The organism is Bradyrhizobium sp. 186 (assembly GCF_023101685.1).
Taxonomy (GTDB): Bacteria; Pseudomonadota; Alphaproteobacteria; order Rhizobiales; family Xanthobacteraceae; genus Bradyrhizobium.
This window is the reverse complement of sequence record NZ_CP082164.1, coordinates 6,479,978-6,593,429: the sequence shown is the minus strand read 5'-3', so window position 1 is coordinate 6,593,429 and position 113,452 is coordinate 6,479,978. Positions and strand designations below refer to the sequence as shown.

At 61.8% G+C, this 113,452-nt stretch carries 108 protein-coding genes and 3 pseudogenes (2 of these 111 cut by a window edge); 57 read left to right on the top strand and 54 right to left on the bottom strand.

What is annotated here, in order from left to right:
• On the bottom strand, positions 1–953 hold the 5' portion of the coding sequence (locus IVB18_RS31810; protein WP_247984295.1) for an efflux RND transporter permease subunit. The gene continues 2,161 nt to the left of window position 1, outside the view; 953 of the gene's 3,114 nt are visible here — the first part of the coding sequence; the start codon lies at positions 951–953; the stop codon falls past the left edge of the window.
• Positions 950–2,134: an efflux RND transporter periplasmic adaptor subunit gene (locus IVB18_RS31805; protein ID WP_247984294.1), complete on the bottom strand. Its 1,185-nt coding sequence runs from the start codon at positions 2,132–2,134 to the stop codon at positions 950–952. Before IVB18_RS31805 ends, IVB18_RS31810 begins: the two co-directional genes overlap by 4 nt.
• Before the next feature lie 238 nt (positions 2,135–2,372).
• Here IVB18_RS31805 and IVB18_RS31800 point away from each other — a divergent pair, with 238 nt between their 5' ends.
• On the top strand, positions 2,373–2,642 hold the full coding sequence (locus tag IVB18_RS31800; RefSeq protein WP_247984293.1) for a hypothetical protein: 270 nt from the start codon (positions 2,373–2,375) through the stop codon (positions 2,640–2,642).
• Between the two features lie 517 nt (positions 2,643–3,159).
• Here IVB18_RS31800 and IVB18_RS31795 read toward each other — a convergent pair.
• The 6 genes from IVB18_RS31795 to IVB18_RS31770 all read right to left on the bottom strand — a co-directional run bounded on the left by IVB18_RS31795 (position 3,160) and on the right by IVB18_RS31770 (position 8,786).
• The gene (locus tag IVB18_RS31795) at positions 3,160–3,375 is read right to left on the bottom strand and encodes a hypothetical protein (protein ID WP_247984292.1); all 216 of its coding nucleotides are present in this window, start codon (positions 3,373–3,375) and stop codon (positions 3,160–3,162) included.
• 94 nt (positions 3,376–3,469) lie between these two features.
• Entirely contained in the window at positions 3,470–5,671 is a 2,202-nt protein-coding gene (locus IVB18_RS31790) for a xanthine dehydrogenase family protein molybdopterin-binding subunit (protein WP_247984291.1), read from the bottom strand.
• Positions 5,672–5,683: 12 nt separating this feature from the next.
• The gene (locus IVB18_RS31785; RefSeq protein WP_247984290.1) at positions 5,684–6,664 is read right to left on the bottom strand and encodes a xanthine dehydrogenase family protein subunit M; all 981 of its coding nucleotides are present in this window, start codon (positions 6,662–6,664) and stop codon (positions 5,684–5,686) included.
• The gene (locus tag IVB18_RS31780; RefSeq protein ID WP_247984289.1) at positions 6,661–7,311 is read right to left on the bottom strand and encodes a 2Fe-2S iron-sulfur cluster-binding protein; all 651 of its coding nucleotides are present in this window, start codon (positions 7,309–7,311) and stop codon (positions 6,661–6,663) included. The genes IVB18_RS31785 and IVB18_RS31780 overlap by 4 nt, the downstream gene beginning before the upstream one ends.
• Before the next feature lie 54 nt (positions 7,312–7,365).
• The gene (locus IVB18_RS31775) at positions 7,366–7,773 is read right to left on the bottom strand and encodes a cupin domain-containing protein (RefSeq protein ID WP_247984288.1); all 408 of its coding nucleotides are present in this window, start codon (positions 7,771–7,773) and stop codon (positions 7,366–7,368) included.
• Complete coding sequence (locus tag IVB18_RS31770) at positions 7,770–8,786, bottom strand: aldo/keto reductase (RefSeq protein WP_276581200.1); 1,017 nt, start codon at positions 8,784–8,786, stop codon at positions 7,770–7,772. Before IVB18_RS31770 ends, IVB18_RS31775 begins: the two co-directional genes overlap by 4 nt.
• 414 nt (positions 8,787–9,200) lie before the next feature.
• Here IVB18_RS31770 and IVB18_RS31765 point away from each other — a divergent pair, with 414 nt between their 5' ends.
• Positions 9,201–9,515 carry a hypothetical protein gene (locus tag IVB18_RS31765; RefSeq protein WP_247984287.1) on the top strand — a complete coding sequence of 105 codons (315 nt, stop codon included), beginning with the start codon at positions 9,201–9,203 and terminating at the stop codon, positions 9,513–9,515.
• 318 nt (positions 9,516–9,833) lie between these two features.
• Here IVB18_RS31765 and IVB18_RS31760 read toward each other — a convergent pair whose 3' ends face one another.
• Positions 9,834–10,079, bottom strand: coding sequence for a hypothetical protein (locus tag IVB18_RS31760; protein WP_247984286.1), 246 nt, complete (start codon positions 10,077–10,079; stop codon positions 9,834–9,836).
• Between the two features lie 402 nt (positions 10,080–10,481).
• The gene (locus IVB18_RS31755) at positions 10,482–11,654 is read right to left on the bottom strand and encodes an NAD(P)-dependent oxidoreductase (protein WP_256476457.1); all 1,173 of its coding nucleotides are present in this window, start codon (positions 11,652–11,654) and stop codon (positions 10,482–10,484) included.
• Positions 11,655–11,810: 156 nt separating this feature from the next.
• Between IVB18_RS31755 and IVB18_RS31750 the strand changes: the two genes are divergently transcribed.
• Both IVB18_RS31750 and IVB18_RS31745 read left to right on the top strand, forming a co-directional pair.
• Positions 11,811–12,485 (top strand): response regulator transcription factor, encoded by a 675-nt coding sequence (locus tag IVB18_RS31750; protein WP_276581199.1) that lies wholly within the window; start codon positions 11,811–11,813, stop codon positions 12,483–12,485.
• Positions 12,486–12,692: 207 nt separating this feature from the next.
• Positions 12,693–13,937 carry a HAMP domain-containing sensor histidine kinase gene (locus tag IVB18_RS31745; RefSeq protein WP_346732563.1) on the top strand — a complete coding sequence of 415 codons (1,245 nt, stop codon included), beginning with the start codon at positions 12,693–12,695 and terminating at the stop codon, positions 13,935–13,937.
• 24 nt (positions 13,938–13,961) lie between these two features.
• Here the strand turns inward: IVB18_RS31745 and IVB18_RS31740 are convergent, their stop codons facing one another.
• The 3 genes from IVB18_RS31740 to IVB18_RS31730 form a co-directional block, all read right to left on the bottom strand.
• Positions 13,962–14,501 (bottom strand): cytochrome family protein, encoded by a 540-nt coding sequence (locus tag IVB18_RS31740; protein WP_247984284.1) that lies wholly within the window; start codon positions 14,499–14,501, stop codon positions 13,962–13,964.
• Positions 14,502–14,578: 77 nt separating this feature from the next.
• Positions 14,579–15,925 (bottom strand): sorbosone dehydrogenase family protein, encoded by a 1,347-nt coding sequence (locus IVB18_RS31735; protein ID WP_247984283.1) that lies wholly within the window; start codon positions 15,923–15,925, stop codon positions 14,579–14,581.
• On the bottom strand, positions 15,922–16,371 hold the full coding sequence (locus IVB18_RS31730; protein WP_247984282.1) for a DUF2231 domain-containing protein: 450 nt from the start codon (positions 16,369–16,371) through the stop codon (positions 15,922–15,924). The genes IVB18_RS31735 and IVB18_RS31730 overlap by 4 nt, the downstream gene beginning before the upstream one ends.
• A gap of 241 nt (positions 16,372–16,612) precedes the next feature.
• On the opposite strand from IVB18_RS31730, the gene fdhD reads away from it, so the two are divergent.
• From fdhD to cydB, 3 genes are all read left to right on the top strand, one after another.
• On the top strand, positions 16,613–17,440 hold the full coding sequence (gene fdhD / locus IVB18_RS31725) for a formate dehydrogenase accessory sulfurtransferase FdhD (protein ID WP_247984281.1): 828 nt from the start codon (positions 16,613–16,615) through the stop codon (positions 17,438–17,440).
• Between the two features lie 158 nt (positions 17,441–17,598).
• A complete protein-coding gene (locus IVB18_RS31720; protein ID WP_247984280.1) occupies positions 17,599–19,008 on the top strand; it encodes a cytochrome ubiquinol oxidase subunit I in 1,410 nt (469 codons plus the stop codon).
• A gap of 2 nt (positions 19,009–19,010) precedes the next feature.
• A complete protein-coding gene (gene cydB / locus IVB18_RS31715) occupies positions 19,011–20,000 on the top strand; it encodes a cytochrome d ubiquinol oxidase subunit II (RefSeq protein WP_247984279.1) in 990 nt (329 codons plus the stop codon).
• A gap of 10 nt (positions 20,001–20,010) precedes the next feature.
• Here the strand turns inward: cydB and IVB18_RS31710 are convergent, their stop codons facing one another.
• From IVB18_RS31710 to IVB18_RS31685, 6 genes are all read right to left on the bottom strand, one after another.
• Positions 20,011–20,973, bottom strand: a complete 963-nt coding sequence (locus IVB18_RS31710; protein ID WP_247984278.1) for a GlxA family transcriptional regulator — start codon at positions 20,971–20,973, stop codon at positions 20,011–20,013.
• Between the two features lie 58 nt (positions 20,974–21,031).
• Positions 21,032–22,075 carry a ferrochelatase gene (hemH, locus tag IVB18_RS31705; protein WP_247984277.1) on the bottom strand — a complete coding sequence of 348 codons (1,044 nt, stop codon included), beginning with the start codon at positions 22,073–22,075 and terminating at the stop codon, positions 21,032–21,034.
• An 84-nt stretch (positions 22,076–22,159) separates the two neighbouring features.
• Positions 22,160–23,422 carry a 5-aminolevulinate synthase gene (gene hemA, locus IVB18_RS31700; protein WP_247984276.1) on the bottom strand — a complete coding sequence of 421 codons (1,263 nt, stop codon included), beginning with the start codon at positions 23,420–23,422 and terminating at the stop codon, positions 22,160–22,162.
• Positions 23,423–23,533: 111 nt separating this feature from the next.
• Entirely contained in the window at positions 23,534–24,997 is a 1,464-nt protein-coding gene (locus tag IVB18_RS31695) for a catalase (protein ID WP_247984275.1), read from the bottom strand.
• 227 nt (positions 24,998–25,224) lie between these two features.
• Positions 25,225–26,205 (bottom strand): agmatinase, encoded by a 981-nt coding sequence (locus IVB18_RS31690; RefSeq protein WP_247984274.1) that lies wholly within the window; start codon positions 26,203–26,205, stop codon positions 25,225–25,227.
• 60 nt (positions 26,206–26,265) lie between these two features.
• A complete protein-coding gene (locus tag IVB18_RS31685) occupies positions 26,266–26,907 on the bottom strand; it encodes a glutathione S-transferase family protein (RefSeq protein ID WP_247984273.1) in 642 nt (213 codons plus the stop codon).
• A gap of 219 nt (positions 26,908–27,126) precedes the next feature.
• On the opposite strand from IVB18_RS31685, the gene IVB18_RS31680 reads away from it, so the two are divergent.
• Positions 27,127–28,032, top strand: coding sequence for a LysR substrate-binding domain-containing protein (locus tag IVB18_RS31680; protein ID WP_247991778.1), 906 nt, complete (start codon positions 27,127–27,129; stop codon positions 28,030–28,032).
• Positions 28,033–28,177: 145 nt separating this feature from the next.
• On the opposite strand, the gene IVB18_RS31675 is transcribed toward IVB18_RS31680, so the two are convergent.
• Positions 28,178–29,422 carry a cupin domain-containing protein gene (locus tag IVB18_RS31675; RefSeq protein WP_247984272.1) on the bottom strand — a complete coding sequence of 415 codons (1,245 nt, stop codon included), beginning with the start codon at positions 29,420–29,422 and terminating at the stop codon, positions 28,178–28,180.
• 239 nt (positions 29,423–29,661) lie between these two features.
• Here IVB18_RS31675 and IVB18_RS31670 point away from each other — a divergent pair, with 239 nt between their 5' ends.
• Positions 29,662–31,971, top strand: coding sequence for an FdhF/YdeP family oxidoreductase (locus IVB18_RS31670; RefSeq protein WP_247984271.1), 2,310 nt, complete (start codon positions 29,662–29,664; stop codon positions 31,969–31,971).
• Positions 31,972–31,984: 13 nt separating this feature from the next.
• On the top strand, positions 31,985–32,179 hold the full coding sequence (locus IVB18_RS31665) for a hypothetical protein (RefSeq protein ID WP_247991960.1): 195 nt from the start codon (positions 31,985–31,987) through the stop codon (positions 32,177–32,179).
• Between the two features lie 249 nt (positions 32,180–32,428).
• On the opposite strand, the gene IVB18_RS31655 is transcribed toward IVB18_RS31665, so the two are convergent.
• Together IVB18_RS31655 and IVB18_RS31650 are read right to left on the bottom strand one after the other, a co-directional pair.
• The gene (locus tag IVB18_RS31655; protein WP_247984270.1) at positions 32,429–32,947 is read right to left on the bottom strand and encodes an AraC family transcriptional regulator; all 519 of its coding nucleotides are present in this window, start codon (positions 32,945–32,947) and stop codon (positions 32,429–32,431) included.
• Positions 32,948–33,224: 277 nt separating this feature from the next.
• The gene (locus tag IVB18_RS31650) at positions 33,225–33,722 is read right to left on the bottom strand and encodes a DUF305 domain-containing protein (protein ID WP_247984269.1); all 498 of its coding nucleotides are present in this window, start codon (positions 33,720–33,722) and stop codon (positions 33,225–33,227) included.
• A 141-nt stretch (positions 33,723–33,863) separates the two neighbouring features.
• Here IVB18_RS31650 and rpoH point away from each other — a divergent pair, with 141 nt between their 5' ends.
• From rpoH to IVB18_RS31625, 6 genes are all read left to right on the top strand, one after another.
• The gene (rpoH, locus tag IVB18_RS31645) at positions 33,864–34,760 is read left to right on the top strand and encodes an RNA polymerase sigma factor RpoH (RefSeq protein ID WP_247984268.1); all 897 of its coding nucleotides are present in this window, start codon (positions 33,864–33,866) and stop codon (positions 34,758–34,760) included.
• A 228-nt stretch (positions 34,761–34,988) separates the two neighbouring features.
• The gene (locus IVB18_RS31640) at positions 34,989–38,171 is read left to right on the top strand and encodes an efflux RND transporter permease subunit (protein WP_247984267.1); all 3,183 of its coding nucleotides are present in this window, start codon (positions 34,989–34,991) and stop codon (positions 38,169–38,171) included.
• Positions 38,168–39,433: an efflux RND transporter periplasmic adaptor subunit gene (locus tag IVB18_RS31635; protein WP_247984266.1), complete on the top strand. Its 1,266-nt coding sequence runs from the start codon at positions 38,168–38,170 to the stop codon at positions 39,431–39,433. The genes IVB18_RS31640 and IVB18_RS31635 overlap by 4 nt, the downstream gene beginning before the upstream one ends.
• Positions 39,434–39,670: 237 nt before the next feature.
• Complete coding sequence (locus IVB18_RS31630; RefSeq protein WP_247984265.1) at positions 39,671–39,925, top strand: hypothetical protein; 255 nt, start codon at positions 39,671–39,673, stop codon at positions 39,923–39,925.
• A gap of 237 nt (positions 39,926–40,162) precedes the next feature.
• A complete protein-coding gene (locus IVB18_RS51705; protein WP_256476454.1) occupies positions 40,163–40,291 on the top strand; it encodes a hypothetical protein in 129 nt (42 codons plus the stop codon).
• On the top strand, positions 40,292–40,576 hold the full coding sequence (locus IVB18_RS31625) for a hypothetical protein (RefSeq protein ID WP_247984264.1): 285 nt from the start codon (positions 40,292–40,294) through the stop codon (positions 40,574–40,576).
• A gap of 1,024 nt (positions 40,577–41,600) precedes the next feature.
• On the opposite strand, the gene IVB18_RS31620 is transcribed toward IVB18_RS31625, so the two are convergent.
• A complete protein-coding gene (locus IVB18_RS31620; protein WP_247984263.1) occupies positions 41,601–41,843 on the bottom strand; it encodes a hypothetical protein in 243 nt (80 codons plus the stop codon).
• A 294-nt stretch (positions 41,844–42,137) separates the two neighbouring features.
• On the opposite strand from IVB18_RS31620, the gene IVB18_RS31615 reads away from it, so the two are divergent.
• The gene (locus IVB18_RS31615) at positions 42,138–42,425 is read left to right on the top strand and encodes a hypothetical protein (RefSeq protein ID WP_247984262.1); all 288 of its coding nucleotides are present in this window, start codon (positions 42,138–42,140) and stop codon (positions 42,423–42,425) included.
• Positions 42,426–43,067: 642 nt separating this feature from the next.
• On the opposite strand, the gene IVB18_RS31610 is transcribed toward IVB18_RS31615, so the two are convergent.
• The 5 genes from IVB18_RS31610 to IVB18_RS31590 all read right to left on the bottom strand — a co-directional run bounded on the left by IVB18_RS31610 (position 43,068) and on the right by IVB18_RS31590 (position 47,102).
• Positions 43,068–43,400 carry a cytochrome c gene (locus IVB18_RS31610; protein ID WP_247984261.1) on the bottom strand — a complete coding sequence of 111 codons (333 nt, stop codon included), beginning with the start codon at positions 43,398–43,400 and terminating at the stop codon, positions 43,068–43,070.
• 10 nt (positions 43,401–43,410) lie between these two features.
• Positions 43,411–44,652, bottom strand: coding sequence for a molybdopterin-dependent oxidoreductase (locus IVB18_RS31605; RefSeq protein WP_247984260.1), 1,242 nt, complete (start codon positions 44,650–44,652; stop codon positions 43,411–43,413).
• 166 nt (positions 44,653–44,818) lie between these two features.
• On the bottom strand, positions 44,819–45,103 hold the full coding sequence (locus IVB18_RS31600; protein WP_247984259.1) for a hypothetical protein: 285 nt from the start codon (positions 45,101–45,103) through the stop codon (positions 44,819–44,821).
• Positions 45,104–45,162: 59 nt separating this feature from the next.
• The gene (locus tag IVB18_RS31595) at positions 45,163–46,053 is read right to left on the bottom strand and encodes a LysR family transcriptional regulator (protein WP_247984258.1); all 891 of its coding nucleotides are present in this window, start codon (positions 46,051–46,053) and stop codon (positions 45,163–45,165) included.
• Positions 46,054–46,055: 2 nt separating this feature from the next.
• Positions 46,056–47,102: a YeiH family protein gene (locus IVB18_RS31590; RefSeq protein WP_247984257.1), complete on the bottom strand. Its 1,047-nt coding sequence runs from the start codon at positions 47,100–47,102 to the stop codon at positions 46,056–46,058.
• A gap of 283 nt (positions 47,103–47,385) precedes the next feature.
• On the opposite strand from IVB18_RS31590, the gene IVB18_RS31585 reads away from it, so the two are divergent.
• The 8 genes and pseudogenes from IVB18_RS31585 to IVB18_RS31545 all read left to right on the top strand — a co-directional run.
• A complete protein-coding gene (locus tag IVB18_RS31585) occupies positions 47,386–47,916 on the top strand; it encodes a DUF305 domain-containing protein (protein ID WP_247984256.1) in 531 nt (176 codons plus the stop codon).
• A 9-nt stretch (positions 47,917–47,925) separates the two neighbouring features.
• Positions 47,926–49,380 (top strand): YncE family protein, encoded by a 1,455-nt coding sequence (locus IVB18_RS31580; protein WP_247984255.1) that lies wholly within the window; start codon positions 47,926–47,928, stop codon positions 49,378–49,380.
• A 39-nt stretch (positions 49,381–49,419) separates the two neighbouring features.
• Complete coding sequence (locus IVB18_RS31575) at positions 49,420–49,944, top strand: sigma-70 family RNA polymerase sigma factor (RefSeq protein WP_247984254.1); 525 nt, start codon at positions 49,420–49,422, stop codon at positions 49,942–49,944.
• Positions 49,941–50,714 (top strand): anti-sigma factor, encoded by a 774-nt coding sequence (locus IVB18_RS31570; protein ID WP_247984253.1) that lies wholly within the window; start codon positions 49,941–49,943, stop codon positions 50,712–50,714. Before IVB18_RS31575 ends, IVB18_RS31570 begins: the two co-directional genes overlap by 4 nt.
• Positions 50,715–51,465: 751 nt before the next feature.
• A complete protein-coding gene (locus tag IVB18_RS31560) occupies positions 51,466–51,669 on the top strand; it encodes a hypothetical protein (RefSeq protein WP_247984251.1) in 204 nt (67 codons plus the stop codon).
• 244 nt (positions 51,670–51,913) lie between these two features.
• Positions 51,914–52,765, top strand: a complete 852-nt coding sequence (locus IVB18_RS31555; protein WP_247984250.1) for a bile acid:sodium symporter family protein — start codon at positions 51,914–51,916, stop codon at positions 52,763–52,765.
• A 95-nt stretch (positions 52,766–52,860) separates the two neighbouring features.
• A complete protein-coding gene (locus IVB18_RS31550; RefSeq protein ID WP_247983724.1) occupies positions 52,861–54,585 on the top strand; it encodes an IS1634 family transposase in 1,725 nt (574 codons plus the stop codon).
• Between the two features lie 80 nt (positions 54,586–54,665).
• A pseudogene (locus IVB18_RS31545) lies at positions 54,666–54,866 on the top strand (bile acid:sodium symporter); the annotation flags it as partial.
• Positions 54,867–55,141: 275 nt separating this feature from the next.
• On the opposite strand, the gene IVB18_RS31540 reads toward IVB18_RS31545, so the two are convergent.
• From IVB18_RS31540 to IVB18_RS31525, 4 genes are all read right to left on the bottom strand, one after another.
• Positions 55,142–56,680 (bottom strand): amidohydrolase family protein, encoded by a 1,539-nt coding sequence (locus tag IVB18_RS31540; RefSeq protein ID WP_247984249.1) that lies wholly within the window; start codon positions 56,678–56,680, stop codon positions 55,142–55,144.
• A gap of 61 nt (positions 56,681–56,741) precedes the next feature.
• Positions 56,742–57,569 carry an ABC transporter ATP-binding protein gene (locus tag IVB18_RS31535; protein ID WP_247984248.1) on the bottom strand — a complete coding sequence of 276 codons (828 nt, stop codon included), beginning with the start codon at positions 57,567–57,569 and terminating at the stop codon, positions 56,742–56,744.
• A complete protein-coding gene (locus tag IVB18_RS31530; protein WP_247984247.1) occupies positions 57,559–58,455 on the bottom strand; it encodes an ABC transporter permease in 897 nt (298 codons plus the stop codon). The genes IVB18_RS31535 and IVB18_RS31530 overlap by 11 nt, the downstream gene beginning before the upstream one ends.
• A gap of 47 nt (positions 58,456–58,502) precedes the next feature.
• A complete protein-coding gene (locus IVB18_RS31525) occupies positions 58,503–59,561 on the bottom strand; it encodes an ABC transporter substrate-binding protein (protein WP_247984246.1) in 1,059 nt (352 codons plus the stop codon).
• A gap of 596 nt (positions 59,562–60,157) precedes the next feature.
• On the opposite strand from IVB18_RS31525, the gene IVB18_RS31520 reads away from it, so the two are divergent.
• From IVB18_RS31520 to IVB18_RS31495, 6 genes and pseudogenes are all read left to right on the top strand, one after another.
• Positions 60,158–60,304 (top strand): hypothetical protein, encoded by a 147-nt coding sequence (locus IVB18_RS31520; protein WP_247984245.1) that lies wholly within the window; start codon positions 60,158–60,160, stop codon positions 60,302–60,304.
• Positions 60,305–60,574: 270 nt separating this feature from the next.
• Positions 60,575–61,489 (top strand): polysaccharide deacetylase family protein, encoded by a 915-nt coding sequence (locus IVB18_RS31515; protein ID WP_247984244.1) that lies wholly within the window; start codon positions 60,575–60,577, stop codon positions 61,487–61,489.
• 10 nt (positions 61,490–61,499) lie between these two features.
• The gene (locus IVB18_RS31510; RefSeq protein WP_247984243.1) at positions 61,500–62,384 is read left to right on the top strand and encodes a hypothetical protein; all 885 of its coding nucleotides are present in this window, start codon (positions 61,500–61,502) and stop codon (positions 62,382–62,384) included.
• 1,051 nt (positions 62,385–63,435) lie between these two features.
• The gene (locus IVB18_RS31505) at positions 63,436–64,656 is read left to right on the top strand and encodes an IS701 family transposase (protein ID WP_247984242.1); all 1,221 of its coding nucleotides are present in this window, start codon (positions 63,436–63,438) and stop codon (positions 64,654–64,656) included.
• 297 nt (positions 64,657–64,953) lie between these two features.
• Positions 64,954–65,217, top strand: coding sequence for a hypothetical protein (locus IVB18_RS31500; protein ID WP_247984241.1), 264 nt, complete (start codon positions 64,954–64,956; stop codon positions 65,215–65,217).
• 50 nt (positions 65,218–65,267) lie between these two features.
• Positions 65,268–65,459 (top strand): annotated as a pseudogene (locus IVB18_RS31495) (acyl-CoA dehydrogenase family protein); the annotation flags it as partial.
• A gap of 56 nt (positions 65,460–65,515) precedes the next feature.
• Here IVB18_RS31495 and IVB18_RS31490 read toward each other — a convergent pair.
• From IVB18_RS31490 to IVB18_RS31455, 8 genes are read right to left on the bottom strand one after another with little or no spacing between them, the layout of a single operon-like run.
• On the bottom strand, positions 65,516–66,364 hold the full coding sequence (locus IVB18_RS31490) for a VOC family protein (RefSeq protein WP_247984240.1): 849 nt from the start codon (positions 66,362–66,364) through the stop codon (positions 65,516–65,518).
• Between the two features lie 25 nt (positions 66,365–66,389).
• Positions 66,390–67,343 carry an oxidoreductase gene (locus tag IVB18_RS31485; RefSeq protein WP_247984239.1) on the bottom strand — a complete coding sequence of 318 codons (954 nt, stop codon included), beginning with the start codon at positions 67,341–67,343 and terminating at the stop codon, positions 66,390–66,392.
• Positions 67,268–68,020: a TetR/AcrR family transcriptional regulator gene (locus IVB18_RS31480; protein ID WP_247984238.1), complete on the bottom strand. Its 753-nt coding sequence runs from the start codon at positions 68,018–68,020 to the stop codon at positions 67,268–67,270. Before IVB18_RS31480 ends, IVB18_RS31485 begins: the two co-directional genes overlap by 76 nt.
• Positions 68,007–68,321, bottom strand: coding sequence for a non-heme iron oxygenase ferredoxin subunit (locus IVB18_RS31475; RefSeq protein WP_247984237.1), 315 nt, complete (start codon positions 68,319–68,321; stop codon positions 68,007–68,009). The genes IVB18_RS31480 and IVB18_RS31475 overlap by 14 nt, the downstream gene beginning before the upstream one ends.
• An 8-nt stretch (positions 68,322–68,329) precedes the next feature.
• Positions 68,330–69,091 carry an SDR family oxidoreductase gene (locus IVB18_RS31470; protein WP_247984236.1) on the bottom strand — a complete coding sequence of 254 codons (762 nt, stop codon included), beginning with the start codon at positions 69,089–69,091 and terminating at the stop codon, positions 68,330–68,332.
• A gap of 14 nt (positions 69,092–69,105) precedes the next feature.
• On the bottom strand, positions 69,106–69,591 hold the full coding sequence (locus IVB18_RS31465; protein WP_247984235.1) for an aromatic-ring-hydroxylating dioxygenase subunit beta: 486 nt from the start codon (positions 69,589–69,591) through the stop codon (positions 69,106–69,108).
• 10 nt (positions 69,592–69,601) lie between these two features.
• Positions 69,602–70,894 (bottom strand): aromatic ring-hydroxylating dioxygenase subunit alpha, encoded by a 1,293-nt coding sequence (locus tag IVB18_RS31460; protein WP_247984234.1) that lies wholly within the window; start codon positions 70,892–70,894, stop codon positions 69,602–69,604.
• A gap of 12 nt (positions 70,895–70,906) precedes the next feature.
• Positions 70,907–72,118 carry an FAD-dependent oxidoreductase gene (locus IVB18_RS31455; protein ID WP_247984233.1) on the bottom strand — a complete coding sequence of 404 codons (1,212 nt, stop codon included), beginning with the start codon at positions 72,116–72,118 and terminating at the stop codon, positions 70,907–70,909.
• 195 nt (positions 72,119–72,313) lie between these two features.
• Here IVB18_RS31455 and IVB18_RS31450 point away from each other — a divergent pair, with 195 nt between their 5' ends.
• From IVB18_RS31450 to IVB18_RS31415, 8 genes are all read left to right on the top strand, one after another.
• Complete coding sequence (locus IVB18_RS31450) at positions 72,314–73,342, top strand: amidohydrolase family protein (RefSeq protein ID WP_247991777.1); 1,029 nt, start codon at positions 72,314–72,316, stop codon at positions 73,340–73,342.
• Between the two features lie 19 nt (positions 73,343–73,361).
• Positions 73,362–73,817 carry a hypothetical protein gene (locus IVB18_RS31445; RefSeq protein ID WP_247984232.1) on the top strand — a complete coding sequence of 152 codons (456 nt, stop codon included), beginning with the start codon at positions 73,362–73,364 and terminating at the stop codon, positions 73,815–73,817.
• A complete protein-coding gene (locus IVB18_RS31440) occupies positions 73,805–75,337 on the top strand; it encodes an AMP-binding protein (protein WP_247984231.1) in 1,533 nt (510 codons plus the stop codon). Before IVB18_RS31445 ends, IVB18_RS31440 begins: the two co-directional genes overlap by 13 nt.
• A 31-nt stretch (positions 75,338–75,368) precedes the next feature.
• Positions 75,369–76,178 carry an alpha/beta fold hydrolase gene (locus IVB18_RS31435; protein ID WP_247984230.1) on the top strand — a complete coding sequence of 270 codons (810 nt, stop codon included), beginning with the start codon at positions 75,369–75,371 and terminating at the stop codon, positions 76,176–76,178.
• Positions 76,175–76,960, top strand: coding sequence for a fumarylacetoacetate hydrolase family protein (locus tag IVB18_RS31430; protein WP_247984229.1), 786 nt, complete (start codon positions 76,175–76,177; stop codon positions 76,958–76,960). The genes IVB18_RS31435 and IVB18_RS31430 overlap by 4 nt, the downstream gene beginning before the upstream one ends.
• A 73-nt stretch (positions 76,961–77,033) precedes the next feature.
• Positions 77,034–78,269 (top strand): ABC transporter substrate-binding protein, encoded by a 1,236-nt coding sequence (locus IVB18_RS31425; protein ID WP_247984228.1) that lies wholly within the window; start codon positions 77,034–77,036, stop codon positions 78,267–78,269.
• Positions 78,270–78,341: 72 nt separating this feature from the next.
• The gene (locus tag IVB18_RS31420) at positions 78,342–79,562 is read left to right on the top strand and encodes an ABC transporter substrate-binding protein (RefSeq protein WP_247984227.1); all 1,221 of its coding nucleotides are present in this window, start codon (positions 78,342–78,344) and stop codon (positions 79,560–79,562) included.
• 213 nt (positions 79,563–79,775) lie between these two features.
• Positions 79,776–80,750: a tripartite tricarboxylate transporter substrate binding protein gene (locus tag IVB18_RS31415; RefSeq protein WP_247984226.1), complete on the top strand. Its 975-nt coding sequence runs from the start codon at positions 79,776–79,778 to the stop codon at positions 80,748–80,750.
• Position 80,751: 1 nt separating this feature from the next.
• On the opposite strand, the gene IVB18_RS31410 is transcribed toward IVB18_RS31415, so the two are convergent.
• The gene (locus IVB18_RS31410; RefSeq protein ID WP_247984225.1) at positions 80,752–81,606 is read right to left on the bottom strand and encodes a MaoC/PaaZ C-terminal domain-containing protein; all 855 of its coding nucleotides are present in this window, start codon (positions 81,604–81,606) and stop codon (positions 80,752–80,754) included.
• Between the two features lie 227 nt (positions 81,607–81,833).
• Here IVB18_RS31410 and IVB18_RS31405 point away from each other — a divergent pair, with 227 nt between their 5' ends.
• Entirely contained in the window at positions 81,834–83,024 is a 1,191-nt protein-coding gene (locus tag IVB18_RS31405; protein WP_247991776.1) for an ABC transporter substrate-binding protein, read from the top strand.
• Positions 83,025–83,038: 14 nt separating this feature from the next.
• A complete protein-coding gene (locus IVB18_RS31400; protein WP_247984224.1) occupies positions 83,039–83,941 on the top strand; it encodes an SDR family oxidoreductase in 903 nt (300 codons plus the stop codon).
• A 47-nt stretch (positions 83,942–83,988) separates the two neighbouring features.
• Here the strand turns inward: IVB18_RS31400 and IVB18_RS31395 are convergent, their stop codons facing one another.
• Positions 83,989–84,513, bottom strand: coding sequence for a MarR family transcriptional regulator (locus tag IVB18_RS31395; RefSeq protein WP_247984223.1), 525 nt, complete (start codon positions 84,511–84,513; stop codon positions 83,989–83,991).
• A gap of 232 nt (positions 84,514–84,745) precedes the next feature.
• Between IVB18_RS31395 and IVB18_RS31390 the strand changes: the two genes are divergently transcribed.
• The 3 genes from IVB18_RS31390 to IVB18_RS31380 all read left to right on the top strand — a co-directional run bounded on the left by IVB18_RS31390 (position 84,746) and on the right by IVB18_RS31380 (position 88,202).
• Positions 84,746–85,627 (top strand): SDR family oxidoreductase, encoded by an 882-nt coding sequence (locus IVB18_RS31390; RefSeq protein WP_247984222.1) that lies wholly within the window; start codon positions 84,746–84,748, stop codon positions 85,625–85,627.
• A 30-nt stretch (positions 85,628–85,657) separates the two neighbouring features.
• Positions 85,658–86,458 carry an enoyl-CoA hydratase-related protein gene (locus tag IVB18_RS31385; protein ID WP_247984221.1) on the top strand — a complete coding sequence of 267 codons (801 nt, stop codon included), beginning with the start codon at positions 85,658–85,660 and terminating at the stop codon, positions 86,456–86,458.
• A gap of 118 nt (positions 86,459–86,576) precedes the next feature.
• On the top strand, positions 86,577–88,202 hold the full coding sequence (locus tag IVB18_RS31380; RefSeq protein ID WP_247984220.1) for an AMP-binding protein: 1,626 nt from the start codon (positions 86,577–86,579) through the stop codon (positions 88,200–88,202).
• Position 88,203: 1 nt separating this feature from the next.
• Here the strand turns inward: IVB18_RS31380 and IVB18_RS31375 are convergent, their stop codons facing one another.
• Positions 88,204–89,007, bottom strand: coding sequence for an enoyl-CoA hydratase/isomerase family protein (locus tag IVB18_RS31375; protein ID WP_247984219.1), 804 nt, complete (start codon positions 89,005–89,007; stop codon positions 88,204–88,206).
• Positions 89,008–89,147: 140 nt separating this feature from the next.
• On the opposite strand from IVB18_RS31375, the gene IVB18_RS31370 reads away from it, so the two are divergent.
• A complete protein-coding gene (locus IVB18_RS31370) occupies positions 89,148–90,023 on the top strand; it encodes an SDR family oxidoreductase (protein WP_247984218.1) in 876 nt (291 codons plus the stop codon).
• 11 nt (positions 90,024–90,034) lie between these two features.
• Here the strand turns inward: IVB18_RS31370 and IVB18_RS31365 are convergent, their stop codons facing one another.
• Complete coding sequence (locus tag IVB18_RS31365; protein WP_247984217.1) at positions 90,035–91,048, bottom strand: NADP-dependent oxidoreductase; 1,014 nt, start codon at positions 91,046–91,048, stop codon at positions 90,035–90,037.
• A gap of 127 nt (positions 91,049–91,175) precedes the next feature.
• Between IVB18_RS31365 and IVB18_RS31360 the strand changes: the two genes are divergently transcribed.
• Genes IVB18_RS31360 through IVB18_RS31350 form a run of 3 tightly spaced genes read left to right on the top strand, consistent with a single transcriptional unit; the run spans position 91,176 to position 93,683 of the window.
• Positions 91,176–91,628 (top strand): MaoC family dehydratase, encoded by a 453-nt coding sequence (locus IVB18_RS31360; RefSeq protein WP_247984216.1) that lies wholly within the window; start codon positions 91,176–91,178, stop codon positions 91,626–91,628.
• Positions 91,625–92,506, top strand: a complete 882-nt coding sequence (locus IVB18_RS31355; protein ID WP_247984215.1) for a CoA ester lyase — start codon at positions 91,625–91,627, stop codon at positions 92,504–92,506. Before IVB18_RS31360 ends, IVB18_RS31355 begins: the two co-directional genes overlap by 4 nt.
• On the top strand, positions 92,499–93,683 hold the full coding sequence (locus IVB18_RS31350; protein WP_247984214.1) for an acyl-CoA dehydrogenase family protein: 1,185 nt from the start codon (positions 92,499–92,501) through the stop codon (positions 93,681–93,683). Before IVB18_RS31355 ends, IVB18_RS31350 begins: the two co-directional genes overlap by 8 nt.
• 18 nt (positions 93,684–93,701) lie before the next feature.
• Here the strand turns inward: IVB18_RS31350 and IVB18_RS31345 are convergent, their stop codons facing one another.
• The 5 genes from IVB18_RS31345 to IVB18_RS31325 form a co-directional block, all read right to left on the bottom strand.
• Positions 93,702–94,847, bottom strand: coding sequence for an acyl-CoA dehydrogenase family protein (locus IVB18_RS31345; protein ID WP_247984213.1), 1,146 nt, complete (start codon positions 94,845–94,847; stop codon positions 93,702–93,704).
• Between the two features lie 24 nt (positions 94,848–94,871).
• Positions 94,872–95,801: a 3-keto-5-aminohexanoate cleavage protein gene (locus IVB18_RS31340; protein WP_247984212.1), complete on the bottom strand. Its 930-nt coding sequence runs from the start codon at positions 95,799–95,801 to the stop codon at positions 94,872–94,874.
• A gap of 11 nt (positions 95,802–95,812) precedes the next feature.
• Positions 95,813–96,607: an enoyl-CoA hydratase-related protein gene (locus IVB18_RS31335; protein WP_247984211.1), complete on the bottom strand. Its 795-nt coding sequence runs from the start codon at positions 96,605–96,607 to the stop codon at positions 95,813–95,815.
• A gap of 17 nt (positions 96,608–96,624) precedes the next feature.
• The gene (locus IVB18_RS31330) at positions 96,625–97,383 is read right to left on the bottom strand and encodes an SDR family oxidoreductase (RefSeq protein WP_247984210.1); all 759 of its coding nucleotides are present in this window, start codon (positions 97,381–97,383) and stop codon (positions 96,625–96,627) included.
• Between the two features lie 65 nt (positions 97,384–97,448).
• The gene (locus IVB18_RS31325; RefSeq protein ID WP_247984209.1) at positions 97,449–98,630 is read right to left on the bottom strand and encodes an acyl-CoA dehydrogenase family protein; all 1,182 of its coding nucleotides are present in this window, start codon (positions 98,628–98,630) and stop codon (positions 97,449–97,451) included.
• A gap of 129 nt (positions 98,631–98,759) precedes the next feature.
• Between IVB18_RS31325 and IVB18_RS31320 the strand changes: the two genes are divergently transcribed.
• Entirely contained in the window at positions 98,760–100,058 is a 1,299-nt protein-coding gene (locus IVB18_RS31320) for an enoyl-CoA hydratase-related protein (protein WP_247984208.1), read from the top strand.
• Positions 100,059–100,084: 26 nt separating this feature from the next.
• Positions 100,085–101,275, top strand: coding sequence for a CoA transferase (locus IVB18_RS31315; protein WP_247984207.1), 1,191 nt, complete (start codon positions 100,085–100,087; stop codon positions 101,273–101,275).
• Between the two features lie 36 nt (positions 101,276–101,311).
• On the opposite strand, the gene IVB18_RS31310 is transcribed toward IVB18_RS31315, so the two are convergent.
• The 3 genes and pseudogenes from IVB18_RS31310 to IVB18_RS31300 form a co-directional block, all read right to left on the bottom strand.
• Complete coding sequence (locus IVB18_RS31310; protein WP_247984206.1) at positions 101,312–101,701, bottom strand: OB-fold domain-containing protein; 390 nt, start codon at positions 101,699–101,701, stop codon at positions 101,312–101,314.
• Positions 101,701–102,850, bottom strand: a pseudogene (locus IVB18_RS31305) (thiolase domain-containing protein). Before IVB18_RS31305 ends, IVB18_RS31310 begins: the two are co-directional and overlap by 1 nt.
• A gap of 70 nt (positions 102,851–102,920) precedes the next feature.
• The gene (locus tag IVB18_RS31300; protein WP_247984205.1) at positions 102,921–104,117 is read right to left on the bottom strand and encodes an ABC transporter substrate-binding protein; all 1,197 of its coding nucleotides are present in this window, start codon (positions 104,115–104,117) and stop codon (positions 102,921–102,923) included.
• A gap of 259 nt (positions 104,118–104,376) precedes the next feature.
• Between IVB18_RS31300 and IVB18_RS31295 the strand changes: the two genes are divergently transcribed.
• Complete coding sequence (locus IVB18_RS31295) at positions 104,377–105,549, top strand: phosphotransferase (RefSeq protein WP_247984204.1); 1,173 nt, start codon at positions 104,377–104,379, stop codon at positions 105,547–105,549.
• A gap of 27 nt (positions 105,550–105,576) precedes the next feature.
• On the opposite strand, the gene IVB18_RS31290 is transcribed toward IVB18_RS31295, so the two are convergent.
• Positions 105,577–106,443, bottom strand: coding sequence for a MaoC/PaaZ C-terminal domain-containing protein (locus tag IVB18_RS31290; RefSeq protein WP_247984203.1), 867 nt, complete (start codon positions 106,441–106,443; stop codon positions 105,577–105,579).
• A 369-nt stretch (positions 106,444–106,812) separates the two neighbouring features.
• On the opposite strand from IVB18_RS31290, the gene IVB18_RS31285 reads away from it, so the two are divergent.
• The 5 genes from IVB18_RS31285 to IVB18_RS31265 are packed head-to-tail and all read left to right on the top strand — an operon-like array spanning position 106,813 to position 111,344.
• A complete protein-coding gene (locus IVB18_RS31285) occupies positions 106,813–107,670 on the top strand; it encodes a branched-chain amino acid ABC transporter permease (protein ID WP_247984202.1) in 858 nt (285 codons plus the stop codon).
• On the top strand, positions 107,667–108,701 hold the full coding sequence (locus IVB18_RS31280) for a branched-chain amino acid ABC transporter permease (RefSeq protein ID WP_247984201.1): 1,035 nt from the start codon (positions 107,667–107,669) through the stop codon (positions 108,699–108,701). Before IVB18_RS31285 ends, IVB18_RS31280 begins: the two co-directional genes overlap by 4 nt.
• 1 nt (position 108,702) lies before the next feature.
• Positions 108,703–109,401, top strand: a complete 699-nt coding sequence (locus IVB18_RS31275) for an ATP-binding cassette domain-containing protein (RefSeq protein WP_247984200.1) — start codon at positions 108,703–108,705, stop codon at positions 109,399–109,401.
• Entirely contained in the window at positions 109,398–110,093 is a 696-nt protein-coding gene (locus tag IVB18_RS31270) for an ABC transporter ATP-binding protein (RefSeq protein WP_247984199.1), read from the top strand. The genes IVB18_RS31275 and IVB18_RS31270 overlap by 4 nt, the downstream gene beginning before the upstream one ends.
• Before the next feature lie 33 nt (positions 110,094–110,126).
• Positions 110,127–111,344, top strand: a complete 1,218-nt coding sequence (locus IVB18_RS31265) for an ABC transporter substrate-binding protein (RefSeq protein WP_247984198.1) — start codon at positions 110,127–110,129, stop codon at positions 111,342–111,344.
• 87 nt (positions 111,345–111,431) lie between these two features.
• Here the strand turns inward: IVB18_RS31265 and IVB18_RS31260 are convergent, their stop codons facing one another.
• Positions 111,432–112,451 carry a zinc-binding dehydrogenase gene (locus tag IVB18_RS31260; RefSeq protein ID WP_247984197.1) on the bottom strand — a complete coding sequence of 340 codons (1,020 nt, stop codon included), beginning with the start codon at positions 112,449–112,451 and terminating at the stop codon, positions 111,432–111,434.
• 236 nt (positions 112,452–112,687) lie between these two features.
• On the opposite strand from IVB18_RS31260, the gene IVB18_RS31255 reads away from it, so the two are divergent.
• Positions 112,688–113,452, top strand: partial view of an AMP-binding protein gene (locus IVB18_RS31255; RefSeq protein ID WP_247984196.1) — the start only. The gene runs 894 nt beyond the window's last position; the window shows 765 of its 1,659 coding nt (coding positions 1–765); the start codon lies at positions 112,688–112,690; its stop codon lies beyond the right edge, outside the window.

Sequence of the window (113,452 nt, the reverse complement as noted above, 5' to 3'; positions counted from 1 at the left end):
TTGATCTTGATGTCGGCAGGGATCGACGCCTGGAGCGTCGGCATCATCGCCTTGATGCGCTGCACCGTTTCGATGACGTTGGCCCCGGGCTGACGCTGCACGGCAAGAATGATGGCACGGTTGTTGTTGTACCAGCCCGCGATCAGATCGTTTTCGCCCGCGCTGACCGCGCGGCCGATGTCGCGAACGCGGACCGGCGATCCGTTGCGGTAGGCGATCACCAGATCCGCATATTGCTCAGGGTGAAACAGCTGGTCATTGGTATTGAGAGTATAGGTCTGACGCGGGCTGTTCAGGGTTCCTTTGGCCAGATCCACATTCGCCTGGCCAAGGACGGTTCGTACATCCTCCAGATTGATTCCGCGCGCGGCCAGCGCCTGTGGATCGACCTGTACACGAACCGAGGCCTTCTGTTGGCCGCCGATTCCGACGAGACCCACGCCTTGAATCTGCGAGATCTTCTGCAGCAGGATGTTCTCGGCATACGCGTCGACTGTGGTGAGCGGCAGGCTGCCCGAGGTGAGGCCAAGCACGAGGATCGGCGTGTCGGCCGGGTTGACTTTCCGGATCGTCGGCGGATAGGGCATGCCAGTAGGCAGATACGGGCTTGCCGCGTTGATGGCCGAAAGCGTATCGCTGACGGCGCCGTCAATCTGGCGGTTCAAGTCGAATTGCAGCGTGATCTGGGTGTAGCCGAGCGCGCTTGCCGACGTCATTTGCGTGAGACCGGGTATCTCCCCGAACTGGAGCTCGAGCGGGGAGGCGACCGATGAGGCCATCGTCTGCGGGTCCGCGCCGGGCATCTGGGCGGTGACCGTCAGTGTCGGATAGTTGACGTTCGGCAGGGCGGCCACCGGCAGCAGCGGATACGCGACAAGGCCGGCAGCCAACAATCCGATCATCAGCAGCGCGGTCGCGATCGGTCGCCGAATGAAGGGCGCGGAGATATTCATGGGATCGGTGCCTGTAATGCGTCTTGAGCGGCGGCTTCCTCGGCGGCCTTGCCGTGCAATGGGACGACGAGCGTTCCCGGCCGCAGCTTGTATTGTCCGTCGACCACGACCTGCTCGTCGGCCTTCAGACCGGAATCAATCAGCGCCTGACCGTCGCTGACCTCGGCAACCTTGATCCGGCGGAGAGAGACCGTGTCGTCCGAATTGACGACGTAGGCATATGGTCCGTTCGGTCCTTGCTGGACGACAGAGGCGGGAACGGTCAGGCCGTTGTGCCGCGTGTTGAGCAGCAATCGCGCATTGACGAGTTCGCCGGGCCAGAGGCTGTTCTGCGTGTTGGCGAAGTTCGCCTTGAGCTGGATCGAGCCGGTGGTCTGCAGGATCTCGTTATTGACCAGCCCGAGCTTTCCCTCGCCAAGTCGAATCGTATTGTCCTGGTTGTAGGCCAGAACCGAAAGGGGGGCCTTCGTCTTCCGCTGCTGTTGCTGGATCTGCGGAAGAACGGTCTCGGGCAGGGTAAAGATCAGCGAGATCGGGTCCAGCTGCGTCACGACACAAAGGCCGTTCGTATTTGACGGGCTGATGATGTTGCCAACGTCGATCTGGCGAATGCCCACCACGCCGTTTATCGGGGATGTAAGCCGCGTAAAGCTGAGCTGCACCTTTGCTGCATCGATCAGGGCCTGGTCCGCCTTGATCGCCGCCTGTAGCTGGCTGACCTGCGCATTCTGCGTTTCAATTAATTGAGGCGTAGCCCAGCCTTTGTCGCCGAGCTGGTTGTAGCGGGCCTGATTGGTCCGCGCATTTACGAGCTGCGCCTGATCGCGCTCGAGATTGGCGACGTATTGATCGATCAGGGCCTGGTAGGGTCGCGGATCGATTTGTGCGAGCAGATCGCCGGCATGGACCTGCTGACCCTCGGTAAAGTTGATGCTGGTGATCTGCCCTTGGATCTGTGCCCGTACAATATCCGTGTTGTAGGCAATCACCGTACCCACGCCGGTCAGATAGATCGGAACGTCATGCTGGGCGACAGTCCCGGCAACGATCGGAACGGGCGGCGCCGGAGCCGGTGCAGCGGCTGCCTTCTGCATGGGAAAAAGATGGGTAAAGTGCAGCAGGCCTGCACTCGCGGCGACCGCTACCAATACGACGGCGGAGATGACGATCTTCGTTTTCATGGACGTTGCTCCGAAACAGGCAAAAGCTCAGCAGCCGCCTGGCAGGCCCGTGGATGTAGATGTGCCAAAGGATGAGCAGCCAGGTGTGGCGATCGAGCCGGACGCTGCAGGCTGAGCGGTTACAGTCGGCATCGTCGGTACGGTCAGGACGCTGCCTGCCACGAGCGGGACGGTCGGCGTGGGAATCAGCGTCGCAGAGCTGATACCCAGATTGCCGATCTCCGTTGAGTCGAATGGGATGCCAGTCCTGGGGCTGCCGCCGAGCGTTGTCGGCGCCGTCGATGCCGGGCTCGAGGATGCGGCAATGCTGCTCGAGCCCGAGCCGCACATGCCCGACATGCCGGCGGTATCTAGCGTGCCCGTGGTAGCGCTTTGCGTCGTTCCCGACATCATCGACATGGATGAGGTCGCCGCTATCCCCGACGACGTATCTATCGATGCCGCTGTGTTGCCAGCCGCGCCAGTAGCCGGTGCCGAACCCGCCATTGCCATTCCGCCGCCGTCATAGGTCGAAGTTGAGCCGTACATTCCGCTTGGCGAGAGGCCAAGGGTAGAGCATGCGGTGCCGGTGGACGGTGTGGCGATGCTCCCGGTGACGAGAGGGGCCGGGCTGATACCTGGTGAAGGAAGTTCAGTCGCGCCAAGACCAATACCCGCCGGCGAAATCGGTGCCCCTGCGGTGCTACCGAGCGGGGAGGTCGCTCCCATCGTCGGAGTTGGGAGGGCCATCCCTGTCACCTGTGCGAACGCTCCGCCACTCGCGAACAGCGCAAAACCGAGGGCGATCAACCAACACCTCACGTGCATCCTCCATTCGAACCAATTGGGCTCAGGTAAGAAGTATCTATGCGCCCGTGCGTGCCTTTACGGTTTCGCACGAAAATGGTGAGCTGAACCGCTTGCCGATCATGCTCGGGTACGCATCGAAACGGCAAAAGAAGACCCGCCGAAGCGGGTCTGTCTGCATGTCGGAATGGCACGCCTAGGGCATTGCTGCTGGGCGGCGTGCCAATGGCTTGGCGATGTCAATCGTTGACCTTCGGGCCGCCGTGATAAACATGCTCATTGAGTTCCGTTACAGATGTCGGCGACTGCCGGTCAAATGCACCGTAGGCGTTGTCGGCGCGGGCGATGGCCGTCTCAGATACGCGCGGCGGATATGTTGAGATACCCGCAACAGCCGGCAGAGCGAATGCAACGAGCATCGTGATGGATGCGATCATGGTCGAGAGCTTTTTCATAGTGTATCTCCTGCTGTGAGCCCTGACAGATAAGTGGGCTGCGCGGCAAGACAGGACAAGCGTTTCCCGAAGAGTTGAAAGTGCCGGTACGCGTCTATGCTTGATCACGCAAACTAGCGAGCACCTTGTCGAGCGTGATCGGATAGTTCCTGATCCGAGCGCCGCACGCGTTATAGACTGCGTTGGCGATCGCAGCTCCGGCGCCGCAGATTCCGAGCTCACCGATTCCCTTGCTCTTCAACGGATTGGATCGCTCGTCCAGCTCGGGAAGGAACACCGCCTCCAAGCTGGCAGGAATATCTGCGTGTACCGGCACGTGATACTCAGCCAGGTCGTGGTTGACGAAATAGCCAAAGCGCGGATCGAGTACGAGATCCTCGTGCAGGGCTGCGCCGACGCCGAACACCATTCCGCCAATGGCTTGCGACCGTGCCGTCTTTGCGTTCAGGACCCGTCCGGCCGCGAACACGCCGAGCATGCGCCGCAGGCGTACTTCTCCGGTATCCCGGTCGACGCCGACCTCGGCAAAATGGGCGCCATAGGATTGCTGAGAGAAGTTCTGATTGTTGCGACCAGGGCTGATCTCGCCCTCGGCTTCAATTCCGGAGTCGACAAGATCTGTGAGGCTGACAGAGCGCTCTGCCGTTGCAATGTGGCCGTCGCCAAAACGCGCTGTATTGGAATCCATGCCGGCACGTACTGCCAGTTTCTCGCGCAAGGCCTGACACGCCTCGAACAGTGCCGATCCGGAGCTCGCCGCGCCGAACGAGCCGCCTGAGCCGGCCGCTTCCGGAAAGATGGTATCGCCCAGATCGACCCGCACTCCTTCAATCGGCAATCCCAGCATCTCGGCGGCGATCTGTGCCAGGATCGTGTAGGTCCCCGTGCCGATATCGGTCATTGCCATTTTCACGGTGGCCACGCCGTCGGGACCCAGCCGCACATTGGCTCTTGAGAACCGGAGGGGATTGCCTCGAGTTCCGGCAGACATGCCGATTCCGACCAACCAGTGTCGGTCCCTAACCTGACTCGGGATCGAATTGCGTTTGTCCCAGCCGAACCGACGTGCGCCCTCCTGCATGCAGGCGACCAGATTGCGACTGGAGTAGGGGGTGTGTTTTTCAGGATCCTCGGCAGGCTCATTCCGAATTCGCAGCTCGATAGGATCGAGCTTCAGCTTTTCGGCAAGCTCGTCCATGGCGCACTCCAGCGCGAGCAGGCCGACCGCCTCACCGGGGGCGCGCATGGACGATGCAACGGGAATGTCGAGCGGCACCAGGCGATGCCGCGTCAGCCGATTGGGACCGGCGTAGAGCGAACGGGTCTGAAGCGCGGCAGCCTCGTAGACCTGTTCGGACGGCAAGTTGCCGGAGAAGACGTCGTGGCCGATCGCGAGAATCCGACCGTCGCGGTCGGTACCCAGGCGGACGCGCTGGATGGTGTCCGAGCGATGCGTCGTCACATGGAAGATCTGCTGCCTGGTGAGCGCGACCTTGACGGATCGCTTGAGGTATCGTGCTGCGATTGCGGCAAGAATGGCATCGGCGTTCACCCATAGCTTGCCGCCGAAGCCGCCGCCGATGAAGGGGCTGACCAGGCGCACGTTTGCGAGGGGGATATTCAAGGTCCGGGCGATGACCCGCTGGCCCTGATTCAGCATCTGGTTCGCCGTATGCAGGATCAACTTGTCGTCGTCCCACATCGCGAGCGTCGCATGCGGCTCCATCATCGCGTGGCTTTGCAGCGGGGTGCTGTAGGACACATCGATCTGCACGGGCGCGCTCGCATACGCGTCCGAGAAGTTTCCGACTTCGCTGTCGGCCGGCGCACCGTCCGTTTGGTGCGGGACGCGGGCCATGTCGAGATGTTGGGGCAGAGCGTAGTGTCCCTTGTCCCGATCATACTTCACGTTGACCAGAAAGGCGGCGGCCCTGGCCTGCTCGAATGTTTCGGCGACGACGAATGCGACCGGTTCGCCGTAGCGGGACACGACCTGGCCCGTGAGCACAGGATGCGCCTCACGATGATTGCCGGTGCCCTGCTTGGGAGCGTTACGATGGGTGAGGACAAGTTTGACGCCCGGCGCCCGCTCGGCCGCGAGCGTTTCGATCGAGGTGATCTCCCCTTTTGCGATCGAAGCTTCAATGACAAATCCGTAGAGTGCGTCCTGTCGCATCTCGTAGGCGTAGCGTGCGCCGCCGGTGACCTTCAGTCGTCCGTCGACACGATCGAGTGGTTTGCCGACAATCTTCTCGGCATCCAGCGCATTCGCCCCGACCGGTGCATCCATGTCCATTTCGATGTTCCCTCAGATACGGGTGATCTCGCCGAGCACGGCGTGCAAAGTGCGGCGGGTCAGCGGAATCTTGAAATCATTGGAGCCGGCTCCATGCGCGCCCTCGAGAACCGCGTCCGCGGCTGCATCGAACGAATTGGCGCCGGCAACTGCATTCGTGAGACTTTGCTCGGCAGCGGCGACGCGCCATGGCTTGGCGGCGAGACCGCCGAAGGCGAGCCGCGACGAGCGGATTCGACCGCGCACGCTGTCAACGATGGCGGCCACCGAAACCAGCGCAAAAGCGTAGGACGCGCGGTCGCGCACCTTTCGGTAGACCTGGGCGCCCGGAGGCGGCGGAGGCAGCGTCACAGCCGTGACGATCTCGCCCGACCCTAGAGCCGACTCGATTTGTGGCGTGCGGCCCGGGAGCCGGTGGAAGTCGGCGATCGGGATCGTGCGGGTTCTGTCTTCATGGTCAATTGTCTCGACCTTTGCATCGAGTGCGCGCATGGCAACGGCCATATCCGATGGATGGGTCGCGATGCACGCCTCGCTACCGCCCAGGATCGCATGGATGCGGTTGAATCCGGCGAGCGCCGAACAGCCCGAGCCGGGTACACGCTTGTTGCATGGCTTTGTGACGTCATAGAAGTAGTAGCAGCGCGTCCGCTGCAGCAGATTGCCGGCCGTCGTCGCCTTGTTGCGCAATTGAGCGCTCGCGCCGGCGAGCAGGGCACGGCTTAGCACGCCGTAGTGCTGCCGCACCCGCACATCTGCCGCGAGATCGCTGTTGCGGACCAATGCGCCGATGCGCAAGCCGCCTTCCGAAGTCTCTTCGATCTTATCGAGCGGCAGCCGGTTGATGTCGACCAGGGTCGATGGCGTCTCCACCTGCAACTTCATGAGATCGAGCAGGTTGGTGCCGCCGGCAATGATCTTGACGCCGGGCTTGCTCACCGCGATAGCTGCATCCGTGACCGATTGCACACGCCCATAGGAGAAGGCTCTCATGTCTGTTCTCCCATTGCCTGCTTGATTGCCGCGACAATGTTCGGGTAGGCCGCGCAGCGGCAGATATTGCCGCTCATCCGCTCACGAATTTCATCGTCGCTCAGCTCTGCTGTCGGCTGGGTCAGATCCGCGGTCACATAGCTCGGCACACCCTTGCGGCTTTCGGCCAGCATGCCCACTGCTGAGCAGATCTGGCCCGAAGTGCAGTAGCCGCACTGAAACCCGTCATGCTCGACGAACGCGGCCTGCATGGGATGCAGATCTTCGCCGAAAGCAAGTCCTTCAACGGTGGTTATCGATTGACCATCGTGCATGACCGCCAGCGTAAGGCATGAATTGATGCGGCGTCCCTCGATCAGAACGGTGCAGGCGCCGCACTGGCCGTGATCGCATCCTTTCTTCGAGCCGGTGAGCGCCAGAGGCTCGCGCAAGGCGTCCAGCAAGGTTGTACGGGGGTCGAGCGTAAGATTGTGCAGGCGGCCGTTGACCCGAAGTGCGACCGACGTGGGAAGGAGGGCAACCTCATCGGTCCCGGCGGCAAGCGCGCCACGTGGAAGGCTACTCAACACGAGCGCGGTGGTGCCGGTCTCGATGACCGTACGGCGCGTGACCTCCACGGTTGGAAAAATGGATGGTGTATCTTCCATGTCTGTTCCTTATTTGCAGGGCAGATCAAAGATGTCGGGGCAAGGTCACATCGCTCATGACCAGAACGTGTCCGGTAGATTGACAACGATGGGTACAGGCGTGCTGCGCACCACGACCCACCGGAAAGGCAGGACGCGGGATGGATTGACCTCCATATGCGGAAGAAACGCGGGGACGTGAATGAAGTCGCCGGCCTTCGCGCGTGCAGAGAATTCGCCCCGGTCGCCCCAGCGAACTTCGCAGCGGCCTGACAGGACGAATGCGATCGTGTCCTGTTCGCCGTGGTGGTGGATTCCGGTTCGTGCGCCCGGCTCCACTTCGAAGAGGCCACCCCAGAGGGTCGAAATGATGCCCAGCGACGGTCCGATCGCGGCGAAGCGATGGGAGCCCGATGTCTGTGCCGTCGTCGCGTCGAATCGATCGCGGCTCACGATTTGGATTGCTGATCGTGTGTCCATCATGCCGCCTCCCGATCCGGAGGCGCCATGAATTCGGGACCGACGGGATCCCTGATTGTCTCCTGAAGAATTCGGTTGATTTCGGCCATGGCGGCTTCGTCGAGTCGCCAGCCGAGCACGTCGGCGATCGGCGAGAGTTGCTCCGAGCGTCGAGCACCCCACAACGCAATGTTCAACTCGCCGCTATCGAGTACCCAGCGTACCGCCAGATGGATCACTCCCCTGTTGAAGCGTTCCCGCGCGAACTGGTCGAGCCGCCCCACCGCGTCGAGATATTGCTGGAAGCGTGGCGGTCGAAATTTGGGATCGCTCTTCCGCAGGTCGTCGCCGGTGAAATGGCTCGATGTTGACATGCTACTGGACAGCAGGCCTCGGCACAGCGAGCCGTAAGCGAGCAGCGCGATCTTCTTCTCCTGGCAGTAGGGGAGCACGTCCTGCTCGATTGCGCGTTCGAACAGATTGTAGGGCGGCTGAGCCGTATGAAGTGGCGCGACCTTGCGGAATTCATCCATTTGCGCCGGGCTGAAATTGCTGACGCCGACCGCCCGAATCTTGCCGTCACGGTGCAGCGCGCCGACCGCCTCGGCAGTTTCGGCAATCGGCGTAAGGGGATCGGGCCAGTGCACCTGATAGAGATCGATGACATCCGTCCGAAGCCGGCGCAAAGAATCGTCGACTTCCTCGATGATCCGGGCCTTGCGCGCATTGCGAAATGGCTTGCCGTCCTTCCAGTCGAGTCCCGCCTTCGTGGCGATGATTGCGTTCCAGCGCCGACCGCCGGCGAGGGCCTTGCCGACGATCTCCTCCGAGCGACCGAATCCGTAGACGGGCGCGGTATCTATGAGATTGATTCCGCGATCGAGCGCTTCCCGGATCGTCTTGATCGCATCGCTTTCGTCGGTCCCGCCCCACATCCAGCCACCGATCGCCCAAGTCCCGAGTGCAATGCGAGACGCGCGGATGGATGTGCCGGGGATGTCGATGTATTCCATGTTCCTTTTCGGGGCGATGTTCATTGCTTGATCCTTTTTAGTCTGCGCCCACTTGATCGCATGAGAAGACGCTGGGGATATTCGCGCGAACCAATCTCGATGCTCTGATCGGACGCTGCCTGTCTCTGGACATCGCGGATGCAATTGCACACCGGCGGCGTTGAGTGGGCGAACTTGATAGGTCCGAGGTATTGGCGCTGGCGATGCGTCGCCATTAAATTGGACTTCAGAGTCGTCACGTTGAATTGACGTCCCGATTGGGGCTGCCGTCGGTCCGGATGACGCAAGCGGATCCGGACCGAAAGCAGGGAGGCCGCAGTTGCATTAGCTGCAGCTTAGTGGCAACGGCTGATCGGGATGCAAGGCGTACCAATCGTAGCAGTCGGGGTCGCCATAGTAGGCGTAACCCCTCCGGTATCTGCCGTAGTGATTCATGGCATGGTCATGGATACCGGTGCCATACGGACGGGGATGATCGCCACCGATCCGACCCATGTCGCCACGCATTGCCATGCCGCCGACATGAACGCCTCCGCCGAAGCCGCCCACGTGCGCACCGCCGCCGATACCGCCGATGTGCGCGCCTCCTCCGAAACCGCCCATGTGTCCGCCACCGCCGAAACCTCCGCCGTGACCGCCACCACCTCCGCCGCCGCCCCGTGCATCCGCCGCGCCGACAGCCAGTGCGGAGGCAAGCGCGGTCATAGCCAGGATCATCATCACTCGTTTCATCAAGACACTCCTTGTATTTGAATATTCACCGGTCAGCGCAATCCGTAAGCGGCTGCGTGGCCAGGCTTTCGCGAGGCTTGAAAGAGTAGGATCGATCGACGGCCGCGCCATTCAAATTGCCTTCACAAAGGCCGGAGTACTGTCCACTCGTGGCAAGTTGAGAAATGCCGAGACCAAAGAGACACGCGGTTGGGGGCTCGCTGCCGGAGAGAACGATCAATAAAAAACGAGCTGGAAGAGAGTCCAGCCCGCTCTTTGTCGATGCGCTGATCGACGAGGAGTCACAAGCGCCAAGGCGCGAGAGAAACAGTCGAACAGGCCGAAACCGCAATACACAGATTAGAACGCGCCCGTGCCCGGTTCGCAGGGAACGTTGTTGCCGGTCCACGGCGCCGTCGCAAATGCGCCGACGCGCGGCGCCGGAACGCAGGCACGGTCACCCGAATAGAACGGCGCTTCCGGCGCGGCGGCATTGGCCTCCACAGCAGTCCGCCGAGCGAGGCTGCCGCTTTCACGCGCCATAGCGGGCGTAGCAAGCATTGCAACCGCAATCAGTCCAGTCGACAGCAGTTTGAGATTCGTCATTGAGCTTCTCCGTTGAAAAACCGCGGGCCGAGTCAAAGAGCGGCCCATCCCAGCAGATGGGATGGATCACAGGTCAGCCAAACGCACGAAACACTCACGCGGCTTCAATGGAGCGTGACTCGGGAATGCGAGAAATGGCACTAAGCGGCGTCCGTGTGCGCCTTTTGCGAAAACTCCGTCTATCGCGGTGCGCGCTGCAGTCGCGCGTGGGAACGCGAACTTCAAAGCGTTGCAGATTCATATTTGGAGGAGGTTGGGTAACTGCGCAGACATCTTCGAGAGCGCAGCTCGAAAGAAAGATCCAACGGACGGAGATCGATCGTGTTGCAGCGGCGCTCGGTGGAGTCATCACGTTGAGCGCCGTGTTGAGGCGGTTTTACCAAGCCGCGCGGGCCGACAGGTCTATAGTCCCGCTTCCTCTGAGGCCACCATTCCGAGTGCCGTCCAGTCGAGTCCGCCATGCCCACGCGCGATTCCCGTGATCAACCGGTCGCGGACGACGCCGACCGAGGGCATCGGCGCGCCGGCCAGCTCCGCCTCGGCCAGCGCCAGGCGCACGTCCTTGAGCGCCAGCGGCATCGTCAACCCCGGTTTGAAACTGCCGGCAACGAGCCGGCTGCCATAGTTCTTGTGGACGCGACTGTCGAACATCGTCCCGGTCATGATATCCACGAATTGCTGTGGGTCCTGTCCACGCTTGCGCAGGACGGTCACGACTTCTCCGAGGACCTCGAGAGCGGTCGCCGTCATCATATTGCCGAGCAGCTTGATCAGATTGGCTTGCGTGGGATCCGTCCCAATGACGAAAGTCTGCCCCAACGAATCCATCACCGGCCGGCAACGTTCACAGGAAGTTGGGTTGCCTGCGAGGATGACAGTCAGCTGGCGGGCTCTGGCGGCATCGGGGTTGCCGAATACGGGGGCGGCAACATAGCCTTGACCGCGACGTTCATGCTCGAGCAGAAACGCGGCCGAGGCCTCGGTGCTGATGGTGCTCATCGACAGATGGATCACGCCCGGCCGTAAGGACTCCGATATCCCGAATGGTCCAAAGAAGACATTCCGCACGGCAGCGTCATCCGGCAGCATGGTGATGATGACGTCGCTATCGAACAAGTCCGAGCGACGTGTTGTTGCCGTCACTCCGAGCGCCTGGAGGTCGTTGATGCGCTCCGGCCGGCGTACATAGGCGCGCACGTTGCAACCGTCAGCCGCGAGATTGGCCGCCATGGCTGTACCCATCAGGCCAAGCCCGATGAATCCGATCCTGGAGGACATCAGCCCATCAACTCGCGGATTGCCGGTCGTATCCCGTTTGTCGACATCGTCAAGCATGGCACTCGTTCTCCTGATCGCATATCCGGGAACGTAAGCATCTGGTCGAGGATGTCGTCTAAAATCGAGTTCAGTGTTGGCAGAGGCAAAAGCACCCGGTGGGGCCGTCCGGCTCCGGGCGATGACGACGGGCGCCCGATCCCTTAAGCTCCTTAAATCGCTATTTAATGGCGCCTCCTCGGAAGGGGGATTATGTCTCTTGTCGACGGTCCTGCCGCGCTTGCCAAGGCGGCCTGACAACCCGGAGCGGACGGTGCTGCGCCAGGTCAGTGGGGTAGCGCGGTCCGGCTCACTCCAAGTCGGTTAGTTGGGCGGTGGCCTATGACTTTGCCAACGAGCGAGCATATGATTTCCAGCCAACCGGTTGGGCAGTTTGGAATCCCTGAGATCGAACGGATGATGAAGGTTCTCCTGATCGAAGACGACGGCGGAACGGCCGAGGAAATCGTGGCCGAGCTGAGCGAGCTTGGGTTTGAGGTCGATTGGGCGTCGAATGGAATTGACGGCCTCGACAAGGCTCGTGCGCTGCATCCCGATGTCCTGATCGTCGATCGCATGCTGCCCGGCATGGACGGGCTCACAATCATCGAGGCGTTGCGGAGAGACCAGGTCAGCACCCCAGTTCTGGTGCTGAGCGCGCTCGGCGCCGTCGACGATCGGGTGCGAGGCTTGCGGAGCGGCGGAGACGATTACCTGACGAAGCCCTTTGCAGTCGTGGAGCTCATAGCAAGAATTGAAGCCCTGCTTCGTCGTCCCACGGACAGCCGTGGAACGACGTTGCGGGTCGGTCCTCTTGAACTCGATCTGATCGAGCGTACCGCGTCGCGCGGCGAACGGAAGATCGATTTGTTGCCGCGCGAATTCCGTCTCCTCGAATACATGATGCGGCGAAGTGACCAGTTGCTGACCCGTGCGATGTTGCTCGAAGAGGTCTGGAACTACAAGTTCGTCCCGGCGACGACCAATCTTGTCGACGTGCATATGGGCCGGCTGCGGCACAAGGTTGACGGCCCCGGGGAACCCCAGTTGATTCACAATGTCCGGGGCTCCGGGTTCATTCTGCGAGCGTAGCAATAGGCGCCGACAGCGCTGTTGCCTGGCGATCGAATGAGGTACGAACACCAACCGGCGGGATCGATGCGCCAGCTCCAATTGATACGCTCGAACACCTTCCGCTGGGCCTCGGCGGTGGCCGCCGTATTCGCCGTATTCATGATTGTGATGTTCGGCTTCATCTACTGGAAGATCGACGGCTATCTGATCGCGCGATCCGATCGCATGATCGCCCAACAGCTCAATTTCATCGCGGTCCTGCGGCAGGACCGCCGCGTCGGTGCAATCTCGGACCATCTCGACCAGGATTCCAGAGGCGTCCAGTATGCGGGATTGTTTGATTCTGCCGGCAACCGGCTTGCTGGCAATCTGGCACGGTTGCCGCAGGACCTCAGGATCGACGGAACGGCGCAAGCTGCAAGGGTCGCGCGCGTTGGTCGATTGCAGGGTGGTGATCCGCTGATTCGCGCAGTAGCCAGGCGTCTGGAAAATGGCGACGTCCTCGTCATGGGACGGAACGTCGACGAGACCCGCGAGATATCGAGTGTCGTGGGGCAAGCCCTCATGCTGGGGCTGCTGCCGGCGCTCTGTCTGTGCTTGTCGGCCGGAGTCTGGTTGAGTGTACGCTCCCAAAGGCGAGTCGAGGAGGTCAATCAGCGGGTTCAGCGCATCATCGCCGGTGACCTGCGCGAGCGTCTTCCGCATCGAAATGCCAACGATCCGTTCTCCAGATTGGCTGTGATCGTGAACGGCATGCTTGATGAAATGGAGGCGATGATCAATGCGCTCGCCGGCGTCGGCAACGATATTGCGCACGATCTGCGGACCCCGCTGACACGCGCCCGGTTGTCCTTGGAGCGCGGGCGCACGCACGCAACCACGGTGGAGCAACTTCAGGCCGTCGCGGACAAGGCGATCGGAGGCATTGATCAGTCGCTCGCGATCATCACCGCGCTGCTGCGGCTGACGGAGATCGAGAACAGCCGGCGTTCGGCCGGGTTCGGCAATGTTGCGCTTCATGAAATCCTGCGGGAAGTATGCGACGTTTACGAGCCGATTGCGGAGGACAAGAGCATCGAGCTTGGCGTGGATATCGACCGCAAGCTGCACGTCTGGGGTGACCGGGATCTTCTCTTCGAGGCTGTGGCAAATCTCGTCGACAACGCCATCAAGTTCACGCCGGCCGGCGGGAAGGTCGGCCTGGACCTCTTGCGTGGTGACAAGGAAACTATCGTGCGCGTGACCGATACCGGTTCGGGTATCAGCGAACAGGAGTGTGAAGCCGTGCTGCGGCGATTTTACCGCTCCGACAAGATGCGTAACACGCCGGGTGTCGGGCTCGGACTGAGCCTGGTGGCGGCTATCATCAAGCTGCATAGCTTCCGATTGGTCGTCCGTCCTGGTCCCGGGGGACGCATCGAGATCGTCTGTCCTGACAAGGCCAATGGAGCGAACCAGCCGCAGAGATGATCGATGCGGTGGCCAGATGCGACGCTACCGTCCAGCCTTGCCGAAGATCAAGTCTGATTGGGCGGCTCCGGCCGGGCGGCCAATCACAACCGTACCGTGGTTTAGCGCTTGGTGACAGGAGTTGCAGGCCTCGCTGAGCTCGTCATAGGCTTTCCCAAACTCCGCGCCGTCTCTCCGATCGATCGCAACCTTCAGATCCTCGAATGGCTGTTTGGTGACGGACGCGATCATGTCGGGAAGCGGGGTATTCTGCTCCATCGGATGCGCCCGTCCGAGTCGGCCGAAAGCGCCGCGGAGATTGCCCAGCTCGTAGGCGACAAAATCCCAGTCGCCGGCCTGTTCGGCGCGCCATATTCGCTCGTGCCTGGGTTGAATCGTGCCAATCATCATGTCGCTGATGCTTGGCAGGTACGTTGGCGGTTGAGTGGAGGAGGCGCCTGGTGGGCCGGCATGAGCTCCGGGCAAGCGCACGAAGGCGGTTGTCAGCAGGATCACAATGGAAGCCGACAGCAGGCCAAAGGCCAGTGAGCTCTTCGACACGGCAGAGAAGGGACCAAGGTTCATGGTGGCTATTCCGAACGGGGCGGAAGAAAAGTAGGTGGGCCCGGTGCTGTACGGACCCACCTAAGCTCGCTCGTTTGCTACGAGGCCGGCTTCGGAGCAGCGGCGTTAGCCGACGAGACGCGCCACACGATATTGCCGACATCGTCGGCGATCAGCAGCGCACCGGTCCGATCGACGGCAAGGCCAACCGGTCTGCCGTGGGTGTGGTTGTTTGCATCAAGAAAGCCGGTGACGACGTCCTGCGCGGGGCCCGAGGGTTTGCCATCCTTGAAGGGTACGAAGACCACCTTGTAGCCGTTGAGTGGTGTTCGATCCCAGCTGCCATGCTCTCCGACGAAGGCGCCGCTCTCATAGTTTGCGGGCAAACCATGGCCAGCGGACATGGCAAATCCGAGCGGAGCCACGTGGGAGCTGAGCGCGTAGTCCGGCACGATCGCTCTGGCCACGAGATCTGGCCGTTGCGGTTGAACGCGCGGATCGAGATGCTGGCCATAGTAGCTGTACGGCCAGCCGTAAAAGCCCCCGTCCTGCACTGAGGTGAGATAATCCGGCACCAAATCGGGCCCGATCTCGTCTCGTTCGTTGGCAATCGCCCAAAGCTTGCCGGTCGTCGGTTCCCACTGCAGGCCTGTCGGGTTGCGCACGCCGCCGGCGAAAATGCGATGTGCACCGGTGGCGCGGTCGACCTCCCAGATGGCGGCGCGCTCATACTCGGCCTGCAAGCCATTCTCTCCGACGTTGCTGTTCGATCCGACACCGACGTAGAGCTTGGATCCGTCCGGGCTGGCCAGAAGGCTCTTCGTCCAATGATGATCGATCGGGCCGCCCGGCAGATCGGTCAGCTTGGTGCCCTTGGCAGTGATGCTGGTCTGTCCGTCCTGATACGGATAGCGCATGATCGCGTCCGTGTTTGCGACATAAAGATCGTGGCCAACCAGCGCGACGCCGAACGGGGAATTGAGGTGATCGAGGAACACCGTTCGCGTGTCGGGAATTCCGTCGCCATTGGTGTCGCGGAGCAACGTAATTCGGTTGGCGTCCTTCGCCTTGGCACCGGCGAACCACTGCACCACGCCGGTGATCAGATCCTTGGGACGGAAAACCGGCGCCTTTGGACCGTTGCTCTCGACGACCAGCACATCGCCGTTGGGCAGGACGTAGACCGATCTGGGGTGCTGAAGCGCCGTGGCCAGCGCATGGACTTGTAGCCCCTGTCCGACCTTTGGTGTCTCGGACCCCCAACCCACGGGGGTGGCGATCCGGATCGGAGGCAGCAGATATTGGTGTAGCGGCGGCAGCGCGGGATTTGCGCCGATCTGCAGCTTCGGATCACCTCCACTACCGTCGCAGCCGGCCAAACCCAATCCGGCGACAGCGACCATGATGGCAGTCATGCGGGGTAAGCTCGTCTTGACGTCAGTCATGCCTTTGCTCCGACGCGATAGCGGTTGGTCAATGTCCAGCTTGGGGACATTGCGAAAAGCAGGAGAACGAGGGCGACGCCCGAGAGGGTCAGGCCCGTGGGGACGACCGCGGTGTAACCGTCGCGGCTGTGAACGAGGACATTGAAAATGGACAGCACGACCGCGGACGCGTAGGCGAATGTGCGGATCAATGCCGGTCTCTGCCCGCGAAAGAGATCGATCAAGGCGGCCAGCGTGACAAGCGCGGCCATGACCAGTCCTCCGGCAATCAGCCAGACGGAAAACCGATACCACGTCACCTCGGCGGTCCGGCTATAGGCCAGGTCGGTGGCGAATGCCGCCGCAAAGTAGGCCACCGGAAACGGCACCAACATCTGGTGAATAGGTCGCTTGGGTCCCCTGGCCAGTGGCGGACTGGTGAGGGCAGTACTTTCTGACTTAGTCATGCTCGTTCGCTCCGTGCATCGATCTCTACGCCTGCGCCCACGACAGAGTGACGCTCCACGCGGACCTGTCGACCTGATTGAGCGCTCGTCTCCGATATCGTTATCGACCGCCGAACGATCTTTCGAATTCGCACGCAGCAGGCAAGCCGGCGCTCCGGCAGCGCTGTCGTGCGATCAGGAAAATCCGACCGTGAGGCGAAAATATCTCTCTGGATGAGCAACGTAGCTGAGGAGAGCAGCAATGATCACCGGTAGTCCGTTTCAGCAGCGAGCAAAGCTCCTCTGGCGCGGTGGAAACCCTACGCTTGCATCAAGATATGTGGCTGAGGAGAGTGCGATTGCGCTCACGTTTGGCGGATCCACCAATGCGGTGATGATGGCCACACCGGCTGATTTGGAGGATTTCGGAGTTGGCTTCGCCTTGACGGAAGGCATCATCGACCAGGCGGACGAGATTGCCAGCATCGAGATCGTGGAGAGCAGCCTGGGAGTCGAGGTTCAAATGTGGCTGGACGGAGATCGAGCGGACGAGCTCTCGGCGCGTCGCCGGGCCATGGTCGGCCCGGTCGGCTGTGGCTTGTGCGGAATCGAAAGCCTGGAGCAGGCCAGCCGCACGCTGCCGCACGTATCAAGCAAGGCGACCTTTTGCGCGCGCGACTTGCTGAACGCCATGAGCGAGCTCGAGCCCTTACAGGAGCTCAATCAGAAGACGCGGGGCGTACACGCTGCGGCGTTCTGGCAACCGGACAAGGGCATAGGCCCGGTGCGGGAAGATGTCGGCCGTCATAACGCACTTGACAAGCTCGCTGGTGCGCTCCTTCGCGAGAACCTGGCGAGGGCAGGGGGTGCAATTCTCCTGACAAGCCGCGTGTCGGTCGAGATGGTGCAGAAAACTGCACGAATCGGTGCACCTGTCCTCGTCGCAGTCTCGGCGCCCACTTCGCTCGCTATTCAGACGGCCGATCAAGCCGGCGTTACGTTGATCGCGGTCGCTCGCGCGGATGGATATGAAATTTTCACCCATCCCGACCGTCTCAACTTCTCTGACTGTTCGACGGTCGCAGCTTGAAGACGCTCCAGGTGCGGGAGTTCCTCCAGCAGTTCGGCGCGGATCGGGTTTCATGCAAACGAGAATTTCATTCGCTTTGGAAAGATGGTCGTGAAGTGTCTCCTACCTGCAGCAAAGCGGATTCAACGCGTGGTCTGTGAGGGCAAAGGATAATTCACATGGATGCAACGGCGCTCTTGCTGTCGCGGATACAGTTCGGCTTCACCATCTCATTTCACATCATCTTCCCTGCATTCACGATCGGTCTTGCCGCCTGGCTGACAGTCCTCGAAGCAATGCACATGCGAACAGGTCGCCCCGTCTATCAGGCGCTGTTCGAATTCTGGCTCAAGATCTTCGGTGTCGCCTTCGGTATGGGCGTCGTCTCGGGAGTCGTCATGGGATTCCAGTTCGGAACGAACTGGAGCGTCCTGTCGAAGATGTCCGGACCGATCCAGGGGCCGCTTCTCTCGTACGAAACCTTCACGGCATTCATGCTGGAAGCCAGTTTCTTCGGAGTCCTGGTGTTCGGACGCAAGCGCGTGCCGCCATGGTTCTATCTGTTCTCCACCGCGATGGTGTCGCTCGGGACCACGTTGTCTGCCTTCTGGATCATGGTCAATAACAGCTGGATGCAGGTGCCGGTCGGCTACGTCTTCCAGAACGGCTATTTCGCGCCGGACGATTGGACGAAGATCATTTTCAATTCGGTCGTATGGTCGCGTTTTCCGCACATGCTGCTGGCGGCCTATCTCACGGGCGCATTTTGCGTTGCCGCGACCGGCGCATGGTACGTGTTGCGCGGCGACTACTACGCTGAATCCCGGGTGATGCTGCGAATGGGACTGTTCCTCGCGGCAATCCTGATCCCTGTCCAGCTCTTATTCGGTCATCTGGTCGGCGACTACGTTCACGACCACCAGCCGGCAAAGTTCGCGGCCATCGAGGGGCGCTGGCATGACGAGCAGCCCGCGAGCGAAGTGCTGATCGGACTGCCGGATCCGGCGACTGAAAGCAACAAATTCGAAATCAAGGTGCCGATTCTCGGAAGCATTATCGCGAGTTCGAGCCTTAGCTCGAAGGAGGTCGGGCTGGCCGATTTCGTGCCGCAAGATCGCCCGCCGGTGCTGATACCGTTCGTAACGTTCCGGATCATGGTCGGCTGCGGGCTGATCATGCTCGCGATCGCGTGGCTCGGGTCCTATCTGAGCATCAAGCGGCGCCTGCGTCGAAACCGCGCCATGCTTTGGGCAATCTTCCTCAGTTTCCCGCTTCCGTTCATCGCCATTCTCACCGGTTGGTATGTTGCCGAGGTGGGACGACAGCCCTGGGCGATCTACGGATTACTGCGGACGGCCGACGCCGTGACGCCGTTCCTGACGGCGTCGGCGGCGATGACCTCGCTCGTGCTATTCGGAGCGGTTTATCTCTTCATCTTCTCTTTCGGCACATTCTACATCTATCGGCTTTTACGCACCGGTCCGACGCGCCTCGTCGTCGAGCCGCCGCACGGCGCCTCTCCAAACCGCCCGATGTCGCTCGCCGACCCGGAGCTTATTCGGTCAGGTTATCGGAGCGCAGGAGAATAGAGATGGTCTTGTTCTGGGTTGCGCTTCTCGCCATTAGCATGTTGATCTATCTGCTGCTCGATGGATTCGATCTCGGGGTCGGCATGTTGTTTGGTCTCGCCGGCAACGAGGCGGATCGCGACACGATGCTCGACACTGTCGCGCCGGTATGGGATGGCAACGAGACTTGGCTTGTCGTTGCCGGCGTGATCCTGTGGGGCGCGTTTCCGGTGGTCTATGCCACGCTGCTGTCAGCCTTCTATCTACCCGTCATCATCATGCTGCTTGGCTTGATCTTGCGTGGCGTTGCGTTCGAATTTCGTCACAGGGCGGCGCAGCAGCTTCGGTGGATCTGGGACGTGAGCTTCGTGGGCGGATCGTTCGCTGCGAGCTTCATGCAAGGGGTGACGGTCGGCGCCCTGGCGCAGGGCTTGAAGTTCACCGACGGGGTCTATGTCGGCGGCGTCTTCGGCTGGCTGACCCCGTTTTCCCTATTGTGCGGTATCGGGCTGTGTCTGGGTTATGCCCTTCTGGGCGCTACATGGCTGGTGCAGAAGTGCCAATCGGACGTCCGTGATAGGGCTCGCCGCCAGATACCCGCGCTGGCACTTGCCGTGCTGGCGTTCCTGATCGTGGTATTTGCGCATGCGTTGATCACGAACCTGCCGATCATGCATCGCTGGCTCGATCGGCCCTATCTGTTTGTATTTCCGGCCGTCGGAGCCGCGGCCACGGTCGTGCTGGCCAGCAGCATCCTGCATCACAACGATCGCTGGCCGTTCGCTGCTGTTGCCGTCATCTTCGTCGCGGCGTTTGGAACGCTGGCACTGTCCTTCTGGCCTTACATGATCCCGTTTGCCATCACGATCGACGAGGCGGCGGCGCCTCACGCCAGTCTCGCCTTCATGTTCTGGGGCGAGGGCCTCTTCGTCTTCCCCTTGATGGTGCTGTATGTCGCGATCGGGTATCGGGTGTTCAGAGGCAAGGTGGGGACGACACCCGGTCACTACTGATCCTGCGGCCTTATCCGCGGAAACGTTCGCGATACTCGCTTGGGCCAGTGCCAATGCGTCTCAGAAAGGCTCGCCGCATCACGTCGGGATTGGCGAAGCCGCAGCTCGATGCGACGCGTTGCAAGGGCTTGTCGGTATCCTCCAGCAACCGCCGAGCCGAATCGACGCGCGCCATCTCGACGAAGTCACCCGGCGTCATTCCAGCCTCTTCTTGAAAGACGCGGGTGAAATTGCGCACGCTCATCGCGGCCCGCGCGGCAAGCGTCTTCACCGTCAGGTCAAGGGGCAAATGATCGAGGATCCAATGCTGGATCGTCTGAATGCGCCCTTCGGCTGCGACCTGCGCGGCGAGATGAGCACTGAACTGCGACTGGCCGCCCGGTCGCTTCAGGAAGACGACCAGGCGGCGGGCGACGGAGAGTGCGACATCGCGCCCGTGATCGTCCTCGATCAGCTTCAATGCGAGGTCGATTCCGGCAGTGACGCCGGCCGATGTCCACAGGGGACCATCCTCGACGAAGATCTGATCGGATACCACTTTTGCGGCCGGAAATCTCTCCGCCAATTCACCGGCGTGCTGCCAATGCGTCGTCACGCTGAAGCCGTCCAGCAGTCCGGCGGCGCCGAGAAAGAAGGCGCCGGTGCAGACGGAGCCGTGGCGGCGGCTGCGCGGCGCGTGCCGTCGCAGCCAGGCATGGAGAGTCGAGTCCGTGTAAGCGCGGGCGTAGTCGGGGGTGCCAGCGACCAGCAACGTATCGATCGGTTGCTCGTCTTCGAAGATCGAGCCATGGGTCAAAATCGACATCGCTCCAGCCGTCACGGCTCGATCCGGACCGATCGACAACAGACGCACATCGTAGTTGCATCTGCCGGGAGCCTGCCGATTGGCTTCCAGAAAGGCATCCAGAGGACCGGAAATGTCCAATGATTGCGCGTTCGGCGGCACAATAATCGCGATCGGCGTGCCAATCATCTCGTTCCCCCCATCACAAGGCGCGGGCGTCCCTACAGGTCGCCACTAGCCAGTGGCGTCAGACCCAGCCGCTCAACTCACGGCGCACAACCGCCTCGATCACGCGCATTCCATGGTCGCTGTCGTTCAGACAATCGACGCGAGCGAATGCTTCGCCGCCTTCGCCGAAGAAGTATTTCGCGTTTTCCTGCCCGATTTCCTCGATCGTCTCCAGACAATCGGCCGAGAAGCCGGGAGTTACGACTGCGATCCGCCGGGCACCCTTCGCCGCAAGCGCCTTTATGGTCTCGTCCGTATACGGTTTCAACCATTCTGCCCGACCGAAGCGTGACTGGAACGTGACGATGAGGCGTTCTTGCGGCAGCCCCAAGCGTGTCCGAACGAGGTCCGCGGTCCTGTGACACTGGACATAGTATGGATCGCCCGCGACATGAGTACTGAGCGGCATGCCGTGGAAGGATGCGACGATGACGTCCGGCTCGACGCCGGCGCTGGAGAGACGTTCAGTTAGCGAGGCCGCGACAGCATCGATATAGGCGTCCTCATCGTAGTAGGGCGCCGCGACCCGCAATGCCGGCTGATGTCGCATGGATGCCAGCACGTCGAAGAGCTTGTCGCATGCCGTTGCGCTCGTGGCGGCCGAATACTGTGGATAGAGCGGGACGAAGAGGATGCGTTCGCATCCCCTCGCCACGAGCCGCTCGGTGGCGGCCTTCAGGGACGGGTTTCCGTAGCGCATCCCCCAGTCGACGACGACGTTGGATTTCGAATCGCCGAGAAGACCGTCACGGATAGATTGTTGCAGCTTCTCTGCCTGCGACCTCGTGATAGTCTTGAGCGGACTCTCATTGCGGTCGCGATTCCAGATCGTTGCGTAATCTTTGCCCTTTCGTTGTGGTCGCGCAGTCAGAATCAGCGCATTCAAAATGAAGAGCCAGAGTAGTCTGGGCGCTTCAATCACCCTTCGATCGGACAGGAACTCGGCGAGATATCGCCTGACCGACCAATAGTCCGTGCCGTCCGGAGTGCCGAGATTGCTCAGGAGCACGCCGATTTTCGGAGATATCGTTCTTTCGCGCATTTCGGATTGCGGCGGAGCCATGTCAGTCTCTTTACAGGGGGAACTCTCGGTCGGCCCGGACCTGAGGCGATGACGAAATCGGCTTTGCCGTGTTTCGGGCAGCACTCAGCCAGCGACAACTGTCAGGCGGCCGGACGATTCCGAACGTTGATCGTTCCGCGCAAACGGCAGGCCGAGCTCCCGCCAGACCCAGACCATGGCGTCGGCCAGCTCCTCGATGAGCCGACTATCGTGTCCCGGGGTCGGTGTGATGCGCAGCCGTTCAGTGCCTCGGGGCACCGTCGGGTAGTTGATCGGCTGAATGTAGATGCCGCATCGGTGGAGCAAGAGCTCGCTCGCCCATCTGCACAACTCGGGATCGCCCACCATCACGGGGACGATGTGCGTATCAGTCGGCATGACGGGCAATCCGGACCTGCGCAAAGCCGCTTTTGTTGCTGCGACTGCCTGTCGGTGCCGGGCGCGCTCGCGGTGCGATGCCTTGAGGTGAGCTATCGAGGCCTTGGCCGCCGCAGCAATCGCAGGCGGAAGCGCGGTCGTGAAGATGAATCCCGGCGCGTGGGACCGTACCGCATCGATCACCGCGCTACGCCCCGCAATGTAGCCGCCGAGCGTGCCGAAGGCCTTGGCGAGCGTCCCTTCGATGATGTCGACGCGATCCATCACGCCGTCCCGTTCGGCGATGCCGGCACCGCGCGGCCCGTACATCCCGACCGCGTGCACCTCATCGAGATATGTCAGCGCGCCATAGCGATCCGCCAGATCACAGATCTCCTTGATCGGCGCGACGTCTCCGTCCATGGAGTAGACGCTCTCAAAGACGATCAATTTCGGGCGGCCTGCCGCGGCACGCGAGAGCAGTTGCTCCAGGTGATCGAGATCGTTGTGACGCCAGATCTGCTTGGCGCAGCCGGCCGAGCGCACCCCTTCGATCATGGAATTGTGATTGAGTGCATCCGACAGGATGAGGCAGTCCGGGAGGAGCTTGGCAATCGTGGCGATGCCTGTCTGGTTCGAGACATAGCCCGACGTGAAGACGAGAGCGTCCTGCTTGCCGTGCAAGTCCGCGATCTCGGCTTCCAGTTCGACGACAGGGCGATTTGTCCCCGAGATGTTGCGCGTACCGCCTGCACCCGCTCCCATGCTGCGCGCGGCGGTGCACATGGCTTCGATGACCTTCGGATGCTGACCCATGCCGAGGTAGTCGTTCGAGCACCAGACGACGACATCTCGCATGCCGTCCGGGCCGTTCCAAACGGCATGAGGAAACTGCCCCGCTTTCCGCTCCAGATCGACGAACACACGATACCGCTGCTCGCGCTTGAGAGCGCTGATGGCGTGTTCGAAACTGCCGATATAGTCGAACATGATCGAAATCCTCAATTGAGAGCAGCCCAACCCCCACGGAGCGGACCGGTGTGGTCTTCTTGGGCCCGCGCCGATTGGCGCGGGCCCCATTTCGGCCTCTTCTGACGACGGCTAGAGCTTGCCCTCGGCGAACCTGGCCAGCGCGTCGGCAACCCCCTTGCCGTAGGCAGGGTCCGCCTTGGCGCAGTTGGCCACGTGCCGCTCCTGGATGTACCTTGCGGCCTGACCCACCTGGCGCGCCGTGTTCTCGAACAGCGTCTGCTTCTGCGCGGAGGTCATCTTCCGGAACAAATTGCCGGGTTGTTGCCAATGGTCATCGTCCACGCGGTGATCCCAATGCGCGGCCGCACCCGTGATCTCGAGCGGCGGCTCGTTCAACTGGGGCCGGTCCTTCCATTCGCTGCGGCTGTTCGGCCAGTAGGTCGGCGTGCGGCCAAGATTGCCGTCGGTCCGCATCGCTCCGTCGCGGTGATAGCTGTGGAACGGGCACTTCGGTGCGTTGACCGGAATGTGGTGGTGGTTGACACCAAGCCGGTAGCGCTGCGCGTCACCATAGGAGAACAAGCGCGCCTGAAGCATCTTGTCCGGCGAATAGCCGATACCCGGTACGATATTGGCGGGCGAGAACGCTGCCTGCTCGACTTCGGCAAAGACGTTCTCCGGGTTCCGATTGAGCTCGAAATAGCCGACCTCGATCAGCGGATAATCGGCCTTCGGCCAGACCTTGGTGAGATCGAACGGATTGAAGGCAAATTTCGTCGCCTGCTCGTCCGTCATCACCTGGATGCACAGGGTCCAGCGCGGAAACTCGCCTCGCTCGATGCTGCCGAAGAGGTCGCGCTGATGGCTTTCGCGATCCTTGCCGACCAGGGCCTCTGCCTCTCCGTCGGTCAGGTTCTCAATGCCCTGCTGGGTGCGGAAGTGAAACTTCACCCAGACGCGCTCATTGTTCGCGTTGAGCAGACTGTAGGTGTGGCTGCCGAAGCCGTGCATGTGGCGGTAGCTCTTCGGGATGCCGCGCTCACTCATGACGACGGTGACCTGGTGTAGCGCCTCGGGAAGCAGCGTCCAGAAATCCCAGTTGTTGTCGGCACTGCGCATGCCCGTATAGGGATCGCGCTTGATGGCGTGGTTCAGATCGGGAAAGCGCAACGGGTCGCGAAAGAAGAAGACCGGCGTGTTGTTGCCGACCATGTCCCAGTTGCCTTCCTCGGTATAGAACTTGAGCGAGAACCCGCGGATGTCACGCTCGGCATCTGCCGCGCCGCGTTCGCCGGCGACCGTCGAGAACCGCGCGAACATCGGCGTCTGCTTGCCGATCTCGGAAAAGATCTTGGCCTTGGTATAGCGGGTGATGTCGTGGGTGACCGTGAACGTGCCGTGAGCGCCCGAACCCTTGGCGTGCATTCGCCGTTCAGGAATGACTTCCCGATCGAAATGCGCGAGCTTCTCGATCAGCCAGACGTCTTGCAGCAATGCCGGTCCGCGCGGCCCGGCAGTTTGTATATTGACGTTGTCCGTGACGGGCGCGCCCGATGCGTGCGTCAGAAGCGGTCTTTGAGCTTTGTCGTTCATTGGGGTTCTCCTGCATTGGTGTTGAAGGAAGCTTGTCACCCTCGGATCAATAGGAGAATGACAAGAGTGCTATCGGATTGAGAGGCTGTTCCTCTCAATCCAAGATTCGTGAGTCGATGGCGTTCGCTCCGGGCGGCCGCACTCAAGTAGCCAAGCTGGCCCGGCCCGGATTGCCTGTTTGCACGACGACGCGACCAGATCGCTTCGGTCGTGACCAGCAGCTGCGGTCAGCCGCGCCGCTTGGCGCGCTCGTGGAAGATCGAGCCGATGAAATCGAGACTGATCCGGGCCGCGAGCAGTGACGTGATTGCCGACGGATCGTAGGGCGGCGAGACCTCAACGAAGTCGGCGCCGACCACCTCGAAGCGCCATGCGATCTCCTGGAGAAGATCCTTGGCTTCGTAATAGGTAAACCCGCCATGGCTGATCGTTGCCGTCCCCGGCGCGATCGACGGATCGAAGCTGTCGATATCGATCGAAACGTAGACCCGCTCGCCATCCGGGATGTGGGAGAGAGCCGCAGCCGCGCCGATCGAGCGGAATTTGCGCAATGAAACGACGTGGGTGCCGTAGGCCTTCGCCGCCTCGTAGTCCTTTTTGCTCACGGAGGCCATGTTGTGCGGGCCGAGCGTCGTGATGCCCTTCACATGCGTCATCTCCGAGGCTCGGCGCATCGGGCTGCCGTGGCCCCAGCTGATGCCGTTGCGCTGATCGATGAAGTCGAAATGCGCGTCGAGATGGATGATGTGGATCGGCTTCTCGTTCGAATACGCAGCGACGGTCGCCATGGTGATGGCGTGATCGCCGCCAAGGATATACGGCATCGCCTTGGCATCGAGCAGTGCGCGCACCGCCAGCTCGGCGTTCGCCAGGCTACGCTTGGTGTCGGCGTAGATGACGTCGCTGTCGCCGGCATCGACGATCTTGACTTCCTCGGCAGTGAGATAGGTCACCTCGTCCTCGAAATCGAATACACCTTCCGGACCAAAGCCGTGGAACATGGACGCTTCGCGAATCGCGCGCGGCCCGAAGCGTGTTCCGACGCGATAGCTCGAGGCCGTATCGATCGGAATGCCAAGCACGGCGACATCGGTGCCGTCGAGCCTATCCCAATCGGTGCAGGCAGGCTGGCCGGCAAAGGTGGCTAGGCCTACGAAAGGCAGGTTCATCCGTTCCGGCATGTTGCGGCTTTTGAACTGCGTTGTCATTGAAGGATCCTTCTAAGATTTGGATGGGGGTGACGCGATCACCACTCCGCGTCGTTGCATTCAGCAGATTTCACCAGTGACGCCTTCGCGTTCATAGGCTCGGCGGACCGCGGGCAGCGCCGTCACCATGTCGAGCAGCCGCGCGATGTGCGGCCGTGAACGAGGCGGACGGGACATCGGGCGCGCCCAGCGGGCGAGCATGACGAGGTAAAAATCGGCGGCGCTCAACTTGTCCCCGAGGAAGAGGGGGCCGTTCGTTTCCAGGTGCTGCTCGATAACGTCGAGATAGGTGCAGGCCCGCCGCTCCGCGCCTTGCCTGACGATCTCCGTCGCGGCAGTCTCCGCGCTCGTCAGGCGATCGGGGTACTGCCAGATCATCAGCTCTTCCTGCAGCGAGTTCGTCAGGAAGACCAGCCACTGATAGAACTTGGCGCGCTCGGGGCTACCGATCCTCGGTGCAAGGTTGGCTTCGGAATGCTGGTCGACCAGGTGGAGAACAATCGCCGCTGCCTCGGATAGTACGAGTCCGCCGTCGACCAAGGTGGGAATGCGACCGTTCGGGTTGATCGTGAGATATTCTTCCGATTTCTGGGCATTCTTGGCGCGGTCCACAAGTACAAGCTCGTACGCCTGGCCGAGCTCCTCGAGCACCATGTGGGGCGCCGCGTTGGCATTACTGGGGAAGTAGTGAAGTTGGTACATCGTTCTCTCCGCACTTGTGTGTGTCCACGTACGGAAAACTAGAAATCGGGGCGGTTGGCCGCAACGAGAGATGCCCGTCGATCTTGGCCAAAGGTCCGTCGATCCTGGCCATCGCGTCTGGCACAGCGGGGACGACGTTTCAGCAGAGGACGTGCGCACGGATTGATAGACGTCGGCCCTGTGACTATGTGGTCCGATGTTGCCCTGGAGCTTCGTGTGATGAATCTTAGCGGCCTGTCGTTGCGCGATCTCGAATATGTTGTGGCTATTGCGGACCACGGCAGTTTCGTCCGCGCGGCCGAACATTGTCGCGTTGCGCAACCGTCGTTGTCCGCGCAGGTCCGCAAACTCGAAGCCTTGCTCGGCATGGTGATCTTCGAGCGCACCACGCGGCGCGTCATCGTGACGGTCGAAGGCAAGTCCTTTGTCGAACAGGCCCGTCGTGTTCTGGCGGAGGCGCGGCTTCTCTTCACCATCGTCCAGCGGTCGGACAAGCCGTTCGGTGGTGCACTGCGGCTCGCCGCAATTTCGACGCTCGGCCCATATCTCTTCCCCAGGATATTGCCGGCACTTCGCAAGAAGTATTCCGAACTCGCCCTCGTTCTGAGCGAGGGCCTCACCGGCGAGCTCGTGCCGAAGCTGATCGACGGCGAGGTCGATGCCGTGCTCCTCTCGTTGCCGCAAACCGACGCTGCATTGGCAAGTGCTGGGATATTTTCGGAACCGTTCCTGTTGGCGTGCCCGAAGGGGCATCCCGCGTCCCGCAAGGGCGGCCCGACCTGGGACGCGCTCGATGCCGAGGAGCGGTTACTGCTGGAGGAGGGACATTGCCTGCGCGAGCAGGCGCTCGCCGGCTGCTCTGCTCCAGGCCGGACCAATCGCCTTGCCACCAGTCTGGAGACGCTGAAATACATGGTCGCAGCAGGAGAGGGCTGCACGCTGGTGCCCGCCCTTGCGGTATCCGAGCGGGATGCGGTTGCCTATTCGCGGCTGCCGGGGAACACTTTTTCGAGAAGAGTGGGGCTTGCCTGGCGCAAAAGTGATCCGCGCGCAATGGAATTTTCCGCACTCTCGGAAACGCTGAGACAGATCGCCAAATCGTTTGACGACGTGAAGGAGGCTTGACGACAATTGCATTGTCGGCGTGCTCCGCTCATAACTCTTTGCGCTTCAGACGCCGTCAGATGAAATGTCGACTGATGAGAAAGCCGTCGATCAGGATTTGCAGATCGACGGCTTCCAGCAAGTTGGGCCGAGCGAGGAGTCTGGTTTATCGCTTCGGCATGACGCCCGGCGCATTGTCGGGCCAACTCGCGATCGTGCCTTCGTCGACATTGAGATGCTGCGCCACGAGTTTCGGCGGCGTGTGCGTGAGCCAGTTGGAGAGGGAGACTTCTTCGTAGTGCGAGGCGCGGAACACGCCGATGAATTGCAGATCGGTGTCGCCGACGTTCTCGACATAGTGACCGAGGTTGCGCCTGACATAGCCGATGTCGCCGGCATTGAAGTCCATGGTCAGTGCGTTCGGACCGGTGTCGAACACCGTCATGCGTGCCTTGCCCTTGATGTAGTACTGCCACTCGTCCGCGTTAGGGTGCCAGTGCATCTCCCTGATGCCACCGGGACGAACGGTAACCAGCGCGGCCGACACCGCGGTTGAAACCTTGAAATTGCTGCTGTCGGCGACCTGGATGCTTCCTGTATCGGAAGATTTGAACGGACGGGAGGAGCCGAGCGGGAAGATGAAGGGATGAGTTACGACGGGCGCATCCTTCTGCATCGCGGTGCGATCGCCGGCGATGTCGCCGGGCACGGTGCCCTGGAAGATCCAGAGATTGTGCAGCGGGATCTTGGCAAATGTGTCCGCCGGAACGCCGAAGTTCTTGGCGAGAATCTCGGGCGGCGTGTGGGCGAACCAGTCCGAGACGAGCAAGGTGTTGAATTCGTCGGCATGCCCGTCATCGAAGCAGATGACGAATTCGCAGCCATCCGGACCCAAGCCCTGCAGTGAATGCGGCGCTCCCGGAGGGAAATACCAGAGGTCGCCCTCCTTGACATCCGCAACATAGGGACGGCCCTGCGCATCGAGAACCGTCACACGGCAGGTGCCGTAGGTCATGATCGCCCACTCGGCTGCCTGGTGCCAGTGCAGCTCGCGGATGCCGCCGGCCGTCAGGCGCATGTTGACGCCCGATATCTCCTTGGAAATGGCAAAATCGGCAACGGTGACCTCCCGCGCCCATCCGCCATTCTGGATTCGCTTCGGTGCATTGTTGAACGATGCCCAGGGCATCGGCATGCCGCCGACGTCCGTCGCCGGTGGCGACTGCGCTGAGGGAAATTGGCCGCCCAGAACCTGACTTTGCGGGCCGGGATCGCTGAGATTCCCCGGGCCCCTCGCGTTGATGGCGCCCTGGGGCGGCTCGTCCGGATTGCCAAAAGATGCGGCCTTCACTGAGGACACCATGGCCGCGCCCATGGCCGAGGCTGCCAGCAGGCTTCGTCTCGAAATCATGATCGTACCTCCAAAGGGATTGTTCTGTTGAGCCGTGGTCAGCGGCCTCCCTCATGGAGTTAGGAAAGCGGCGACATAGGCCAATCCAGAGAGGACCTCCGCTTTTCCAGAATGCACTACGGCGTTGCGCCGATCGAACCGGTCCGTCTGTCGCGCTGGCACGATCCGGCATTCTCGAAAGAAAGTCCGCGATCGACGTCGCAACTATTTCTGCATCGGTACCCGCAGAGGTTCTCGCAATGTCGGAACGCAAGGCAATTCACCCCTATCATCATCCGGCGGGCGGGTGGGGTGCGCTCAAGGCCCTCGGTGAGCACTTGATCGAGCAGCGCATTCCGATCAAGGGGGCGACTACGCTCCGATGCATGAATCAGCCGGAAGGTTTCGACTGTCCCGGGTGCGCCTGGCCCGATCCGAAACACACCTCGTCATTCGAATTCTGCGAGAATGGCGCGAAGGCCGTGGCCTGGGAAGCGACCGCCAAGCGCTGCACGCCGGAGTTTTTCGCTGATCACACGGTCACGGAGCTGTCCGCCTGGAGCGACTACGATCTCGAGATGGTGGGCCGGCTGACACATCCCATGGCTTATGATGGGGGATCGGACCGCTATCTTCCCATAAGCTGGAGCGAGGCCTTCTCGATCGTCGGCCGCCATCTGAACGCGCTGCCTGACCCGAACATGGCGGAGTTTTACACCTCCGGCCGCACCTCGAACGAAGCCGCCTTTCTCTATCAGCTCTTTGTGCGGGAGTACGGCACCAACAATTTCCCCGATTGCTCCAACATGTGTCATGAGGCGACCAGCGTGGGCTTGCCGCAATCCATTGGGGTGGGCAAGGGCACGGTCGTGCTGGAGGATTTCGACAAGGCAGATTGCATTTTCATCTTCGGCCAGAATCCCGGCACCAACAGTCCGCGCATGATGACCAACCTGCGCGATGCCGCCCGCCGCGGCGCTTCGATCATCTCTTTCAATCCGTTCCGCGAGCGGGCGCTGGAACGTTTCCAGGCCCCGCAGAGCCCGATTGAGATGGCGACGCTGAGCTCGACGCAGATCAGCTCGCGCCTCTACCAGGTGCGCGTGGGTGGTGACGTCGCCGTGATCAAGGGTATTATGAAGGTTCTGGTCGATGAAGATACAGCGGCGCGGGCGAGAGGCGAGCAGGCCGTTCTGGACTGGGATTTCATCCGTGACCACACCCAAGGCCTTGATGAACTGGTAACTGACCTGAGGGCCACGCCCTGGACGGATATCGAGCGTTACTCGGGGCTCAGCCGCGAAGAGATCGAATATGCCGCGCACGCCTACATGAAAGCCGAGCGCGCGATCATCGTCTATGGCATGGGGATTACCCAGCACCGGCGCGGCGCGCAGAATGTTCAGCAATTGGCCAATCTCGCCCTGTTGCGCGGCCATATCGGTCGTGAGGGCGCAGGCATCTGTCCGGTCCGCGGCCATTCGAACGTGCAGGGAGATCGGACGGTCGGCATCACCGAGACGCCGTCCGAAGACTTTCTCGATCGGCTGGAATTTCGCTTCGGTTTCAAGCCACCTCGTGCGCACGGCCACAATGTCGTCACGGCGCTCGAAGCGATGATTCGCGGAGACGCCAAGGTGTTCATCGCGATGGGCGGCAACTTTGCCGCGGCAATTCCCGATTGGCAGCTCACGCAGGAAGCCCTCAGGAGACTCGATCTTACGGTCCACATCTCGACCAAGCTCAACCGCAGTCACCTGATCCACGGGCGCGATGCGTTGATCCTTCCCTGCCTTGGCCGCACGGAGATAGACATCCAGGCGACCGGACCGCAGTCCATCACCGTGGAGGACTCCATGTCGATGGTCCATGCGTCGGCCGGGCGCAATCAGCCCGCGTCAGAACACCTGTTGAGTGAGCCCGCGATCGTTGCCGGCATGGCGCGGGCGACCTTGGGGCAGTGCTCCGTCGTCGATTGGGACGGCTTCGTCGCCGAGTACGATCGCATTCGCGAGGCGATCGAGATCGTGTTGCCGATATTCCAGGCCTACAATGCACGAATTCGCGTGCCCGGCGGCTTCCACCTGGTTCCGGCCGCGCGCGAGCGCATCTGGGCGACGCCGAACGGTAAGGCCAATTTTCTGGTCTTTGACGGCCTTGGCGAGGATCCGCAAGACGATCATCCGGAGACGCTCTGGCTGAGCACGATTCGCAGCCATGACCAGTACAATACGACGCTCTATTCCATGTCCGATCGCTACCGGGGTGTCTACGGCCAGCGCGACATCGTGTTCCTGAACCAGTTCGAGATGGACAAGCGTGGGATCCTGGACGGTGACCGGGTCGATCTGGTGACCGTTTCGACCGACGGCATCGAGCGGCGGGTGCGCGACTTCCGCGTGGTCGGATACTCGTTCCCGATCGGCTGCTGCGCAGCTTACTACCCGGAGACCAATCCTCTGGTGCCGCTCTATGCGCACGATCCCCTCAGCTTCACGCCGTCGTCCAAGGGCATCCCGGTCCGGATCGAGCGCACGGGCGTCGGCGTCACGAACGATTCCTCGCATTAGGATTAGATGCACAATGCAAAGCGAGCTACACAAGGCATCGGTCTGGATCACCGCGCTGACACTGCCGACTGGCGGCACCGAAGACGGCGTTTCGCGCTTGCTGATCGCGTTGCTCCTTGCGCCACATCCGCTGTTCGCTGATCCCCTCCAGTCTGACGATGCGGCGCGCGCGATCGCGAGGCCGTCTATCGGCAGCAGAAGAGCCTAGGCATCTGGCGGCCACGCCGATCGGCGGTCGAGTGCGCGCGCTTGCGCGTGTCAAAAGCGTTGACGCAAAGAGCCTACTCTTCGAGATCGAGGCGTGGAACGATCTTAGAAAGATCGGTGCCGGAACGCACCGCCGGGCGATCGTGAATGTCCCTCAGTTCGAGAGACGGTCCGGCGTTCATCAGACCGTGGCCTGACGTCCCCGCCAGTTGCCGTGTAGCAACGCGGTCATCTCACACGGCAGGCAGCCTCAAAATCGACGGCGCCGCTCCCGCTGCCGGCGACCGGCTAATGTTAATGTCGGCAGATCGGGCGGTGCGCGAGCAGCCTGCTCGAGTTCGGACCGTGGGGGCATGTGATCGCCGACGCGCCAGTTCCGGGGAGTGCATCCCGTGAACCGCTTGAAGACGGTCGTAAAGTGGGCTTGGGTCTGGAAGCCGACCGCGAGCGTGATCTCGATGATCGGCATCGTGGTGTCCCTCATCAACTCCGCGGCTCGTCGAATCCGCCGCTGCAGCAGGAATTCGTGCGGGCGCAGGCCCGTCGCCGCGCGGAATTGAGACGCGAAGTGCATCCGGCTAAGTCCTGCGACCGCAGCCAGATCGCGTGAGGTCATCTTCGACGACATGCCGGCGTCGATGTAGTCGACGACGCGTTTGAGCCGCCATTTCTGCAACCCCTGGACATGGCGGCCGCGAATAGGGACCTGATCGGTCCCGGTCGATCGCTCCACGGCAGGCCGTAAGCCAAACTGCCTGACCGCGATCACGAGCCGAAGCGCTTCCATGCATCGACGATCATTGTTGTGTGTAGCGGCCTTTAGGGCCTCAATCAGCGACTGAACGACCTCATCTCTGGACTCTATCTCTGGGGCCGACGGTAGGGTCAGGTGACCACTTGCAATGGAAGCTGAACTTCCTGCCTCGTTCCCGTTTGGGGCGGGAGGCGCGAACAATTGCCGAAGGGGATCGTGGGTCTGGACGGACATCTTGAGTCGCTCCGGGATGAAGAATGCTGTCAGGTCTTCACGATGTGGCGAGATACCGTCAATTCGGTGCGTGCAAAGCGATCTCGGCGCTGGTCGACGGCATCAAATTGGCGGCGGCCGACAACGCGTGACGCGTGGAAGAGATTTCCTGCCGAAGTTCGTCGTTGCGGCCGTACCTGATTTCCGCGCGCGCCATGTCGATCGCGCCCTGATGGTGAGGGACCATCACATCAACGAAATCGCGATCGATATAGCGGGTCGGCGTCATGAGCATGCTGCGGTTCATGTTGCTCATCGCAAGTTCGCTGTCGAAGAGAAACTGATGCCCGTCTGTGTCTTTCACCGCACGGGCGTCGTGATGATGCTTCGGATCATGGGCGAGGGCGAATGATGTCGCCATGACCGACAGGCTGGTTGCCAGCGAGATAGCGCGTCTGCGTACGAATCCGCGGGAAAACAGGGGCACGTCAAACTCCAAGGCAAGCTGTGTGACCGGCGACACGCAGGCCAGCGAAATCGCTACTTTGAAGATGCCGATGATGCTCGGCGAGCTCAATTAAATACGGATTTAAGGTTCGCGGGCGAGACGTGAGCGCCGCCTAAAGCCGAATTCAGATTTCTTAAATCCAATTTAGTGGCGGCTCCAGCTGCGGCCTCCCTACAGTTGAGGTGCCGGACCCAAACGTAGGAGCAGCAAATGCAAGCTCAGAACGCCGTCGCCACCGTACTGCCAGCTCCGCAATCAGCGGGCATTCTCGCCTATTCCGCAGCCATCAAGCGCTTCGATCTGCTCGAGCGCGGCCGTGAGCAGCAGCTCGCGCGGCGTTGGCAGGAGCGGCGCGACAAGAGCGCGACCGACGAACTGGTCACGAGCCATCTTCGTCTCGCCGCTAAGGTGGCACGAGGCTACAAGGGGTACGGTCTTCCAATCGTCGACCTTATCGCGGAGGCCAATCTTGGGCTCGTGATTGCCGCCTCGCGTTTTGAACCTGGACACGGTGCGCGGTTTTCGAGCTACGCCATTTGGTGGATCAAGGCGACCGTCCACGAATACATCTTGCGCACATGGTCTCTGGTCAAGATCGGCACGACGGCCGCGCAAAAGAAACTCTTCTTCCGGCTGCGCAGCGAAATGAGGAAGGTCGCAGACCAGACGGCGGTCCTGACGCCCGAAATTGCGCAGGTCATTGCGGACAAGCTTGAAGTGACCGCCCGCGACGTGGTTGAAATGGATAGCCGGCTCTGTGGTGATCTTTCCCTGCATACCCGGGTCGGTGACGGCGATCGATCGGCGGAATGGGAAGCGACGCTCGTCGATGAGTCTCCGGATGCAGAGCAGATCGTCGCCGAGCACGACGAAACAACACGCCGGTCAAGGGCACTGCGCGCCGCGCTGGAGGTCTTGACGGAGCGGGAGCGGCGCGTGTTCGAAGCGAGACGGCTTGCAGAGCGACCGCTGACGCTGGAGCAACTTAGCTGCGAGCTATCGATCTCGAGCGAACGGGTACGGCAGATCGAGGCAAGCGCGTTCGCCAAGGTCAAGCGCGCGACGATCCTGGCGGCCAGGGCGGGCAGCGAAGCAACGGCTGCGTGAGGCGCACGGACATCGCGTGCTGCGCTCTGGTGTGCGTATGCTCATCTCGAAGTGAACGGGAAGCGGCAGCCGATCACGGCTGCTCGAGGCCTGACTAAAAGGTGAAGTCGCGCGACGGCTTCGTCATTTCATGTTGCGGCGCCCGAATCCCAACTTGATTGAGCGGGCGGCCTGGCGACTTCATGTCTCGCCGCGTTTTCTGAACCGGCAGCGGCGCAGGGATCTAAAATGGGAATTGTTCGATTTGCAGTGAGGTTCCCGCACACCTTCTACGTGGTGGCGGCGCTGATCCTGTTTCTGGGCGGTGCGGCGCTTTGGTCGATGCCGACGGACATCTTCCCAGAGATACGCATCCCTGTGGTGACGGTCATCTGGCAGTACACCGGTCTGTCCACGCCGGAGATGGAGCAGCGCGTCAGCACCTACAGCCAGTATTCCATCAGTGCCAACGTCAATGGCATCAAGAACATGGAGTCTCAGACCCTCAATGGTCTGTCGGTGCAGAAGATCTATTTCCAGCCCGACGTCAATCTCGACTTGGCGATTGCGCAGATCGTTTCCGCCACCAACTCGATTCGTGCGTTGATGCCGCCGGGCATCCAGCCGCCGATAGTCGTGCAGTTCAATGCGTCGAGCGTTCCTGTGCTGCAGCTCGCCTTGAATTCGGACAACCTCAACGAACAGCAACTCTATGACTTTGGCATCTATCGCATCCGGCAGCAGCTCGCACCCGTACCGGGCGTCACGCTGCCCACGCCGGCCGGCGGAAAGTACCGCCAGATCATGGTGGACATCGATCCCGACAAGCTCCTGTCTCGAGGGCTGACTCCGCTCGACATCGTCAACGCGGTGAATACTCAAAATCTCACGCTTCCATCCGGCACCGCGAAGATGGGCGACATTCAATACACGGTGCGTACGAATGCGACGCCGGCGACCATCGACGATCTCAACAAGATCCCGGTCAAGTTCTCAAACGGCGCCACCATCCTGCTGAAGGACGTGGCCCAGGTGCGTGATGGATCGATGGTGCAGCAGAACATCGTTCGCGAGGACGGTCGTCGCTCGGTCCTGCTCAGCATCATCAAGAACGGCAACGCCTCGACGCTGGCAGTCGTCAACGGCGTGAAGAAGGCGCTGACTGCTGTTCGCGCTGCCGCACCTCCCGGACTCAAGATCACGGAGCTATTCGACCAGTCAGTCTTCGTGACGAATTCGGTGAATGGCGTGCTGCGGGAGGGGGCGATCGCGGCGGGGTTGACCGCCATGATGATCCTCCTGTTCCTGGGCTCGTGGCGCTCGACTCTCGTTGTGATGATTTCGATTCCGCTGGCGATCCTGTCGTCGCTTGTCGTGCTCTACTTCCTCGGGGAAACGCTGAACACGATGACGCTGGGCGGCCTCGCCCTTGCGGTCGGCATTCTGGTCGACGATTCGACCGTCACGATCGAGAATACTCATCGGCTGTGGACCGAGGAGGGCATGCCGCTTGCGGACGCCACCTTGCATGGAGCGGCTGAGATCGCCGTGCCCACATTGGTGTCCACACTTGCCATCAGCTGCGTGTTCACGTCGGTGGTGTTCCTTGAGGGTCCAGCCAAATACCTGTTTACCCCACTGGGACTCGCCGTCGTGTTTGCGATGCTTGCGTCCTACGGATTGTCCCGGACGCTGACGCCGATCACGATCGGACTCCTGCTGAAGGGCGAGCGGCGGCACGTCCATGGCGAGGTGCCGGTCGGCCTGTTCTCGCATCTCTCTGCTGCCTTCGAGCGCAGCTTCGAACGGCTGCGCGAGGGCTATTCACGGGTCCTGGGAATGCTGCTGCGACGCCGCGCCATCGTGCCCATTGTGGCGATCCTGATACTCGGCCTGGGAGCGGTGATGCTGAGCCTCGTGGGCAGGGATTTCTTTCCGTTGATCGACGGAGGCCAGATCCAGCTCCATGTCCGCGCGCCGGCAGGAACGCGTATCGAGAGTACCGAAGCCATATTCCAGAAGATCGAGGATAAGATCCGCGAGGTCATCCCTGAGAAGGAGCGCTCGCTCATTGTCGACAACATCGGTCTGCCCGCACGGGCCTATAACCTGGCCTTTGCCGACGGCTCGACCATCGGCATCAACGACGGCGTGATCCTGGTCTCGCTCCGGGACGGCCATAAACCGACCGCGGATTACGTCAAGAAGCTGCGTCAGGTCCTGCCGGCGTCGTTTCCCGACGACACGTTCTACTTCCAGGCCGCCGACATCGTCACGCAGATCCTGAACTTCGGACTGCCGGCGCAGATCGACGTTCGGACTGTCGGCTATGGAGCCAACAATCTGACCGTCGCAAGGGAACTCCAGAAGCGACTGGCCGCCGTTCCGGGTATCGTCGACGCCCATCTCCAGCAGGAGATCGACGGTCCGGCGTTCTATGCAGATATCGACAGGACCCGTGCCGCCCAGCTCGGCCTGAACGCCAGCACGGTCGCGACCAACATCAATGTCAGCCTCAGTTCGTCGGTGCAGGTCTCGCCGAATTTCTGGACGGATCTAAGCTCCGGCATTCCATACTACCTCGCCGTGCAGACGCCGGAATACAAGATCAATTCGCTCAACGCGCTGGCCAATACGCCCGTGTCCACGTCGCTCGCCGCGAGTGGCCAGACGGTGCCGGGCATGCTCAGCAACATCGCGACCTTCAAGCGCGATACGATGCCGACCAACGCCAATCAGAGCAACGTCCAGCCGGTTTACGAGGTCTATGCCAGCGTGCAGGGCCGCGATCTCGGCAGCGTCGCGGCTGACATCGGCAAGGTCACCGCCGGGCTCCAGAAGGAATTGAAACCCGGAAATTCCATCCAGGTCCTCGGCCAGATCCAGAGCATGAACGACTCGTTCCGCGATCTCGGCCTCGGCCTCGTGTTCGCGGCAGTGTTCGTCTATCTGCTGATGGTCGTGAATTACCAGAGCTTTGGCGAACCCTTGGTGGTTATCCTTGCGTTGCCCGCGACGCTCTGCGGCATCGTCACCATGCTGTTCATCACCGGGACCACGCTCAACGTCCCGTCGCTGATGGGTGCAATCATGTCGGTCGGCGTTGCATCGGCGAACTCCATCCTGCTCGTGACCTTTGCGCGCGAGCAGCAGCTCAAGGGACATTCCGCCTTCGAGGCGGCGTTGAGCGCCGGTCGCACCCGCATCCGGCCGGTGCTGATGACGGCCGCCGCGATGATCGTCGGCATGATCCCGATGGCGATCGGCGGTGCCGGCGAGGAGCAGAACGCGGCACTCGCGCGCGCTGTGATTGGCGGACTGCTGTTTGCAACACCGACGACCCTCCTCGTCGTTCCCTATCTGTTTGCCATGCTGCGCAAGGGTAATGACGGAAAGCCGCAGCATGGCGTCTTCGAGGAATTGCAGGCATGACAGAGATCGACGTGCGGCCCGACCAGACGCTCCATGACATCGATCGTCCGGGCTATCCGAGTGGGCCTCTCCTGAGGGCCGAGGGCAAGCCGAGGCAGCGCTCCGGAGCGGCCGTGTTTGGTTCAGCGGTAGTGCTGCTGCTTGTCGGGGGGCTCGTTGTCGGCGGTTGGCGGCACTATCAGGCGGAGCGCCAGCTGGCCGCGACAGCCGAACAAGCGCGCACGTTTGTGCCGGACGTTCGCGTCGCGACTGTCCGCGCCGGCGACAGCAAGATGGACGTCACATTGCCCGCGACAACGGCAGCCTTCGAAGCTGCCAACATATTTGCCCGGACCAGCGGTTACGTCGAAAAGCGTTACGTCGATATCGGAGATCGGGTGAAGGCGGGGGCGCTGCTGGCCGAGATCGTGGCGCCCGAGCTCGACCACCAGATCGCGCAAGCCCAGGCCACGTTGGCACAGACTCAGGGAACCCTGCAGCAGACGCAGGCGAGCCGCGAACTCGCCGAGGTCACCAACACGCGCGACAGCGGCCTGGTCAAGCAGGGATGGCTGACCGCCCAGCAGGGCGACAATGACCGTCTGACACTACGCGCACAGCAGGCGGCGGAGGCTGTGGCGAAGTCGAACATCGTGGCTCAGCAAGCTCAGATCAAGGTTCTGGAGCAGGACAAGGCCTATCAGCGCGTGGTGGCTCCATTCGACGGCGTGATCACCCAGCGCAACATCGACAACGGCAGCCTGGTGCAGGCGGGCTCGACATTCATGTTCACGCTGATGCATGCGGATGTCATCCGCACGCAGGTGTTCGTGCCCCAGGACGAGGCGTTCGGTGTTCAGCCGGGTGTCGATGCGGTCATCCGGGTCCCGGAGCTTCCCGGGCGAGCGTTTCCGGGAAAGGTCACGCGGATCGCCATCGCGCTGCAGCCGGGGAGTCGTACGCTGCTGACCGAGATCGACGTGCCCAATCCGGATGGTGCGCTTCAGCCGGGCATCTACTGCACCGTGGAGCTGTTCATTCCACGCAAGACGCCGTCGATGATCATACCGGCGGACGCCGTCGTCTTCGACGAGAATGGCCTGCATGTCGCAGTCGTGGATAGCGGTGTGGTTCATATGCGCAAGATCTCGATCGCGCGTGATTTTGGCACGCAGGTCGAGGTGCACGCTGGCGTCAAGCCGGGCGATCAGGTGATCCTCAACCCGATGCTGAACCTGGCGGAGGGAAGCCGGGTCTCCGTTCGCGGGCCGCAGACGAGCTGATTGCTGCGGTCGGCCCTGGATGCTCCGAGCTCGAGGAGAGGCCGATCAGTGTTGCGGCTTGGTGAATAGCCGTCTCCAATTTGACCTCGCGAGCACGCGGCTTGCTGATCAGATAATTTCCTAAGCGGTTCACCGCGGATTGACGGACTGTGAGCAAGTCTTGCATTCGGATCTCCCGCGTCAATCCGCACCTCACTCACAGAGCAAACGCTCTTTGTGTTTGAATGGAGAAGGTTGATGACAATGTTGAAGATCTTGTCGGTGGGGTTGATCGCCACCACGATGTTGACGACAGTTGCAAGTGCACGTGAGAACCCCATGCATGAACGGCATGTTGTAGAGCACGCTCATCATGCGAGCGGCTTTCCCTTCGCGGATGGAATCGATGGCGATCCCTTGATGTCCGCACCGTCCGCCGGCGCCTATACCGAGACGCCCTCGGAGCAGCCGGGCGGCATTTGCGACCATGGAGACAATCCGCAGATATGCTGAGGATTTCGTCAGGAAAGGCAGGGCTCGAATATGCCCGGCGCGCGGCTCCGGCTTTGATCTGGGTGCCAGAACCAATCGGCGCCGCGCGATCTGACCTGGCGCAGTCCACCGAGGGGGCCAGCGTGGTCGCCAGGCGCGTTGAAGAGCGGCAGGAAGGCTGCTCGGCGGCTCGTCTCGGAACGTTTTGTCTTGGCAAGAAATTCAGCTCAGCAGCCCGGAGGTGGTGATACGCCCTGCATGGCCGAGCTGCTGGCGAGGTCCATCGAGATGCTTTCGCTGCATGCAGCCGCGTTCGGAGTCGGCATCACACTCGGCGCGGGGCTGATACTGGTCTCGGCCGTGTCGACGTCCGCCGTCGGCGACTGAATGGCTCCAGGGCGCGGGACTTGCGGGACATCGGGCGTGGAGGCCGGCAAGGCCGCAGCATTCGTCAGCGTGCTTCCGGGTGCCGACGTGCACGTGCTTCCCGGTGTCGAGCTGCCGAGCACCGGCGCCGGCGCGATCGTGCCCGTCGTGCTGCCGGTGACCGTGCCCACGATGGTCACGGGCATGGCCGCCGGCAAGGTCGGCGGCAGGCTTGTACTCGTCGTCGGCGCGGCCGGCCATGACATGCTGGGGATGGCGCCCAAGGCGCTCATCGCCGAAGTTTGACTCGCGGAAACACTGGTGCTTGTGGAGGTGACGCTCTCCACGGAGGGCGAAAGCTCCACCTCGGTCGGCGCGCAATTCACGCTCGTTCCTGGAAGTGTCGGGTCTTGCGCCAGCGGAGGTGAAGCCAGAGTGGTTGCTGGCGCACCGGGAACGGTTGTGGCCGAGAAAAGGCTCGTAAACGGGCCCGGTCCGGCCAGCGGAGACGAGACAACAGCGCCCGGTGTTGTCGGTATCGCCATGGCGGTCGTGCCCATGGTCGAGACTTGCGCCAGACAGGTGCCGCTGCTCAGCAGGAGAACGGCCGCCGCACAGACGTGTATACGCATTCAAATCCCCGACGTTCGATTGTCGAGGTGACACGTAAGCAGTGGGGCCAGCAAGTCCAATTCACTTTCGAGAGCGGAGCTTGATTGCCCCAAGCGGCCACGGCTCTTGATGCAGCGATTGTCAATTCGTTGTCATTACCGTGGCCGGGGCGCTTCCAATGCCTAGATTTGGGCTACGCCGATCCAATCAAAATCCGTGATCGCCGGGAATGCCTCCTGAAGGAGCTGCTGTCTGCAGAGGTACAAGATGCGACGAACCACATTCACACTGATGTGCATGGCAATGACCGGCTGGGTGTCGCCAGGCCACGCGGTACCAGTCGTACCCTCTGATCCTCCAATGAGCGCCGAAAGGATTGCTCACCTCCCGTCCGAGATCAGGAGGATTGTTCTGGCGAGGTGTGGCGCCGATGCGGAGGCCGGCCACTACTTTGCAACATACGACGATAACTCAAACGTCGTTCGGCTCGACTATTCAGTCCTCCAGTGTCCGAAAGCACCCGAACATTGTGAAAGCTCAAGCTGCGTGCAAACGTTCGTTCGCCACGGCGGCAAATATGTGCCGTCTCAGTCCAGCGGGAATCACTCTCGGTGGCCGCTTTCGCGGCGGGATCTGACGTTGCAGTGAGCGATCAAACGGCAAACAGGGTGCGCCGCAGGCCGGCAGCACCCCGTATGACGCTTTGCAGGGCTTGCGCTTAACGATGCCTTGCCCGGATATGGACGTTGCCGCCAGCGAACACGGGAGCCGCGCCGCCGGCCCGCTCGAGGCCCATCCTGCCCGCCGGCGTCAGGGCGCCGCCATTCAGTACGTCTCGGTTTGGATACATCGACGCGAAGGCCGCGGGCTCCTGGTCCGCGAAGGACCACGCTGCAAATGCAGACGGGATTGTCGCCGTCGAGATCAGCGCCGCAGCAACCAGTGTCTTGAATACAGTCATCATCATTCTCCGTTGTTTCACTCGTGCGGAGAATTCGCGTCTCGCGACTACTGCTGCTCTGTCGATGACGTTTCCCGAATGGAATTTCTTGAACGAGACAGATGTAGGCATTCCGCAGGTGATCGTGCGCTGTCGCGGATCACTCTTGCGAGACGACGAAACGCAGCGGAGATCCGGCCGGTCTGCGATGCAGATTCTGTATTCTTTGTCACGATCGCTCTCGCGATCGTGCTCAGCCGGCGCGCGCTCGACACCTAGATTCTAGTCATCACCTCAACGCCTGGAGCATGAATCATGAGGCCGTTATCCCTGCTTTGCTTCGCAATTTGCTTCGTCCTCTCTGCCACCGCGGCATTTGCCCGCGGCGGCATGGGATCCATGGGATCGCACATGTCGATGGGTGGCGCGCTCGGTACGAGTGCTGCCGCTCCAGGAACGAATTCCCTGGGCACCGCGCTGCCATCATCCGGTACAGGCGGTCACGCGATGAAAGGACCGCTGCTCGGCACGGACGCCGCCATCGACAAGGAGGATGCGCGGGTTGAAAAGATGCTGGAAGGGTCGATCTGTCGCGGATGTTGAACTCGCGGACGTCGCCGGGCCAAATGATGATACCCGCTTTTCTTGTTTTGCGGGCCTGCGAGCTCGCCGGCGATCTGCTTCGCCAAATGAACAACTGGAGCAAGTTAATGCGTACTCTCTTGACCGTAAGCTTCCTGATCTCCCTGATCGCATGTGCGAGCGCGGCTCCCATGCATGGTACCCACACGCGGCATCGGGTTGTAGCTCATCATGTGCAGACTGTATCGCTAGGTGACTTCGCTATCCCGAGGGAGGCCTATGCGGCTCCTCGACCGCCGATCTCCTACAACGACACGCCCAGCTATAACGATCCATCCAAGTTCGGTGGCCAGTCTCTGGGGATGGACCCGTAGGGGCCGGTCGGTCGGCCCTTGCGCTGCAAGCGATGGTGCAAGCCATTTGGAGCGATTCAATGCGTTGTCTTCTGGTGCTTGGTCTTTTACTGGTTACGTGTGCGACTGCTTCTGCGGCAATGCGTGATCCGGTTCACCCAGCGGCACGTCTGCACGTGCACAAACATCACTCGGCAAATCCGAGTGCAGCGTTGCCCGCTCGTCCTCGCTTCGCCGTTCCCGGTTGGACGGATGAAGACACCGAGCGCTGGCTGGACAACGCCAGCTCGGCTTGGTCGCAGGCCTGACGCTAGTTGGTTCCCTTCGTGCTGGCGAGGTAGTCGACGATCGCGGGCACATCGCTCTCGTCGATGGGCGCTCGGTAGACTTTGATCATCTTGCCGACTTCGGACTCCCAAGCGGACTTGGAGAGAGCAGGCTGGTTCAACACCATATCTGCGGAGTGACAGGCCAGACAGTTGTTGTTGATGGCGTCCGCGCTGGATCCACCGGGGAATAGAGCATCGCCCGCTGGAAGCTCCACAGTCGTCGATGTGATCGCCGGAGCGGGCTGGACCCGGGCGGAGGTGGGCGTCAGCAGGGCCGCGAACGAGGCGCCCAGGGCAATGATGGCGTGTCGCATGAAGTTGCTCCTAGATGGCGGTGATTTGAGCCGTCTCGACGGCGTTGAGCATGAAACCGCTGTTGTTCCAGTTGGGCATTGCGGGCTGAACATCGCCGCTCAGATTCGTGCAGCGGACCATGAGTGAATGATGGCCTTTCATCAGCTGGGGGATGTTCACCTGCCAACGGCGAAAGCTGTACTTTCCAAAGTCATCACCCAGTGTCGCGAGTTGCCAGGTCCGGCCGTCATCCATCGAAAGCTCGACCTTGGCGACGCCCGTGTCGCCTCCGAAGGCAATCCCGCCGATCGTCGCGCCGGCGCCTGCTGGAAGTGACGCACCTTCCGCAATATTCGTGAAGAAGGACCGCGGCACCATCCGGCTGATGGGGACCATCTTTACCCCAGCCTGGCCCGGCGCGATGTTGGCGTGCGGCGTATCCGGAATGGTATAGGCGGTCGCCATCCAGTAATTGTCGTCCGCGCGATCAAGAACCTCGATATCGCTGAGCATCTTGACCCAATAGGTCGAATACCATCCCGGCACGATCAGGCGCAACGGAAAGCCGTTCAGTAGCGGCAGCTGCTCGCCGTTCATCGCGAAGGCGATCATGACTTCGCCGTCGCGAGCATGATCAATGTCAAGCGACTTTCGGAAATCGGGTGCTTCGGGTACCACGGGCTCGTCCAGTCCGTTGAAGCGGACATGCATCGCGCCCGATTTGACGCCCGCGCGGTCGAGCACATCCTTGAGCAGGACTCCCGTCCATCGCGCATTGCCCATCGCGCCATGCGCCCATTGCGCGCCGGGTACACGAGGCGAAAAGAAGCCGCGGGAATTGCCCGAGCACTGATTGACGGCGGCAAGCTCCACGCGAGGCATCTTGAGCAGATCGCCGACGGACAAGGACAGTACTTGATTGACGTGGCCGCGCACGGCGAGCCTGAAGGCGTCCGCATCCACTGACGTCGGGATCACAGCCCAGTGCCAGCGCACATAGAACTGGTCGTTCGGCGTGAATACGCCGCGATCGAACACCTCCATCGGAGTTTCCAACAACGGCGGCCGGGTGCGCTGCAGGATCATGCGCCCCTTCTGCGGGAAGTCATGCGCCACCGGCCGCTGTCGCGGGTCGCCGGCAATCGGCAGCTCTACCGATTGATCAGCCCGGGCCGATGAGGTCGCGAGCGCCATGCCCGCGACTCCGATGGTGCGGAGCACGGCGCGGCGAGTGAGAGCTTGAGAGCGTGCATGGTTGCGATGTTGCTGCATCGAGATCTCCTGTCGAGCTGACGCGTGCGCTTTCATGCAGGTTCGCTCATCCGAGAATCATGTCCGCAAAGGGATCTGCGTCCTGCTGTTGCGGTAGCGCCTGATGGCTGCACGGCAGACGCCGGTTGGTGAGGTGGAACCGCTCTTGCGAGTGAATGGTACTACGTTAGCCTGAAAAATGCATCGGGCTGCCGGCATGCGCGAGCGGCGCACCGAGTACCGAAACGGTGGCGGCCAGCAAGACAATCGTGAGGTAAGCGCGGTGCGAAGCGATCATTATGAATCTCCATCTCGATGTTCCGGCAAGCGGAGTGTTCGATGTGCTTGCCACTTCCCAAAGAAAGTGGGCCGCAGTGCCGAAGTAATCCAACGAGATGATCAGATCGTTCTGATCGCCGGCCACGATCGAATGGGCAACGATGCTGTCGCGCGCCGACAACGCCCACGGCATTGCTGGCGAGACATCAGTTCAATCGTTGCAATAGGTTCTTGCCGCGGGTGCAGGTCTTCCTACGCGGCAGCGCCCGCTGCGATGGTGGACATCAATGCGGCTTCGGCCTTGCTCACATGCCGCTCTTTGTGACGCAAAGCGTAGAACGAACGCTTCGCCATTTCGCCTTCCAGCTGGAACAGTCGCTTTGCCGCGATCGCCGTTTCGACCACCAGATCGGAGATGGCCGCGGCGCAGCGGCCAGTCTCGACGGCCGTTCGAATTGCCTCGTTCGAGGCGAGCTCCAGCTGCACGGTGAGGTCGGAAAGGCGCACTCCACGCTTCTTCAGAGCCCGTTCGAACATGGCACGCGTTCCGGAGCCCGGCTCGCGAAGGATCCATGGTGTTGTGGCAATCCAGTCGGGAGGCAGCTTTCTCTGGTTCGCTAGTGGATGTTGTGGCCCAACGACGGCGACCAGCGCATCGCTGTCGACGCGTCGGGCCGACAATGCGGCGTCGTCGATATCGCCTTCGATGAAGCCGAGATCCGCCATGCCCTCGCGAACGTCGGTCGCGACGTGTTCGGTGTTGGCGATCTTCACGTCAAGTTCGATGCCGGGATAGGTTGCCTGGAAAGCCAGCAGCCGCGCGGGTAGCCAATAGCTGCCGACCGTCTGGCTTGCGGCGATCACAAGCCTTCCGGCCTTGAGTCCGGCGAAGTCCCGAAGAACCTGCTCGGCCGCATGGGCGCGCGCCAGCACGGAACGGGCTTCTCCGAGAAATGAGCGGCCCATATGCGTGAGCACGATGCCGCGACCGACCCGATCGAATAACTTGACGCCATAACGGCCTTCGAGCGCGGCGATCGCCGCGCTCGTGGCCGATTGTGTCAGATTCAGTTCGCGGGCGGCCTGTGTCACGTGCTGCTTGTCCGCGACCGCGGCGAATATCCGGAGCTGTTCGAGCGTCATGGTCACCCCATGAATTTGATGAGAGCCAGGCTGAAAGTTGCAATGAACAGGAAGGCAAGTGCGCCTAATATAGCTGGACGCAGCCCCTGCGCGTAGAGTTTCGAGATATCGGTCTCGAGGCCCATGGCGGCGAGAGCGATCGTGAGCAGGAAGGTGGACAGGGTGATCGTAACGTCCCTCACCCCCGCCGGAATAGTCACGACACTGTTGACGGCAGTCATCGCAGCAAAGCCGATTGCGAACCAGGGCAGGGGTCCGCCGGGCGCGCCTCGGGCCGCAAGCCGGGGCCCGACACTCAGGGCCAGGACCACGGGCGCAAGCAGCATGACTCGCGCAAGTTTGGCGACCGTGGCAATTTCGCCGGCGCGCTGGCTGTTCTGAAAAGAAGCGGCGGCCACCTGCGCGATCTCATGGATGGATGCCCCGCTCCAGAGGCCATAAGCCCCGTCATCGAGATGCAGAAGATGCGGTAGCGAAGGATAGACGAACATTGCGATCGAGCCGAAGATCGTGACGCAGGCAATCGCATAAGCGACGTCCTCGTCGGACGCTCCAGTGACGCTGTTGGTCGCGACAACGGCCGAAGCACCGCAGATCGAGGTGCCCGCGGCGATCAGTTCCGTGAGCTTTCGGTCGACGCCCAAGGCACGACCGGCTGCGAGAGTAAAGGCGAAGGTGGCAACGAGCGTGCCGACGACGATAAAGAGTCCCCTTGCACCCACGGCCGCAAGCTGGGTCAGCGTGATCTGAAAGCCGAGGAGAACGATCGCGGCCCGAAGCAGACGGCGCATGCTGAAAGCAACTCCCGGGGCGGCGAAGGAGGGCGTTCCGACCAGATTGCGCACGGATATTCCGATCGCGATCGCAAGGATCATGGGACTGAACGTGGCAATCCCTGGTATGCCGTGAAGCAATTTGGCGACGAGCGCGATAGCAGCGGCCAGCGCCACCCCAGGGATGACGGCGCGGGATGATTTCACACGCGATACGACGGTCTCGCGGCTAACGGGTTTGCTTGGAGAAGTGCGGAAATCGATGGCAGAGGTCATTGGCGTCACTCCGGGTTACGCCAAACCTGGTCTGCGGTGATGAATTTATCCAACAGATTGATGTGTCACTTACGATCGATAAAATCGATCAATCGTCGGGGAGGGCATTCCTTGGGCAGGGCGCTAACGCGTCTGTGATCAGGCCGAAGGTCGTGCCTTAGTCGTTGCTGCCGTTAGCTTTTTTGGAGTCCATCTGCCCGCGGCCGAAGAACCTTTGCGGCCGTTTGGAATAGAACGCGCGCCGCTCCGTCAAACCCCTATGCGATCAACAAGGGAGTTCAGGATGCAGCAGCGGACCCGCAGATTCATTGCGACACTTGCGAGCAGGTGTCGTTTCCGAAAACCAGGGCTCGCCGCGATCCTGTACGGTGGGCGGGTCCTCATTGCTTGCGCGATTCCGCCGCTTGCGTTCGCACATGAAGCCCACCCGGCCGATCCTCCAGCAGGGTTGAGCGCCGAGGAATCCGCCTTCCTGAAAGAGAACGACGCGGCGATGACCAAGATGATGAACGACATGACGGCGAAGCCTACCGGTGACATCGATCGCGATTTCGTCGCCATGATGAACCCGCATCATCAAGGCGCCATCGACATGGCCGTGATCGAGCTGCGATACGGCAAGAACGAGCAGGTTCGGCGGATCGCGCAGGAAATCATTGTCGACCAGATGCAGGAGATCGCCGCGATGAAGCTCGCAATCGGCGAGCCAGCGACCGATACAACGCCCGCGCCGACGCAACCGCAGGCTCTCCCTGCTGCGCCCGATCACCATTCGGGCATGCAGATGGACATGTCCACCGGAATGAAACACTAGGAGCGAAACATGAAAACGTGGAAAACTGTCTTCCTGGCGGCAACGATGCTCGCAACCGGGTCCGCTGCGTGGGCCGGGCAAGCGCCCGGCGCGCTGTCCTCGCCCGATATCCCGATCAGCCATCATGACCGCATTTATGCGGCCGAGCAGTTCTCCAATACGGTCTCGGTGACGGATCCGGTCGACAACAAGCTGCTCGGCGTGATCCGGCTGGGCGATCCGCAGCCGCTCAACTTCAGCCCGCTCTACAAGGGGCAGGTGCTCGTCCACGGTATGGGATATTCGCCCGATCACCATACGCTCGCGGTGGTATCGATCGGCTCGAATTCGGTGACCTTCATCGACACCGCAACCAATGCAGTCAAGCATGTGACCTATGTCGGTCGTTCGCCGCATGAGGCCTTCTATACGCCGGACGGCAAGGAGGTGTGGGTCACGGTGCGCGGCGAGAACTACATCTCCGTGATCGATGCCAAGAGCTTTGAAGAGAAGACGCGCATCACGACTCCGAGCGGCCCGGGCATGCAGATCTTCTCGCCCGACGGCAAGTACGGCTACATTTGCTCTTCGTTCAATCCGGAAACCGATGTCGTCACGGTTGCCGATCATAAGATCGTCGCCAAAGTGAAGCAGGATAGCCCGTTCTGCCCGAACATCGCCGCGACGCCCGACGGCAAGCAGGTCTGGTTCACGCTCAAGGACGTCGGCAAGACGCAGGTATTCGACGCACGTCCTCCATTCAGCCTCATCAAGACGATCGACACCGGTCCGATCACGAACCATGTCAACTTCGCACGAACCGCGAAGGGATCGTTCGCCTATGTCACGATCGGCGGCTTGAACGAAGTCAAGGTGTTCCGTACCGATGACTTCTCGCAGGTCGCGACCATCCCGGTCGGCAATCTGCCGCATGGCGTCTGGCCGTCGGGTGATGGATCGCGCGTCTATGTCGGCCTTGAGAACGCCGATGCGCTGGCGGCGATCGATACCGCGACCAACAAGGTGATTGACAACATTCCGATCGGTCAGGCGCCTCAGGCGATCGCCTATGTCCCCAACGCCGCGCCCGATCCCGACGACCGCGAGAACCTGCAGCCGCTCGGTGTCGCCGGCCAGGTTGCCCATCTCGCCTTGGCGCCCAAGCAGCGGACGGGCGATGGCAAGGCGCCGACCAGCGTGTCGCTGTTCGACCAGGGCCTGATCCAGATCCTGCAGGCCTCGGTGACGGGTCTCCAGCCCAAGCAAAAATATATGCTGGCGCTCGCCGAGCATGAGGACGGCAGCGGCTCGTTGCAGCCGCTCGCAGCCTTCATGACGAACCCGGCAGGATCGGCTATCGTCAACGCCGCTGGCCCGATCCGCCAGATCGTCGATCAGGGGGCGAAAGCCGACAGGCGATACCTTGTAATCGCATCCGGGGAAGCGGCCATGCCCGGCGAGGCGGTCCAGATTGAGTCCCGTTGACGTTCGCTGAAGCGAGAAAGAACGCAGGCAGAGGGCGAGATGAAGGATATGTTGGTTCAGGTCGAGCCGCTGATCCCCGCCCTCCGCCGCTATGCGCGCGCGCTCGTGCGCAACCGCGCAAACGCGGACGATCTCGTGCAGGACTGCCTGGAGCGCGCGGTCAGCCGCTGGCATCAGAGGCGGGACGGGAGTGTGCGCGCTTGGCTGTTCACGATCCTGCATAACCTCGCGGCGGATCAATTCCGTCAGGCGTCGTCGCGCGGCAGGCATGTGCCGATCGAGGAAGCGGATGAGGGCGAGTTTCGCGGGGCTGCCGCGCAGGAGCATCGGCTCATGTATCAAGACGTACTAGACAAACTTGCGAGGCTACCTGAGGAGCAGCGAGCCGTACTGCTGCTGGTCGCAGTCGAGGATCTCTCTTATGCGGAGGCCGCGAAGGTGCTGAACGTCCCGATTGGCACCGTGATGTCGCGCCTGTCGCGGGCACGCGAGAGGTTGCAGCAGGAGCTCGGCGGCGTCGCCGGTGCGCCGGGGAATGTGGTGACGATGCGGAGGCTGACATGAACAACCGGCCGATCACAGAAGACGACCTCCACGCCTATGTGGATGATGTGCTCGAGCCGGAGCGTCGAGCGGAAATCGGCTCTTACCTTGCCGATCATCCCGACGTCGCCAAGCGCGTCGCCGGCTTTGCCGATCAGCGCGAACTGATTCGCGGCGCGCTGGCGCCAATCGCCGATGAGCCGTTGCCACCCGAGTTGAACCTCTCTCGCATGATCGAAGGCCAGAGGCGTCGTTCTCCACCGGCCTGGTGGGCGATCGCGGCGATGCTGCTGCTCAGCCTGGGCGGGTTTGGCGGCTGGATCGTGCGCGGCACGCTGGAGGCGTCACCTGGCGGCCTGGCCGCGCTCGCGCAGGAAGCTGCCTATTCCTACAATGTCTACGCACCGGATCGGGTGCGCCCGGTCGAAATGCGAGCATCCGACGCCGCTCAGCTCGTGCAATGGGTCTCAGGCCGGCTCAATCGGACCGTCAGGGTGCCGGACCTAGCAAGCTCAGGTTACCGTCTCATGGGCGGGCGCCTGGTTGCGACCCAGCACGGCCCGGCCGCGATGTTCATGTATGATGACGACCATGGCAGCCGGGTTGTCATGCTGACCCGGCCGATGAACAGTACCGACCAGAACGGGCCAATGACGGCACAGTCAAACGGCGGCGCTACCGGGTTTACCTGGGCCGATAACGGGATTGGCTACAGCCTCGTCGGCGAGGCGCTGCCGGAGACCTTAAGGCCCGTCGCGAACGAGGTCCGCAGACAGACGCGCGCGATCTGAAATGCCAGACTCAAGTGCGGCGGACGCCTCCACCTTCATTGAACAAGAATTTAGGATGTCGAGCCGTGTAGAATGGGCGTTGTCTCCTATCTCTCACGAGAGAGGACCGATCATGATGACAACCAAATTTGTGACTGCCGCCTTCGTAACTGTAGGGCTCGCGGTTGCGCCCCTTGCTGCGGAAGGGAAGAGCTACACGTATTTGAGGCACGATGTCTCGACAATGCAGTCTGCCGCTTATGGGGTGACCGGACTGTCGACACCGCCATCCGGGACCTATGGGACATCCGGCACCTCTGTCGGAACTGTCACCGCACCCTCAGTGGGGTCGTACAACTGGCCTTCGGTGGGTGTGACAAACGCAGTGCCCACTTGGCGCAACACCAATCCTCCCGTTCGCAGGTAGCGAGAACTGCCGTCACGTCACGAAGTTCGTTGCGGAGGCAGGCGCCACCGTCGATGAGCGTGGATCGGCATTGAGCGATTGTCTGGCCGAACTGCGACGCCTCGCATGCCGTGTGGTGTCATCGCCGCGAGCTGAGTCCTCACGCGAGTTCGGCCGCCGTGCCAGCGAATAAATTCGTATTTAATCGAAGTCTCAGCGCGGACCACTACCTCTATTCTATCGGCAACGTTGCGCGCGGTTCCCAAACCACGTTGTGCGGTCCGTGATTCATTGTCGAGTGCACGCCAAGAAGCGGTCGTCGGCTGTATCGCGCCCCGTGCTGTCGGCAGCCTAGGAGTTCTGGCAATGTGCTCTTTTCATCAATTCAGCGCCTTCGCGGCATCGCGCGGCGAAGGTCTTCACCCGAAAATGCGCGCGCTGCTCGAACGGGCGTCCGCATCGCCGTTTTCGGAGGTCTCGCTGCGCCATGATGGTCTGGTTCAGGCCGGGCCGGATCCGGACTCGGAAATCATATCGTCGCGCGCCAAGGTAGTTCTGCTCTCGCGGTAGTCGCCCCTCAGTACGCGCGCTTAAATGGAGTTTTAGTGGTGGCGGGTTGGTCGCTCCCTACTTCTAGATCATTCGTACAATGTAAGGAGACGACCATGAACCCCACATCGGCATCTGCGCTCGCGACTGACCACGACGAATGGATCAGTTGTTCTCACTGGGGCATGTTTCCGCTGCCCCGAAAGGCGCGCTGACTTCGCGATTGCGCGAGTTCAAAGCCGCTCCCGGTGAACAGACCACCAGCATGTCCCGACCCAAGTTTCTGCCTGAGAATTTCACCCTGGCGCTGATCGCGACCGTTATCGCGGCAAGTGTCCTGCCATGCCGCGGCGCGGCGGCGCTGGTGGTGGATCACCTCACCGACTTCGCCATTGCGTTGCTGTTCTTCCTGCATGGGGCAAAGCTGTCGCGCGAAGCCGTGATCGCGGCAGCAACTCACTGGCGGCTGCATGCCCTGGTGCTGCTGACGACATTCGTGCTGTTTCCGCTGTTCGGCCTGGCCTTCAGGCCAATCCTGTCTCCGCTTCTGACGCCGGCGCTCTACGCCGGCATCTTGTTTCTCTGTACCCTGCCGTCCACGGTCCAATCCTCGATCGCCTTCACCGCCATCGCGAAGGGCAACGTTCCGGCGGCGATTTGCAGCGCCTCGGCTTCAAGCATCATCGGCATCTTCGTCACGCCGCTCGTGGCAGGCCTCGTGCTTTCAAATCACGGCGGCGCGGCCTCAGGCTGGGATGCGATCGGGCAGATCACGTTGCAGTTGTTCGTGCCGTTTGTCTGCGGACAGCTGCTCCAGCCGCTCATTGGCGAATGGATTGGGCGTCACGACGGCATCGTTGGCGCGGTCGACCAGGGCTCGATCCTGCTCATTGTCTATTCCGCCTTCAGCGAGGCGGTCAGCGAAGGCCTATGGCATCAGGTTCCGCCGTCTGCGCTCGCGGGGCTGCTCGTTGCCGACGGCATCCTTCTCACCGCCGCGCTGATCACCACCGGGCTTGTCAGCAAATGGCTGGGCTTCAAGCGTGCCGATCAAGTGACCATCATCTTCTGTGGCTCTAAACCGAACTTCCCCTCGGGATTTTTGTTAGAGCGTTGAGAGGATTTGAGAAGTTTGGATCGGGCTGATTTTGTAGGCATGTAAATGATGATTTTTGGCTTGCGAATGGCAGGTTTCCGTGATTCGATTCCGGCATGTTCGTCGCCCGCATTCCCAACCGCAACTCACCGCCCGCGATCCTGTTGCGCGAGAGCTATCGCGAGGGCGACAAGATCAAGTCGCGCACGCTGGCCAACCTGTCGCATTGGCCGGATGAGAAGATCGATGCGCTGCGCCGCGTCCTGAAAGGCGAGGAGCTGGTCTCGCCGGCCGAGCAACTGCGGATCGAGCGCTCGCTGCCGCACGGCCACGTGGCCGCGGTGCTCGGCATGGCGCGCCAGCTCGGACTGCATCGCCTTGTCCCGGACAAGCCCAGACGGTTGGCCAGGCTGGCTTTGGCCTTGATCGTGGCACGGGTGATCGAACCGGCCGCCAAGCTGGCCACGGCGCGCCAGCTCAGCGAGGCGACGGCGGCGCATTCGCTGGGCGAACTGCTCGATCTCAGCGCCGTCGACGAGGACGAGCTTTACGAAGCGCTCGACCTGCTCGGCACGGCCCAACCGGGGATCGAGGCGACGCTCGCCAAGCGCCATCTGCATGACGGCTCGCTGGTGCTCTACGATCTCACCTCCAGCTATCTGGAGGGGCGACATTGCGAATTGGCGCGGCATGGTTACAGCCGCGACGGTCGTTCCGACAAGCTGCAGATCGTGTTCGGCTTGCTGTGCGCCGCCGACGGCTGCCCGGTGGCGGTGGAGGTGTTCGAAGGTAACACCGCCGACCCGAGCACGCTGGCCGCGCAAGTCGACAAACTGAAGGCCCGCTTCAAGCTGTCGCGTGTGGTACTGGTCGGCGATCGCGGCATGATCACCAGCGCCCGTATCGAAGCCGATCTGATGCCGGCCGGGCTCGATTGGATCACCGCTCTGCGGGCGCCGGCGATCCGCAAGCTCGCCGAGGACGGCGGCCCGCTGCAATTGTCGCTGTTCGACGATCGCGATATGGCCGAGATCACGTCCCCCGACTTCCCCGGCGAGCGCCTGATCGTGTGCCGCAACCCGGATCTGGCCGACGAGCGTCGGCGCAAGCGCGGCGAGTTGCTGGCGGCGACCGAGAAGGATCTCGCCCGCGTCAAGGCCGCCGTGCAGCGTCAGCGCAACCCCTTGCGCGGCGAGGATGAGATCGGTCTGAAGGTCGGCGCCGTGCTGGGCAAGCGTAAGATGGCCAAGCACTTCCACCTCGCCATCACCGACACTTCGTTCGACTTCAGTCGGATCGAGGATGCCATCGCCAACGAAGCGTCGCTCGACGGCTTCTATGTGCTACGGACCAACGTGCCGGCCGAGAACCTCGACACCGCCGCCACGGTGCGTGCCTACAAGAGCCTGGCCCAGGTCGAACGCGCCTTCCGCACCATCAAGACCGTCGAACTGGAGGTGCGCCCGATCCACCATCGCCTCGCTGGCCGCGTGCGCGCCCACGTCTTCCTCTGCATGCTCGCTTATTACATCGTCTGGCACATGCGCCGCGCGCTGGCCCCGATCCTGTTCGACGATCACGACCGCGAGGCCGCCGACGCCGCGCGCGTCTCGCCCGTCGCCAAGGCCAGAGTCTCGGCCGCGGCCAGAACCAAGGCTAATCGCAAGCACACCCACGATGGCCGGCCCGTGCACAGCTTTCGAACGCTGTTGCAGGATCTCGCCACGCTCACACGCAACATCGTTCGCATCGGTCAGGACGCCCCGGCCGCTATGCTCACAAGTCCAACCCCACTACAACAAGACGTCTTCAATCGGCTCGGCATTCCTATCGCCCCATAATGTAGGCAGACGCGCCGTCACGCCCGCTGGAATTACACGCCAGCTCAAATGCTTACGTCGCTACTCAAGGGGAAGTTCGGTCTAAAAAGAGTCTGTCCCAGGGAGTTACCATGGCCAAGGTGATCTTTGCTTCCCACGCGGTGGGCGCGGTGATCCTTCCGCTCATGGTCTTCCATCAGATTCAACTGATGGTCTGTGCGGCGCTCGCCCAGCGGTGGGGTCGTCGTGCAGAACCCTCTACGCCCGCCTCGGCCGGCGCTCGGTCCGCTGTGATGCGCTGACGAAGGCTGCCCTGGCGGCTTTCACCTGCCCCATGAAAGGGTAGAGCGGATCGGCGTCTTAGGCTCCGGGACGGATTCGGGCAAATTGAAACGGCGCGTGCGCTTGAGACCCAATGCCGATAGGTGCTCTCGTCATACGCTCACCATTATCCTCGTAAAGCTGACATTGGTTCGTTTGTTATAAGCAATCATACAATGGAGTCCCGGATACCACAACCAACGTCAGCAGTTTCGTGGGCCATGGCAGCTTGGGCAAGCGCCGGTTGAGTCCCGCGTCAGATTCGCGAGCTCTGCCGGTAGAATGGCTCGTGTTTCGCGGGATCGACATAGCCGGTGTAGAAGTTCTTCACATGTGGCAGCAGCGCCTTGGAGAGATTGCGCCGTTCGACCTCATCATCGCTCAGCGCGTGCTGCAGTTCGTCATGCAGTGTCTTGAGCGCGTTCTCGCGATCGACCCGCGTGAAGCGGCCATTGTCGTAGATCACTTCGCCGTTGCACATGACGGTGCGCACGCCGTCGGTCTTGGCGCGCTGAATCACCGCGTCGAGCATCGGCATCTCCTCATCGAGATACGGATAGGAAATCTGCTTCCAGTCGATTAGGGAGAGATCGGCGGCTTTGCCTTCCGCGATTGTCCCGATCTGTTCACCAAATCCGGTTGTCCTTGCGCCGCCGATGCTCGCCATCCGGAACACCTGTGCCATGGTGGGAACCTCGTCGCCGATGCCGGGCACACGATGGGCGCGCAGCACCAGCCGCATCTCCTGCAGCATGTCGCGGTCGTCGTTAATGCCGGCTTCGTCGAGACCGATCGCGGTGTTGATCCCTTCGGCCTCGAAGTGGTTGAGCGCTGCGATGCCGGAGCGAAGCCGGAAATTGGAGGAGCAGTTGTGACACACACAAGCGCCGGCCTCCGCTATGCGCGCGATGTCCCTTTCGCTGAGCCAGACGCCGTGGCCCAGCGTCATGTGCGGGCCGAGCATATCGAAGCGGTCGATGTATTCGACTGCGGTGCAGCCGCCGCGCGACCAGGCATATTCCTTCTGCATCGAGGTCTCGAGCAGGTGCATGTGCATCGGCACCTGGTATTTCTTTGAGGTCTGCGACAGCACGGTCAGCGCCTTGTCGGAGCACCAGTGCAGGTTCGCGGGCGCAAGCTGGATCTTCACCCGCGGCTTGTTGTTGTGGCGGGCGTACATCGATTCGAACATGCCGATCGCGTCGTCGAGACCGAGCTTGAAACGCTCGAACCAGCGCTTCATCGGTCCCTGCAGCTCCTTCGGCAGGCTCGCGACAAACGCATCGTCGGCCTGATAAACCAGTCGGTTCTGATCACGCACTGCGTAGCAGTAGGACACCCGCATGCCGATATCCTCGTAGGCGCGGACGACCTGTTCGGCCTTGGCTTCCACCTCACTGAGTGTGCCCGGCATCCAGCCGTGGATGTGCTGCACCGTGGTGATGCCGGACGCGATCATCTCGAACGCCGAATAGAGCGTGTCGAGATAGATGTTGAGATTGCGCGTCACCATGCGGGTGATGAACCACAATTCCAGCGGCATGTCGGGCGAGCCCAGCTGCACCGGGGTCAGTCCGACGTGATGGTGACCGTTGACGAAGCCCGGCAGCATGATCTCGTCGCCGCTGCCAATCACGGCCGTGTTCGGATAGCGCTTGCGCAGGTCCGCGTAGGTGCCGACGGCGGCGATGACGCCGTCCTCCTGCAGCACGGCGCCGTCGTCGATCTGTTGCCAAGTCTGGCGATCCAGCGCCTGCGCGATGATGGCACGGCTGCGAATGAGGGAGGTGGACATGGCGGTGCTCCGGATTTGACGCGGGCGACGTGCGGGATGGGGCTTGGTCAGGTCGTCTTGGTCAGGCGGTGGCGGCAAGCGCTTCCTGCTCAGCGAAGGCGCGATCGACCTCGTCACGCATCAGTTCGGTCAGTTGCCGGCGCAGCAGTTCGGCTTCGGAGGAAAACGGATCCCGCGGGCGCGGAATATCGACCGGCACGATCGTCTTGATGCGGCCTGGACGTGACGTGAACACTACGACCCGATCTGCGAGCGCCACTGCCTCATCGATGTGATGGGTGACGAACAGAACCGACGCGCCGCTGTCGCGCCAGACGTCGAGCAGGAAATCCTGCATCTTGGCCCGCGTCTGCACGTCGAGCGCCGCAAACGGCTCATCCATCAAGAGCACCTTGGGCCGCATCGCCAGCGCGCGAGCGACGGCCACGCGCTGGCGCATGCCGCCGGACAGTTCGTCGGGCCGCTTATCGATCGCCTCGGTCAAGCCGACGCGGGCGAGCACCTCGCGCGCCGCGGTCCTGCGGGCCCCAGCGCTGTCGCCGCGGATAGAGAGGCCGAAGCTCGCATTCTGCCCCACGGTGAGCCATGGAAACAGCGAGGTCTCCTGGAAAATCAGGCTGCGCTCGGGCGACGGACCGGCGACACGATCCCCGAACGACCAGACCTCGCCGCCGGATTCCCGTTCCAGGCCGGCGATCAGATAGAGCAGAGTGCTCTTGCCGCAGCCGGAGGGACCCAGCAGGACGATGAACTCGCCGGGCGTCACGTCGAGGTCCACGTCGCGCAATGCGACGTGCGCCCGCTTGGTGCCTTCCGCCCACACCTTGCTGACGTTGCGGCAGACCACGGCGTCCTGGGATGAGATCGGCTTGAACGGTTTAGAGACCACGCAGCACCCCCGTCGTCTCGGGCACCCAATACAGGATCTTTCGTTGCAGCAGCCGCATCAGCGAGTCGGAACAGAAGCCGAGCAGACCGATGAGTGCGATGGTGAAGAACACCAGCGAGGGATTGAAGGTGTTGCGCGCCAGCATGATCACCTGCCCGAGGCCATATCCGACGCCCGTGGATTCGGCGACCAGCACCACCATCCAGGCACCGAACATATTGAGACGCAGGACCATCAGCAGGCCCGGCAGGATCGCCGGCACGATGACCCGGCTGTAGATCTGCCATTTCGACGCGCCCATGGTGCGCGCGACATTGATCAGGTTGCGATTGACGCCGTCGATCTGGCTGACGGTGGCCAGCACCATGTGGAAGAACAGCGCGACCACGACCATGAAGATCGCCGGCGCGTTGCCGATGCCGAACACGAAGATCGCGACCGGAAGCCAAGCGATCGGCGACACCGGCGACAGCAGCGTGATGGTCGGCAGGGCGAGCTTCTCCACCACGAGAAAATACCGCACCGCCACGCCGATGCTGATCGACAGGGCCGACGCAATCAGCAATCCCGCGAACACCCGCGCCGCCGACGCCAGCACGGTAATCGCGAGCGCCATGCCGGCGGATGGACCGGTGTTGAGGCCGACGCCGATCTGCCAGCGTTGCGCCGTATTGAAGAACTTGGCCTGCTCGGGGAAGTTGCCGAGAAAGATATGAGGCGGCGGCAGCAGTTTCGGGTCCGTCACCCCGCACAGCCAGAGCAGTTCCCAGATCCCGGCGAACAGGCCGACCGACATCAGCGCCCAGCCGATGCGCGGGGCGGCGCGGATGACCGCCTCCGGCAGCACGAACCGGCGAGGTCGCGGCGACGCATTGGCGCCGGCCATGCCAGCTACTCCTTCCGGTGGGTGAGTGACGTCGGTCACCGGTCCGCTCATCCCGACTTGTATTTGAGACTAGCGTAGAGTTCCTTGTTCTCGGCGATGACCTGTTCGAGCAGGGTCCAGTCGATCGCGTCACGGCCGGGCTTATTCTTGATGTAACCCATCTCCACCAGCGAGTCGGTGCGGTCGAGGATGAACTGGGTCTGGCTGCGTGCGTCGACCACCGCCGGCTGTTTGCCCATCGCGATTCTGGCGTTCTCCATCGAGGTCTTGTAATAGGCGCCGACCAATTGGGTGAGAGTTTCCTCCGGTTTCGTTTCGGCCATCGCCTGTGCCTTCATCATGCCTTTGATGAGGGCCTTGAGTCCGGCGGGATTCTGCTTGATCAGGTCGGAGCGGCACGCCAGCACGCAGTCGGTATAGCCCTTGCCATAGATGTCGGTGCCGTCGGTGAGCTTGTGCGAGCCCTTGACGTCGTTTAGCAGCGCGGTGCCATAGGGCTCGATGGTGCAGATCCAGTCGAGCGCGCCCGCCTTGAATGCCTCGACCGCCTCCGGAGTGGTTCCCATATAACGGACTTTGATGTCCTTGAAACTGACGCCGTGCTTCTTGAGGAAGTCGTAAGGCATGACCTCTAGCGTATCGAGCTGGAAGGTGCCGAGTGTCTTGCCCTTCAGCTTCTCTGGGCTGTCCAGTCCGGGTTGCGAAACGATCACGCAGCCCTCGATGCCGCCTCCAGCGACGATCTTGACCGGAGCGCCGGCATCGAACAGCGCCATGAAGCTCGTGTATGGCATCAGGCCGACATCGACCTGACCGATGCCGAGGAACGTGACCTGTTCGGCAAATGTCGGCGTGTTGATGAATTGTATCTCGACGCCGTCATCCTTCGCAGTCTGCAAGGCGTGAGACAGGAAGATATTGAGATTGCAGAAGCCGGTGCCATGGGTGGACTTGAGGGTATTCGCCGCCGCGTGAGCCGCACCCATCAAGCCGCCACCGACGGCCATCGTCAGCGTGGTCGCCGCCGCAGCTTTGAGCACCTTGCGGCGGCTGAAGTCCATCGTTCGGAAGTTCGGCGGGTGCATGCAGCCGGTTCGATCGCACATGGACTACTCCCTCCGTTGTGACGGTTGTTGCATCGGAAATGGGGCGAAGCCGCAGTGGAACTCTGCGCGCGCGAGGCTTCCGATCGTGTGGAGATGCTTGTGCGCAATGCGCCCAAGCCGCCTCTGATATGAAGTTTTCTGGTGGCTCGGCGCGCGCACGCCAAGCCGGTAGCGGGATGCGATCATCGCATGGACTTTACAGTGCGTGGCACGCCAACCTGGAGCGATCGCCGGAGCGATGCTGCGCTACCGTGAGCGAAGCACGATGCGTGCCAGCCGGATAAGCCGTTGATTCCCGCAAGCCTGGGCTATGGCGCGGTCGCGAGCCGACCTGTCGTTGCTGAAGATTTGTTCGCACGCAGCAATTCGCTGACGATTTTCTAGGCAGACAATCGACCCGTCGACAATGGTTGTTCCACCCGAAGGCCGCGTCCACATCGTCGCGAGCACGATCCAACGTAGCGGCGGTTCGCCCCCCTCCGACTGCGTCGCCGCACCACAACGCGCGTGGTGCAGACGAGAACTGGTTTTCACTCCCGGATCCAAGGGTCGCTTGAAAGCGCTCTACTCGATCGCGAACGCCGTGGCGTGCAGCCTTGATCGACATGATCGAGAAAGGCAATGTGACCGGCGCTGTCGCCGCCACGAACCATCACTTAAGCGCGATCGAGGGGCGCTTGATCAAGGCCCCGCCAGAAAAGCTTGCCATCGACTGCCGCTCATTGTTCGCTGCAGCAGAATAGGAGCGGCCGATGCCGTCACAGACCGCTGCCGGCGCTGATCTGGCAGCAGTCGATGGTGGTCTGTGGTCTCGCTGGCGCAGCTGTTCAGCGTGCTGGCCGGCATCATGGCGCTAGGCTGGCTTGGCCGCTTCGCGTAGACGACCTGGGGACAGACGATATCCTGACGACGCTGGTGCTGGTCATCGTCATGGACTGGCTGATCGGGCTGACGAAACGTATGAGCGTATAAAATCCCGAACCTCACGACCTTCCAAGACCCGGAGACTGGCCATGACCTATGACCGCGACTTGATCGGCTACGGCGCGAACCCGCCCGATCCCAAATGGCCGGGCGGCGCGCGCGTGGCGATCAATTTCGTGATGAATTACGAGGAGGGCTCGGAGCCTTCCGTGCAGGACGGCGAAGGCTATACCGAGATCGGCCTGACCGAGTCGTCCGGCTTGCCGGCAGGCGTCAAAGGGCGCGATCTCGCCGGCGAAGGCATGTTCGCCTATGGCAGCCGCGTCGGTTTCTGGAGGCTGATACGACTTTTCCAGCAGCGCGGCCTGCCGCTGACTGTGTTCGGCTGCGCGCTCGCGATCGAACGCAATCCCGAGGCAGCGGCGTCGATCAGAGCCTCGGGCTTCGACGTCTGCAGCCATGGCTGGCGCTGGATCAAGCATTATGAATTGAGCGAGGAGGACGAGCGCGAGCACATCGCCAAGGCGATCGCCTCGCTCAAGGCGACGGTCGGGGAGCGACCGCTCGGCTGGTATTGCCGCTATGGGCCGAGCGTGAACACGCGCCGGCTGGTGGTAGAGGAGGGCGGCTTTCTCTATGATTCCGACGCGTACGACGACGAATTGCCCTATTGGAAGGTCGTCGACGGCAAGCCGCATCTGGTCGTTCCCTATTCGCTCGTCAACAATGATGGCAAGTTCGGCTCCGGCTTCTTTGGCACGTCGGCCGATTATTTCGCGTGGCATAAGGACGCCTTCGACATGCTTTACGCGGAAGGCGCAACGCAGCCGAAGATGATGTCGGTCGGCTTGCATATGCGCCTGATCGGCCATCCGGCGCGCGCGGCCGGCCTCGCGCGCTTCCTCGACTATGTCCAGGGCCATCAAGGGGTATGGGTGACGCGGCGGCTAGACATTGCCCGGCACTGGGCAGCAACGCATCCTTTCGCCGGCAGACTCGCCTGAAGGAAAAGTCTTGGCCATACATGAACTGATCGTTGAACTCGGAGACAGGCTCTATCGCGTCGAGCGTCCCTTCGGCTCCTGGCCGCTGAACACGGGCTTTGTTACCGACGTCGCCGTCGATCCGCGCGGGCATGTCTTCGTGATGCTGCGGCACGATCCGTTGGTGCATCCCAACGACCCGCGCGTGATCGAGCTGGCGCCCGACGGCGCCTATCTCAGGGGTTGGGGCGGCGATCTGATCGCCGATTCCCACATGCTGACGGCCGACGCCACGGGGCGCATCCTCGCGGTCGACCGCGACATGCATGAGGTGATCATATGCTCGCCAGCGGGCGAACGGCTCGGCGGATTAGGCCAACGCGGTGTACCGCTTGCGCCCTTCAACCATCCGACTGACGCGCATGTCTCGGCTTGGGGCGAGATCTATATCTCGGACGGCTACGCTGCGAGCCGGGTCCATCGCTTCGATGCCGCCGGCGCTCTGATCGCAAGCTGGGGCAGCCACGGGTCGGGCGATGGTCAGTTCGGCTGGCCGCATGCGATCTGGACCTTTGCGGACGGCCGTGTCGTCGTGGTCGACCGCAGCTCGAACCGCGTGCAGGTCTTCGATCGCGAGGGCAAGCACCTCGAAACCTGGGGTGGGTTCTACCAGCCCGTCGCAATCTGGGGCGATGATGAGGGCTGCGCCTACGTCAGCGACATGGTGCCGAGCCTGCAGAAGGTCGGCCCCAAAGGCGAGCGGCTCGGCCGCTGTCGGCCGATTCTCAATGGCGCGCACGGCATCTCCGGGACGCCCGACGGCGATATCCTTCTCGCCGAAAGCAATCCGAGTCGGATCACGCGGCTGCGGCTGCAGCCAGCTAAAGCCAACCCGCTGCGGCAGCAGTATCGTTAAGGCGTTTTCCTCCGCTAAAGAGTTCGGTCCCAATTCGCGGCACGCAATAGTTATGGCGTACCTCCAGTTAGAGATCTGCTTCAATTCAAACGCAATGAACTTCTTAGCTCGTACACAGCGAGAGCGGTGGTCGTTGCTGCTTTGGGCAAATTGGCGAGCACGTTGCGCCAACCCAGACGTTGATAGAACCCAGGCGCCTGGAAATTAATCGTGTAAACAACCCCAGCCCGGCAGCCACGACGACGTGCCTCTTGCTCCGCCATTGCCATCATCCGGGTCCCAATCCCCGTGCCACGGAGCGTCTCGGGCAGATACACGAGATTGACGGTCAGAAGTCCAAGTGAAGTCCCCCCACTGATCCCCCCCGATGACCTCGCCATCTTCCGAAGCTCGAACGATGACATGCAATGGCAGGCGATCACTATGGCCCACGATTGCATCATTGAACGCGTCAAGACCGTCACGGATGATCTGAGCAACCTCGGGTTCAGGCGAGTTAGATAGTGCGAGTATTGGATTCATTGCGATAGACCTTCAAATCTTCAGGTGGTGACCGGCTGAGCGTGAGTGTCAAGTCCGCGAATTGTGGCCGGTTTGAATTCCAAGGGACACGCTGATCAGATATGACAACATTGCCATAACATAGTTCGCTTGGGTCATTTTCGACCAAGTCTGTGGACTGTGCCTGCCATCTGCTGTCCGTTTCGCCCTTGCAGAGGGCCGAGTCAGAAGCGTTTGGCCGGACTTGCGCCTAGTCGCACCGAAAATAACGCGTCTGTTTCTATGAGGCCGCCTTCTGCGCCAAAGTGCGGCTCGTGACCAGCGAAGGTGTTTCCAGGGCTGCTGAAACGGATAGAAAGTTGCGCATCGCTGCGGGATCGTTCTTGCGAGTTCTAAGCAGCTCAAGATCCTTGTTAAGACGATCCTCATCACCAGAGTTAAAGACCAACCTGAAGCTCTCGGTGGATACCGGCGAGGTTACATCGAGATAGACCTTTCTTCTTAGCATTACAGTTGCTTTGTTTGCGGGCTTCTGAATCCATGGGCAACCATGATTCGAATGTCGTGGACGCGGGCCGCGTCGGTTGAGGAGACGCTTGCGTTGTGGGCGGCGTCGCTTCGAGAGATCAAGCAACGGATACGTCCGTTGTTCACGCAAGAGCGTGTGGCGACGAATGCAGGCTTGTTCCTGGAAGGTCTGCTCGGAGATGAGCAGCGCAAGACCGGCTGGATGCGCGCGGAGGCGGCTGGCGATCCCGGCCCATGGCGTCAGCAGGCAATTCTGGGTCGTGGAGATTGGGACGCTGATGCCCTGCGCGATATCGTCCGCGACTATGTCATCGAGCATTTGGCGGATGACGATGCGGTGCTGGTGATCGACGAGACCGGCTTTCTCAAGCAGGGTAAGGCCTCATGCGGAGTGGCACGGCAATACACTGGTTCGGCAGGGAAGATCACGAACTGCCAGATCGGCGTCTTCGCTACCTACGTTTCGCGTCATGGTCATGCGTTCATCGATCGCGCGTTGTATCTTCCGAAGGAATGGACTGACGATCCAGATCGTCTGGAAGCCGCATATGTGCCTGCCGATGTCGGCTTTGCGACCAAACCAAAGCTTGCGACGAGAATGATCGCACGTGCGATAGCCGCGTCTGTACCATTCAAGTGGGTTGCCGGTGACACGGTCTACGGTGTTGGCGATATCGAACAGCAGCTACGGCGGGCAGGCAAAGGCTATGTGCTCGGGGTCAGCAGCTCTCATGTCTTCCGATCCTGGGGCAAGCGACAGCCGGTCGCCGGCAAGGCCGAAGACATCGCCCGGACGCGGCGCCCGTCCGACTGGAAGCGCTTGTCGGCGGGAGCCGGAACCAAAGGACCGAGGCTGCATGACTGGTGTTATCTCGAACTGGCCGATCTCGAGGTCGAGCAGTTCAACAGCGCAAATGATGGTTTATGGACGCGCGGTCTGCTGATCCGTCGCCATATCGCCGATGGCGATCTCGCCTTCTTCACCACCTGGTGCCCAGCGGGAACATCAATTGAAACGCTGGTCGCGGTCGAAGGCCATCGATGGGCGATCGAGGACAGCTTTGAAACCGCGAAAAACGAGTTCGGGCTCGATCACAACGAGAGCAGGTCCTGGCATGGCTGGCATCGCCACGTGTCCCTGGTGATGCTCGCCTTCGCCATGATGGCGGCGATCCGCCATCGCGCCAATCCGCCACCGCCCAAAAAAACCAAACGCCGCCCCCCGGCAAAAGCCAAAGCATAACCACACCGCCACTGATCCGTTGGTCAATCCAGGAAATCCGCCGCATTGCCATCAGGCTTGCTCGAAAGCGGATCCAACCCGCGCATGTCATCGCATGGTCATTCTGGCGCAGAGCTCACCAGGCTGCCGCTCAGCGCGCGCATCTCAAAGCAAAACGGCAACTGTAATGCTAGGAGAATGCCCTGCAGCCTTGCATGCCTAGACAAACTTGAAGACGCATATGGTGGAGAACCAACAACATGCTCTGGAACGCATTCTTGAACGAGCTCGCGCAAGCGGGACCGACCTGAAAGCACCTTGCTCACGAGCGCTTCCGAAGCCTTCGGAATCCGCAATAACAACAAGAATCTGGATCAACTGATCGACAGTCAGCGAGCGCTCGCCGCCGCATATAAGGACGCCGGCGTAACCTCGGTCGTCGGCTATGTCTTCACGGCCTTTGGCTGTAACTACGAAGGAGAGATACCGATCTCCCTCGTCATCCGCTCGATGCGGGACCTTCTTTACATCGGCGAGCAGGTGCGCCGCGCGCAGTCTTGCGCTAGGTCTGCTTCGGGCTAATTCGCAAACGCTTCGCGTTGGAAAACCGTCTGATTGCGCATTCGATCGAGACCGCAGCGATGGCAAGATACCGGACTACCGATCTACAATGCAAGGTCGTCGATAAATGCCGTCAACTCCATGGAAGCTATGGCTACATGCGAGACTATGCGACTGGCCGCGCCTTCGTTGATGCGAGAGCGCAGCGGACTGACGGCGGGACCAACGTGATCATGAAAGAGATCATCAGCCGGACGAATTGAACCCGCGGTCGCCAGCGAGCACGATCATAAATTGCTTGATCGAGACTCTGATTGGATTATCTCGGGCGCGCCGACTTCGAGCCCCACATGCAAAGGCTTGACGGCTCGAAGCCGAATTGTCGCGGCCGGTGCTTCCCCTCGTCCTGGATTTCATCGACGCCGACGGAATATTCGAACACCATTCCATCGGGTCCCAGGAAGTAGAGGAACCTTGCACCGGAGGTCGGATGACGTCCCGGGCCGAACACGATCGGCACGCGCTGGCCCGACAAATGATAATAGGAGCGCAGTACGTCGTCATTGCTCTCGACCTGGTGGTTGACGTGGTGAATGCCGGGTCCACGTCCCGGCGCCAGTGCGATCGTATGATGGATCGCGTTGACGCGCATCAACGCGATGTCGCCGATCCGGTCGCTGACGCGCGCGTTGCACACCTGCGTCCAGAATTTCTCGTCCCTGGCCGGATCGGTGGTGTGAAGACCGACATGGCTGAAACCCGTTATGCCTGCATCGCGCGAGGCGAAGTAGCGCTTGCCGCTGCGTTCCGGCCGCACCACCAGCTCGATTTGATTTCCCGTAGGATCCTTGAAACCGATAAACGACTTCACTTTGCGAAGTGCGCATTCGCTCGGCTTGCCGGCATGCACGGGGTGACCCAACTGGTCCAGTGTTGCCGCAGCGGCGTCAAGATTGGCTTCGTTCGCGACTTCAAATCCGACGGTTTGATCGGCGGGATTGCCCTCGAAGTAGCACAGCGTGTGCGCCCGCTGGTCCGATCGGAGATACAGCGTCTTTCCCGACTGCTCGCCGGTCTGAAGTCCAAGGCATTTGGTTGCAAAGTCTTCGGCTTCCTCGAGGTTGGAAGCGCCCATCCTCACATACGAAAGATCTCTGAGCTCGATCATGTTGCTCTCCTGTGCAGAGGATGGTTCATCCGGTTTGTACCGGCAGCAGTTCGGCGATATCGGCGCACTCGCTTCCCCATTCGCAGAGCGAGGAAGCCTCCGGTGTAAATTGCCGCGGACGATGCTGCGGTCCGAGATCGCTCAAGCCGGAGCCATACGAGAAGACGTAACCTTCGGGGCCGGCAAATCGCAGGAACATCTGGCCCGATGCCGTTTCGCGTCCGGGGCCATGCATGATCTTGATCTGGCGCTCCTGGACGAAATAACTATTTTGCATCAACGCGTCCATGCTCTCGACGCTGTACGAGACATAGACGAGGCCAGCCTTGTCCGACGGGTAGAGCGCGATACGATGATGCTTTTGGTCGATGCCGAGATACGTGATCTCGCCAACCCGGTCGGTGACCTCTGCGCCGAGTATCGTCCACAGCCTCAGGTCGTCCTTGACCGCGCGGCTGCGCAGCCCGATGCCCTGCAAGCCGGTGACGCCGGCATCACGGCTCGGAAAATAACGGCGGCCGCTTTGCGCTGGCCGCAACACCAGATCGATTTCGTTGCCGGTGGCGTCCGTGACGACCAGCGCGCGGTAAACGAAGCGCCGGGCACACTCTTCCGTCGTCGCTTCGCGCGGGGACATCCCGCTGTGCGCGAGGGCTTCCGCCACGCGGTCGAGTTCCGGCGCGTCCGATATCTCGATGCCGATGCTTGGCCGTTCCGCTCCGGCAGCCAGGCAAAGCGTGTGATAGCGCTGGTCGGACCGGTACAGATAGGGCTCCAGCTTGTTGGGGATGTGTTCCAGACCGAGTACCTCGGTTGCAAAAGCGGCGGCCGCCTCTGGCCGCGAAATCGCAAGCCGCACGTAGCAAAGCTGGATGGCGGAAGGACGGGACGGGCTTTTCACACTCATGACTTTCGGCCCTGCTTGCGGGACTTGTTGGAAAGAGATCTCGCCAGATGCTGGCGGATGATGTCGCGCCAAACATTCATCAGGCGGGTAAATTGTTCCGGATCCTTCTCGATCAACATGCGTACCGAAAATCCGCGAACGGCGCTCAGTGTCAGCGCCAGCACGTCGCTGGCCAGTTGTTTCGGAATTCCTGACGCTATCAGCGTGTCCAGCCATGCGGCTTCAATGGAGAAGCGCGTTTGCCGTGTAAACTGGTGAGTTTCGCGCCGCAGCCGGCGCGTGGACTCATCGCTCATCGCGATGGCAAGCTCGATGAAGAAATAATCGCCAAAGAAAAATTCCTGGGCATCCTTGACGATCTCTTCGATCGGATCGTCGCTGCCACGGGCCAGTTGGGCGCGTCGCGTACTCTGGGCGAAATTGAGTTCGTTGACGTAGTTGAGAACCGCCACGACTAGGGCATGCTTGCTGGGAAAATGATGCATCAGCGCGCCACGCGATACGCCGGCCACACTGGCGACCTCGATCGTCCGCAATCCGCCGAATCCGTTCTGGCGAATGAGCTTGGCCGCGGCCTCCAGCAACTGCTTGCGCGTGGCCTCGCTGCGCTCTGCCTGCGTCCGCCGTGGCGCATAGGTCGGTGCGCTCGAACTGTCTCTGCGCGACCGCAGTTTTTGGCGCGGGGCAGGTGTGTGCAACGTTCCTGCAGGACGGCGGCCGCTCACCCTGGGTTCTTTAGAATTCGACATAGACTCTTTCTTCGATGACTGTAACCGGAAAGGTCTTGAGCGCGATCGTGCACGGCATGCCCGTGGGCTTTCCGTTCGTGACGTCAAAGGTGCCGAAGTGCCACGGGCATTCCACGATTGTTCCGGTCAGAATGCCCTCCTCGGACAACGACGCTTCGCCATGGGTACAGAGATCGGCTGTCGCATAAATCGTTCCACCGACATTATAGACCGCCAGGGTGGTTCCGTCGGGCAGGGAGGCGGGCCGGATTTCGCCGTCCGGAAAGTCTGTGGTTACGCCGATCACAACGTTGTTGGTCATGATCTCCTTCATAACATCGTACTGCCGCCGTTCACACTGATGACTTGCCCGGTGACGAACGAGGCTTCCTTCGATGCCAGATAGCAAACCATCGAGGCGACTTCATCCATCTCGCCCGCGCGTCCCATCGGGACCACATCGACGAAGCGCTGCAGCGCCTGCGGCGACATAAGAGTGGCCTTCTGGACCTGCGGCGTGTTCACGATGCACGGCGCCACCACATTGAAGGTGATGCCGTCCTTGGCGAACTCCCGGGCAAGGCCGGTGGCCATGGCATGCACGCCACCCTTGGCGGCGTTATAGGCCGCATGGTCCCAGAGGCCGTTGCGGACCGAATCGGCGCCGATGTTCACGACGCGGCCATACCTCTTCGCCTTCATGACGGGAACGGCATGCCAGGTGCACCATACTGCCGTCCACAAATTGCGATCGATCGTGGTGCGCAAAGTTTCCGGGGTATGATCGAGAAAGGGCTTGATGATACCGCCTCCGGCATTGTTCACCAGCACGTCAAGGGTTCCGCAAGTCTCGACCGCCAATCGGATCAACTCGCCCGCCACGCCCTCCTGCGAAAGATCGCCGGCGACGACTGTCGGCATCTCCCGTCCGCTGGCAGCGATCGTTTCGGCAACGGATTTGAGCTGCTTTTCGTTGACGTCCGACAGCACTAGACGTGCGCCTGCATCGGCGAAATGCTTGGCGATGACGGCGCCGATGCCGCTTGCGGCCCCGGTGACGATGACGACCTGGTCGGAAAAACTGGAATTCACCTGATCAGCCTCATCTAGAGAACGATGCTGATGCGGCCCGAGGGGCGCAGCCCTTCGCTGCCAAGAATGCAGCGCTTTTCCTTGATGCGAAGGCCATCGCTGTCTGTCGTCAGGCGATAATTGCTGGTCCCGAAATAAAGATCGGTAGTGCCGTCCTTGGTCCGGAGTGTCTGGAACACGCAGGTCACTTCCATCTCGTCATCGGACCGGGAGCGAATCCTCACATTGCCAACCATCCGGCTGGTCTTCGAGTGCGGAAATTCGGCGTGCGCCGTGCGCTTCATCAGCCGCTTGACCCGCTCGCCGAGCCGGATCCGGTCATCGGCGATGTAAAACAGGTTGGTGTCCGGCGACGCATCGGCGGGCAGGTCGGTGCAGGGCACCTCGTACTTGGCGTCGGCGGTGAACAGGGTCAGCCATTCCGGCAACCGCCACTGATCGAGCAGGTCGGCTTCGGCAAACAGAAAGTCCTCGACGTCTGAACGGGTCACGGAAATCATGTCGGCCTCCTCAGGCTGCAACGTCTTTGATGCTGGGAGCGGGCGTCGGGAACATCTGCCTGTTCCATTGGGTCCAGAATGCGCGCATCTGAAGCTCGTCGTCGTGCGAAGGCTTGTCCTTGCCCATGCCCTTCGAAATGTCGTTCCACATCGCTTCTTTTGAGTTCTTGAAGCCGCGCTGGCAATGTTCGAGCGCCTCGGCATCATCTGGCGTTGCGAATCCGCCGGGGCCGAGGAATTCGAGGAAATTGTTGAGGCGGTACTTGCGCGCCCACGCCGTCTCCTCGTTCGGCGCCAGAGCCCAGGCGTTGATGACCATGTAGTCCGGCGCCATCGGGAAGTAGGTTCTGACTGTCAACGCCATAATGTCGTTGACCACGAGATTCGGGAAAATAAACAGGTTGCGGTTCTTCAGCGCGATCCGGTCGGCGCGCTCCTTGCCGTATCGCTGCAGCAACTTGTCGTACTGCCTGGCGATCTCGGTCTTGCCAGCCGCGCCCCAACCGGGAATCCATTGCGCGACCGGTCTCCCCCACGGAGCGCCGTATTCTAGCACCGCATGTCCGTTGCCCAAGTCGTATCCATAGCCACCGCCGGTGCCCGTGCTCATGTTGTCGGTGGTGTTCATCAGGATGTCGAAGTAACTCGCATGCGTCGTCATCGCATGGTAGCCGTCGATGCTGTTCTCTGTCAGCAGCTTCCAGTTGGCGCGGATCGAATATTCCTGGCTGCCGGCCACGATCGACATGCCGGTATCGGTCTGGTCGCAGATCACGTCGAGATATTCCTTGGCGTTCCCGAGATATTGCTCGAGCGGGATGATATTCGGATCGAAAGAGACGAAATTGAAGTCTCGATAGCTTTCGTAACGGGGCACGGCCTGCATGTTCGATGTGTCCCGGCCCTTGAAGCCTTCCGGATACGATTCTTCGCCGGGCTGGCTGCGCAGTTTGCCGTCCGCGCCGAACACCCAGCCATGATAGAAGCACTGGAACGATTTGGCATTGCCCTTGCGTTCGCGGCAGACCTGCGCGCCGCGGTGTGGGCAGGTGTTCAGCAAGGCCCGAAGCTGCCCCTTGGCGTCGCGCGTAAACAGAATGCTACGGCCGGCCACCGAGCGGCTGATGAAATCGCCGGGCTTCGGCAATTCCGAGGAATGCCCCAGATAGAGCCACGAGCGGTCGAAGATTCTTTCTTTCTCTGCCTCGTAGATCTCAGGGTCAACGAAGTTGCGGCGGGCGATCTTGAATACCCGTTGTGCCGGATCCACGAGAAGGGCCGGCCCGGCATTATCGGCATTCATGGCGTGTCCTTTCTATGAGACAAGTGAGCGCTTCAATTCGAAATGCGGATTTTCAAGGTCGTCTCGGCTGACCCGTTTTCGCGACACCACGAGACGGCGGAGAACGGACATGTCGCGGGCGGTATTGGCGGCTATGCCGCCGACGACCTCGCCATCGCGAACACTAAGCGTCGTGAAACGCCCGCCGGCGACATCCCCCCTGACGATTTCTTCGCCGGCGCCGGGGTGACCCACGATCTGGATGTTGATGCCGTGCTGATCGGTCCAGAACCAGGGCGGCGCCTCGTAGACCGTGGTTTCGCCACTCATGTTTTTCGCGGTGGCGATCGCCTGATTTTGCGCATTGGCCCAGTTTTCGAGCCGCATCCAGCGTCCGTGACACGGGCTCCATTGTTCGGCGACGTCTCCGGCCGCGTAAACGCCGTCGATACCGGTGGCGCCCGATGTGTCCACCTTGATACCCTGCTGGCCCTTCAATCCAAGCTGTTGCGCGATTTCCACCGACGCCTCGACGCCGATCCCGACCAGGATCACGTCGGCAAGGACCACGGTTCCGTCACTGAGTTCAATTCCGTCGGCGGTCGCTCTTTTGACGGACACGCCGCACCTAATGCAGACGCCCTTGGCTGTATGAAGTGTCTCGGCATATCGGCTGAGCACGGCCGAGCCGACTTGCGGCAGCACGGTCGCAGCTTTCTCGATGACCGTGACATGGCAACCACGCGCGATAGCCGCAGACGCCACTTCGAGGCCGATCACTCCGCCGCCGACGAGCACGACGTTCTTGCCCGGCTGCAACGCGCTTCGCAGCGCCAGCGCATCGTCCATGCACCGGAGATAGTTGACGGGCAGGGGACCGCGCTCCAGTTCGGGCATCCGGCGCGGACGCGTTCCGGTCGCGAGCAACAATTGGTCGAACGCGAACGTCTTGCCGTCCTTCAAGCCTATCTCGCGCCGGTTGACGTCGGCGGCGACGGCGCGGGAAGATGTCGACAATTTCACATCGAGCTCGGCCCAGCCGTTCGCGTTTCTGATAAACGCCGGATTGGGCTCGCTGTCGAGCAGGATCGCCTTGGAGAGCTGCGGCCGCTCATAGGGGAGGTGAACTTCCTCGCCGATCAAGGTGATCGGTCCAGTATGGCCGGCGGCGCGCAACGCTTCGGCCGCGCGGCCTCCGGCCTGGCCGGCTCCGACGATCACGACGCGTGTCTTTGACGTGTTCACCGCGTTCGCTCCCTTAGTGGCTGTCTCTGACGCGACAGCCATCGTGACGCTTTTCAAAAGACGTCTTGACTCGAAATTAGAAACAATCAATCCTGTTTGTAAAGTGAAAACGTCAGGTCGGACACCGTTACGCAAGATTGGTCCGATCGGCGAACAAGCTCGCAAAGAGCAGCAGGGAGAGACGCGTTGGGCGCTGTGATAGACATTCACACCCATGTTGTGCCTTCGCGGCTTGCTGCGGATCCCAGGCGGGATCGGCGGTGGCCAAGCGTCGAACTGGTGGGCGGCGATCAGGCTGCGGTGATGATCGCCGGCAAGGCATTCCGCAAAATCGATACGCGGTCCTGGGACGTCGACCGGCGCCTGTCAGACATGGCTGAGGATGGCACCGACATGCAGGTGTTGTCGCCGATGCCGGAGCTGCTGTCGCATTGGCTGCCGCCGGATGATGCGGAATATCTGGCCGATGTCATGAACGACGAGATTGCGGCCATGGTTGCGCGGGCGCCGCGTAACTTCGTCGGCATCGGAATGGTTTGCGCCCAGGACGTGCCGCGCGCGATACGCCAGATGCAGAGCGTCAAGTCGATGGGACATGCCGGGATCGAAATCGGCACGCACATCAATGGCGTGGCGCTGGGAAGCGACGACCTGTTTCCGCTCTATGAAGCCGCTGAAGCGCTCGACCTCGGAATTCTTGTGCATCCGCTGCACCCGGCTGGCATGGAGCGGGTCGGTGCCAGCCTGGAGTTCGCGGCCACCGCCGTATTTCCCCTGGAGACGGCGCTGGCTTCGGTGTCGCTGCTCGCCGCCGGAGTTACCGAGCGCTTTCCGCGGTTGCGCATCTTGCTCAGCCACGGCGGTGGCGCACTGTCGTGGATCCTGCCGCGGATGGATTTCGGCTGGTCGCTTGGTTTGAAGGGCAAGATGGCCCAGCCGCCGTCGAAGGCCGCGCGGCAGTTCTGGTACGATACAATTCTCTACGACCCGGCGTCACTGTCGTTCCTCGGCAACGCTGTCGGCTCCGAGCATATCGTCGTGGGATCCGATTACCCCTTTGCGATCAGGCAGAAGCAGCCCGGGATTTTCGCGACGCGCGCGCTCGGCGACGAAGCGGTTCTGGCCAACAACGCCTTCGCGTTCCTCGGGCGTACGCTCGATGTGAGGGAGCTGGAGCGGACACCGGATTCGTCGTCTGCACAGGGGAGCCGGGCACGTGGTTGAGTGCCGGTCCCTTCCCCAGATGTGTCTGCTCGGCCCGATGCCGCCGCGGACCCCTGGCCGCAGCGATCCGCAGGTACCGTCGGATGCCGGCCGCGGCGACAGCAAATACGGCCGGATTCCGTTCGTCTATTTTTACCGGGAGGGTTTGAAGGCCGACCCCACCTTCGGCCTGCTGGATATCGAAATAGCGATCCAGCGGCGCGGTTCAGATGCGTTCCAGTTCGAGATCTACTGTATTGGCGACGGCTATCAAAGTGGACACGGTTCGAGCAAGCCACAGCCTCTGGCAGTCGAATTCCGGATCGGCGCGCGCACCGTCGCGAAAGCTGATTGGCCTTATCCGATCGTGCTCAACGGCCACATGGACGCCCTGACATTCTCAGCACCGATCGCCATCACCGATGGAGATTTCGAGAAAATCGACAGCGCCTTTTTGCCGTCGGTCGGTGCCGAGGCGACGATATGTCTGGAGTGAACGCGGTGGCCGGCAAGACCATCCTGCTCGGCTCTCAGGCCGTGTCGCGGCAAACGCTGCTCGACCACGGCGCGCGGGCGGCGACTGCACTGGACCGGATCGGCGTTCGCGAGGGTGACGCCATCGCGCTCCTGATCCGCAACGATCCCTGTTATTTCGAAATCATCGAAGCCGCCGCGCATTTGGGCGCCTATGTGGTGCCGCTCAACTGGCACAGCACGGCCGATGAGGTCGGCTACATCCTTTCGGATTGTGCTCCGCGGGTCCTGATCGGACATGCCAGCCTGATCGAACGGGTTGCGGGCGTTGTTTCCGCCGATCTGCCGGCCTTCACCATCGCCGATCACGCCGGCGCGGCCGCTGCTCCTTCTCCGCGTCCGGCGCATGCAAGAAACTGGCCCGCTTTCCGCGATCAGGCCGCGTTATGGACCGATCCTGCGCGCGCCCCGCGGGGCACGATGATCTATACATCCGGCACCACAGGTCATCCCAAAGGCGTCCGCCGTGCACCAATGAAGCCGGAACAGGTCAAGAAGAACACGGCATTGCTGCGGGAAATCTATGGGATCGAGGAGGGGATGCGCGCCTTCGTTTGCGGCCCGCTCTATCACGCCTCACCCGGCGCATTCGCACGGCAGGCGTTTCAATATGCCGACCTGACGGTGCTTCAGCACAACTTCGAACCCGAGAATTTGCTAAAGACCATCGCCGAACACGGGATCACGCATCTGACGATGGTGCCGACCATGTTCGTGCGGCTGCTGCGACTCGGCGAAGACATCCGCCGGCGTTATGACGTTTCGTCGATCAGTTGGGTCACCCATACCGGTGCTGCGTGCCCGCCTGACGTGAAGCGCCAGATGATCGCTTGGTGGGGTCCGGTGATACACGAGACCTATGGCGCAACAGAAACCGGGCCCGCCGTCGGTTGTGATTCCGTGGAATGGCTTACACATCCTGGAACCGTCGGTCGGCGGATGCCGGGTACTGAGATCAGGATCTACGACGAGAACGCAACCGAACTCGGCCCGAACGGCATCGGCGAGATATTTCTACGCACAGAGGCTTATTCGGACTTCACCTATCACGGCCGCCCCGACCAGCGGCAGCAGGTCGATCGCGGCGGGCTCGTGACGTGTGGCGATATCGGATATCTGGATCAAGATGGCTTCCTGTTCATCTGCGACCGCAAGCGCGACATGGTGATCTCGGGCGGGGTCAACATCTACCCGGCCGAGATCGAAAACGTTCTGGTCAATTGCCCAGGTGTGCGGGATTGCGCGGTATTCGGTATCCCCGACGAAGAGTTCGGCGAAAGCCTGATCGCGGCTATCGAGGCGGAGCCGGACTCGAGGCCCACACCGGCACACATCGCCGCGTTTCTCGAGGCGCGCTTGGCCCGCTTCAAGGTCCCCCAACGCTTCGTCTTTCATGACGTCCTGCCGCGAGAGGCAAGTGGAAAAATCTTCAAGCGCAAACTGCGCGATCGCTACCTTCAATCATCCGTAACGCGCGCTTGAGCGCATTACCCGAATAAACAGGAGATCAAGCGTGGATTTGACCGACAAGTTTATCAACGTCGCCGGGGCCCGTACACGTTACCATGATGTCGGGCAGGGCGAGCCGACGATTCTGATCCATGGCGGCGGGCCGGGCGCGTCCGGCCTCAGCAACTATCGAAAGAATGTCGAGGCGTTGGCGACCGGCCGCCGCGTTATCGTCGTCGACCTGCCGGGCTTTGGCGAGACCGAAGGCAAGCTGAAGGATGGTCCGATCTTCGAGGCGATGGGTGACTTCATCCGCGCTTTCATGGACGTTATCGGTATTCAGAAGGCGAGCTTCGTCGGTAACTCGCTGGGCGGCGCGACCTCGCTGTTGGTAGCGTTGCGAACGCCGGATCGCGTCAATCGACTGGTGCTGATGGGCACCGGCGGCAGCCAGGCGATCTTCTCCCCGATGCCGACCGAAGGCCTGCGTCGCATGGCGATGTTCCATGGCGGCGAGGGACCGACACTCGAGAAGCTGAAGGGCGTCATCGAACTTCTGGTTTTCGATTCCAAGTCCATCACGGAGAACCTGCTGGAAGAACGACTGAAGGCGGCGAAACGAACCGACGTCATCGATATCTTCAAACGGCCGCCGATGGATATCTGGCGCGAGAACCTGGCTTCACTCAAGCACAGGACGCTGCTCGTCTGGGGACGCGACGACCGCGTCGTTCCGCTCGATTCCAGCTTCATCCTCCTGAAGACGATGCCGAATGCTCAATTGCACGTCTATCCCGAATGCGGGCATTGGGCGCAGTGGGAAAAGGCCGAGGAGTTCAACGCGCTGGTCGCCGACTTCCTGGATCGGCCATGAGCGATCTGGCTGTCGTACACGGGCTGGCGGCGCGGCTGTTGGCCGCCGAAGCCGCTTGCGCGCCGATCGATCCGATTGCCGCCGAGCTCGGTGCAAAGGAGGTCGCTGCGGCCTATGCGGTCCAAGCCGAGATCACAAAGCGAGGCCTTGCCAATGGCCGCCGGTTGGTCGGCCGGAAGATCGGGCTGACCTCGAAGGCCGTGCAGCAGCAGCTTGGGGTGGACCAGCCCGATTATGGCGCGTTGTTTGCCGATATGGAGATCGCCATCGGTGGCGAAATTCAAAGCGCGACGCTGATCCAGCCACGCATCGAGGCGGAGATCGCCATCGTCCTCGACCGCGACTTGCAGGAACCCGACGTCACGATGGGTGAGCTGATGCGCGCGGTGGCCTATGCCGTGCCGGCGTTGGAGATCGTCGACAGTCGGATCAAAGACTGGAAAATCACCATCCTCGATACCGTCGCCGATAACGGTTCGAGCGCGCGTTTCGTGCTTGGCGCGGCGCCGAGACGTCTGACCGATATCGATCTCGAAGCCTGCGGCATGATGATGACCCGCAACGGCGCGATCGTGTCCGTCGGGTCCGGTGCGGCCTGTCTCGGACATCCGCTTAAGGCCGCTCTATGGCTGGCCCGGGCGATGGCGGCAAGAGGCGAGCCGCTGTGCGCCGGCCGCGTCGTCCTGACGGGCGCGCTCGGGCCGGTTTCGCCGGCCGCTCCCGGTGAATTCTATGAGGCGAGGATCTCCGGATTTGCGCCGGTCAACGTGCGGTTCGTCTAGCCGCGCCACGTTCGGCAGTCCGATGGGCAATCGGATCGGACGCATAACGAAGAACATATCGGAGGAGGTTGTCATGAGCTTGATTTCCCGTCGTTCCGCTATTGCCGGCATTGGTGCTGCTTCGCTGACAATAGGCCGCTCGAAACGAGCGTTCGCCGCCAAAAATTACGACATTGGGGTAACCGACACCGAAATCAAATTGGGTACCACTTCGCCTTATAGCGGTCCGGCGTCGGGCTTTGGTGTCTACGGCCAGGCCCAGATGGCCTATTTCAACATGGTCAACGACCGCGGCGGCATTAACGGCCGCAAGGTCAACCTGATCTCGCTCGACAACGCCTATACGCCGCCGAAGACCCTCGAACAAACCCGCAAGCTGGTCGAGTCCGATGAAGTGTTCGCGATCGCGGGCATGCTCGGCACATCTCCGAATTCGGCCACGCAGAAGTACCTGAATGGAAAGAAGGTTCCGAACCTATTTCTGACATCGGGCGCCGAACGGTTCAATGACCCCAAGGAGTATCCGTGGATCATTCCCTTCTATCCGATTTACGTGGCCCAGAGCGCGGCCTTCGGAAAATTCATTCTCAAGGAGAAGCCTAATGCCAAGATCGCGGTGCAATATCTGAACGACGATCTCGGCAAGGACTTTTTGCGCGGTCTCAAGAAGGGATTGGGTGACAGGGGTACGGCCATGATCGTTAAGGAAGTCAGCCACGAACTCTCCGAACCCTCCGTCGACAACCAGGTCGCCGACTGCAAAGCCGCAGGCGCAGACGTGTTCGTGCAGCTCACCGCGTCGAAGTTCGCCGCGCAGAGCATTCGCAAGGCGGCGGCGCTGGACTGGCACCCACTGTATATCGTCAACTCCAATTGCAGCTCGATCGGCGGTACGCTGGCGCCCGCCGGCCTCGATAACGCGAAAGGCCTGGTCTCAGCCTGGTGGGAAGTCGGCCCGACGGATCCGGCGGAGCAGAATAACCCGGCGGTCAAAGCCTATGCCGAGTTTCTGAAGAAATATCTATCGGCCATTCAGATCGACGACAACACCGCAATCCCCGGTTACAACAACGCTTACATGATCGAGCAGGTGCTCAAGCGCTGTGGCGACGATCTCACCCGCGAAAATCTACTGAAGCATGCCACTTCGCTGAAGGACGAAAAGCCACCGCTCTATCTCGGCGGTATCAAGGTCCACAATTCCTCCACGGATTATCGCGCGGTGCACAATCTCCAGCTCAGCCGCTTCGATGGCATGCGGTGGGTCGCGATGGGCGACATGACCGACCTCGACGATCCCGCAACTTGAACGTCTTCCGCAGAGGTAGCCACGTTTCGGACTGAGACAGTCGAGTTGAGCGGCAAAGACAGGGAGGCTGGCATGGGTAGGCAATTTTCGCGGCGGCGCGTTCTTGCTGGAGCGGCGGCCACCTTGGTGTTGGGGGAAGCGGGAACTGCTCGCGCCGCGGCGCCAGGTCCGGGTGTGTCGGCCGACGAGATCAAGCTCGGGGCGACGGCCTACTATAGCGGGCCTGCATCCACCGCGGCGGCTTACGGTCAGGCGCAGGTAGCCTATTTCCACATGCTCAACGACCAGGGCGGGATCAACGGTCGCAAAGTCAATCTGATCTCGCTCGACAATGCCTTCAGCCCGTCTAAGGCAATCGAGCAGACGCGCAGGCTCGTCGAGTCCGATGAGGTCTTCGCGATTGCCGGATCGCTGGGAACGCCGACCAATGTGGCAATCCAGAAATACCTCAACGGCAAGGGCGTTCCGAACCTGTTCTTGACGTCCGGAGCGGAGCGATTCAACGATCCCAGGGAGTTTCCCTGGATCATTCCATTCTATCCGATTTACGTCGCGCAAGGGGCGCTGTTCGCCAAATACATTCTTCGCGAACGGCCCGATGCGAGGATCGCCGTACAATATGAGAATGATGATCTGGGCCGTGACTATATCAGAGGGTTGAAACAGGGGCTCGGCGACAAGGCGGCCACCATGATCGTCAAGGAGCTAAGCCACGAATTGTCCGATCCGACCATCGATTCGCAGATCCTGGAGTTAAAGGCGTCAGGTGCGGACGTGCTGCTTCAATTCACGCAGTCGAAATTCGCAGCCCAGGCTATCCGCATGGCGGCCGGCCTCAACTGGCACCCGCTGCATGTCGTTTGCTCGAATGCCGGTTCGATCGGAACGACTTTCATTCCGGCCGGCGCCGAGGCCTCTAAGGGCGTGATCACTGCGACGTGGGAGCGAAATCCGGCGGATCCGGCGCAAGCCGATCATCCAGCGGTGAAGCAATTCAAGATATTTGCCGCAAAATACATGCCGAGCCTTGATCTCAACAACACCGCCGCGCTGCCGGGCTACAACAACGCCCTATATGATAGGGCAGGTGCTTCAGCGCTGCGGCGGCGAACTGACGCGCGAAAACCTGTTGCGGCAGGCGACCACGCTGAGGGGTGTCGTGCCACCCATGTTTATCGACGCGATCGGCGTTTACAATTCGCCGACCGATTATCGCGCGATCCATCATCTCCAGCTCGCGCGTTTCGACGGAACGACGCTGGTACCGCTCGGGGCGCCGGTCTCGCTGCATGATGATCTTGGTTAGATGTCACGAGCGAGAACTCGAAGGTTTCCTGCGAAGCCCACATCAATGTGCCGCGCCGTATCGGGAAACCGGACGTCCAGTCGGCAAACGAACGTTCTCAGAGATAGTATAGTAGGGTACGATCAGAACAAATCGGGTGTGCGCTTCGGAGCGGACCGCGGCGTGGAAGTGTCACCCGTCTTGGGGGCGAAGGAGAATGCATGCGGTTTTGCGTCGCAATCGCACTGTGGCTTGTCGCCGCATTGATCGGAACGGCGGATTGGCGGCAGGCGTCGGCGGAATCCTACCCGTCACGCCGCATCAACCTGATCGTGCCGTTCCCCGCGGGTAGCGCGACGGATGCCGTGACGCGGCGCCTGGCCGAAAGCATTCGTATCAAGACGGGCGTGACGGTCCTGGTCGAGAACAAGCCCGGTGCCGACGGCAATCTTGCCGGGCTCGCGGTATTGAAGGCGGAGGCCGACGGCTACACCGTCTTTGTCACAACGAACTCGACCCAGGCGGCCAACATCAACCTGTTCAACGCGATGCCCTATGATCCCAAGGCGGACTTTGCGCCGGTGGCCGGGATCATGACGATTCCGATGATGCTGGCCGTGAAGCCGGAGTTTCCAGCAAAGACCGTTGCCGAATTCATCGCCCTGGCGAAGTCGCGGCAAAAGCCGCTTTCGTTCGGCAGCGGCAACACGTCGAGTCGGGGCGCGGCAGAACTGTTTCGTTCCCGCGCCGGCATTGAGATGCAGCATGTCCCGTACCGTGGCATGCCGCAGGCGCTGACGGATGTGCTGGCGGGCGAGGTCGATTGCGTGTTCGCCGATCCCGCCAGTGCGCAGGGTCTGATCCAGGATAACCGGCTGCGTGTGCTTGCGGTGACGAGCAGCGAGCGGCTGGCGGGTCTGCCCGATGTCCCGACGCTCGCACAGGCCGGCCTGTCCGGGGCGGAACTGAGCGCCTGGGTCGGGGTCTTCGTACGGTCCGGGACGCCCTCCGATATCGTGGCAAAGCTCAGTCAGGTCGTGCTCGGCTTCGTCAACAACAAGGACACCGCGGCCTATCTGGAGTCCGTCGGCGCCAAGCCGTTTCCAGCAGGCCCCGATGAACTCGGAAAGTTCGAGGAAGCCGACACGCGGCGTTGGGCCGAAATCGTCGAGATTGCGAAGATCGAGAAGAAATAGCTCAATCGCGGAGAGCTATCGTGCCGCGATCAAGCACGATGACATCGCGTTCGGCCACCCGGGAGCGGAAACGGATTTGGCCGCCGATGGTGAAGAACTCCGTGCGGATCGTCTCGCCTGGAAACACCGGACGGCTGAAGCGGACCGACAGCGATCTGAGACGGTCGGGTCTGCCGTTCGCAAGTGTTGCGAGAACCGCACGCGTTGCGATGCCGAGCGTGCACAGGCCGTGCAGGATAGGTCGTTCAAAGCCGGCCTTCGCGGCAGCCTCCGGATCAGCGTGAATCGGATTGTAGTCGCCGCTCAGCCGGTAGATCAGCGCGCTTTGCGGCAGCGTGGCGATGTCCAGGGTTTGCGAGGTCATTTGTTCGGGCAGGGCGCTGGCCTCGGTCGGAACTGTGCCGAAGCTGCCGCAGCCGCCGTCTCCACGCAGGAACAGCACGCTGCGGATGGTTGCCAGCTTCACGCCTGCGATAGCGTCGTTGAGCGTCTTGACGAGGTGAAGAATGGCGCCTTTGCCGGTGCCCTTGTCCGCCACCGCTGCGATCTCGTAGCTGGCCGTGACCGTTCCTTCCGGCGGAATTGGATGATGGATCTCGAAGCTTTGCTCGCCGTGCAGCAGTCTGAGCCAATCGATGCCGAGCTCCGGCCGTTTCGCCCAGAAGCCGGGATGCGCCAGCACGCAGCACATCGAAGGGACCGCGTGCAGGCCAGACTCGTACACGAAATTGAGCTGCGCCGGGTCGAGCGGTTCGGAACCATATCCGAGCCCCAGCGCGTACAGCATGGTGTCACGGCGAGAATAACTATGCGTGACGGGTTCAAAACGGAAATTCTTGACGGCTTCAAGATTCAAGGCGTCCTCCCTGACTCGGCTCAGCACGCATGCCGGCGCGACCGTTCACGATTGCGCCAATGACGGTTGCAAAGATGTTCTATCATATAGTACACAAGTGTACGAAATGGAAGCGGTCGGCGCCGGGTGTGCCGACGGGGAGTGATGCCGTGGTTTGCAGCGCTGGCCGATCGGGCCATTGGACCTTGCGAAGAGTCGGCAGTCGCGGTGTCGCGTGGTCCACCGCGCTGATCCTGGCCGGCGTGCTTGCGACACAAGCTGCGGCCGGCGAGAAGAAATACGGCCCGGGCGTCAGTGACACCGAGATCAGGATCGGCAACACGTCGCCCTATAGCGGTCCGGCCTCCGCCTTCAGCATGGTCGCCAAGACCGAGGAGGCCTACTTCCGCAAGATCAATGCGGAAGGTGGCATCAACGGGCGGCGCATCGTCTTCTTGTCCTATGACGACGCCTATTCGCCGCCCAAGACCGTCGAGCAGACGCGGCGTCTGGTCGAGAGCGACGAGGTTTTGCTGGTCTTCAATGCGTTAGGCACTGCCGCAAACTCGGCCGTCCAGAAATACCTGAATGCCCGGAAGGTACCGCAGCTCTTCGTATCGAGCGGGGCGGCGAAGTGGAACGATCCGCAGAACTTCCCCTGGACGATGGGATTTACCCCGAGCTACGAGACAGAAGGTTTTATCTACGCAAAACATGTGCTGCAGCAGCGTCCCGGTGCGAAGGTCGCGATCCTGTTCCAGAACGATGACTTCGGGAAAGATTATCTCAAGGGGATCAAGCGGGGTCTCGGCGACAAGGCCGCGTCAATGATCGTGGCGGAAGAGGCGTTCGACGTGTCGGAGCCGACCATCGACTCCCATCTGGTCAAGCTGCGATCGACCGGCGCCGACGTATTGTTCGACATTGCGACGCCGAAATTTGCGGCGCAGGCGATCAAGAAAGTGTCGGAACTCGGCTGGAAGCCGCTGCACTTTCTAAGCTACGTCTCGGCCTCCATCGGCAGCGTGATCAAGCCCGCAGGATTTGAGAACGCGCAGGGGCTGATCTCGGCGGCCTACTTCAAGGACCCGAACGATCCGGTATGGAAGGACGATACCGGCTTCAAGGATCTCAGCGGATTCCTGGACGGCTATTTTCCCGGCGCCGACCGCAGCGATACGCTGATCGTGAACGGTTACAACACGGCGCAAGCACTGGTTTACCTCCTCAGGCAATGCGGCGACGATCTCACGCGCGAGAGCGTGATGCGGCATGCCGCCAATCTGAAGGACGTCGAATTGGGCATGCTGCTTCCCGGAATTCGCCTCAACACCTCGCCGCGCGATTTGGCGCCGGTCAAGCAATGGCAGTTGATGCGCTTCGAGGGGACGAATTGGCATCTGTTCGGTGATGTCATGAGCGGCGAAGCGAGGAACTAGAAAGGAGACGAGCAATGGGACAGCTGTGTGCCGGGCGGGTCGCGATCGTGACGGGGGGCGGGCGCGGCCTCGGGCGTGAATACGCGCCGATGCTGGCAGAGCAGGGCGCCAAGGTGGTCGTCAACGACCTCGGCAGCACGGCGGCGGGTGAGGGCGCCGATCTGTCCCCCACCCAGCAGGTCGTCGACGACATCAAGCGCGGCGGCGGCGAAGCCATCGTGAATGGCAATGACGTCAGCGATTGGGCCGGGGCCAAGGCTCTCATCGACGATGCCGTCAATACGTTTGGCCAGCTCGACGTTCTCGTCAACAATGCCGGCATTCTGCGTGACTGCATGATGGTCAACATGACCGAGGCGGAATGGGACGCGGTGATCAAGGTGCACCTCAAGGGCACCTTCGCGCCGTCTCACCATGCCGCGCAATATTGGCGCCAGGAGACCAAGAAGCGTGGCGCGCCGGTCAGCGCCCGCCTGATCAACACCTCGTCGGCATCCGGAATATTCGGCAATGTCGGCCAGTGCAACTACGGAGCCGCCAAGGCGGGCATCGCCGCCTTCACCATCATCAGCGCCATGGAGCTCCGCCAGTACGGTATCACGGCGAATGCGATCGCGCCGCGGGCCCAGACGCGGATGACCGAGGGACTGAGGGAGCGCACCGAGGACGAGATCAAGCGACGAAACCCGCGCTGGGTCGCGCCGATCGTGGTCTGGCTTGCCAGCGAGGAGTCACGGGATGTGACTGGCCGCGTGTTCGAGGCCGGCGACGGGATTCTCAAGGTCGCCGAAGGCTGGCATGCCGGCCCGGGAATCGAACCAGTCGAAGATCCCAGCGAGCTCGGCCCCCAGGTGATGGAACTGATGCAGAAGGCGCGTCCCAACGCTGACATCTGGGGACGCGATATCGTCTCCTAACCCTTCAAGGAACTCCTCCCGGAGTGTACCTCGGCGGGTGGCAGGCCTCAGGCCGCCGCCCGCCGCTTTTTTCGGGGCTTGGAGCGCTGCGCATCTTCCTCCTCGTCCTTTCCGCTCTCGCTCACCGAGCCGTCCGACATGGCGAGGAGGTTGTGCTTCATGGCGAGGAGCGCGTCGGAAGCCGCCTCGAGCTGCTCCCGATCGATCCCGTTGACGATCCTGGCGTTGAACTTGTCGGTTTCCTTGCGGAGCTTCTCCAGGAAGCCGCGCGCCTGCTTGGTGACATAGACGCGCTTGACCCGCCGGTCGACCGGATCGGCCTGGCGGATCACGAAGCCGGACGACTCCAGGCGGTCGATCAGGGCTCCGACGGCGACCTTGCCGACATCGAGCTCGTTGGCGAGCTGCACCTGGGGAAGGCCATCTTTGCGCGAGATGAACGCCAGTACCCACCATTGCGAGCGGGTAATCCCGAGCGGCGCCAGCGCGCGGTCGAACATCATCCTCCTGAGCCGCGACACGTCGTGGATGAGATATCCAAGACGGAGATCCCAATCGGGCAGTTCAACCATTGATGTTTTACCTTGAGACGAGTCGGTAGCAGAGGTTCAAACTAATACCATACACCAGCGTATTTTAAAGGGAAGGCCATGAAATGGGCACGAAACTGCCTCTCCGGTGCCCCGCTCCTGGATCGATTTACAAAAGAAGTACGCTAGTGTATTAATTAGATGGAGCCGCTTGTTCTGTCCTGCAGGGGAAGCGCCAACCGCAACAAAAATCGGTCACAGGAAGGAGCCGCCCATGTTCGACGCCGCCGTGCTCAAGGGAAAGCGCATCCTCATTACGGGCGGGGGGACCGGGCTTGGCAAGGAGATGGCGGTCGGGTTCGCCGCCCATGGCGCCCACGTCTACATCTGCGGGCGGCGCAAGGAAGTGCTCGATCAGGCCGCACAGGAAATTCGCGCGAGATCGGGAGGGCAGGCCACCGCACTGCTCGCCAATGTGCGCGAGCCCGACAGCATCGAAGCGATGATGACCAGCATCTGGGCGGACGGTCCGCTCACCGGCCTCGTCAACAACGCCGCCGCCAACTTCCTGGCGCCGACCGAAAGCTTATCGCCGCGTGGCTATGAGGCGGTCCGGTCGACGGTGATGGATGGCTCGTTCTACACTTCGCTCGCCTGCGGCAAGCGGTGGATTGCCGGGGGGCTGCCCGGCGTGATCATCAGCAATCTCGTGACCTGGGTGTGGACCGGATCGGCCTATGTGGTGCCGGCGGCAATGGCGAAGGCCGCAGTGCACGCCATGACGATGTCGCTCGCGGTTGAATGGGGGCCTAAGAACATTCGTGTCAACGCGATCGCCCCCGGGCCGTTTCCGACCGAGGGGGCCTGGGACAAGCTCAATCCGCTGGCGGAGACCGGTGTCGGCGCGACGCAGGCGGATGACGTGCCGTTGCGCCGTTTCGGCAAGATGGACGAGTTGCGCAATCTCGTGATCTTCCTGATGTCGGACGGCTGCAGCTACATCACCGGCGATACGATCAGCATCGATGGCGGTCATCATCTGGCGGCGCCCAGCACTTTTGCGGGACTCTCGAAACTCTCGCCCGCCGACTGGCAACGTGCGCGCGAGGCCATTCAGGCCTCGGTGCAAAAGGAAAAACAGGCGCGTTCGATCTAGCCGCCTGCTGTCACGAAGGGAGAGACGCCGATGGGACTGGCGATATCGACAAAGAGCTTCGAATGCACCATCGGCGACGGCCTTGCCCATATCGTTCTGAACCAGCCTGAGCGCGGAAATCCGATTGACGGAGATTTTTGTCGCGAGTTCGGCCTGTGCATCGCGGAGCTGAGCGAGCGCGACGACGTGCGGGCGGTCTTGCTCTCGGCGTGCGGTCGGCTGTTCAGCGTCGGCGGCGACCTGATGTCGCTGGTCAAGCAAGAGGACGCGTTGCCAAGGACGATCAAGGCCTGGACGGCCGATCTTCACGCCGCGATCGCAAGGATGGTGCGCATGCGAGCGCCTGTCGTCGCAGCCGTTCACGGCAATGTGGCGGGTGGAAGTGTGTCGCTCATGGCTGCTGCGGACCTGGTGGTGATGGCGGAATCGGCGCGGATCTCGGCTGCTTTTTCCAGGATCGGATTTAGCCCGGACAGCGGGTCGACCACCACGGTCACGCGCCGGATCGGCGTCGCCCGTGCCAGGCGGTTTTTCCTGCTCGGCGAGACGCTTGATGCCAAGGCGGCTCATTCGCTTGGCCTCGTGGACTTCGTCGTTCCGGATGGCGCGGTGCAGTCTGAGGCCTCTCGAATAGCGAAGGAACTCGCCGCCGGCCCGACGGAAGCGTTTGGTGCGATCAAACGGCTGTTTTGCCAGACGCCTGATCGCTCGTTCGAAAGCCAGCTTGAGGAGGAGGCGCAGACGCTCGCCGCAATTTCGCGAACGGCCGATGCGCGTGAGGGCGTCAAGGCCTTCGTCGAGAAGCGGAAGCCGGTGTTTGTCGGGAAGTGACCGCTGGAAGCGACGATCTGGGCCATTGGCAACAGATCGTACTCGTCAATAAGGTACGTCGATATACGAAATAATCCGACAGCGAAGTCGGAAAAGTACAGCAGCGCAGGAGGGACACATGACCGCGGCAGCCGCCAAACTTGACAGGTCTCAAGCCAGCTTTCGCGAAGCCGGCTATTGGCTCGATAAGACCGTCGATCAGCTTCTGGCGGAAGCCGCGGCAAGAGCGCCCGACAAGGTCGCAATGATCGCCGATCGGGCCGATCGCAAACAGGCGTCGTGTTTGACCTACGCGGAATTGGTGAAGCTTGCGGACCGCGCCGCCAGCTCGCTGTTGCGGCTTGGCGTGGGTCGTGGCGACGTCGTCACCGTGCAGTTGCCGAACTGGTGGGAGTTCGTCGTTACCGCTTTTGCATGCAGCAAGATTGGCGCCGTGATGAATCCGGTGATGCCGATCCTGAGGGAGCGCGAGCTGCTCTACATCCTGAACTTTTGTCAGGCAAAGGTCTTCATCGTGCCGAAGAGCTATCGGGGATTCGATTACGCCGCGATGGCGCAGGGCATGCGCGCCGATCTGCCGCACCTCAAGCATGTGATCGTCGCCGACGGCGAGGGCGAGACCAGTTTCGACCGGATGCTGCTGTCGGCCGAAGCCGACAAGCTCCCGGCTGGACTGCGGCCGGATGATACGGCGGTGATGATGTTCACGTCAGGCACCACGGGCGAGCCCAAGGGCGTCATGCACACGTCGAATTCGCTGATTGCCTGCTGCAAGGCGCTGACCGGAAGGTTCGGGCTCGATTCGAGCGATGTGCTGCTGGTGGCGTCGCCCGTAGGGCACATGACGGGTTATGCCGCGATCGTGCTGCTTTCGGTCTACCTCGGCGGGACAATGGTCCTTCAGGATGTCTGGGAAGCGAATCGCGGTGTCAGCCTGATGGCCGGCGAGGGCGTCACCTATACGGCGGCCTCCACGCCGTTCCTCGGCGACATCTGCGATGCGGTGAAGGCTGGCGCGCCGTGGCCGAGGAGCCTTCGCTCGTTCCTGTGTGGCGGCGCGCCAATCCCCTCGGTCCTGATTGAGCGCGCCGCCCGCGAACTCGATCTCAAGGTCTGCTCGCTCTGGGGCATGACGGAGGTACTGTCGGGCACGCTGACGGAGCCTGCGCGCGCGGCCGAGAAATCCGCGACCACGGATGGCAGGTCATTGGAAGGCATGGAGGTCAAGATCGTCGATACCGAGGGCAGGCCGTCGCCGGCAGGAGAGTCGGGACGGCTGTTGGTTCGCGGCGCCCAGATGTTCAAGGGCTACTACAAGCGGCCGGAGTTGCCGACCTTCGATAGCGAAGGCTGGTTTGACTCCGGCGATCTCGCTTACATGGACAAGGATGGCTACATCCGCATTTCGGGCCGCGTGAAGGACATTCTGATCCGGGGCGGGGAGAACGTCCCTGTCGTCGAGCTCGAGAACCTGCTCTACAAGCATCCGGCGGTCTCGGCCGTTGCAGTTGTGGGTTTTCCGGACGCGCGGCTCGGCGAGCGCGGTTGTGCGTTCATCGTTCCCCGCAGCGGGAGCACGATCGACCTGGCGGCGGTGCAGGCCTATCTGGGCGAGGCCAGGATGGCAAAGCAGTTCTGGCCCGAGCGTGTCGAGATCGTGGCCGAGCTTCCGCGCACCGCCAGCGGCAAGATCCAGAAGTTCAAGCTGCGCGAGGCCGCCGCCGCGCTAGCCGACGCAAGGTAGATCACTGGTCGGAATAGGTTGGATCCCGTCGCTCGCGAAATGCGGCCACGGCTTCCGCGTGATCATGCGTCTCCAGAAGGATGACCTGCTGCCGGTCTTCCATCATCAGCGCCGCGTCGAGGCTCGGCGCATCGATTAGCGTGTTCAGCGCCTGCTTCGTCATGCGCAGCCCCATCGGAGAGACCCGCAGCATCTCTTCGGCAAACGAGAGTCCTTTTGCGAGGAGCTCGTCGGCCGGTACGATATCGCTGACCAGTCCAATCGCCTTGGCGCGCTCGGCCTTGAGGAAGCGTCCCGTGAGCAGGAGCTCCGAAGTCACGGAGAGGCCGACCAAGCGTGGCAACAGGTAGCCCGAGCCCATGTCGCAGCCGCCGACGCCGATGCGGATATAGGCCGCGTTCATTCGTGCGTCCGGTGCTGCGAAGCGGACGTCGCAGGCGAGCAGGAATGAGAAGCCGGCGCCGCACGCGGCGCCATGGACGAGACCGATGATCGGCTGCGGACATGATCGCATCAGGCGGATCACGCCGGAGTAGTTCTGCTGCATCTTGAGTTGGCGCTGCGGCCGTCCCTTGCCGGGCGCGGCGAACGCATCCGATCCAAGCTCGGCTCCGGCGGAGAATTGAGTTCCGTTGCCGCGCAGGATCACGACCCGCGTCGCGGGCCGATCGTGCAATCCGGAAAAATATGCGGTCAGTTCCGCGATCATGTCGGGCGACACGGCGTTGAGCTCGGCCGGACGGTTCAACGTCAGGATATCGATCGCGCCACGGGCTTCGACGGTGATGCTGTTCGGTTGCGTCACGGATGCGCTCCCATCGTTCATGTCCTTGATGGCATATAGTAATAAAGTGTACGATCATCGGGCGCAATGCTTGTCGTCGTTTTCTGTCGCAGGACAGGAGGCTGCAACAGCCAGCGAGAAGATCTTCAGGGAGCCATGAGATGCCATATCAGTCCGTGTTTAGACCGGACCTGTTCAGGGGCCAGACGATCATTGTGACCGGCGGCGGCAGTGGCATCGGGCGCTGCACGGCGCACGAGCTCGCGGCCCTCGGCGCGAACGTGGCGATCATCGGCAGGACGATGGAGAAGCTGATCGAGGTTCAGCGCGAGATCGAGGAGGATGGCGGGCAGGCGATGAGCCATGCCTGCGACATCCGCGAGGAGTCCATGGTGATCGGCGCCGTCGACGCGGTGCTCGCGAAATTCGGCCGCATCGACGGCCTAGTCAATAATGCGGGCGGGCAATTTCGTGCACCGCTGAAGGCGATCTCGACCAAGGGATTCGAGGCCGTTGTGCGCAACAATCTGACTGGCGGCTTCATCTTCATGCGCGAAGTCTATAACCGCTGGATGGAGGCGAATGGCGGCGCGATCGTGAATATCATCGCCGACATCTGGCACGGCTGGCCGGAGTTCGGCCACTCGGCCGCAGCACGGGGCGGCATGCTGACCTTGACGGAGACGGCTGCTTGCGAATGGTCGGCGTCGGGTGTGCGCGTGAATGCAGTCGCTCCGGGCGGTATCGTGTCGAGCGGCTTCGACACCTACTCGCCGGAAATGCAGAAGAAGCTCCACGACTTCACCGAGCGCGTGCCGCTGCAGCGCTTCGGTACGGAAGCGGAGATATCGGCGGCAATCGCGTATCTGTTGTCACCGGCAGCCGCCTATATCACCGGCTCCTGCATTCGCGTCGATGGAGGAACGCCCAATGCCCGCACCACCTGGAAGCTCGAGCCGCACAGCCGCAGCGTGCCGTTCGAGGGCTTCCATCGCGTGAAACTGCCCGAGGTGATGAAAGGCAAGGCCCGCGCCTAGCGGGTCGGTTCTCAATCCACCGCGACGATCAGCTTGCCGTGATTGTCGCCACGGTAAAGCTGCGCGATGGCGCCGGGCGCGTGTTCCAGGCCCAGCAGGATCTCCTCATCATGGACGATCTTGCCGGCAAGCGCGAGCTCCGCGAGGTGCGCCGCCGCAGTTTCGAACTCGGCGAGATGATCGAAGATGATGAAGCCGGACCAACGCAGGCGCCGGGTGAGGATTTCACGTTCGGGGCGCGGGCCTGACGGGACGGGGGTCCAGGATGCGTTCGCCGCTGTGCCGCATTGGATCACGCGCCCGCGCAACCGCATGGTCCGGATGGCGGCATCGGCGATGGGGCCACCGGTATTGTCGAAGAAAATGTCGTTACCGTCTGGACATGCCGTGCGGATGGCCGCGCCCAGGTCGGTTGCCTCGCGGTAGTTGATCATGTCCTGATAGCCGTACCGCGCTTTTGCCAGCGCGGCCTTGTCGGCGGAACTGGTCAGCCCGACCGCACGGCAACCTGCGATCCGCGCAAGCTGGCCGACAAAGCTTCCGACGCTGCCGGCTGCGGTCGACACCAGCACATGCTCGCCGGATTTGGGATCGCCCAGGCCGTGAAGGGCGAGATAGGCGGTGATGCCGTTCATGCCGAGCACGCTGAGATTCGCGCTGAGCGGCAGGCGCGAAGGAACGACGCGGCGCAGGACCGTGTCCGGCGTCGTGACGCAGTAGCGCTGCCAGCCAAACCATCCGTAGACATGCTCGCCTGCTCGAAACTCCGCTACATTGCTCTCGAGGATTTCGCCGACCGCGAGCGCACGCATCGGCGTATCGAGCGGCACCGGTGCGCTGTAGTTCCCTTCGTCGTTGGCCCATCCGCGCTGCGCAGGATCGACCGAAAGATAGTGATTTTGGACCAGGATCTCGCCCTTGCCAGATGCAGCGACAGGCTCGGTGACCAGCGAAAAATGTTCCGCCTGCGGTATCCCATTCGGCCGCGCCACGAGCCGCACCTGCCGGTTTTCACGTGGGGACATGAGCGCTCCTCATAAGTAGTACGCTTGTGTACGATATGACTATACGGTAGAACGCAGGTAGGAGACAAGGACGTCCTGGCGGCTTCGGCCGCAGGACGACCTGCAAGATAAAACAAGAGGCAACCAGATGGCGGGGCTCTTCTTCGAGCAGTTTACGGTCGGGCAGACATTCGTCCACGAGATCCGACGCACCGTGACCGACATGGACAACATCCTGTTCTCGTCGCTGACCTACAATCCGGCGGCGGTGCATATCGACCACGACTATGCCAAGGGGACCGAGTTCGGAAAGCCCCTGATGAATTCGATATTCACGCTCGGCCTGATCATCGGTCTGTCGGTCCAGGACACGACGCTGGGTACCACCGTCGGCAATCTCGGCATGGAAGACACGCGATTCCCGCGCCCGGTGTTTGCCGGCGACACGCTGCGCGCTGAGACCAAGGTCGTCGCGGTCAGGGAGAGCAAGTCGCGTCCGACGCAGGGCATCGTCACTTTCGAACATCGCGGCTTCAATCAGCGCGACGAAGAGGTGGTCTACTGTCGCAGGAATGGATTGATGATGCGGAGGCCGGCATGAAACTACGTTCGCTCCTCTTCGTACCAGCCGATAGTGAACGCAAATTCGCCAAGGCAGGTGGCATCGGTGCCGATGCGCTGATCCTCGATCTCGAGGACTCCGTTGCGCCCAGTCGAAAGGCCTTTGCCCGTGATGCCGTCAAGGCGTTGCTGGGCGGAGGGACGAGGAATTGGTCGTTCCTGGTCCGCATCAACCCGTTTGGCACGGGGTTGACGCTGGAAGATCTGGCCGCCGTGGTTCGTCCGGGCCTCGACGGCATCCTGATTCCCAAGGTCAACGGCATCGAGGATGTCGATCTCGTCTCGCATTATGTCGATGTGCTGGAGGTCGCGACTGGCGTCGCGCCTGGTCACGTCAAGCTGCTGGTCGTGGCAACCGAGACGCCGGCCGCGATGATCGGCTTCAACGGCTATGCGCGCAAGAACAAGCGCTTAGCGGCGATGACCTGGGGCGGCGAAGATTTGAGTGCAGCGCTTGGCGCGCTGACGCCGCGAGAAGCCGATGGAAGCTGGACCTTTCCCTATCAGGTGGCGCGTGCGCAGTGCCTGTTTGCCGCGGGCGCTGCCAATGCTGCGGCGCTCGAAACGCTGTACGTCGATTTCAGGGATCAGCAGGGGCTGGCTGAGAGCTGCAAGATCGCGCGACGGGACGGATTTGTCGGCCGAATCGCGATCCACCCTGATCAGGTCGCAACCATCAATGCATGCTTCACGCCGTCGAGCGCTGATATCGAACATGCGCGCCAAGTCGTGGCTGCGTTCGCGGCGAATCCGGATGTCGGCACCGTCGGGATCGACGGAAAGATGTACGACATGCCGCATCTGGTCGCGGCGCGACGAACCTTGGCGTCGATCGGGGAAGGCATCTCTCATGGATAGGTCGTTCGCCAACCAGCTCGATGTGTCGGACGATCATGCCGCGATCCGTGAAGGCGTTCGTGCCGTCGTCTCGCGTTTCGACGACGAGTACTGGCTTGCCCGCGACGAGGACGGCGAGTTTCCGCGCGCGTTCCACCGTGCCATGGCGGATGCCGGCTGGCTCGGCATCACCATGCCAGAGGAATATGGTGGCTCCGGGCTTGGCGTCACCGAGGCCGCGATCATGATGCATGAGGTGGCAAGTCATGGCGGCGGCATGACGTCGGCATCCGCCGTTCATATCAACCTGTTCGGGCCGCACCCGATCGTGGTCAAGGGAACAGACGACCAGAAGCGGCGCTGGGTGCCGCGACTCGTCTCGGGCGAGGACCAGTGCTGCTTCGGCTTTACCGAGCCGGATGCGGGGTTGAACACCACGCGCATCAAGACCTTTGCCGAGAAGGTACCGGGCGGCTACCGCGTCCATGGACAGAAGGTCTGGACGTCGACGGCGCAGGTCGCCAACAAGATCATGCTGCTGACCCGGACGACCAAGTACGAGGACTGCAAGCGACCGACCGACGGCATCACCATTTTCTATACCGACCTCGATCGTTCGAAAATCGAGGTACGGCGAATTCCGAAGATGGGCCGCAAGGCGGTAGATTCTAACGCCATCTTTATCGACGGTCTGTTCATTCCCGAAGAGGACAGGATTGGAGAGGAAGGCAAGGGCTTTTCCTACATTCTCCATAGCCTGAATCCCGAGAGAATCCTGATCGCCGTCGAAGCGATCGGGATCGGTCAGGATGCGCTGCGCCGCGCAACGCGCTATGCGCGGGAACGTGTCGTATTCGATCGTCCGATCGGCCAGAACCAGGCGATTCAGCATCCCCTGGCCGAGAAGTGGATGTATCTGGAGGCGGCCTGGCAGATGGCCATGCGCGCGGCCTGGCTCTACGACAACGGCAAGCCGTGCGGTGCCGAAGCCAATAGCGCAAAATTTCTTGGCGCCCGCGCCGGGCACGACGCGGCCTGGCAGGCGATCATGACCCATGGCGGCTTCGGCTATGCCAAGGAGTACCATGTCGAGCGGTTGTTCCGCGAAGTCTCGATCACGCGACTTGCGCCAATCACCGAACAGCTCATTCTCTGCTTCATTGCCGAGAAGGTGCTCGATCTACCGAAGAGCTACTGACGCGCGTTGCCGTGCGCATCAGAGGTTGCGCGAGATCAACTCGCGCATGATCTCCGACGTGCCGCCATAGATGCGCAGCACCCGCGCATCGGCGAACAGCCGACAAATTTCGTACTCGCGCATAAAACCGTAGCCGCCGAAGAATTGCAGGCACTGGTCGACGAGACGCCCGTGCATTTCCGTGACCCAGAGCTTCGCGGTCGACGCAGCATAAGTGGACAGCTCACCGCGCATGTGTTGGCTCAGGCACTGATCGACATAGGCCCAGCCGACCTGGAGGTCGGACTTCAGATCGGCCAGCTTGAAGCGCGTGTTCTGATAGGTTCCGATCGTCTGTCCAAAAGCCTTGCGCTCCTGGACGTATGTCTTGGTGATGTCGAAGGCCTTCTGCGCCGACGCAATCGAGTGAAGGGCGATCGTCAATCGCTCTTGGGGCAACTCACTCATCAGTGCCGCCATTGCGCCGCCTTCCGAGCCCAGCAGGTTCGTCACGGGAACGCGGACCTGGTCTAGGAACAGCTCTGACGTATCGGAAGACAGATGACCGAGCTTGTCGAGATTGCGACCGTGACGGAAACCGGGGCGATCAGTCTCGACCAGGATGAGGCTCATGCCGCGCGATCCGCCGTCCGGATTGGTCCGGGTGACCGCGATGACGAGGTCACACATCTGGCCGTTCGAGATGAAGGTCTTCTGGCCGGAGATGACGTACTCGTCTCCCTCACGGACGGCCCGCGTGCGGATGCCCTGGAGATCGCTGCCGGTTCCGGGCTCCGTCATCGCGATCGCGCAGACGGCCTCGCCGGCGACCATGCGCGGAAGCCACTTCTTCTTCTGTTCCTCACTACCGTAGCTCAGGAGATAGCCGCAGCAGACGTCGTTGTGGACCGAAAAGTCGGTTGCCGGACCCGCGAAGCCCGAATAGGCGAGTTCTTCGATCACGACGGCGTTGTGGCGGAAATCGCCTCCGATGCCGCCATATTGCTCGGGCACCTGCGGGCAGAGCAGGCCGGCCTGACCAGCCGCCGGCCAGAGGGCACGGTCGATGATTCCAGCCTTTTCCCATTCTTGGAAGCGCGGTTCGATCTTCGCCGCGGCAAAGCGGCGGACGCTCTCGCGCAGGATTGAGTGCTCTTCGTCGTAGACCTGGCGATTTTGCAGCATGTGTCTGACCGTAAAGTTGGAAGGCTAGAATGCGACCTTGTCGCCACCTTTGAGCTGCAGGATTTCACGTGCCGCGTCGGGGCTCGCGATTTCGAGCCCGAGGCCTTCGATGATCTTGCGGACTTGCGTCACCTGGGCCGCATTGGTTTCGGCGAGGCGGCCCGCGCCGAGCCACAGGCTATCCTCCAGCCCAACCCGGACATTACCGCCCATTGACGCCGCCATCGCGGCAACCGGCATCTGCGCGCGGCCGGCGCCGAGCACCGACCAGCGGTAGTCGCCGCCGAACAGCCGGTCGGCCGTCCGCTTCATGTGTATGACATCGTCCGGATGTGAGCCGATGCCGCCGAGCAGCCCGAAGCAGGTCTGGATGAAGAGGGGAGCCTTGACCAGACCTTCGGTCCAGAAATAGTGCAGGTTATAGAGGTGGCTGGTGTCGTAGCACTCGAACTCGTAGCGCGCGCCGGAGCCGTTCAGCGTCTCCAGCGCGTAGCGGATGTCCTTGAACGAGTTGCGGAAGACGAGATCATGGGAACCCTCGAGCATTTGCGGCTCCCAGTCGTGCTTGAAGCTCTTGTAGCGCTTCAGCATCGGAAACAGGCCGAAATTCATCGACCCCATGTTAAGGCTTGCGACCTCCGGCTTCCAGGTCGCTGCCGGACGGACGCGCTCCTCCACCGTCATGTAGGGCGAGCCGCCGGTGGTCAGGTTCACGACGACGTTGGAGCTTTGCTTGATGACGCGCAGGAAGGGCTCGAAGGCTTCCGGCGATTGATCCGGCCTGCCGTCGACCGGATTGCGGGCGTGCAGATGCACGATCGCAGCTCCTGCCGCGGCGGCGCCAAGCGCGGACTCCGCGATCTCCGCCGGCGTCACCGGCAGATGCGGTGACATCGATGGCGTGTGGATCGATCCGGTGACCGCGCAGGAGATGATGACCTTGTGCGACGCCATGGCTTGGCTACTCAGCGCGTGAATTTGTGGAAGTCCGGATCGCGCTTCTCGTTGAACGCTGCGACGCCTTCCTTCGATTCCTCCGTGTCGTAGAATAGCTTGACCGCGTGAAGGGCGAAGTTGCTGATGCCGCGGATATTGTCGGAATCGGCGTTGAAGGAGCGCTTGGCGAGCGCAATGGCCGTCGGCGACCGCTGGGCAAGCTTGTCGGTCCAGTCCTTGACGGCCGCATCGAGCTGCGCCATGGGCACGACTTTGTTGACGAGGCCCATCTCGCGGGCCTGCTCCGCTGTGTAGCGCTCGTTGAGAAACCAGATCTCGCGGGCTTTCTTGTCGCCGACATGGCGGGCCAGAAAAGCCGTGCCCCAGCCGGCATCAACCGAACCAACCTTGGGCCCGACCTGGCCGAATTGCGCATGATCGGCCGCAATGGTCAGATCGCAAAGCGTTGCGAGCACGTTGCCGCCGCCGATCGCAAAGCCGTTGACGCGTGCGATCACCGGCTTCGGCACATCGCGGATCAAGCCCTGGATCTCGTCGATCGGTAATCCGACCACGCCGCGGCCGTCATACTGGCCTTCATGCGCGGATTGATCGCCGCCGGTGCAGAACGCCTTCTCGCCGGCGCCGGTGAGCACGATGCTCGCGACCTGCCGGTCGTTGGCGGCAAGCTGGAAGGCGTGGATGAGTTCTTCCAACGTCTGGCCGCGGAACGCGTTGTAGACCTTGGGCCGGTTGATGATGATCCATGCCGCGCGGTCGCGGACTTCATAGATGACGTCGGTGAATTGCTTGGGGTCGGTCATGGCAGGTCCTCGCACGATTAGATCATGTTCATTCCGCCGGAGACGGAAATGGTTTGTCCGGTGATGAATTTGCCATCGTCGGAAGCAAGCATTGCGACGATCCCGCCGTAATCGTCGGGCTCGCCCATCCGCTTGAGCGGAATGCCCCGGACCATGGCGTCCTTCCATTTCACGGCGTGCTCGCCTTCGCCCAGGACCGCCGCCATCATCGGCGTGTTGGTGGGACCAGGGCAGACGGCGTTGAGCAGCACGTTCTTGCGCGCGAGCTCGCGGGCCAGCGACTTGGTGAAGGAGATCAGCCCGCCCTTGCAGGCGGAATAGACAGCTTCGTCGCTGGTGCCGACGCGTGCCGCATCGGAAGCGATATTGACGATGCGGCCGCCGCCGCGCTCGGCCATCAACGGCGCAATCGCCTTGTGGGTGTTGAGCGGTCCATAGAGGTTGATGCGGATGATCTTGTCCCAGAGATCCTTGTCGGTCTTCAGGAACGGCATCGGGCGGTCCCAGCCGGCATTGTTGACCAGGAGCCAGATCGGCCCGAGCTCGGCTTCGACCTTGCCAACCGCCGTCTCAACGGAAGCGGCATCTCCGACGTCGACCGCGTAGGTCTTGATGACGGCCTGCGGCGCGAGCTTTGCGGTGTCCTCACCGCCTTGCGGATTGATGTCGAAGATCGCGATCTTGCAGCCTTCTTCCGCCAGCCGCAGTGTCAATCCCCGTCCAATGCCCTGTCCGCCGCCTGTGACGACGGCAACTTTTCCCGATAGGCCTTTCAACGCTGATCTCCCTTGTCGCTTGTTTTTTAGGCAGGCATCCTTCGATGTCTCGAAGGAGGGGCGGGCTATGAGGCCGACCCGTTCTTCTGAAGGTCAAACCCGCGCTGAGAATACATCTGCCGCGCGATGATCGTCTTCATGATCTCGATCGAGCCTCCGGCGATCTTCACCACCCGCGCATCGGCATAAGCCCTGGCGATCGGGTACTCCCACATATAGCCCCAGCCGCCGAACAGCTGCAGGCACTCGTCGACCGTTTCGCAATGCAGCTCGGATGTAAACATCTTGGCCATCGCCGCGTCGACAGGGTCGAGTTTGCCTTCCATGAACAGCGCGATGCACTTGTCGGTGAAGACGCGGGCAACGGTCGCCTTGGTCTTGAGCTCGGCGAGCTTGAACTGGGTGTTCTGGAAATCGGCGAGCTTCTGGCCGAAGGCGCTGCGTTCGGCGGTATATTGCAGCGTCCAGTCGATCACGGTCTCGGTGACGGTCGCCGAGCGGATGGCCTGCGCCAGCCGTTCCTGCGATAGCTTGGTCATCATCTGTGCAAAGCCCCTGCCTTCCGCGCCGAGCATGTTGCTGGCGGGAATGCGGACATTGTCGAAGAACAGCTCGGAGGTATCTTGCGCCCTCATGCCGAGCTTTTCCAGATTTCGGCCGCGCTTGAAACCATCCCGGTTGCTCTCGACGATGAACAGCGTGACGCCCTTGGCGCCGGCCTGGCTGTCGGTCTTGGTCGCCAGCACAACGAAGTCGCAAAGCTGGCCGTTGGAAATGAAGACCTTCTGGCCGTTGATGACGAAATCATCGCCATCACGTGTTGCGCGGGTCCGGATCGCCTTGAGATCGCTGCCGGCATGCGGTTCCGTCATGCCGAGCGAGCCGATCGCTTCGCCGGATACCATCTTGGGGAGCCATTTGCGCTTCTGCGCCTCGCTGCCGAACGACAGCAGGTAGGTGGCGACGAGGTCGGTATGGATCAGGAAGCCGGGGCCGCTGGCGCCGGCGCGCCAGAGTTCCTCGAACACGACGACGTCGAAGAGGTAATCGAGGCCCATGCCGCCATATTCCTCGGGCACGGTGCAGCACAAGAGGCCGGCGGCGCCCGCCTTCAGCCAGAGGTCGCGCGGAACAATGCCGTCCTCTTCCCATTGGGCGTGGAAGGGCACGATCTCGCGATCGACGAAGCGACGCACCGTCTGCCGGAAAATCTCATGTTCTTCGCGAAAGATCGTGCGCTCGATCATTGTCAAAACGCGTCCTGTCTGATTTAGTTTGCTAGTGTACAGTATTAGGCTTGGGTATACAACCCGAAACCAGACGAAGGCAAGTGTGATCGTACACCAATGAACTGTTATGGGAACGGAGAGGGAGCAATGGCGATCGGAGCGGAGCTGAAGCAATTTCGGATCGAGATGTCGGGGACCGGCGTCCTGCACCTGATCTTCGACATGCCCGGCCGCTCGATGAACGTGTTCTCGAATGCCGCGATCGACGAAATTGGCCTGTTCGCAGACTGGCTCAAGCAAAGCGATGTGATGGGCGTCGTGATCCGGTCCGGCAAATCGTCGGCATTCTGCGCAGGCGCGGATCTCGCGGAGCTCGAGACGGCCTATGACATGATCATGGCAGCGCCGGCGAGCGAGCGCGATCGTCTGGCCTTCGATCATTTTTTTCGGTTGAGCCACGGTTTGCGCAGGCTCGAGACGGCCGGCAAGCCGATCGCCGTGGCGATCGGCGGCCTTGCTTTGGGAGGTGGCTGCGAGTTTGGGCTTGCCGCGCACTATAGGGTGATCGCCGATCACCCGCAGGTCACCTTGGGTTTGCCGGAGTCGCTGGTTGGATTGCTGCCTGGCGGCGGCGGAACGCAGCGGCTGCCGCGCCTGATCGGAATCGAGGCAGCGCTGCCGGTGCTGCTGGACGGCGCGAGGATCGGTGGACAGGCGGCCATCGCCGTCGGGCTTGCGCATGAACTGGTGGCGCCGGGCGAAGAGGTGGCTGCCGCTGAGCGCTGGGTGTTGTCGCGACCGGCAGCCACACAGCCGTGGGATCGGCCGGACTGGCGCGCCGCTGACACGCCGCGCGTCGCGGCAATCATCGGTAACAGCCGGAGCAAAATGCTGGCCGAGAAGCTCGGCCACTATCCGGCACCATCGGCCATTCTCGACTGCGTCGAGCAGGGTTTCCCGCAAGACTTCGACACAGCCATTCGAACCGAGATGCAGATCTTTGCCAAGCTGATTCAGAGGCGGGAGCCTCGCAACATGATCAGGACGTTGTTTCTCGGCAGGCTCGACTATGAGCGGCTGAAGAAGAAGGGCATGAAGCCCGAGATCATGGAGGCCGTCACAGCGGTATCGAATGTGCTTGGTGTCCATTCCGAGCGCGGCAAGGAACTCTCGGAGGCCTTTGCGCGTGCAGGTTTTCGCGTCGAGCAGCCGCGCCGGGCCGATTTCGACGGCCATATCGCTGATGCCGTCTATTGGTATGACGACGAGCCGAGAACCTGGGGCAAGGATCTCTTGCGCGCGCGATTGGTGGACGCCGAGGCCGCCGCTGCGGTCTGGCGCGGACGGCTTGACGAGTCGGAGCGGCGGGCTGCCGACTATGTCCTGGTCACGCAAGCAGGCTTTCCCGCCTATCTCGGCGGCTTGTTTGCCGCCGGGCTGAACTAGTCGGTGCCTCAGGTAGGAGAGAAGTCGTGTCGAAACCCCTTGACGGTATAAAGGTTCTCGATCTTTCGAAGGTTCTCGCAGGCCCGCTCTGCGCGCAATATCTCGGCGATCTCGGCGCCGAGGTCATCAAAGTCGAGGCGGTGGGGCAGGGGGATGAGACGCGGGGGTGGCCGCCGTTTCCTGCGCCGGGTCTTGGCACGGTTTTTCTGAGTGCCAATCGCAACAAGCGCAGCATTGCGATCAACATGAAGTCCGACAAGGGGCGCAAGCTCGTGCACGAACTCGCGAAATCCGCCGACGTCGCCATCGAGAGCTTCGGCACTGGCGTCGCCGAGCGGTTGGGAATCGATGCCGCGAGCCTCTGCGCGCTCAACGACCGGCTGATCCATTGCAGCATCTCGGGGTTCGGTCGGACGGGACCTCTCAAGAATTCGCCGGGTTACGACGTGATCTTGCAGGCCTTCAGCGGCGTCATGTCGATGACGGGCGACGAGGGCGGCGGATATATCCGAAGCCCCATTTCCCCGATTGATCAGATGACAGGCGTGCATGCATTCAGCGGCATACTCGCCAGCCTGTTTGCGCGAGAGAAGTCCGGCAAGGGCGCGGCGATCCAGGTGTCGCTGTTCGACACCGCGCTTGGGCTTCTGGGCTACAATCTCCAGACCTTCTGGGAGCGGGGGACACAACCGCCCAAGTGCGGTTCCAGCCACGAATCGTTATGTCCCTACCAGGCGTTTGAGGCGTCGGACGGTCCGATCATGATCGGGGTGGCGAACGACAATCTCTGGCGCAAGTTCTGTGGCGTCGTCGGCCTGAACGAGATCGTAGACGACCCGAAATTCCGCACCAATGCAGAGCGTGTGAAGCATCGCACCGAGACGCTTCACCATGTGCAATCGGTGATTGCCAGCAACACCGTGGCGTACTGGAATGCGGCGCTGAACGAGGTCGGCATTCCCTGTTCGCCGATCAATACACTCGCGCAGCTGCTGGATCATCCGCACACAAAGGCCGACCAGCTCATCATGCAGTATGATCATCCCGCCGCGGGTCGTCTCAATTGCGTCGGTCATCCCGTCACCTTCGTCGGGGAAGAGCGCAACCCCGGCCTGCCGCCGCCGATGCTCGGACAACACACTGACGACGTCCTGAAGGACATGGGCCTGTCTGCCGCGAGCATCGCCGAATTGCGCCGCGAGGAGGTCGTCAGTTGACTGGCGTCTGATCGCTTCGGGAAATTACGACGCGCGTCAGGCCGTTGTGAAAAACGGCAGCGGTGCGCCGTCGGTCGGCTTGAACACCACCTTCACCTTCTGGCCGATCTTGAGCTTCTCGAGGTCGCAATCGACGAAGTTGGTCTGCACCGACGGACCTTCCTTCAGCGTGACATAGCCGATCGCGTAAGGACCGGTCGGTGACTTCCGCATCAAGCTGTAGGTGTAGATCGTGGCCTCACCCGAACTCTCTTCCCACACCGTCTTGTCGGAGAAGCAGAACGGGCAGATCGCGCGCGGAAAATAGTGCGCCTCGCCGCAAGCCGTGCAGCTCTTGATCATGAACTTGCCCTGCTTGGCAGCTTCCCAGAACGCGGCGGTCTCCGGATTCGTCACCGGCGCCGGATATTTCTTTGTCTCGCTCATCACACGCGCTCCAGAATGGCAGTCGAGGCGGCGTGGCGGACGCCGAGAAGGCCGCCGGTGCCGTGGGCGATGGCGAGATCGCAAGTTTGCACTTGCACCTTCGGATGCGCCTCGCCGCGCAGCTGCCGCACGGCCTCGATGATCTTGGTCATGCCGCCTCGGTTGACGGGATGATTGCTGCAGAGGCCGCCACCGTCGGTGTTGAACGGAAGCTTGCCGACGCCGGAGATCAGATTGCCGTCGGCGACGAATTTGCCGCCCTCGCCCTTCTTGCAGAAGCCGAGGTCCTCGAGCTGCATCAGCACCGTGATGGTGAAGCTGTCGTAGATCGAGGCGTATTTGATGTCCTTCGGCGTGATGCCGGCTTCCTCGAACGCGCGCGGACCGGACCAGATTCCGGCGGAGTAAGTAAGATCGAGATCCTTGCCGCCGCGCGGGCCTTTCATCGCCTCGCCGTGCCCGATCAGCCGCACCAAGGGCTTCTTGAGGCTCTTCGCGATCTCCGGCGTGGTCACGATCAGCGCGCCGCCGCCATCGGTGACGACGCAGCAGTCGAGCCGATGCAGGGGGTCCGAGATCATAGGGGAATTGACCACATCCTCGACGGTGACGACGTCCTTCAGCATCGCGTGTGGGTTGTACTGCGCGTGATGCGAAGCCGCGACCTTGATCCAGGCGAGCTGCTCGGAGGTGGGTGCCGTAGTCGTGCATGTGGCGCATGGCGCACATGCCATAGGCATTGTGGGTGGTCGCACCGTAGGCCGTCTCGAAGTCGGCCTCGGCGCCAGGCGCACGCGGCGGCGTCGGGCCGGTGCGCGGCTTGCCGGCCAGCGTGATCAGCGCGATCGAGCACTTGCCCGCCGCGATCGCCTCCGCTGCATGGCCGAGATGGATGATGTAGGAGCAGCCGCCGGTGTCGGTGCTGTCGATATGGCGCACCTTGAGGCCGAGATAATCGACCATCGGCCAGGCACCGCCCGGCGCGTCACCGGCGCAGAAGTAGCCGTCGATGTCGTCCTTGGTGAGCCCGGCATCCTCGATCGCGCCCTTGGCGACCTCGGCGTGAAGTTGGGCGGTGGATTTGTCCGGCGCATGCCGGGTCGGGTGTTCGTAGATCCCAGCAATGTAGGCCTTGCTCTTGATGGTCAAATAAGATCTCCGCTCGCGGTTCTGTGGCCTGCCGAGGCAATGCTCGGCAGGCATGGAGGTGATACCGGCGCTACTCGTCGAGCAGCCTCCAGGACGTCTTGTCGAAGATGGCCATGCGCAAGGAGCGGTAGGGAGCGTAGTTCTCCTTGGAATTGGTAAGTTCGATTCCCGGAAGGAGCATGCCGACCCGCTCCTTGTTGAAGCTCGTCGCCTGGGCCAGCAGGTTTTCGCGCGTCAGATTGTCGCCGCACCGTTGCAGGCCTTTTGCGATGGCTTGCGCATTGATGTAGCCGGACAGCGCGATGAAGTCGTTCGGGCTGTCGTTCGGCGCCCATTTCTTCATGAAGGCCGCGTAGTCCTTGACCTCGGAGTCTTCGGCCCAGGCCGGATCGTTGGCCTGCTTGGCGAACTGGGTCGTATAGGCGCCCTGAACGTTGTCGAGGCCGGCCGGCGTCAGCACGCCCTGAATCGAATTGACCGGACTGGCGAGGAACTGGACCGGTTTCCAGTTGATCTCATTGGCCTTCTTGATCCCTTGGGCGGCAAATTTCGGCGTCGCAAAATAGACCAGCGTGTCGGCGCCTGAGGCCTTGAGCTTGAGGATCTCGGAATCGATCGTTGGATAGCTGAGCTCGTAGGATGCTTCTGCCACGATCTTGGCCGTGCTGTCAGCGCCGAGGCCGGCCTTGAGGCCGGTGAGGTAGTCCTTGCCGTAATCGTCGTTCTGATAAAGCACCGCGATCTTGGCGTTCGGCAGCTTCTTGAGAATGAATTTGCCGAACGTCGCGCCCTCCATCTCGAAGGGAGGATAGAACGGGACGGTCCAGGGAAAAGTCTGCGGGTCGTTGAAACGACGGCCACCGGCCGAAATGAAGACCTGTGGTACCTTGTTCTGGTTGAGGTATTTTTGGACCGCAATGTTGGGAACGGTGCCGACGGTCCCGACCTCGGCAAGAACACCGTCGTCGTCGACCAGCTTGCGGGTCTGTTCAATGGCTTTGGGCGGACTGAACGCATTGTCGAGCGAAATCAGGTTGACTTTTCGGCCGTTGATCCCGCCGGCTTCGTTCAGCATCTGGAAATAGCCGGCCATGACGCGGCCGTAGCTCGAAAAGGCGGAGGCCGGCCCGCTATAAGGGATTGTCTGGCCGATCTTGATCTCGGTGTCGGTAACGCCGGGGCCATACTGCTTTTCAGCGGCGCGAACCTCGAGGAGGGTGCTGCCGAGGAAAAGGGCCGAAACGCTGACCAGTGTCAGAATTCTCATGTTTCTCCCATGTCATTTCTTGCAGTCACGCCGGCGTGGAGCGTCCAAAGCCGTACACAGGTGTATCATATACTATAAAACGTAAATGCGCGACATGAGATGTGTCGAAAGGTTCTGATAGCCCCGACTGCGCGTCGCATTGCCGGGCGACGTTGTGCGTCTTGAACGCCGCCCGGATTGTGGTACAGATAGTACATAAGTGTACTATTATCGGCCGAGCGGCGCGTGACGCCGACCGCGGCTGGCGAAGGGAGGAACCATGGCTGCCTCGGGCGCAACGGCGCTGGCTGCGCTGAAGATCAGTGGGCGCGTCGCCTTTGAGCGTCTGGTTCGCCCGAAGGCGCGCCGGCTCGAGGATGTTCCGTGCTCGCCCGACGCCATCACGCCGGAGTGGCTAACAGCCGTGCTTTGCCAAAAGGTCCCAGAGGCACTGGTGACGGGGGTTGTCGTGAAGCCCGCGAGCGCAGGGACGCATGAACGCCACCAACTGATCGTCAGTTACAACGAGGCCGGGCGGCGCGCGGGTCTGCCGGAGTCGATGTTCACCAAATCGCTGCCCAGCGTCGTCACGCGCATGATCGGCGGGTTCAACGGCACCGCGCGGGTCGAGGGACGCTTTTACATGCAGCTGCGGCCGCAGCTCGAGATCGAGGCGCCGATCGGCTATCACGCCGCATTCGATCGCCAGACATTTGCCTCGATCCTTCTTCTGGAGGACATGGTCGCAACCAAATCGGCGACGTTTTGCAACTACCGGACCTACGTGTCGCGCGAGACGGCGGAGGACATGATCGATGTTCTGGCCGCGCTCCACGCGCGTTTCCACGGCGATGGTGAGCTGGCGACGAAGTATCGTTGGGTTGCCAGCTATCCGCGCTGGTTCACGATCGGCGCGGACAAGATGGGCCTGGAACACTATACGCGAAAGGCATTCGACGCTGCCGCGCATGTGATTCCCAAGAGCGTGCTGGCGCAGCGTGATGCGGTTTGGCCTTCTGCCATGCAGGCCCTTGCCGTCCATGACAGCGAGCCGCAGGGACTGATTCACTCCGACGTGCATATCGGCAACTGGTACCGCACAGGGGCGGGGAAGATGGGCCTGTGCGACTGGCAATGCCTTGCCCGCGGACATTGGTCGCGGGATTTTGCCTATGCCGTGACGGCCGCTCTGACCCCCGACGACCGCCGCAAGTGGGAAAAGGATCTGCTCCTTCGATATCTCGACCGATTTGCCGCGCTAACCGGCACCAAACCGGATTTTGACAAGAGCTTCCTGCACTATCGGCAGCAGATAGTGCATGCGCTGCTGATGTGGACGATTACACTCTGTCACTCCCCGCTGTTGCCGAACATGCAACCGGAGGACACGACACTGGCGATGATCGAGCGGATCTCGACTGCGATGGCTGACCTGGATTCGCTTCGCAGTTGACATGCTCCTTGAGCAGGCGCGACGACTTCAGGCCGGCGCAAGCCGGCATTCGCCGCGATCGAGCACCATCATTTGCCGTTCGATGGCCCACGCCCTGAAGCGAACGGTTTCACCTTCCTCGAACATCTCGATCCGGATTGTGTCGCCGGGGAAGGCGGGTGAGACGAATCGCACCGCCATGGCGCTTATCCGCTCGGGATGTGCCGGCGCGTAACGCTTCAAAACGGCCCGGCACGCCAGGCCCATTGTGTTCAAGCCATGCGAGATGGGTCGCTCGAAGCCGGCCTGACGAGCGACGACGGGATCGGCGTGGATCGGCATGTAATCCCGGCTGACAAGGCGATACAGCAGGGCCGCCTGGTGCGGCGTATGGTACGTGATACCGGCGCTCGGCTTCGCGTCGGTGCCGATCGGTGTGATCTCGCCAGGTGGCGTGCCGTAGTTGCCGCAGCCGCCGTCGCCGCGCAGGAACTCGGTCGCGCGCAGGCTCGCCAGCCGTTCGCCGCTGGCCTCGTCGAACAGCTCTGTGTCGAAATAGAGCAGGGCGCCGCGCTCTGGTCCCTTGTCCTCGATGGCGCTTATCCGATGGTCGGCGCGGATGGATCCGTTGACGGCCAGAGCACGATGCAGCGTGAACCGTTGCTCGCCATGCAGGGCCTTGGTCCAGGCGATCCCCGCTTTGGGCTCAGCAATCCAGAGCGGTGGCCAGCCGAGCGTCACGTACATACTGGGTACGGCCCGCTGATCGCGGCCCTCGTAAACATAGGGCAGTTCGTGCTCGTCCAGCGGATCATCACCGATGCCGAGGCCGAGCGCATACAGGGCTGAATCGCGCCAGTCGTAGGATTGATGAATCGGCTGGAAGCGCCGCGCGATGACGTGATCAAGATTCATGCGTGTGCTCCTGAGTGTCCGAACGGTGTGGCGCGATCTCCGAATATCGTTGTGGTGCGTACGAGTTTCGTCAAGACGTGCTTTGATGCGGCATGCAGCGAAGTGCATGATGCCGCAGCGCGCCGACCCGATTAGGGTTTGCGGTGAACAACAGTATATGATAAGCCAGTGTACTAATAGGGCGTCGAACCCGAAATCGTCCGGCAGGACGGGGAAATGCTGAAGGCTGGCGGTACGCCCGATTTGAATATCGGCGGCGGACGCCGGGCAATGGCGGGAGGGCCGATTGCGAGGTCAAGCGCGCGGATTTGCGGCGCATCGGATGGCTGCGTGCCATCGCGCGGTGTATTGTGACACAGGAGCGCTGGCGTGATCGCGCTGCTGATCGCGAATTCGCTGGCGCTGGCATCTCTGCTGATCATGCTGTCGAGCGGGCTCGCCTTGATCTACGGCCTGCGTGACGTCATCAATTTCGGCCACGGCGCGATCTACATGCTCGGCGCCTATCTCGGCTACACGATCGCTCTGGCCGGCGGGTTCTGGCTTGCGCTGCTCTTCGTTCCGATCCTGCTCGCGTTTCTCGGGATTGCCTTCGAGTATCTGGCGCTGCGGCCGCTGCAGAGGCGGTCACACATCGAAGTGGCGCTGGTCACACTCGGGTTGGGCATCATCCTCGGGCAAGTCATCATCTACATCTACGGCGGCGAGGCGCGCAGCGTGGATGCGCCGAAAATTCTGTCCGGTTCGATCACCGTCCTAAACTTGTCCTATCCCGTCTATCGACTTTTTCTCATCGTTATGGGGCTCGGCTCGTGCGCGCTGCTGGCGCTCTGGCTGAGATATACGCCATCGGGGCTATACGTCCGCGCCGTGAGCCAGGATCCGTCGGTGGCGCGCATGATGGGCATCAACGCCGATCGCCTGAGCCTGCTCGTGACCAGCCTCAGCACCGCCTTCGCCGGCATCGCCGGCGTGCTGGCCGGGCCTTACCTGTCGATCGATCCCGGGATGGACGTCGCGATGATCGTGAACTGCCTGATCATCGTCGTGATCGGCGGTACCGGCAGCATCGGGGGGGCGATCGTTGCGGCGTTGCTGTTCGGTCTCGTTCAGGTGGCGGGATCGGTGTTCCTACCCAATCTTGCGGCACTCGTTCCCTACATCCTGCTGATGGTCGTGCTGCTCATCGCTCCCGGCGGCATCGGACGCGGGAGGGCTTTGAGTTGAGCAACGGCACCATGACCGGAGACCTGCACGGGACTGCGACCGGTACGCTCGGGGGCCACGTCTCGCGCGTGTCGTTCGCGATTGTCGCCGGGGCGGTCGGGCTTGGCGCTGGTGCTCTTGTCCCGACATACATCGCCAGCGATTTCGTGCTTCGTCTTGGCAGCGAAGGTCTGCTGTTGGGCTTGCTCGCGCTCAGCGTCGCCTTCCTGATGAGCCAGGCCGGACTGGTGGCGCTCAGTGCAGCCAGCATCTATGGCGGCGCCGGATATCTGTTCGCGATCGGCATGAGCGAGTGGGACCTGACGCCGGCGATGGCGTTGTGCACCGCGTTCCTGATCATCGTCGCTTACGCGACCGTCCTGGGCGCATTGATCGTGCGGACCAATCCGCTTGCCTTCATGATGTTGACGCTCGCAGCCGGCGAGATGCTCAGCCACGCCGTCCTGCTCGAGGGATTGCGCGACTATACCGGGGGTGCGGACGGGCTGGTGGTGCGAATGCAGGGCTCGATCCTCGGCATCGACGTCGCGGACTTTGCCAATCCGGCGCGCTTCTGGTCGCTGGCCTGGATCGTGGCGGTCCTTGTCGGAGCGACGTTCTGGGTCATCGCGCGCTCCCGTCTCGGTGCGATCCTCCGCGCCGTGCGGGAGAACGAGGAGCGCATGCGCTTCTCCGGTTTCAACACCTTCGTGCCGCGGCTGATCGGATACGTGCTCGTCAACGTCGTGGCCGCGATCGCAGGTCTCCTGCATGCGCTCAATGCCGGCTTCGTCTCGCCAGAGAGCCTCGGGCTTTCGGTCAGCACCAATGCGTTGGTCGCAGCCCTGATGGGCGGCATTTCCGGGGCGCTCGGGCCGATCCTGGGCGGGCTGATCTTCTCCTTCGCGCAGGACGAATTCGGGGCACGCGGGCTCACGCAGCTTCTGACTGGCGTCGCCATCGTTCTCTTCATCGTTGTGTTTCCGCGGGGCGTCATCGGCGGGCTATCGAGCGCGTTGCGGCTGCTCGGCTGGCGGCGAGAGGCTCCCTGACATGCTCAAGATCGAGAGACTGTCGGTGAATTATGGCTCGGTGCAGGCGCTGACCGACTTCGATCTTGAGGTGCGCGGCGACGGTGTGCTTCACGGCGTCATCGGACCGAATGGTGCCGGAAAGTCCACGCTGCTCGATGCAATCTGTGGCCGCCGACGCCCGACCGCAGGAAGCGTTCGCTATTGCGGCGAAGATATCACGCGACGCTCGATCAGCTCGCGCCGTCGCCTGGGCATGGCGCGATCTTTCCAGCGCACCAGCATCTTTCAGGACCTCACCGTCCGTGAACAGCTCGAGCTCATCGCGCGGCATCTCGGCGACGACCAACTGCACGACGTGATCGAGGTGATGGATCTCGGCGGCTATCTTAACCAGAAGGCCGGACGCATTGCCTATGGCGTGCAGCGCCGGGTTGATGTGGCGCTGGCCTTGATCGGGAGGCCGCGGCTTCTGTTGATGGACGAGCCGGGCGCCGGCCTGTCGGCCACGGAGACGCTGCGCCTGTTCGAGCATGTGCGTGATCTCGTGCGTGAGCGCAGGATCGCGGCCATCGTGGTCGAGCACGATGTCGACGCGGTCTTCGCCTGTTGCGGCATGGTCACCGTGCTCGATCTCGGCCAGCATCTGGCGACGGGAGTGCCCGAAGCCATTCGGGCCGATCATCGGGTCATCGCGGCGTATCTGGGGACCGCGGCATGAGCGCATTGCGGATCGAATCTCTGTTTGCCGGCTATGGCGCATCGACCGTGTTGCGTGGCATCGACCTCACGGTCGAAGAGGGGGAATCGGTTGCCCTCGTCGGCCGTAACGGCGCGGGCAAGTCCACGCTGCTGTTGTCGATCTTTCGTGAGACCAGCATCATCTCCGGTGCCATCTGGGTGCATGACCGTCGGATCGACGGCTTGCCGGGCTATATGGCCGCCAAGCTGGGTCTTTCCATTGCGCCGCAGGGGCGTCGCATCCTGCCGAACCTCACGGTCAGGGAGAACCTGCTGCTTGGTCGTGCGACCGGCCGGGCAGGTCACTGGACTCTGAAAACGATTTACGGCCTGTTTCCGGTGCTGCAAGAGCGCGCCGACCGGCTCGGTACCATGCTGAGCGGTGGTCAGCAGCAGATGCTGGCGATCGGCCGCGCCTTGATGGCTAATCCCAGTCTCATTCTTCTCGATGAGCCGTCGGAAGGTCTTTCGCCGGTGCTGATCGATGGGCTGGTCGAGACGCTCAACCGGATCCGCGGTGCTGGCACCGCTGTGCTCGTGGTCGAGCAGCACCTGAACCTCGTCAAGCGTGCGACGGATCGATTCGTCATCCTGGCGAAGGGAGAAGTTGTCGGGGCAGGCACCATCGGCTCCATCGGTGCGCCGGAGAACCAGGCACTGATGGCTTTGTAATGGAAGCTCAGAGAAAACGGAGGAGGGAGGAATATGAAGAAATCATCCATCGGTCCAGCCTTCAGCGCGTTGCGCACGGTGACGATCGGCGCAGCAATGGCTCTCGCTGTCACGACCGCGGCCTTGGCCGAGGACACGGTCAAGATCGGCGTACTGCTGATCGACAGTGGACCGCTCGCCGGGCTGAAGGACACCCAGGTCAAGGCGGTCAACCTTGCGATCGAACAGATCAACGCCGCCGGCGGGGCGGCGGGCCGGAAGCTGGAGGCGAGTTTCATTTCCTATCCGGGCACGCCCGATACCGCCGTGGACGGCGCCACCCGCGCGGTCCAGAAGGACGGCGCGATGTTCATCACGGGGATGGATACGTCGGCCGTCACGCCGGCGCTGCAGGCCAAGCTTCCCGCGCTGAAAGCCTTGATGTTCGACGTGATGGCCAACGCCGACGGTCTGACAGGAAAGAACTGTTCGCCGAACTATTTCCGGGTCAACGCAAACGATTCGATGATCATGGGCGCCTTCAGGGAGTTCCTGAAGGATCAGGGCATCAAGAAATGGGACATCATCGCCGTTGACTACGCAGCGGGGCGCGACTCCGCGGAGAAGTTCAAGGCCTTGGTGACCTCCCAAGGCGGAACCGTCGGCAAGACCCTGTTTTCGCCATCTGGCACGCCGGATTTCGGTGCCAAGATTTCGGAGCTGGGCGCGGAGCCGGCTGACGGCCTGTTCGTGACGATCTTCGGCAGCGACGCCATCAACCTCGCCAAGCAGCAGCAGCAATTCGGCCTGTTCAAGAAGTACAAAATGGTGCTGGGCAATTCCTTCGTGATACCCCAGACGCTGCCGGCACAAGGCGAGGCGGTACTCGGCGTCTACCAGAACATCGGCTTCGTCGCCGGCTTCCCCGGCGCGCAGGCTGAAGCCTTCGTCAAGGCCTACAAGGAAAAATACAACGGCGAACTGCCGCCTTACACCAGTGCCGACCAGTACGCCGCAATCCAGCTGATTGCTGCCGGGATTCAGAAGGCAAATTCGACCGACATCAACGCGGTGCGCGCGGCCTTGTCCGGCCTCAAGGCTGATACCGTGCTGGGTGATGTTGAAATACGCGCAGGCGACCATCAGACCGCGCGGCGCATGGCGATCAGTCAGATCGTGATGGGCCCGGAGGGCAAGCCGGCGTACCAGATCAAGAAGATCGAGCCGGGGTCTGACATCATTCCTCCGGTAGACCCTGCCTGCAAGATGTGATGGCTTCGGCGCCGACCTCGTTTCGGCGCGGCACCGATCGTTCTGGTGAGAGTGGCGTTGGGCTGTCGTGCTATTCGTGCGGCGGACCTACGCCACGAGCGACACCTTTCCGAACTGGGTCCCGGAGGCGAGGCGCGCAAAGGCCAAGCGCACATCCGCCATTGCAAAGGATGAATCAATAACCGGTCTGACCAAACCGCGATTGAATACATCGAGCAATTGGCGGAATTCGGTGACGCTGCCGCCGGTCGAGCCGTAGATCTCGAGCTGGCGAATGAACACGCGTTGCAGATCGGCCGGCGGATTGGAGCCGGTGGTGGCGCCACAGGTGACAAGTCGCCCGCCGCGACGCAGCGAACGCAGCGATTCACCCCAGCTTGCTTCACCGACGCTGTCGATCACCATATCGACGCCGCCGCCACTCATCTCCTGGATGGTGGTGGAAACCCGGTCGCGCCGGTAATTGACGCCACCATCTGCGCCCAGCGAGACAGCCCTGGCGATCTTCTCATCGCTGGAGGAGGTGACGAGAACGCGGGCACCCACGAGTTTCGCCAGCTGGAGGCAGGCGACTGCCACGCCTCCGCCAATACCGACGATCAAGACACTTTCGCCGGGCTGCAGCGCCCGTTTGCCGAACATCATGCGCCAGGCGGTGAGATGGCCCGTCATCAAGGCGCCCGCCGCCACCAGGTCCGCATCGTCCGGGAGCGGAAAGAAGCAGCTGCTGGGCATTGCGATGTATTCGGCAAAGCCACCATGCCGATGTTCGCCCATGATCTTGACGTCCTCGCAGAGCGGCTGGTCGCCTGCCAGGCAGTAGCGGCATTTGCCGCAATAGGCCTCGGAGAAGAGAATGGCCTTCATGCCAGGCCTCAGTCCGGTCCCGGGGGCAGCCTCGACGATCTCGCCGGCGGCTTCGACCCCCATCACCTGCGGTAACGCGTGAGTGATGCCGCTGCCATTGTCTCGCATGTAGAGATCGACGCGATTGACCGACGAGGCCGCAACCTTGAGCACGGATTCGCCGGGCGCCGGCACCGGATCCGGAAAATCGCGCCAGATTACGCCGTCGACCCCACGCCGCTCCAAGACCGCTGCTTTCATTGTCGTCTCCTAGCGGTTCTCCTCATGGCGAGCTCGGAGCGGACGACTCCAGGACCTGCATTGAGGACGGCCCTCCTTCCGTGAAACTAATGTACTAGCTCACGAAGCATCCAGTATTCCTCATGGAGAGCATAGGAAAGTCCGTAATTTTAGGGTTGAAGTCCATTTTATATATAATACACTAGCGAACGAACGCGCCGTCAAGTGCAGCGATCAATCGTCATGGAGGCAACGTCATGAGCGAGAATCGTTTCGATCCCGTGGTGCATGCGCGTGCGATGCGCGACAGCGGATTCTGGGTCGACAAGAACTTCGACGAGTTCCTGCAACAAACGATCGCCACTACTCCCGGAAAGCTGGCGCTCATGGCGGATCGCGCCGATCGCAATGAACCGACGCGTCTCAGCTATGCGGAACTTGGTGATTTGATTTCGCGTGCAGCAGCCGCGCTGCGCGGTCTAGGTGTCGGTTCGGGCGACGTCGTGTCTGTCCAGTTGCCCAACTGGTGGGAGTTCGCGGTCATCGCGCTGGCAGCCTTCCGGGTTGGAGCGGTCGTCAATCCGCTGATGCCGATCTTCCGCGAGCACGAACTCAGCTACATGCTCGGTTTCGCAGAGACGAAGCTGCTGGTCGTGCCCAAACTGTTCCGCGGCTTCGATCACGAGGCCATGGCCCGTTCGCTACAGCCGGCGCTGCCCAAGCTCAAGCACATCGTGGTCGTCGACGGCGAGGGGCCGGCGAGCTTCGATCGGACGTTGCTATCCGGGAACGAGCGCCTCGGTCCACCGCCGGCCGGCGAGATCGGCGCGCTTCCAGCCGACCAAATGGCCGTGCTGATGTTCACCTCAGGCACGACGGGATCGCCCAAGGGCGTCATGCATTGCCTGAACACGCTGATGGGCTGCTGCATCGGGCTTGCGGGACGGTTCGGCCTCGATGCAAGCGACACAATGCTGGTTTGCTCGCCACTTGGCCACATGACCGGGTTCGCGGCCGGTATG

Excerpts from the sequence above, each read along its gene's own strand:
- IVB18_RS31805 (WP_247984294.1), bottom strand. The coding sequence starts at position 2,134 with ATGAAAACGAAGATCGTCATCTCCGCCGTCGTATTGGTAGCGGTCGCC.
- IVB18_RS31800 (WP_247984293.1), top strand. The coding sequence starts at position 2,373 with ATGCCAGTCCTGGGGCTGCCGCCGAGCGTTGTCGGCGCCGTCGATGCC.
- IVB18_RS31795 (WP_247984292.1), bottom strand. The coding sequence starts at position 3,375 with ATGAAAAAGCTCTCGACCATGATCGCATCCATCACGATGCTCGTTGCA.
- IVB18_RS31790 (WP_247984291.1), bottom strand. The coding sequence starts at position 5,671 with ATGGACATGGATGCACCGGTCGGGGCGAATGCGCTGGATGCCGAGAAG.
- IVB18_RS31785 (WP_247984290.1), bottom strand. The coding sequence starts at position 6,664 with ATGAGAGCCTTCTCCTATGGGCGTGTGCAATCGGTCACGGATGCAGCT.
- IVB18_RS31780 (WP_247984289.1), bottom strand. The coding sequence starts at position 7,311 with ATGGAAGATACACCATCCATTTTTCCAACCGTGGAGGTCACGCGCCGT.
- IVB18_RS31775 (WP_247984288.1), bottom strand. The coding sequence starts at position 7,773 with ATGATGGACACACGATCAGCAATCCAAATCGTGAGCCGCGATCGATTC.
- IVB18_RS31770 (WP_276581200.1), bottom strand. The coding sequence starts at position 8,786 with ATGAACATCGCCCCGAAAAGGAACATGGAATACATCGACATCCCCGGC.
- IVB18_RS31765 (WP_247984287.1), top strand. The coding sequence starts at position 9,201 with ATGGTCATGGATACCGGTGCCATACGGACGGGGATGATCGCCACCGAT.
- IVB18_RS31760 (WP_247984286.1), bottom strand. The coding sequence starts at position 10,079 with ATGACGAATCTCAAACTGCTGTCGACTGGACTGATTGCGGTTGCAATG.
- IVB18_RS31750 (WP_276581199.1), top strand. The coding sequence starts at position 11,811 with ATGATGAAGGTTCTCCTGATCGAAGACGACGGCGGAACGGCCGAGGAA.
- IVB18_RS31745 (WP_346732563.1), top strand. The coding sequence starts at position 12,693 with ATGATCGCCCAACAGCTCAATTTCATCGCGGTCCTGCGGCAGGACCGC.
- IVB18_RS31740 (WP_247984284.1), bottom strand. The coding sequence starts at position 14,501 with ATGAACCTTGGTCCCTTCTCTGCCGTGTCGAAGAGCTCACTGGCCTTT.
- IVB18_RS31735 (WP_247984283.1), bottom strand. The coding sequence starts at position 15,925 with ATGACTGACGTCAAGACGAGCTTACCCCGCATGACTGCCATCATGGTC.
- IVB18_RS31730 (WP_247984282.1), bottom strand. The coding sequence starts at position 16,371 with ATGACTAAGTCAGAAAGTACTGCCCTCACCAGTCCGCCACTGGCCAGG.
- fdhD (WP_247984281.1), top strand. The coding sequence starts at position 16,613 with ATGATCACCGGTAGTCCGTTTCAGCAGCGAGCAAAGCTCCTCTGGCGC.
- IVB18_RS31720 (WP_247984280.1), top strand. The coding sequence starts at position 17,599 with ATGGATGCAACGGCGCTCTTGCTGTCGCGGATACAGTTCGGCTTCACC.
- cydB (WP_247984279.1), top strand. The coding sequence starts at position 19,011 with ATGGTCTTGTTCTGGGTTGCGCTTCTCGCCATTAGCATGTTGATCTAT.
- IVB18_RS31710 (WP_247984278.1), bottom strand. The coding sequence starts at position 20,973 with ATGATTGGCACGCCGATCGCGATTATTGTGCCGCCGAACGCGCAATCA.
- hemH (WP_247984277.1), bottom strand. The coding sequence starts at position 22,075 with ATGGCTCCGCCGCAATCCGAAATGCGCGAAAGAACGATATCTCCGAAA.
- hemA (WP_247984276.1), bottom strand. The coding sequence starts at position 23,422 with ATGTTCGACTATATCGGCAGTTTCGAACACGCCATCAGCGCTCTCAAG.
- IVB18_RS31695 (WP_247984275.1), bottom strand. The coding sequence starts at position 24,997 with ATGAACGACAAAGCTCAAAGACCGCTTCTGACGCACGCATCGGGCGCG.
- IVB18_RS31690 (WP_247984274.1), bottom strand. The coding sequence starts at position 26,205 with ATGACAACGCAGTTCAAAAGCCGCAACATGCCGGAACGGATGAACCTG.
- IVB18_RS31685 (WP_247984273.1), bottom strand. The coding sequence starts at position 26,907 with ATGTACCAACTTCACTACTTCCCCAGTAATGCCAACGCGGCGCCCCAC.
- IVB18_RS31680 (WP_247991778.1), top strand. The coding sequence starts at position 27,127 with ATGAATCTTAGCGGCCTGTCGTTGCGCGATCTCGAATATGTTGTGGCT.
- IVB18_RS31675 (WP_247984272.1), bottom strand. The coding sequence starts at position 29,422 with ATGATTTCGAGACGAAGCCTGCTGGCAGCCTCGGCCATGGGCGCGGCC.
- IVB18_RS31670 (WP_247984271.1), top strand. The coding sequence starts at position 29,662 with ATGTCGGAACGCAAGGCAATTCACCCCTATCATCATCCGGCGGGCGGG.
- IVB18_RS31665 (WP_247991960.1), top strand. The coding sequence starts at position 31,985 with ATGCAAAGCGAGCTACACAAGGCATCGGTCTGGATCACCGCGCTGACA.
- rpoH (WP_247984268.1), top strand. The coding sequence starts at position 33,864 with ATGCAAGCTCAGAACGCCGTCGCCACCGTACTGCCAGCTCCGCAATCA.
- IVB18_RS31640 (WP_247984267.1), top strand. The coding sequence starts at position 34,989 with ATGGGAATTGTTCGATTTGCAGTGAGGTTCCCGCACACCTTCTACGTG.
- IVB18_RS31635 (WP_247984266.1), top strand. The coding sequence starts at position 38,168 with ATGACAGAGATCGACGTGCGGCCCGACCAGACGCTCCATGACATCGAT.
- IVB18_RS31630 (WP_247984265.1), top strand. The coding sequence starts at position 39,671 with ATGACAATGTTGAAGATCTTGTCGGTGGGGTTGATCGCCACCACGATG.
- IVB18_RS51705 (WP_256476454.1), top strand. The coding sequence starts at position 40,163 with ATGGCCGAGCTGCTGGCGAGGTCCATCGAGATGCTTTCGCTGCATGCA.
- IVB18_RS31625 (WP_247984264.1), top strand. The coding sequence starts at position 40,292 with ATGGCTCCAGGGCGCGGGACTTGCGGGACATCGGGCGTGGAGGCCGGC.
- IVB18_RS31620 (WP_247984263.1), bottom strand. The coding sequence starts at position 41,843 with ATGACTGTATTCAAGACACTGGTTGCTGCGGCGCTGATCTCGACGGCG.
- IVB18_RS31615 (WP_247984262.1), top strand. The coding sequence starts at position 42,138 with ATGAGGCCGTTATCCCTGCTTTGCTTCGCAATTTGCTTCGTCCTCTCT.
- IVB18_RS31610 (WP_247984261.1), bottom strand. The coding sequence starts at position 43,400 with ATGCGACACGCCATCATTGCCCTGGGCGCCTCGTTCGCGGCCCTGCTG.
- IVB18_RS31605 (WP_247984260.1), bottom strand. The coding sequence starts at position 44,652 with ATGCAGCAACATCGCAACCATGCACGCTCTCAAGCTCTCACTCGCCGC.
- IVB18_RS31600 (WP_247984259.1), bottom strand. The coding sequence starts at position 45,103 with ATGCCGTGGGCGTTGTCGGCGCGCGACAGCATCGTTGCCCATTCGATC.
- IVB18_RS31595 (WP_247984258.1), bottom strand. The coding sequence starts at position 46,053 with ATGACGCTCGAACAGCTCCGGATATTCGCCGCGGTCGCGGACAAGCAG.
- IVB18_RS31590 (WP_247984257.1), bottom strand. The coding sequence starts at position 47,102 with ATGACCTCTGCCATCGATTTCCGCACTTCTCCAAGCAAACCCGTTAGC.
- IVB18_RS31585 (WP_247984256.1), top strand. The coding sequence starts at position 47,386 with ATGCAGCAGCGGACCCGCAGATTCATTGCGACACTTGCGAGCAGGTGT.
- IVB18_RS31580 (WP_247984255.1), top strand. The coding sequence starts at position 47,926 with ATGAAAACGTGGAAAACTGTCTTCCTGGCGGCAACGATGCTCGCAACC.
- IVB18_RS31575 (WP_247984254.1), top strand. The coding sequence starts at position 49,420 with ATGAAGGATATGTTGGTTCAGGTCGAGCCGCTGATCCCCGCCCTCCGC.
- IVB18_RS31570 (WP_247984253.1), top strand. The coding sequence starts at position 49,941 with ATGAACAACCGGCCGATCACAGAAGACGACCTCCACGCCTATGTGGAT.
- IVB18_RS31560 (WP_247984251.1), top strand. The coding sequence starts at position 51,466 with ATGTGCTCTTTTCATCAATTCAGCGCCTTCGCGGCATCGCGCGGCGAA.
- IVB18_RS31555 (WP_247984250.1), top strand. The coding sequence starts at position 51,914 with ATGTCCCGACCCAAGTTTCTGCCTGAGAATTTCACCCTGGCGCTGATC.
- IVB18_RS31550 (WP_247983724.1), top strand. The coding sequence starts at position 52,861 with ATGTTCGTCGCCCGCATTCCCAACCGCAACTCACCGCCCGCGATCCTG.
- IVB18_RS31540 (WP_247984249.1), bottom strand. The coding sequence starts at position 56,680 with ATGTCCACCTCCCTCATTCGCAGCCGTGCCATCATCGCGCAGGCGCTG.
- IVB18_RS31530 (WP_247984247.1), bottom strand. The coding sequence starts at position 58,455 with ATGGCCGGCGCCAATGCGTCGCCGCGACCTCGCCGGTTCGTGCTGCCG.
- IVB18_RS31525 (WP_247984246.1), bottom strand. The coding sequence starts at position 59,561 with ATGTGCGATCGAACCGGCTGCATGCACCCGCCGAACTTCCGAACGATG.
- IVB18_RS31515 (WP_247984244.1), top strand. The coding sequence starts at position 60,575 with ATGACCTATGACCGCGACTTGATCGGCTACGGCGCGAACCCGCCCGAT.
- IVB18_RS31505 (WP_247984242.1), top strand. The coding sequence starts at position 63,436 with ATGATTCGAATGTCGTGGACGCGGGCCGCGTCGGTTGAGGAGACGCTT.
- IVB18_RS31490 (WP_247984240.1), bottom strand. The coding sequence starts at position 66,364 with ATGATCGAGCTCAGAGATCTTTCGTATGTGAGGATGGGCGCTTCCAAC.
- IVB18_RS31480 (WP_247984238.1), bottom strand. The coding sequence starts at position 68,020 with ATGTCGAATTCTAAAGAACCCAGGGTGAGCGGCCGCCGTCCTGCAGGA.
- IVB18_RS31475 (WP_247984237.1), bottom strand. The coding sequence starts at position 68,321 with ATGACCAACAACGTTGTGATCGGCGTAACCACAGACTTTCCGGACGGC.
- IVB18_RS31465 (WP_247984235.1), bottom strand. The coding sequence starts at position 69,591 with ATGATTTCCGTGACCCGTTCAGACGTCGAGGACTTTCTGTTTGCCGAA.
- IVB18_RS31460 (WP_247984234.1), bottom strand. The coding sequence starts at position 70,894 with ATGAATGCCGATAATGCCGGGCCGGCCCTTCTCGTGGATCCGGCACAA.
- IVB18_RS31445 (WP_247984232.1), top strand. The coding sequence starts at position 73,362 with ATGTGTCTGCTCGGCCCGATGCCGCCGCGGACCCCTGGCCGCAGCGAT.
- IVB18_RS31440 (WP_247984231.1), top strand. The coding sequence starts at position 73,805 with ATGTCTGGAGTGAACGCGGTGGCCGGCAAGACCATCCTGCTCGGCTCT.
- IVB18_RS31430 (WP_247984229.1), top strand. The coding sequence starts at position 76,175 with ATGAGCGATCTGGCTGTCGTACACGGGCTGGCGGCGCGGCTGTTGGCC.
- IVB18_RS31425 (WP_247984228.1), top strand. The coding sequence starts at position 77,034 with ATGAGCTTGATTTCCCGTCGTTCCGCTATTGCCGGCATTGGTGCTGCT.
- IVB18_RS31420 (WP_247984227.1), top strand. The coding sequence starts at position 78,342 with ATGGGTAGGCAATTTTCGCGGCGGCGCGTTCTTGCTGGAGCGGCGGCC.
- IVB18_RS31415 (WP_247984226.1), top strand. The coding sequence starts at position 79,776 with ATGCGGTTTTGCGTCGCAATCGCACTGTGGCTTGTCGCCGCATTGATC.
- IVB18_RS31400 (WP_247984224.1), top strand. The coding sequence starts at position 83,039 with ATGGGACAGCTGTGTGCCGGGCGGGTCGCGATCGTGACGGGGGGCGGG.
- IVB18_RS31395 (WP_247984223.1), bottom strand. The coding sequence starts at position 84,513 with ATGGTTGAACTGCCCGATTGGGATCTCCGTCTTGGATATCTCATCCAC.
- IVB18_RS31390 (WP_247984222.1), top strand. The coding sequence starts at position 84,746 with ATGTTCGACGCCGCCGTGCTCAAGGGAAAGCGCATCCTCATTACGGGC.
- IVB18_RS31385 (WP_247984221.1), top strand. The coding sequence starts at position 85,658 with ATGGGACTGGCGATATCGACAAAGAGCTTCGAATGCACCATCGGCGAC.
- IVB18_RS31380 (WP_247984220.1), top strand. The coding sequence starts at position 86,577 with ATGACCGCGGCAGCCGCCAAACTTGACAGGTCTCAAGCCAGCTTTCGC.
- IVB18_RS31370 (WP_247984218.1), top strand. The coding sequence starts at position 89,148 with ATGCCATATCAGTCCGTGTTTAGACCGGACCTGTTCAGGGGCCAGACG.
- IVB18_RS31365 (WP_247984217.1), bottom strand. The coding sequence starts at position 91,048 with ATGTCCCCACGTGAAAACCGGCAGGTGCGGCTCGTGGCGCGGCCGAAT.
- IVB18_RS31360 (WP_247984216.1), top strand. The coding sequence starts at position 91,176 with ATGGCGGGGCTCTTCTTCGAGCAGTTTACGGTCGGGCAGACATTCGTC.
- IVB18_RS31355 (WP_247984215.1), top strand. The coding sequence starts at position 91,625 with ATGAAACTACGTTCGCTCCTCTTCGTACCAGCCGATAGTGAACGCAAA.
- IVB18_RS31350 (WP_247984214.1), top strand. The coding sequence starts at position 92,499 with ATGGATAGGTCGTTCGCCAACCAGCTCGATGTGTCGGACGATCATGCC.
- IVB18_RS31345 (WP_247984213.1), bottom strand. The coding sequence starts at position 94,847 with ATGCTGCAAAATCGCCAGGTCTACGACGAAGAGCACTCAATCCTGCGC.
- IVB18_RS31340 (WP_247984212.1), bottom strand. The coding sequence starts at position 95,801 with ATGGCGTCGCACAAGGTCATCATCTCCTGCGCGGTCACCGGATCGATC.
- IVB18_RS31335 (WP_247984211.1), bottom strand. The coding sequence starts at position 96,607 with ATGACCGACCCCAAGCAATTCACCGACGTCATCTATGAAGTCCGCGAC.
- IVB18_RS31325 (WP_247984209.1), bottom strand. The coding sequence starts at position 98,630 with ATGATCGAGCGCACGATCTTTCGCGAAGAACATGAGATTTTCCGGCAG.
- IVB18_RS31320 (WP_247984208.1), top strand. The coding sequence starts at position 98,760 with ATGGCGATCGGAGCGGAGCTGAAGCAATTTCGGATCGAGATGTCGGGG.
- IVB18_RS31310 (WP_247984206.1), bottom strand. The coding sequence starts at position 101,701 with ATGAGCGAGACAAAGAAATATCCGGCGCCGGTGACGAATCCGGAGACC.
- IVB18_RS31300 (WP_247984205.1), bottom strand. The coding sequence starts at position 104,117 with ATGAGAATTCTGACACTGGTCAGCGTTTCGGCCCTTTTCCTCGGCAGC.
- IVB18_RS31295 (WP_247984204.1), top strand. The coding sequence starts at position 104,377 with ATGGCTGCCTCGGGCGCAACGGCGCTGGCTGCGCTGAAGATCAGTGGG.
- IVB18_RS31290 (WP_247984203.1), bottom strand. The coding sequence starts at position 106,443 with ATGAATCTTGATCACGTCATCGCGCGGCGCTTCCAGCCGATTCATCAA.
- IVB18_RS31275 (WP_247984200.1), top strand. The coding sequence starts at position 108,703 with ATGCTCAAGATCGAGAGACTGTCGGTGAATTATGGCTCGGTGCAGGCG.
- IVB18_RS31270 (WP_247984199.1), top strand. The coding sequence starts at position 109,398 with ATGAGCGCATTGCGGATCGAATCTCTGTTTGCCGGCTATGGCGCATCG.
- IVB18_RS31265 (WP_247984198.1), top strand. The coding sequence starts at position 110,127 with ATGAAGAAATCATCCATCGGTCCAGCCTTCAGCGCGTTGCGCACGGTG.
- IVB18_RS31260 (WP_247984197.1), bottom strand. The coding sequence starts at position 112,451 with ATGAAAGCAGCGGTCTTGGAGCGGCGTGGGGTCGACGGCGTAATCTGG.